This is a genomic window from Empedobacter sp. UBA7248 (assembly GCF_002472945.1).
Taxonomy (GTDB): domain Bacteria; phylum Bacteroidota; class Bacteroidia; order Flavobacteriales; family Weeksellaceae; genus Empedobacter; species Empedobacter falsenii_C.
Genome location: NZ_DKSU01000011.1, coordinates 1 through 115,343 on the forward strand (window position 1 = coordinate 1; position 115,343 = coordinate 115,343).

A 115,343-nucleotide genomic window follows, 5' to 3' on the forward strand; every position below is an offset into this window, starting at 1 on the left:
TCTTTAATGGATATAAAACAGAATTCACCTCTTGATAGAATTCAATTCCAATTGCTAAGGCGATTGTATGCTCTGAATTTGGAGAAAGATTGTTCAACAACTCTACATCATTCACTTCAACCTCATCATATGGATAATAATCTGTATACGATGTTTTGGTAATGTATTCGTTTTTCTCAAAATCTATCTCTGTAGAAGCTGCTACAAATCGGTAATTGGTAGCTCCTTGTGGTGCTATTATCACATCTAAGGGTTTGTATGCATCTAATGTAAACTTTGTTTCACCAGAGATACGATCTATTGTTACTTGTACAGGAATTAATACCGTTTTTAACCATGATGCACCTGCATTAAAATCAAACCCTTTCATCAGTTGTTGATTCCCTTTGTGAACATTTCTTTGACCACGAGCATTTATTGTATCTTCTTTTAGTATACCATGCATTACTTTTGTGAGACGGCTAGATAGCCTACTGTCTTTTGCATTTTTTATGATCGCATTGAATGCATTACGTAATGTTTTTCCAGCAGTACCTGCATTCTTAAATTCTTGCATATTTTCTCTGGTACGCTGAAATCGCGGATCACTCATTATGGTATTACGGTCTATAGAGCTTTTTTCTCTCACCATATAACCATCTTTTGATTTGTAGAAGTTTAAATCTCCGATTGAACCTCTAAGTTTTAAAAAGCCTTTTTGCTTTGCCATTTTTTTAAATTTTAAATTAAACATTGATCTCCATTGCGCAATGGTTTTGTAAAGTTGCAACAGCGATCTATGTAAAACAATAGCCAAGTCTTTTTGAATACCTGTAAGTCAATATATTACACTAATATACCATTATGTACTTTCTTTATTTTTTTGTTTTTGAATTTTAATAAAATCTAAGGGACGCAAGCCCGTTTCACTGTAAAAAACATTTGAAAATTGTCTTGGATTCATGTAACCTGCTATTTCTCCTAATGCCCCTACACTATAATTAAGGTATTGTGGTTGTTCTTGGAATAAATCAGTAATAAATTTTATTCTCAACCGATTGATGTACGATGAAAAATTAATTCCTTTGTACTGATTGACACATTTTGATAAATAAGTAGTATTCGTTGAAAATGATTTTGCCAAACTTACCACTGTTATATTAGGGTTTAAAAATTCTCTGTCCTGCTCAAATTCTTCAAATTTTAACAGTAAACTTTCAAGTGCTTCTTTGTTCAAATCCTCTTCATCTTTAATCGATAGTCTCCGTTCTGTGTAACTTGTATCAACTGATTCTTCAATAAACAGATTATACTTTTCGATTAAATATTTATTTTTATTTCTAGTTTTTACGATTCCTACTGTCAATACTATTATTCCAGTAAAACACGCAACTAATACAACATATAATTTTTGAGACTTATTTACTAACTTTTCCTTTAATTTGAGTAATTGAGCCGTCTCATATTCTTTGTATATAACTTGACTCATTTCTAAATCTAGCTTATAATTTAACTCATCCATTTTTAGTAATTGATTGATTATATATAATTGTCTGTTCGTATCAGAAGCAGCTAATGCATCATTTAATATGTTTTCATATATAGGTCTATACTTAGTTTCCAAAAAATTATATTCATTGAAAATACTATCTATTTTATTAAAATATATTATTTTATGTTGTTGATTATTCAATTTATCAAATGCCTTTGCTTTGTAGTAATAGATTTTGGTTAATGTATTAAAATCATTCGTTTTTATTAAAATATCTTCTTTAGTCGATAATAATTGAATAGCCGTCTCAAATTGATCATTTAAAAACTCATCAATTGCTTTATTTATCGTAAAATGTCTAAGGAAAAAATCGTTGTTGTATACCTTGCTTTTATTTAGTCCTAGTTGATTAAATTCTTTCGCTTTTGTTTTATTCTCAGTTTCTTGATGTAGACATGCTAATTGATAAATAGTATTTAATAAATAAGCTTGGTAGTCTTTGTTTTCTGGTTTTGTTTGGAAAAAGGCTTTACATTTAAGCAATAATTCTTCTGCTTGGTTGTAATGATGTAATTTTATTTTTATCATCGCCATATTAAACGTTACTTTATGTAATAAATACTGGTCTTTTGAATGGTTTAACTCATGATCTGCATTTAAGTAATTTTGTAATGCTTCTCTATAATCTTTAGCTTTGTAATACGCTAATCCTTTAGATAATAAAGCTGTTGCTGCTAATTCTTTATTTTTTAATTTTCGGGCAATAATTATTGCACTATCTGCATATTCTACTTGCGTGTTTAAATGACTCGAAAAAAAGATTCCTTCTTTATAAGCATAAAATAAATTTAGCTTATCTTTTTCTTTTTTAGCGTTTCTTATATACGCTTGCACATAGAGCATCGCATTTGGATGATGCTTTTCATCTATTAATGCATCCAATCTTTCGATTAAATAGGCATTATCTTTTGAAGTTAAAGAATCTATTTGATATGCTTTTATTATAAGAGGTAGTAGTAAGAGTATGTACACATAAGTCACAACTCTTTTCATAGTATAGATTTATTGATTAATACTAATGTACTATATTTTATATCGCAAATCGTTTATTAAGTACTTAATCGTTTAAAAGTGTATAATTTATAAATTATACATCCTTTTTATATAATATACTTGTTGTATTCTTTGTTGATCTATAAATTTCTCTAGTTTTGAATGTCTTTGAGCATATAAGTCTAATCGATTATTTCAAAGAAACTTAAATGATGGATAAAAAAGAGAGGTCATACTTCTCTTTTTTATTGCCTACACTTTACTGCCACTATGTTGCCTTCATCTTGCCTTCATCTTGCCTTGGTGTTGGGAGTAAGCGGTAAGCAAAATTTTGAAGTAAAGTTTGTTTGTTTTTTCTTACGGTTTACGGTCTATGCTTAACGTTTTACGTTTTTTTTATTAATAATCAAATCTGTTTGGACAACGGATTTTGTCATTCTGAGCTTGTCTCAGAATCCTTCTGTCACTTTGAGCCTGTATAGTTGTTAACTGAAACATAGTGATCTACTAACTCTGTTTAATAGGTTTATCTTCTCGATTGCTCTTTTATTTTCCACACCCAGTTCTATGTATCTATGTGGTGAATATTCTTTTCTGTCATTCTTGCTTGTCGAAGAATCGCATTCAATTTGCTGTTCTTAAGCTAGCAGACTCCTCATCAGTTCACACTACTTCGGAATGACAACTGGGTTTTGTCATTCGTTATTTATCGTCTAAGTCTTCAATACAACGTTTTGTAAACGCCACTCTGACTGACGATAATGAGAAGCTGAAATCAAATCAGCTTGATGATTTGGTTTTTTATTTAAAAACAATTTGATTGATGTCATTCTAAGCCTGCCAAAGAATCTCTTCTTTTCATTTTTTAAGCGCAAAAAACATTTTAAATTAAAAGGAGAAGCCATAGTATGGCTTAGGTATTCCTTTTCTTTAATGTCACTTTTTACTTGACTAAAAAGTAACCAAAAAGTCAAGGCTGTAAACCTCTCTACTAAAAATGGTATCATTTCACTAAAGATTTTAAAAACCCTACGGGCTAAAACCTTTTTAACGTTACATTCAACCATTTTTTTAACGTGAGAGTTTTAATGCCGGATTTATAATTCGTTGTCTAATTCAAATTCGTTGTCATTTCGATTCTAAATCGTCGGATTTTTAATTCATTTTTCAATATTCAAATTCATTTTTTAACCACAAATCATTTACCATTTGGAATGTATGAATTTATAAATTAGACAGGCATTTTATGTTTTTGACGCATTAACATACCTCCTATTTTTTGCGCTGAACCTAATTTCGGTACAAACTTTAAAAATGAGAAACTATGAAATCTTTTTATTTAATTGTACTTGGGTGTTTTGTATTCAATAGCTGTATAGAAGATGAAAATATTCTAATTGACACCCCGATTCATTCAGAACGTATTACCTCTTCTTTGAAAGATAATATTAAGGATAGTATATCTTCTAAAAACGATCCTCCTCGTGATAAAGATCCCTATATGAGAAATATTGATGAAGATGAAAACTGATGTTAGAAAGTTATTTTTTAAGAATTAAAACTACTAAAGATGAGAAAAATTGCACCGCTTATACCAACACTCGTCTGCTACCTATTTATTATTTTGTTTATTTATGCAACTGTGAGTAAACTAATAGATTTTGAGAATTTTCAAATTCAATTGGCACAATCACCTTTATTGAGTGCATACGCTGGATTTATTTCTTTCGCCGTAATCATTGTGGAAATTCTAATTGTATTAATGCTTTGTATCAAGCGAACACAACAAATTGGGTTCTATGCTTCTTATGGTTTGATGCTCGCGTTCACTGTTTATATCTACCTGATTATTAATTACAGTGATTTTGTTCCTTGTTCTTGTGGAGGAATTCTAGAGAAACTTGAATGGACAGAACATTTGATTTTCAATCTCGTATTTGTTGGATTAGCTGCAATTGCCATTTACTTAGGTGAATTATTGACGTTTCAAAAAGGCAAAAGGAAACTATTTGTTACCTTATTTGCTATTTCGATTGTTTCAATTGGAAGTGTCATTATTCTATTTCTTACATCTGAACACATCATCAAACAAGAAAATAATTTTACGAGAAGGTATTTACAACATCCAATTATCGAAGAAAAAGCGATTGATCTAGGCGCTAATTCCTATTATTTTGTAGGATATGAAAATAATACGCTGTATTTAGGAAATTATACTGCTCCACTTGTTTTAACGAGTGTTGATACCAATACAGATCAAATCATTTCCAAAAAGATTGATTTGGACTATAAAGATCATCCTTTTAAATCCATTATGATGCGTGTCAAAAATGGTAGCTTTTATTTGTACGACGGAACAGTTCCTGTTATTTACAAAGGAAAATTAACCAATTTACATGCAGAAACCATCAGTTTAAATGATGCTTTTTTCAATCAATTGGTTGTGATTGATTCTACCAAATTTGCTATTCGTACTCAAAGTAGCACAACGAATACGCAGACTTTAGGAAAGCTGAATTTAAACAAACAGCCAAAAATAGAATTGTTTTCAACTGTACTCGAAAAACAAATTGATGGTGTTTTTGATACAGATGGTTTATTAGTTTCTGATTCATATACAAATGATTTGGTTTATACTTATTACTACCGCAATCAATTTATTGTTATGGATCAAGCGTTACACATCAAACACAAATTAAATACGATTGATACTACTTATCAAGCAAAGATTGAAGTAAGCCATCTATCGGATGGAAAAAATAAAATGAGCGCTCCACCATTATTAGTGAATAAAAAAATGGTTGCACATCGACATCTCTTGTTTAATATCTCTAAACTTATGGGAAAATTTGAATCCCAAAAACAGTGGAAACAAGTGGATGTGATCGATGCGTACCGAACAGATCGCAAGCATTATATCGGAAGTTTTACTGTACAACATCGCGAAGAAAACAAGCTTTCAGATTTTTTAGTGACTGACACTCATTTTTATGCACTAATTGGAAATGAATTGATTGTTTATAAACTAAAGCTGGCAATAACCAATCAGTTTAAAGCAGGAAAAGCCGAAAACCTGTAAAAAAGTAGGCAAAACTAAAATTCACATAAAAATGAAAAATTTAAAGCAAATTATTTTACCAGCTGTCATTGTATTAATGGGGACTGGTGCAGCTTTCGCTACAAACCAAGCGAAGAAAGAGAATGCAGCCAATAAAATGGGATACTTCTTTGACGAAGAAACTGTTCAATGTATTCCCAAGGCTGAATGTAGTGATATTCTAGGTCAATTGTGTACGTGGACAGATGAAGATAATGTTTCTCATCAATTAAACCAATTATCAGAAACATCTTGTGAAATACCTTTGTATCGTAGTAATTAAATAAAAATGGGTATGCCTTTAGAGGCATACCTTTTTTATTTTTATTCTGTTTCTTTATTCTTCTTCAAATAAGTATCAAACCAATTCAATATTCTTCTTGTTAAATCTTCTTGATTATTCTGTTGAATGAAACTATGCCCTTCATTTGGATACAACAACAATTCATGTTCTTTTTTATATCTTCTAAGCGCATTTGCCATCTGAACTGATTGATGCCAAAAAACATTGTAATCCTCTTTACCAGTCCATAAAAGCAAAGGTGCATTCATTTGTTTAGCATGTAAAATAGGCGAATTCTTTTGGTATAATCTTGGAACATCAGCTTGCGGTTTACCTATATTAAATTGTGGTGATTCAAAACGCCAATAACCTGGTCGACTAAAATTGTAATTGTAGCTGTAGTACTCCATTATTAAATCATGGATTCCAGCTCCAGCGACTCCTGCTTTGAAAAACTTTGTTTGTGTAAGATAAAAACTTGTTTGATATCCACCGAATGAATGACCGATTAATCCACTATTTTGTAGATCTACTTGTGGAATTTCTTTCAGTTTTTTTACTGCTCGAATGAGGATTTTTAAACCGCTTTTTCCTGGGTTTCCTTTTTTGAAATCTAAATCAGCTAAAAAATAAAAGTATTCATTAAAATTAAATAAAAGTGGATTTACACCATTTGAATTTTCATAGGTTTCTTCATAAAAGACCGTAGCAACACTTGATTTTTTTTCATAAATATCAACAATTAATGGGTATTTCTTGGATGGGTTGTAATTAATCGGATATAACAAAACCCCTTTCAGATTTTCCCCATTATAGCCTTTATAGTAGATAACTTGTGAACGGTGATTTTTAAAATTCTCTTCATTCTTTTTATTTTGATCGATGATTTTTTCACTTTTACCATTGGAATAAACTAACTGATAAGGTAAATTAAAATTCTCTTTTCTATAATAAATAGAAGATGTTTGAGAATTAATCTTGTATTGACTCAACCTGTCAAGAGAATGAACTAATTTTTGAAAAACTAAAGTTATTGAGTTGTAAGAATAAATCGTTGTTGAATTATCTTCAGTATCTTTTACCTCTATATAAACTACATCATCAGGGACAAACATTCTGAGATTTACAAAATCACCATTGTGTTGTACTTGATCAGAATACGTTCTTTGGTTCAAGACTTGAAAACGAAGCGACATCTGACTTTTGAAGGATTGAATCAACGTAACCTCATTCGTTTTTAAATTATAACTATAAAAATGATTGGAATCAAAAAAGTAAAATCTATTCTTGTCTTTTGACCAAATCGGTGGTTGTGTTAATTGATAAGGAATGGTAAAATATTGTTGTTTCTCAACATCATAAATCTTCCAAAATTTTTGATTAAGCTCTTTAAATAAGATAAAATGACTGTCTTCACTATAACTCAAATTTTCATTAGGATACTCAATTCTATCGGTAATTTGTTTTCGAGTTTTTGTATGACGATCATATAAATAAAGTGTTAAATCCGTATTATTTTTAATATAATCTTTATAAGTAAATGGATTAAAATTCAAGAAATATTTTGAGTGATTAAAAAATAAAAGCGTTGGAAAATGATCATCATTCCATGATGTTAGTTCATTTTTCTCTAATTCCCAATAGACTTGAAATTTTTCTAATTGAGGTGCTTTTATGTTCTTCTCTTCCAAATGTAAATCATTGCTTTTCCAAATTTCAACTTCACCTTTCTTTTTTTGTTTTTTTTCATCGAATGTGTAATAGATAAAATAGACCAATTCATCATCGTGACTAATAAAAGTTTTGATTACTTTCAAAGTTTGACCAACTTGAAGTGGTAAAGTTGTGATAATTGGGATTGATGTTGGGCTTTTATACCAATACACCTTATTCTCTACACGAATTAGAAAACGATTGTTTTTATTTCCCCAATTCAACATCTGAGGTTGAGTAGTAAAAGAGCCAATTTTAATTGATTGTTTTGAAGATCCATCAACATAGAACAAGTTAAAAGTATTTACATCGTCATTCTTTTCACTGGTTATAACAAGTATTTTTTCTGAATGTCTATCTATTTCGTAGTTGACCACATTTGAAAATTGTTTCCATATTTTTTTATGCTTGTCAATAAAAAGGACTTCATTTTGCTTGGTTTGTGCAATGATTTCAGTTTTATTTAACCACAATTCATATTTAATGACATCAGAAATAGAGAAAAGGTTTTCTAAATTGATTGTTTTAATCGATAAGGTGTCTTTTTTGAATTGAACAATTTCATCTTGATTAAAGAAACGTGCATTTTGTGAAAGAGCTGAAATAATTTTATGTGATGGCTGATAGTATAAGACGGTTTGATTTGGATTGTTCCGATAAAATTTACTGTAAATCACCCAATTATTATCGTTTGTGAAATCTTGAACTAAAGGTGTAAAAATACCTTCATCAATTTTATTCTGCCCTTTTAAAGAAAAAGGGCAAAATAAAATGAGAGTTATAATGGATATGAAATTAATAGCCTTCATTTTGGGGATTAAGATTTGGATTAAGCAATAATTCTTTCTGAGGCAATGGCAAAACGTTATGAAACGATTTCCAATTTGGTTTAATTAGCTGCAATTGATTTAATCGATTATTTCGTTTTAAATCAATAAATCGATGACCAAATTCTGAGAAAAACTCTTTTTCTTTTTCTTCCAATAACCAGTCAATTGCTTCTTCTTTGCTTCGGATTTTATTGATTTTACTTAAACCTGAACGTTCACGTATTTGATTGATTAATTCAATTCCTGCATTTATATTTCCTTTATTTATCTGAGCTTCTGCCATAAGAAAATAAGCTTCTTCTATGCGCATAACACTACTGTATTCTGTACTATTCTCACCATTTTTATTTTTGTATTTAGCAGGTAAAGAGTAAGTTGATATTGTATTGGAAATAATCTTAATCCATTGTGTTTTTCTTAGATCTGTCGTTTCAAATTTTTGAATGATTTGATTCGATATTGAAGCGGATGAAGGTGGAAAACTTGTCGAATTGTATAAATCAGCTTCAAAAGTTGATTTTAATGCAATATCAGGTTTTAATTGCCAGATGACACCTTTGTAACTTTTGTTAAAAACTTCTTTCGGTTCATTTCGTAATCCATAATTAGATGAATTCAGAACCAAATTCAACTCTTTTAGAACATGATCCCACTGTTCTAATTCAGCATATTGACGAGCCAATAAAAGTTTAACTGCGTATAGATTTGGGTAAACCCGTTCTTGATTACGATAGCTTTCTTTTAGTAAGGAAGAAGCTTCTACTAAATCTGTTTGATTAAGTATGAAAATTTGAGAAACTGGTGTTTTATTTAATGATTTATTGATAGTGTAATCTGTTGTCGTTGTGTACGGAATATCACCAAATACAACTGTCAAATAATAATAGTGTAACGCTCGAAGAAAAAGTGCTTCACCAATCATTGTATTTTTATCTTCTTCACTGATTGAAGTACTTTTACGCATATTCTCTATAAAAAGATTAATGGCATAAATTGTTTTATAAGAACTATCCCATAATTTTGAAACAGCTGAATTAGTGGAAAGAATTTGATTGTCATAAAAAGGGGTTAAATTGTGACTGTCACTCAAATAACTTGTAAGTTCATCTGTATAAACTCCTGTCATAAAACCAATTCCATACATTCCTCCATTTACAAAAGAATCATCACGTGTAGCACTATATAAACTTGCCAATGCTGCTTTTGCTGTTGCAGCATCTGTATAAACCATTGATGTATTGAGTTGTGTGGTAGGTAAATCAACATCTATCAACTCTTCGCAACTAAAACATAGCAATTGCAAACAGCCAGCGAATAATAAAATATATTTTTTCATGTGTTTAAAATTTAAGTTGTAATCCAAAAGAATAGGTTTTGAGTGGTGGTAGAAAACCTGTAAGCACAAATTCGGGGTCTAATCCGTAATAATTGGTGAAGGTCAAAAGATTTTGTCCTTGGAAATAAATCATCGCATTTTTCCAAAAAGTTTTGTCTGATGGAAGTTGATAACTGATGGTAATATTTTTCAATCGAATGTAGGATGCATCGGAAATGGATTTATCACTTTGACTAATCAACCCACTTAGTTTATTCCAATCCGCTTTTCCAGTAGTATAGTAAAACATATAATTAGCATTTGGATTAGATGATGACCAAGAATTCAACATTTCAATCGGTTGATTATTCAATGAACCTGGTGCTAAATAATTCGCATCGTAATTGAATTGGGTTTGTTTTACAAATTGAAATAAAAAGGAGAATTCAACATTTTTGTATCGAAAAGAATTGTTCCAACCACCGTAATACTTCATACCAACTTCTTTGATGCTTTGCTGGTCATCAATTGGAGAAATAATTCCATCTCCGTTATAATCTTTAAATTGATACAACCCTGTCGCAGGATCAATTCCTTCGTAATGATAAAATTTTTGAATGTTGGTTGATTTTCCAATCATATACGTATTGGCATAAGTAGAACCTTCAAGATTAGGAAAAGACACCAATTTATTTTTTGGAATACTTAAATTTAGGCTACTTGACCACTTAAAATCCTGCTTTTTGATGGGGTGAGTATCCAATTCAATTTCCCAACCTGTATTTTGAATGACGGCGTTTAAATTTGATTGAATGGATGAAAAACCTGTTGTTCCTGGCAATGGTATTCCAACCAATTGACTCCCTGATTTATTTTGATAATACGCCATCGAAAGATTCAAGCGATCTCGTAAAAAACCAAGCTCCAAAGCTGCTTCTATTTTTTGAGTTTTTTCCCAACTGAAATTTGGGTTATACAAACGAGACGGAGACATACCAACAATTTCATCGTATTTCGTACTACCAATCGTATAGGTGTCTAAATATTGATAATCGCCAATTTGATCGCTTCCTGTCATTCCAAAACTCCCTCTTAATTTCCCAAAGCTTAACCAAGATGAGTCGTTGAGAAAGTTTTCTTTCGAAAAAAGCCAAGCGGCTCCAATTGCTCCAAAATTTGCAAATCGATTATTGGTTCCAAAACGACTTGAACCATCACGACGAGCGGTTAAATTGAGGATATATTTATCTTCATATTTTATATTTAATCGAGTAAACATTGAAGCATATGCATATTCAACTTTCGAATTTTGATTGATGGTTTGTGTTTTAGCAGCACTTAAATTGTAAATCAATTCATCAGAAGAAAACCCCGTTCCTGTTACTCTAAATTGATCACTTATTGCTTTTTGGAAACTTGCCCCGATTAAAGCATCAACTGTAAATTTATTCAATTGCTTGTTCCAATTAATTTGAGGCTCTAGTAGATAAGAAAATGATTGATTCGTTCCTTTTGAAGAAGTAGAATTAGCACTTGTTATACCATTGGCTGGATTATAAAGTGTATGAGGACGAATAGAAGTTTCTATAAAACTTATATCATTTAAACCAGCATTTAATTTGATGGAGAAATCATTAAAAATTTGATAACTCAAATTGGTATTCAGTAATAAATTCTTCGTGTCGTTTCTGTATATTGAGTTTAACGCTGCTACAGGGTTTGACCAAGAACCTCCTTCCCAATTTAAACTTCCATCTTCATTATATAGTTTTGGTGCATTTGGTGCTAAACGCAATGCTTTAGTGGTTAAATCTGTTGTAGGTAATGTATTCGATTGGAGATTATAGGATGTATTGACAAGAAAAGTTAATTTTTGGTCTTTACTTTTGTGGTTGATATTTGCGCTAAAGTAATTGGATTTAATTCCATTATCAGTCGGAAAAACAGTCGTTTGTTCTTGATGTTTTGAACTCAAAACATAAGCAGTTTGCTCATTTCCTCCACTTAATCCGATTTCATGATTTGATCCAATTGCTAATCCTCCAATCAATTCTTTTTGCCAATCTGTTTCACGAGTTTGATCCCATCTTCCATTTACATCATACGCATTAGCAGGATAAGTTGTAATTCCACTATTTTCAAAACCCGTCCTTCGCATGTTTAAGTATTGAGCTGTATTCATTAGTTTCATTTTGCTTGCAACTTTACTCATGCTATAACTCGAAGTAAAAGAAAATTCAGTTTTTCTATTTTTACCTGTTTTTGTGGTAATTAAAATCACTCCATTTGCTCCACGAGAACCATAAATAGCAGTTGCATCAGCATCTTTTAAAACTTCTATACTTTCAATAGTATTAGGATTGATTGTATTGAGTGGATTTATAGAAGCAAAAGGTAAAATTGTTCCTGAAAGATTAGAGGAATTAGAAGTCACAAGGGCAATACCATCTACAATGTAAAGTGGTTCGTTCCCTTCTCTTCGTAAACTGTTTTTACCCCGAATCTGAATATCATAACCTCCTCCTGCAACACCAGTATTTTGGATGATACTTACTCCAGAAATGCGTCCTTGTACAGCAGAAAGTACATTATTCACAGGCTGATTCTCTATTTCCTTAGCTGTTACACGTGCAATAGATCCTGTTCGTTCTTTGTCTTTTACAGCATAGTAACCCGCATTCACCACCACATCTTTGAGTTGAATCCCCTCCTCCTCTTCTTTTGTGAAACGAACATTGATCACGCTTCTATTCAATACCTCTTCTTCTCGAATAGGGAAGTCCAATTGCTCGAAAATTAGTTTAGCATCATCATGCTCTAAGATTAGCGAATACTGTCCATTTGCATCAGTTTGCACACTATTCTGTGTACCTTCTTCTGTTACGACCACGCCAGAGAGCAAATGGTTATGATCTTTCACCGTTCCAGTCACGGTTTTTCCTGTTTGTGCAAATAGGGGTGTAGCACAAACCAATCCCAATAGCACACTTATTATATGCCTATTGAGTTTAAAGTAAAATATTTTCATAATTTTACATAAGTTTTTTAAAATTCAACATTAGTTTTAAAAGCCACTCCTTTTCCTGTACATCGCGCCAACTTTGTTTTTGGGAAAGGGGTTTTTGTTTTTACGTTGTACGGTCTACGCTTAACGTTTTACGTATTTATTCTTATTACAATCTAATTCAATTACATACAATCACTGATATACTCGAAGTGCAGAATCTTTCTATCACTTTTTTGAGAGCAAAAAAGTAATCAAAAAACTCTTGTCTTTGATTTTCGACGGTCAAAATAAGTTTCAGCCATTCAATATTTTAAATCATTTGCTACGCAAACAGTAAAATATTTTAACCATTCTCTTCAACTTTTTGACACTCGTCTCCAAATCATATGACATTTTCTTCATCCTTTTTTCTAATTCAAATTCGTTGTCATTTTAAAAAACGGATTTTGTCATTCTGAGCTTGTCTCAGAATCGCATCCTTTATAAATCCCCCTCCGACAAGTTTTAAAAATTACATTAATAAATGAAAAAAATTAACACTAATCATTTTATGAAGATCATTTATACTCTTTGTGTTGTCTTCGGGGGATAGAGTGTGAATCTGTTTACTCTTTCATAATTTTACATAAGTTTTTAATTCAACATTAGTTTTAAAATTCACTCCTTTTCCTGTACATCGCGCCAACTTTGTTTTTACGGTCTACGTTTAACCTTCTACGTCTTTTGTCATTCTGAACTCGTTTCAGAATCGCATCCTATATATTTGATTTCGAATCCGCTCAATCAACTAATCTTAACCTCTGTCTCAACCTTAATCTTAACCTCATTTCCACACTCCCCAACCCCTCTCAAGAGGGGAATTCTATCAATCATTATCCCATTGAGGGGATTACAGGGGTGTTTTCTATTACGTTCTACATTATTTTCTAACCACAATAGAAACATAGGTGTTCTCTCTCTTTTTTTATTTTAGAGATTGTATAGTTCAGTAAACAGAAACATAGCGATCTTCTTACTCTGTTTAATAGATTTACCTTCTCTATTACTCTTTATTTTTCTCCACCCAGTTCTATGCATCTATGTGGTGAATATTCTTTTCTGTCATTCTTAATACGATCACTGAGGCTTCTGAAGTGTACATTGTACATACTACTTTTTACATACTGCAATTCTCACATCTAATCTGTACATTTTACAACTCAACACCGATACACAAACCACGAACAAACCATACGGAACGCATATACAATGGATACAGAATGGATACAGCGCCGATACACAACCGATACAGAAAAGTATCATTTTGGATATACACCGATACAGGATTTTAACACTTTTTAACACATTATTTCTCTAATATTCTGTCATTTCGAGAAATCGAATCTGTACATAGTTGAATCCTCTCAATACTAAAATCTGACGTCTCACATCTAAATAATAGGTAGCAGAGCCCAATAAATTTGGAAAATGGCAATAAAGGGTTTACTTTTAATGTGCGAAAAATAAAAGTATAACCATGCTGTCAAAGTCTCATTACCGAGGCTCTGATAGAGAGCGTGTAAAGAAAGGACACCCCTTTTCTTTACGTTCCGTCAAATGTTATAAAAACGGAAGATTGTTGTTCAAAAAGAATGGTTAAACCAACAGACTTTGTCTGGCGGTTTTTTACGGATGAATGGAAATTGTTTCGTTCTCATTTTGTGTTGGGTTTTATGGAACGATGTACTTACAAAGTGGAGGAATTATATGGTAAAATACCAGATAGAGCACCCTCAACTTTTACTCGTGGTTCCGCCAGAAACCGTCTCTGAACAAGTCAGAGTTGCCTAAAAGTTAACGAGGAGTGCCCTACTGGAATATTTAGCAAAGTTACAAAATTCCAGCAATAGGCAAACTCTCGGTCAACTCGTGGCAATCTGGCGGATTTCGAACGAGTGACATCGTCTAAAGTAATTTATAATTTACTTTTTCCTGTCGCTATTGTTTTCATAAACAAATATATAAATAAAAATAGATAAAACAAAATAAATTAATCTATTTTAATATGAATAAAGAATATTATCAAAAAGAATATGGAAAAAGAGTTTCTAAATTCTTAATCTATTATAATCTTACAGAAGGAGATTTAGCTAAATTAATTGATTCAAACTCTACCAATATTAGAAGTATCATTAATGGTGAAGTTGGCTTAAACATGAACAAGATGATTAATATAGCATCTGTATTCGGTCTTACATATTACGATTTTGCAAATCCAAATTTTAAATTACCTTCAAAAAGTAGTCTTCCTGAATTAACTATTAAAATAATTAAAGAAAGACAGAAAAAAGGTTCTATTATCCGTGATAAATCTAATATTCTTGCTATAGAACTTGATCGTTTAATAAATGAAGGTATTTTAAATAAACCTATTACTTCAAAAATTCTACTATCCTTAATGAATTCTAATGCTCAGAAAAAAGGCTCAACTAGTATTACAAATCTTTTAAGAAAAGAACCTAGAAATGCAATAATAATACAGCTTAAACAAAAATATGGGAATGAAAGTATTTTTATTGAAAAAAAATATGCTAAAAAATATAAAAATATGAGCACCGAAAAACTAAAACTATTATTGGACTCTAAATAAAATTACCCATAGCTTTAAATTTTCATGCTAATTTTTTTAGATTTTGATTTTATTAAATATAACAATGAATAAAGGCTCTTTTATGAAAGCCTTTATTCACTCAACCTCTGTCAATTTCCTTGCGATTTCTAATTTTTCTTGAAGCAAGTTAATCTCTTCTTGCATTTTCAACAATTCTTGTTGCAAAGAATCATTTGTCAGCATTGTGCTTTCCAGTTTATAAAGACACAATTCATTAATTTATTCTTCTTCTTTCTTACATCCCACCAATATGGTAGTAAATAACACAACGGTAAAATAGAAATAATCCATATTATTTTTTTTTGTAAAACACTAATTTACATTATTATATGATATAAATAATATTTTACACAATAAGGTGTACAATGTAGTTTTGTTTGTATATTTGAGGTTAATTTTACGAAATGTCGATATAGGGAATATTTAACGAAACTTGACTATATTTTACTTCGTAAAATAATATGTTAGGCAACATTATAAATAACAAAGTCTATATGAAACACGAATACAATATTATTTACAACCAATTATTTGACTTTTATGAAGAAGGTGATTTATTTTACAAAATAAACCCTGATTACAGTAGACTTTTACAAAATGTATATTACGAATTCAAAGATTTTAATTTAAGAAAACAAATTTTTTCTGAAAGAATAAAGAAAATCATTATAGATTTTGAATATGAAAATCATTTTCCATTAAGAGCAGATGCTAAATTTTTCCTTGTATCTACTTTTGATAATATGATTATTAAACCAATTCTTATAAATTACTTAGAAAATAACAAATCTAACTTTAGTGATTTTGAGAATTATGTACTTGAAATAGTTGATTATGACATTAAATTAATTTTAAAAAATAGTTTAAACTATAAAAAAGAAGGAGAAAAAATAAGTGGCCATCAGATTATGAAATCTGTTGATAATCTTTGGAGTGAAATGAGATCTTCAAAAGTTGATATTTGGGGATAATAAATATGGAAAACAAAAAAGCATCAGTCGAAATTGGAGTTAATTTAAGCAGTAGCTTGATGAACGCAAGTCTTACTATGCTTACAATTATAATGGCATTGTATGTCTTTATAATTGAAAAAAGAGAAGTTAACACATTTTTTTACATCTTTTTTTTCTTAGGTTTTTTAAGTTTTATAATTAGTATTTTTCAAAGTGGTAAAGGAATTGATAAAGCAAGAAAAGCACTTTTTTCTAATAATTTTAGTAGACATAAGACTCGAAAACATTACAATTATCAAGCAATATCTTGTTTTTTAGGCATATTATTTTCCTTAGTTAGCATATTCTGCACAAGTGAAGATAATAGTGAAAAAAAAGGGTTAGAGAAACTAAATAAAAATTTTGAAACTTATATTAAATTAAATAATAGTTATCTTCAAAATTTAGAAAAAAATAAAAACTCAAACGAAAAAATAGAATCAAAACTACTAGAATTAGAAAATAAAATAGAGGAATTATCAAAAACTAAGCAAAATATTCCAAAATAACGTCGCCTAATAAGGGTAACTGTAGCACAATTCTAATTTTAGGTATAAAAACACAAAATAGTTTAATAATAACCTCTTTAAAATCGATTTTAGGGAGGTTTTTTTGTTTTTACGTAAAATCGTAATTTATTGTTAAATGGTTGTTGTATGTTTGGAAATTACACACTTAATATTGATTTACAGATTATTAAATTATAAATAATATTATAAAATGAGATTTATAACGACAAATGATATAACAGTATGGGCAAATACAGTGGATTGTAAATACCACTTACCTCATCTTATTAGAAAGCTAATTTTAGCAACGGTTGATAACAATTCTATTAAAAGCATTCAATTTCCTTATGGAGAAGATGTGCAAACTGGAGGTTTTGATGGAGAACTCTTTACAGAATCAGAAAATATGTTTGTTCCATTGGGAGAGAGTGTATGGGAGTTTGGAACAACAGTGGTCAAAGGTAAAAAAGCAAATGACGACTACGAAAAACGAAAACAAGATACTTTAGGAAAAATCCCTGCCGATACCACCTACATAAATATTAATGCTAAAAAGTATCGGGATAAAAATAAATGGATAGAAGAAAAGAAAAATGAAGGGTTTTGGAAAGATGTGAAGTATATAGACGGAATAGATATTGAACAATGGTTAGAATTGGCACCAACAGTAGAATTGTGGCTTGCAGAAAAGTTAAGAAAACCTACTTTAGGAATATATACAGTTGAAGAATATTGGAAACGTTGGAGCGAAAATGAATTCATAAAAATTGTTCCTGAAATAATATTAGGCGATAGTAGATTAAAAGAGATCGAAACGGTTAGATCATTTTTAGAAAATAATGAAAAAGTATTATATATTAAATCAATAACGACTGATGAGGCTGTAGCATTTCCTTTAGCCATTCTCAAACAATCTGATAATATATCCTATGAGAATATTATAGTTATAGATAATAGAGAATCCTTTAATCAATTTACACAAACAAATAAACCATTAATCATAGTTACTAAATTCAAAGTCGATAGTATAGATTTAAGAGGAGCTGTACAGAATGGACATAAAATAATAATTCCAATAAGTCTTGCAGACGAAACAACATCCTCTGAAAAAATTCAGTTACCAATAGTTTCAAGAGAAACCTTTGAAGCAGGATTAAAAAATATGAGTGTAGACCCTGAACAAGTAAGGATTCTAACTAAAAATTCAGGTAGAAATATATCTGTACTGAAACGATTATTGAAGTTTGATGATACCACAAAACCTAAGTATTTAGATAGTGTAGAAATTAGAGATATTATTCCTATGGTTTTGATAAATCGTTTTTCAGAAGACCTTGATGGAGATAAAGAAATAATTGAAAAACTAGGTGGTAAAACTTCTGATGAGTATATTCAGTTTTTGAGAATTTTAGCAACGTTGGAAGATTCTCCAGTTTACTATATAAATGGCGTATGGAGGTTGGTTTCCCCTACTGATACTTGGTTGTATTTTGCTAAATATATAACCCAACAAGACCTTACAAATTTTCAGAGTATCTGCTTAGAAGTATTAAGTGAAGTTTTACATAAATATACGCTACCATTGGAAAGTAGAGGGAATTTATATTACACACCAGAAAATAGAACGAAATACTCGTCAAAATTGAGAGATGGTATTTGTGAAACACTGGTTGTTATATCTGTCTTCGGGGAAGATTATGGTATAAATTCTATTTCTAATGTGTCTTCACATATAGATAGCATTGTTCAGAAAATCCTTGAAATGGATGTTATTGTTTGGCGTTCGTTATCACGTAATTTGATACTATTAGCAGAGGCATCTCCTAATGTGTTTTTAAGTAATCTGGAAAGAATAATAAAAGATAAATCCGTTACTGCATTTTTTGAACTAGAGCAAGGGTTTTTAGACAGTTCCAACGACTTAGCTCCTTTATTATGGTGTCTTGATATTGTTGCGTGGTTTCCAGAGCACCTTATGAGAGTTTCGACAGCTTTATGTGAAATAATACTAATTTCTCCAGAAAGTTTCCCAACAACAAATACACCATTAAGTAATCTGAAAAATATATACAGAGCTTGGTATCCACAAACGAATACAAGTGCAGAAGACAGAAAAAAGATACTTGAAATCCTTGTAAAGAAATATCCAGATACATTGTATGGGCTTTTACATAGTTTAGTAGGAAGTAAACACGATACTGCCTTTCATATTCCAAGACCAAAATGGAGATTATTTTCTGAACTCAGAGAAATACGAGTGACTCAACGTGAAGTTTACTATATGCGAGGATTCTGCATAGACCACATTATAGAAATGTCAAAAGATAATGTCAAAAGAATTTTGGCTCTCATAGATTTATTAGATGATATAGAATGGGATAGAATTGATAAAGCATTGAATACAATAGAAACAAGTTCTAATTTTGAAGAAGAAGACAAGAAACAGATATATCATAAATTCCGAAAATTCATAGGAAATCATAGAAGTTATCCAACAGCACATTGGGCTTTGCCAACAGATATTCTTGATAAAATAGAGCAAATAGCATTCAAATTTAAACCAAAGAATGATATTTTAAACGAATCATACCTTTTTGAAGAGCATCATCCTGAATTTATAGAAGGAAGGCAAGGAAATGATTTTGATAAGCAAAATGAGGATATTTTGTCAAGAAGACTTGAATTTATTGAAGCCGTTCTTGATAAGTACGGAATAGATAAAGTTTTTGAGTTAGCGTCTAAAATAGAACACTCATATCTTTATGGGAATGTACTTGCTTCATCTGATAAAATTAATCAAGTAGATACGCTGACTATTTACAAACTTATTGAATCAGAAGATAAGGGTTTATTGAGTTTATCAAGAGAATTTATTCGTATTTCCGAAAACAGAACTGATTTGCAGACACAAACAGATATATTAACTGGTTTGATACAATCTGGGCTTTCTACACAAGGAATTGTGATTTTTCTTGATTCTTTGCAAGATAGGATAGATTTGTGGAAGTTTATTTCAGACTTAAAACACGAAGAGGTTGAAAAGTTGTATTGGAAAGCACAATCAGGCTTTATATATACAGAAAATAAGGACGAGCTTTTTTACGTATTAGATAAATTACATCAATATAATAAACCTTTTACCTTTTTGAATACTTTAGGTTGGGGGGCTTATGTACATAAAAATACTTTGACTTCGGATGAGGTTTTAACAGCACTCGAAAAAGTATTTCTTACAGATTTCGATGATTCGTCTCATTTAGACCATCATAATTTTAGAAACTTATTAGATTTCTTATACTCAAAGAATGATTATGCCGTAGAGAGAGGTGCAAAAATTGAAATAAAATTCATCTATGTTTTTACGGGAGGTTCATATAGTCCAAAAAACTTATTTAAATTGATGTCTCTAAAACCTGACGAGTATTTCGGGATATTGAGTCAGGTGTATTTACCTGATGAAGGTGAGCTTAAGGAAGAGGAAATACAAAAGGTAAAAGACACCCCAGCCTATCAAGAAATTCTTAAAGCAGGCTGGGGTATTCTTGATTCTTTTAATCTGATACCATCACAAAAAGAAGATGGTTCTTTGGATTCAGAAATTTTAAAAGAATGGGTAAATGGAGTAAGAGAACTTGCTAAAGAAAATCATAGAATCAAAATTACAGACGATTGTATTGGTAAGTTGCTCGCAAAGTACCCTATTAATATGAAAGAAAATAAGGGCTTTCCCATTGAGATTTATGATATAATAGAAGAAATAGGGACAGATGAAATTACGACTGCTTTCCAAATACAAATTTCAAACAATTTAGGGTTTACAAGTAGAGGAGCATTTGAGGGTGGGAATATTGAAAGATTTAGGGCTAATTATTTTGAGTCTCTCTTCGAAGATACAAAAATTACCCATCCAAATGTCTCTCTCATTTTTAAATATCTCAGAGATGGATATTCATCTCAGGCAAAGTGGGAAGATGAAAACGCTTTATTAAGAAGTTTAGAATAAGATAAACTACAATATTATTTTTTACATTTTAATATAAATGTATTAATGACATATACAAGCTTCCACTTCTCAAATTCAAAAAATTAAAATATAAAACCTCTTTAAAAGCAATTTTAGGGAGGTTTATTGTTTTTACACGATAATGTATAAATTAGTTTTGTTTGTATATTTGAGTTTAATTTTACGAAATAAAGATATAGGTGTGTTTTTTACTAAACTTGACTATATTTTACTTCGTAAAATAATATGATGTGACGCAATTCTCCGCTATGATACGAATTACGTCACATCGGTTGCCGGATTACATCCGATAATGTACACATTTCATCGCAATCGCTCTGAACTGCGTACATCATCAGATTTGCTAAATAAAAAATACACGCAACTTCGTTGCTATATTTTTCACTGGCGCAAATCCGTCAACCGTTAGCAGTCATTCTAAAACGAGACACAAAAAAAATATGGGAATATTTGACAAGTTGTTTAAGACAAAAAAAATGCAATACGAAATAGTTAGAGACAAAAATGGTAAACATCAAATTGGAGGAGAAATTCCTCAAGATTTTAATATTCCGAAAAACGAATTTTTAGGGGGATTTCAATACTTAGGTTACATTGATAATTCTGACCCACTATTTTCTTGGTTACCTTTTAAAGTAAACTTAATACATCCAATTTACACGGACGAATATTTTGTCTACCTTGATTATTCAAATCCAAATAGACCGACTATTATTGAACCGACAGACACAGCTTCGTCAACAAGTGCATTTGACGAAATTAACAAAGACTCAAAAGTTATTTGGGAAGGAGTTAAAGTAGGCTTGGAGGCTAAAGAAGAAATTGACGAATTTGAAAGTATTGGCATTTGTGGACAACCAGAATGGTTACAAGATGCTGAAATTCCAAAATGTCCGAAAAGTGGAAAGTCTATGAAATTCTTATGTCAATTAGGAAGTTTTAGTGATATTAATTCTACATTCAGCAACGTTGAACCGACTTATGGAATGGCAGAATACTTTGAGAAATTAAACTTTTGGTGTGATGGAAATTTATACGTTTTCATTGAACCAAAAACAAAAACTATATGCTGCACGATGCAAAACACATAAGTTCTAACTAATGATGACAAATAAAGAACGAACTGCTAACATCAGCTTGCCAAAATGCGTTTTTTTTTGGGGTTAGATTGAACGCTATTGTTTTCTAATACGCCAAAAGCTGCCCATATTCGTATTTTTTGTAAGTTTACAAATAGTGGAACAGCTTTGGCTTCGTTTGGGTCTGAATTGAACATTCGCTCAATTCATACCCGCACTTCGCTAATGCGTTTCTCGTTAGCTGATATACTATAAAAAGTAATCTTCAAATAAATCAAAATTAAAAATGAATTTAAAACTTAAACTGGAGAAATTTTCTGAAAACGATTTCCAAAACTACTTCGAACTTGTAAATGATGAAAAAGTTATGGAAATGATAACTGAAAGATCTTTGGAATTAGAAGAGGCTAAAAAAGATTTTGAAAAAATAATTGCAAATAATAAACTTGACGAAAACTTTGGAAGCTATAAAATTTTAAATATTGAAACACGTGAATTTTTAGGATTTGCAAAACTTGAAATCAAAAGCAAAGAAAGTAATGAAGCTGAAATTGGATATATGATTTTGCCAAAATATTGGGGAAAAGGAATTGCAGGTAAAATTGGAAAACAGTTAATTGAAACCGCAAAAACACAAAAATCAATTGAAAGTTTGTTCGCAATAATTGACCCTAAAAATTTAGCTTCAAGGAAAATATTGACAAACAATGGATTTACATCAAAAGAGTTTAAAGATTTTGATGGGCTTCCTGGCGAAATTTTAGAACTAAAAATACTTGATAAATAAGAAGCAAAAAGTACGTCCAGTTATCTGCAATCTTGTCAAAACTATGTACCAAATGATAATAAAGTTATTCCAGTTTATAAATAAAAAAAAACGAAGATAAATTTAAGTGTCTTTGTTGAGGATAAATTTATGACGAAATTCCTTTAACTTTTGGAAGTGATTTTCCAAATTATTATTTTTCAATTCCTGAAAATGAACTTAAACAACGCGTTGATTATCAAAAGAGTTTATGCGTAATTGATAAACATTTTTTTCATAGAGTTAGAATTGAAATTCCAATTATTGATTACAAAGAAAATCTAAAATTTGACATTTGGACAACAATTAGCGAAGAAAATTTTATTAAACGAAATGAAGATTGGAATAATGAAAATCGAATACATAATGAACCATATTTTGGTTGGCTACAAAATGAAATTCCAACATATGAAAATACATTAAATCTTAAAATTATTGCTAAAGAAAATGGATTGGATTTAATTCCAAATGCTGAAATAATTGAAGAAAATCATTCTCTTCAAATTGATCAACAAAATGGAATATCATTTGAAGAAGCAATTAATATTGCACAAAAAATATTAAAAATACAACATAATTAAACAAAAGATAAAGACTAGAGCTAACATCGGTAACTGTTGTACAATTCAAATTTTAGGTACAAAAACACAAAATAGTATAAATAATAACCTCTTTAGAAGTGATTTTATGGAGTTTTTTGTTTAAAATACTATTGAACTGTTTCGAGAGTTTCGCTAACGATAAATTATATTTTATCAAAGTATTAATTCACATATAAATAATTATATTAGCGAGTAATTTAACGAAATGTAGATATAGGGAATATTTAAGGAAACTTTTCTATTATTTAGTTCGTAAATTACGATGTTAACTGTAACACAACAAAAACAGACCAATAAAAATGAGAATTGAAATAGATACAGACTTAGAACTAAAACAATTAAATTTAGCTGATTCAATTGAAATTTTTAATACAATTGATAGTCAACGAGATTATTTAGGAAAATGGTTACCTTTTGTTGCTTTTACAAAAGAAGTTAAAGACACTGAAAACTTTGTAAAATCCATTGTTAATGCTACTGAAGATAAATTTGAATTTGTATTTACTATTAGAAAATCTGATAAATTTATAGGGTTAATTGGTTTTAAAGATACCGATAAACAAAATAATAAAACAGAAATTGGATATTGGCTTTCTGAAAACTATCAAAAACAAGGAATTGTAACAAAATCTGTTAGAAAAATTTGCGATTTTGCTTTTGATGAACTTGGATTAAATAAAATTCAGATAAAATGTGCTGTAAATAATGTACCAAGTAAAAATATTCCTAAAAGATTAGATTTTGTATTCGAAGGAATTGAAAGACAAGGTGAATTATTAACTTCTAATTTTTATACTGATTTAGAAATATACAGTAAATTGAAATCAGAAAGATAAACTAATCGAATAAGAAATCAATAAAATGTGCTACAGCTAACATGTGTAACTGTTGCGCAACTCCAATTTTAGGTATAAAAACACAAAATAGTATAAAAACGGCCTCTTTAAAAGCGATTTTAGGAGGTTTTTGTATTTATGTAAAACTATATTTCATTGTGAGATGGATATTGTATATTTGGAATAATTTGACGAAAAATAGATGTAGATGTTTCGTAAAAAAACAATGATGTGACGCAATATTTCCCGTACTTTTCACCTTAAATTCGTATTAAAAATCTATTTTTGTGATAGTATCAAATGATAGTATCATAAAATGAAACCACCTTACGAAATAACGACAGAAATTTTAAAATTTATCTCATCAATTTCAGAAAAAATTGGAGAAGTAAATGCTAAATTTTTAATTAAAACGAATCCAACTTTAAGAAAACAAAATAAAATAAAAACAATACATTCTTCATTAAGCATTGAAGGAAATACTTTGACGGAAGAACAAATCACGGCGATTTTGGAAAATAAGAGAGTTGTTGGGCCTGAAAAAGATATTCTTGAAGTTTTAAATGCTTTGGAAGTTTATAAAAATATCAACAAACTAAAACCTTACGATGAAAAAGATTTTCTAAACGCTCACAAACTATTGCTTCAAAAATTAATTCAAAACCCTGGAAAATATCGAAATCAAGGGGTTGGAATTGTAAAGGGTTCGAAAGTAGAACATATTGCGCCACCTTTCGAAAATGTTCCGTATTTAATGAAAGATTTGTTCGAATATTTAAAAGACAAATCAGAATTGAGTTTAATCAAAAGTTGTGTTTTTCATTACGAAATGGAATTTATTCACCCTTTTTTAGATGGAAACGGAAGAATGGGAAGGTTGTGGCAAATGTTGATCTTAATGCAAGACTATCCTATCTTTGAGTTTCTTCCTTTTGAAACTTTAATTTCTAAAAATCAAGAAGAATATTATAAAGCATTATCTCAAGCAGACAAAGAAGGAAAATCAACAAAATTTATTGAATATATGCTTAGAATAATTGACAATTCTCTCGCTGAATTACTCGAAAATTCAAGCAAAAAACTTTCTAATGAAGATAGAATACAAATCTTCCTTGAGCAAAATAATAATGAATTTACAAGAAAAGATTATCTGATTTATTTCAAAGGAATATCTTCAGCAACTGCAAGTCGAGATTTAAAAAATGCAGTTGAAAATAATCTAATAGTAAAAAATGGAGATAAGAAAACGACAACATACAGAAAACAATAATACAGCGTACAAAATTGGTAACTGCTGCGCAATTCTAATTTTAGTTTCAAAAACACAAAATAGTATAAATAATAACCTCTTTTAAATTGATTTTAGAGAGTTTTTTTGTTTTACGTGAAACCTTAAATATGAAATAGTTGATATGTATTTAATGTATAAAAAATAATATAAGTTATCACGACCCAATACGTCAATCTAAATGTTTATCCACTTCATTAAAATCAAAAGGCTTTACCAATTTTAATCATTATTTAAATTCTTATCGTATTCAATACGCAAAAGATTTAATCATAAATAGTGATTTGAATAAAGTGACATTACTTTATATATACTCAGAAGCAGGTTTTGCGAATCAATCAACTTTCAACCGAGTATTCAAAAATTTAGAAGGAATTACACCTTCCGAGTTTATCAAAAACTATATTTAAATAATTTTTCAAGTCTTCAAGATATATAAAAAGAATTAAAACGAATCTAAATATCAACATTTTAGAAAGTATTAACATTCAAAAAACGGGTTTGGTGCGAAAATTCCATTCAATATTTTCAACTTAAATAACCCTTAAAAATGAATACAACAAGAATTTCTAAAACATTACAAAAAGCACTAAATGATCAAATTACATTAGAAGCTTTTTCGGCACAAATTTATCTAATGCTTGCATGTTGGGCAGATGAAAATCAATTGGACGGAGTTAAAAATTTTATGATGAAACACTCTCAGGAAGAGCGCGTACATATGGCTAAAATTATAGAATATGTGCAAGAACGTGGTGGAACTGTAAGAATTGAAGCCATTAAAAAACCTGGTCCTGAACCTAAAAATGTATTAGAGTGTTTTCAAGCTGTTTTAAAACAGGAAATCGAAAATACCGAATCCATTTACAAAATTGTAAAAATGAGTATGGAGGAAGAAGATTGGGCAACATGGAATTTCTTACAATGGTTGGTTGCTGAACAACGTGAAGAAGAAAAATTAGCACTCGATTTATTAGACAAAGCAAAATTAGCGGGTGGTGCTAATATGTCTGATGCTGCAAAATTTGACTTAAACAAAACGATTGGTAATACGGGACAAGATTTTCCGACAGCAGATCAAATTAATCCATTAGCAGAATAATATATTCATCATTCATCTCAAAGGGCTAATTTNNAAATTAGCCCTTTGAGATGAAACTATATTTATCAACTTAATCTTGTACAGTCCAAGTAAGTTCCTCTACCGCATATCCTTTTTCTTCTGCATACAAAAGAAACTTTTGTTTTGTTGCTTCCGAAATTGTTTTTTGTCGTGATAAAATCCACATATAATCATGACTTTCACCAAAAACCAAAGCCGTTTCATAATCGGGATCCATCAACACAACATTATATCCTGAATAAAATGGACCAAAGAAACTAACTTTTAAAGCTCCTTTCCCCTCTTCTCCATTCAACTGAGCTTTTCCATGAGCTTCTGTCCATTCGTTTTCTTTATAATCAAAACCTCTGTTATGAACTTCTATTACACCTTTCTTATTCAAAAAATAAGTCGCAGTTACATGACTCATATTTTTTTCGTATTTGAAATCTAAACGTGCAATTTCATACCACTTTCCCATGTATTGTTGCGGATCAAAATTTTCGACCACTGTAACATAATCCGGGATTTTAACTTTTCGACAATTCAACCAAGCGTATGTCAACCCTCCTAACCCTGCTAACGCTAAACCTGAGATCATCTTTTTATTTAATTGCTTCATAATTTATTCTTTTTCGTGTTCTATATTTAACAAAAACTCGACTAAATCCATATTCAATTGTTCTCTATGAGTAATATTTAAACCATGAGGAGCATCTTCGTAAACAATATAAGTGGCATGCGGGATTAATTTAGAAGCTTGATCGCCAGCAGTTTTTATAGGAACAGTTTGATCTTCTTTTCCATGTATAATTAAAGTCGGAACATCAATCATTTGGCATTCTTTTCTAAAATCAGTATCCATCCAAGACAAAGCGGCTTTCAAAGTTGCAACAGGTGAAGCATGAGACGAAACAGAAAAATCAAAATCTAATTGTTCTTTACTCACTGATTTTTTTAATAATCCGTAATTATAAAAACCTTTATGAAAACCATCTAAAAACTCCAATCGATTAGTTTGAAGTTGATGTACAATTTCATCTAAATTTTTCTGCGGAACACCATTTTCATTATCAGCTGTTTGTTTTACCAAAGGAATAATCGAACTAATTAAAGCTACTTTCGAAATATTTTTGTTTCCATAATTCGCAATATAACGCACTACTTCTCCTCCTCCCATAGAAAAACCAACTAACACAACATTTTTCAATTGCAATTCATCAATCAAAGCATGTAAATCTTCTGCTAAAGCATCATAATCATAACCGTCCCAAGTTGCGCAAGACTTTCCAAAACCTTTACGATCATATGCTATACAACGAAAGCCCGCATCTACAATTTTTGGAATTTGATATTCCCAAGATTGCAAACTAAGTGGCCAACCATGTATCAAAACAATAGGTTGCGCCATTTTATTACCATAATCTACATAATGTATGTTATAGTCCTTTCTTTTTAATTTCGCCATAGTAATTATTTTTTGTGATTTATTTTTAATGGTAGTCTTCTATATTTCACTACAAGCATTAAGCCAATAATCACATTTCAAAAGGTTTAACATTTGTAACTGTTGCAAAAAAATAATAATTTTCTAATCAACAATATCCAAAGAAGAGTCAATAATTAAAACAAAAAAGTCTGAGAAAAACTCAGACTTTTAATAATTAAAACACAAAAATTTTAATGATTTCTTATTAATTTATTTCTTCCATAATAACCTATAACAACAGCTGTAAATAACAAAACTATTGTATATGAATTTATAGGTGTTCCATCTACAGGATCATCTCCAGGATCGTGTCCTCCAGGATTTGTATTCGCAGTGTCTTCACTAAAAAAACTAATACTAGAATTTCCATCTTCTGCATGTAGATTTGTAAAGGGAAGCAATAAAAATAAACTTCCACATAAAATGTTTTTTAATTGTTTTTTCATCTCACATTATTTTACAATTATTTTTTTAGAAATTTTAGTTCCATCATAAGATTCAACCCAAATAACATAAATTTTAGTCGACGTTGATAAATCAAAATGCGTCTCAAATGTATTTAAAGAAGATATACTTTTTACTAAGCTACCTTCTAGATTATAAACTTTTACAGTTTTTAATTTTTCAGTTGATTGGATATGAACTATATGATTTTCAGTATAAACATTTAGTTTATTTTTTTCATTCAAATCAGTTGTATGCAATAAACTGTTTGTATAAACTATTTCGAAACGATTCGCAAAATAACCTTTATCACTGATGAAATTATAATCCCCTTTTGATAAATCAGTGACTTTATTTAATTCTTTATCAACTAAATAAATAGATTGCCCTTGCGCAAAAATTCCATTTGTTTTCGCCAACGAAATCGTGTAATTTCCAGCAGTTAAGATGTTAACAACTAAATCAAATTGGTCTTTTTCATCAAACTCAGCTCCTCTACCTTGAATAGACATTTCTTTCTGATCGATCAGCGAATAAATACCAGGATAGACTCGCATGGGTTCTGCATCAAAAACCTTTTCATATTGTTTCGTAGAACCTTCTTTATACCCAATAAGAGTCGAATTTAACGTTTCATTATTTTGTTTTAAACTCAACCAAAATTTATCATCTTCTTTCGTTTTATATGAAATCACTTCGTTCCCCGTAACACGCATACCATTATTAAAAATAAATGGTATTGATGTTGGTGTTGGTGAGACTACTTTACTTTCTGCTTGTACAATAAAACCTTGTCCAACACCTATTGTCGTTGAGGTTACTGTAGGGTCACTCCATCCCATTTGGTCATTGTAAATCATCCAATTATCTCCAGAAAATTCTCCATTAACGATTGGTTTTTTATGTGTCCAAACAAAGACATTCGAAATAGTTGACATTCCTGAATTGAATGATATAACTTTCTTCAAGTCAACTGGAGATGGATAAGGATTACCAACTGCATTATTACCAAATTTATTTTTAGTTAACATCATTAAAACAGAACCGTTATTCGGAACTCCATTAAAAGTACCTTCAAATACTTTTGCTACACCTTCTCCATAATTATTAAAATTATTTGGTGCTCTAAACGCAATATATTCTCCTTTTTGAAAAATATCAGCTGCATTAATATTTGCGATCCAATTATTTGTAGACTCATCATAGCGATAAAAGCGATTTTGTAATGTTTTAGGGGATAAAGCCAAAATATTTTGTCCAAAAACAGGCGAAGACCAATCCAACGTTTCTAAGCGATAAATTAGCTCTGATTGACGTTTGAAACTAATATTTCCTATGTTTACAGCATTGTCATTTTGTTGCATTAAATAAGCGCCATGTTCAAAAACAACCTGATGAGAAGTATTGGTAACGTTTCGATCAACTGTATATGTAACGCCTGAAGGAACAGTTACATCTGCCTCAAATGTGAGTGTTTTAGCAGCCAAATCATAAGGATATGATGCTCTAAGAATGGCATCTTTGGTAAGTGTTGGTACACCATCACTCCAAACGCCATTTTCCCAAATCGTTGGCAAAGAAGGAGTAACTTCTGTCCATGTAAATGCATCTAACCCAACATAATTGGTTGGAGTATTTGTAGAAATTTCAAGTTCATTGATTGCATAATTTGAATAATCTATTCCATTTATATTTTTCAAATTAACTTGAATATATCCATTCGTCATAAGAACATTTAAAGGAATATAAAGTGCTGTAAAAATAATTGTCCCATTCTCTTTTCCATTTATCATAATTGGTGCAGGCATAATAAGAGGAAATTGCTGTAAATTATAATCAGATAAAAAAAGATAAAAATTTTTCGAGGTAAAATTAAACCCTTCACTTTTTATCTTAAAACTTGGATTAACACCAAATCCTGCTGCACCGTCATTATCAATGTATTTATGATCTATAGCCGTACCATTCCATCCTGTGCCAGGATAATTTCCCTGAATTCTAAAAGAACCTAAAGGATAATCAACCGTAGGAGCACTTTCTATTTTAAATAGTTTTCCGTTGCTTGTAAAAGTGTAACTATCATTTATTGCACTTTCAAAATCTTCTGTATAAGGTAAATTTTGAGCAAACGAAAAAATAAAGCCAAAAAGTAGTAATAAGGTAAGTTTATATCGTTGTAAAGTTTTTTTCATAAAATTAGAGATTATACATTTTGAAGATTTTTTACAGTTTTATGAATATCAGTTTTACTGGCAAAACTTTTTGTAGGCATAATAAATTCTTGATGAAACAGATTACGGTATTTATCATTATCATAACCTATTACACTTTTACAAATTAATTCACCTCCAGATCCACCTTGCATCAGAATAACTTCTTGATCATTTTTATTTCTCAAAATCAAAGGATAATTTAATTTTTGACCTTCAGTAGTACTCAAAACAAAATCAATATTTTTACTCGCTATAGCCAAATCTCTACTATTCGTTTTTGTTTTATCCATTCCTAATTGAGATAAACAGATCACGAGATCGCATTTATTTTCAGATTTTAATTTTTTTGCAATTCTATTCGCAGCTTTGTAAGGGTTTTCTACGATTATTTTAGAATTCATACTATTTTGTGCAACACTTGTAATACCAATTTTTAAATTCTTTGTATTAAATATCACATATTGTTTGATAGATTCTGACCAACCAGTCTCATTTGATGAATAATTGCAATTAATCAAAGGAAAATTAAATGATTTAGCTAATTTTAAAAAAGATTGAATATCTGTTTTTAGATAATTTGAACTTAATGCTACAGCATGATAACCAATAGAATTGATTGATTGAAGCATTTCTAAATTTATCTTATCTAAATCAAATAAATTACCTGCATCAACTGTCAATCCTTTAGATATTTGTTGATTCAATTCACTTCTTATCTTGTTGTAAATTGATGGATGAAATGATAAATTCAAATCATTACTTTGATAAATTGTTAGATGTGATGTATCAATTAAATCATGTATATTTCGAGAAACATTTGCTAGACCATTTAATGAAGGACTTAGAATTGTCATCCCCATTAAAGATGCGGTATGTTTCAGAAAAGAACGTCTATTACTTTCCATATTTTTCTTATTTAATTACCCTCTTGGAGGAAAAACTCCATATAAACAAATCACATAATTCATCCCAATATAAGGTTGCATATTGTTATGAGGAATTGATCCTCCTGAAGCCTGTGTTCTCAATTTCATGTCTATATTAGCATTTATTTCTACTGCAGGTTCTTCTAAATTCACTCCCATTGTTGGAGCAAAATAACCGTTTACCAAAAACCCAGGCTGAGCAATTGATGAACCTGTAATAGGGGTCGATTGTGTAGCCGGAGACGAACTAACTTTTAACTTTGGTTGATCCGTCATCACAACTCCGTGTGTATGAGATGGCATTTCATGTGTCAATAATGGTACATTTTTTTCTCCCCCTGTTTCACCCAATACTCTTGCAGATAGTCCAGGTCCTTGTCCTACACCTATTCCTACATGATCTCTGAAATCAGGCAGACCAAAAGTTGTTCGTCCATCTCCTCCGTATGTTGTCCCTAATATTGAAAACAAGGCCGTATTTTGTTTAATAGCGATTAATTGACCTTGACAAAATGCCCAATTCATTGGGGCAAAATTGCCAGCAAATAATCTCACTTCTCCTATATAAGCTTCTCCCATAAATTCTAATTTCGCGAAGGAAAATTTCCTTCTATTGCTATAATAAAATTAATCCCCAAATAAGGTTGCATATTGTTATGAGGCTGATTTCCTCCAACTGGTAAAGTTGTTTTCGTTAAATCTTCATTTTTCAAGGAAGTTTCATGTAACGTCATGTTAGGTACTTCTTGATTATACCCTAAAGTTGAAATTCCATTATTTGTTGCAACACCCAAACTTTTTCCTTTTGTTGGTTCGTGTGCAGTAGATGACATATTACTTGCAATTCCATTTGTTACTTGTAACGAATTCTTATCTACGACATGAGTATGAGCAGGTAATTGAGTAGTCATAAGTTTTACACTTTCTGCTCCTACTTGTTCACCCAAAATAATATTACTTAATCCCAGTCCTTGTCCCATTCCAACTGGTACACGGCTAGCAAGATTTGGTAAAGCAAAAGTAGAACTACCATCTCCTCCATAAGTAGTTCCTATAATAGCGAATAACGCATCATTTTCACTTATAGACAATAATTGTCCCTGACAAAGCATCCACCCTAAAGGAGCAAAATTCCCCGCAAACATTCTAATTTCTCCTATTGTTTGTTCCATAAATTAATTTCTTGATGGATAGATTCCAAATAAACAAATCACATAATTCATCCCTAAAGAAGGCATACGGTTTTCATGTCGTTGGTTTCCTCCTTGCGGTTGCAGTGTAACATCTCCTAAATCAACGGAGTTATTATTCAACCCAACATTTGGTTCTGCCTGTACAAAACCTTGTGTAGGAACTTTCATACGACCTCTTGATTCAACAGGTGCAGCCAAACTAGAACCTGATGTAATCCTTGCTTGAGTAGCATCCTTCGCACTTACCTTAAAATGATTCCCTTTTATTTCTACAAGATGTATATGCGCAGGTATTTCTGTAGAAGTTAAGGCATGTGCTTCTTCTCCTGCCATTTCCCCTAAAGGAATTTCATTTGAAAAACCTACAGGAATTCGACCTCTAAAATCCGGTAAAGCAAAAGTCGTTACGCCATTTCCTCCATACATTGCTCCCAGTACACTAAATAAAGCCTGATTCTGATTAATAGGCAACATTTGTCCATGGCAGAAAGCCCAATTCTTAGGGGCAAACTGACCTGCAAACATCCGAATTTCACCAATTGTTCCTTCGTTCATATAAATTAAATTTTTTGAATTATCATACTAATGGGAAGAGGAGAGTAAAATGACAATTTATATAAATTGCATTTAAATTTACTTAATTATAGAATGAGTTTAACTTTTATAGGGGGGACAAATAAGGGGACAAATTCATAAAATAATATTTTTACCGAAATAATAAAGAATAAACTACTGTAAATAAAATAATTACACTTTTAAAACTCTACAATAGATAAAAAACACAATCCAACTAAAAACAATAAAGTAGCTATGTCGTATGCCTTAAAGTAGTTTTGTCGTAGTCAATCTCTTTCCTCAAAAAATAAAAGCCAATAGGTTTGCACATTATTTTAAAACTAAACAAAAAGTATGAAAAAAAGTGTTTTCCTTTTTACAACTTTATTCTCTGTCCTCTCTTTCGGGCAAGTAGGGATTAATACAGAAAATCCTCAAGGAATTTTTAATGTAGATGGTAAATCTTCTCCCGAAACAACAAATCCAAAAACAGGAATTCCAGATCCTTTACAAGCTTCAGATGACTATGTAATTACGTCTTCTGGTAGTGTTGGAATTGGAACAATATCTCCAGATCCATCAGCTATTTTGGATGTAAATACAGATGGTGCCTCTAATGGCAACAAAAGAGGTTTTTTAGGTCCTAAAGTTTCGTTAGAAAGCAACACAGACCAAACCACAATAGCCAATCCTGCTATAGGATTGCTAATTTACAACTTAGGAAAAAGAGGATTAACAACAGAAGGTTATCTCTATTGGAACGGAACCGAATGGGTTAAATTTTCTACAAGAAGTAGTATTTCTCCTTCTATTAACAAATTAGATTGTAATTTAGCTTATATCACACCAAAAAAATTCGAACAAGGAGTTCCTTATATTGGAACTTTAGTAATTCCTTATTCAGGAGGAAATGGAGGATCTTATCCTGCTGGTTCGCCAATACTTTCGACAGGAATAACTGGTCTTACAGCTACATTACAATATGGTGATTTAGAATATGGCGTTGGTCAACTAATATACTCAATAACTGGAACTCCTTCTGGTTCATCACCAAATACCGCAGAATTTGCAATAGATTTTTTTGGACAATCTTGTTCTGCTACTGTAGGAAAAAATGAACTTTCTCGAGGCGAATCAGAATATTTTAGTGGCACGGGTATTTTAGCAAGTCTTTCCAATGTTTTATTAAGCAGCAATGGAGATAAAATGCCAACGATTGAAGACACTTTTCAGTTTGATGCTTTCGCAACCTCAAGTTCTAATTCCGCAGGTCCTGTATCCATTGTGCCTAGAGTATACAATATAAGTAATGAAGCTCAAAAATTTTGGTGGATGGGAATGACTTCCCAAGAAGGACGTGGTGATGCGAATGTCATCCTAGCTCCTAATGGTTATCAGAATCTTGATAACGGAATGTATTTAGGATATGGTGTAAATATGGTAAAAGGTGTTTCGACACCAGGTACTGCGGTTACATACTCAAATAATACCGAAGGATATAATTTTGATTTTATCCTCGAAGGAAATAAATGGTACAAAGTAGAAATGTCTTTTACCATCGATAATATGGACACGACAAATAATGCCGATAATGTTCGAAAATGGTACTGCCGAATTACCAGAATGTTTTAACCAAACAAACCTATTCAAGTTACAAAAGCGGGATAGCAATATCCCGTGCTTGTAACAAATAAAAATTAAACATTCTAAACAATGAATTTCAAAAACATCCATATCGTATCTATTATTCTTCAACGAGTAAATGAATGCAACATTGAAAATACACGTATTTGTAATTTTTTAAAATGCAATGAAATAGATCTTCAAAAAATGTATTCTTCTGAAAGTTTAGACTCAAAAATTTTATTGAGATGGAGCAAATTATTAGAATATGATTTTTTTAGAATTTACTCCAACATCTTATTTTATTCTCTCCTCCAAATCCGCCAAATCAAACAGATAAAAGAAACTCTTTACCTCAATTCATAAAAAACCTTTATACAAAAGAGCTAATTGATTTTATAGTAGATAAAATTAAAACGGATAAAATGACGACAAAACAAGTCATTGAGAACTATAGAATACCTAAAACAACTCTACACAAATGGCTAGAAAAGAACAAATAATAAAACCAAATTATAAAAAAATTTACAATGATATTCTAGATGAAATGTTTCCTGAAAAGAAACAGGAGTTCTCCTATTTTTTTAATAAAAAGCAGGTATCATCTTTAGATATTATTGATATAAATAATAAAATATTTGGCTACAAATCTGAAATTGACCGAAAACATTATGCTTACTTGAAATCAGATATCATTGAGATTCTAAATTATCAGAAAAAACATTGTTTAAATGATGTTCAATTAGCTAAGCATTTTAACATCAGTAGAAACTCTATAGCAAAGTGGAAAAAAATATTTTTATAACCATAGTATATCAAAAACAATATTTACATATACACAATATTGATTTAAAACACTTTATCTATTTTATTTATAATGAGACTTAATTAGAAATTACGTTTATTTTAAAGCTTTTCTAACATGTTTCTTAAAATTTTAAAAATAAGAGTGTAGAAGTTACTTCTTCATTGAAAAAGTTTACTTATCTCGTATTTTTATAACTATATCGTTAATTTACAATACTTTGCTAAACTTCTCGAATAATTATATTTGCGGAATGATGATAAAGAAAAGTTGGAATTTTATTTTAAATCGACATATCCCCTCCCAAATAGACGAACTAGAACTTATATACGCGCAAAGAATGAATTTTTTTTCTTTTGCTTTAGGTATCGTGTTTTATGTAAATGGAATTCGCGATTTATTTTTTGGTCATACCATTTATTTTAGTGCCTTAATAGGTATTGGAACAATTTATATGATTGTGTTTTTCTTCACTAAAATTTGGTTTAAACCTATAGCTTGGCTATTTAACCTCATCTTCTTACTTTTTGTTATTTTCTTTTTCTCCACCACAAAGGGATTTGGAAACGGCTTGTCAATGTATTATTTTGTAATTCTGATTGCTTCATTATTTATATTCAATGAAAAAGATACGGTTAAATTAAACATCATCATTTATACTATTGCGTTGATATTATTTATAATAAGTCATTATTATGATTTTAGGATTTTTACAATCGAAGATTCCGAACACAAAACATATACACGAAATCAAAGAATTTTTACATTTATTGAAACGTTCATAGGAATTATTTGTTTCGGATATTTTATTCTATCAAAACATTTTAGAGTAGCCCGTTTATACAAACAAACCATGCGAAGCGAAAAAATGATTATCGAACTAAGGCGAAAACTTAGAACTGATACTCAAATTTATGCGATAGAAGAAGTCGTAAAACTCGCTGTAAAAGACGATATAGCTTATATTCCTAAATTTAAGTTAGTTTTTCCGAATTTCTATGCAAATCTTTTATCCATTAATCCTGAAATGACGCCAGACGAATTCAAATTTTGTTCTTTACTCAAATTAGGTTTTACAACCAAAGATATTGCAGAATACAATAACCTTGCAATAAGAACTGTGCAAACAAGAAAAAGTAGATTAAGAAAAACCTTTGACATCTCTTCCGAAGTCGATTTATACAAATGGATTGACGAAGTGTGAAGGATGAATAACATAGCTCAATCAACCTTATTTACAAGAAGTAAAATATTTTATATAAACAATATTCATAAACTTTAACACATTGATTTTTAAATATTCATTCTCAAAATGAGACATTTTTCTTAAATTAGTATTTAAACGAATGAAATATGAAAGCCTTATATACTTTATTTACAATTATTTGCTTATCGCAATTTAGCTATGCACAATATTTTACTTTAACATCAAATGGATTTGTTTCATCTAAAGATAAAACTGATTATATCGTAATTGATAAACCAAATACCAAAAAAAATGAGTTATACAGAAATGTGTTGTCAGCCTTATCGAGTATGTACAAAGATCCAAAGGAAGTATTGAGTTTAGCCGAAAATGAAAGCATAACAATTAACGGATATGAACAGGAAGCGTTAGCGGTAAAACAGAAAATGAGTTATATGCAAATAGGAAAGTCAAAGATGGAATATGACTTATCTTATTCGATTACAGTTCTCTTTAAAGATGATAAAATTCGAATTAATCGACCTTCTTTTGAAGCAAGAAAGTGGAATTCGAGCATAGGAGATTATTATTATCTTGTATTGAATCCAACAAACAAAAATAAAAATTCTATCTATAATAAAAAGAATGAGGTCGATTATCCTGATGCAGTAACTGGTTTGGAGAATCATTTTAATAAATTAATTCAAGAGATTTTAGATAAATCGAATAAAATTAATAATTGGTAGAAATTATAGAACTTCTATATAAAATGAATTGAAAAAGCTATTCTTTAAAAATTAAGAAACAGCCCATATATTTGTTCTCTCTTACCTATCCTACTCTACGATTTTTTTTACTTTATTGGCTTCAGAATTATTCCTACAATTATTAATCTTATTTTTTAATTTGATGTTTAATTCCCTTAAAATAAAAAAGCGAATCAAAAGATTCGCTTGTCATAAATTAAAAATTGTATGTAAAACTTAGATTAAAAGTTCTTCCTCGTCCAGCGTAATAGAACAATTCTGGAACTTTATATGCACTATACAAAACTTGTGATTTTGCGCTCCAAATTGTTTGATAATCGGTATTAAAAATATTCTGAACACCTAAATTAATTTTACCGAAAGGTAATTTGTAAGCAATCATTAAATCTGATGTATTGTAAGAATCAATCACATTTTCCAAACCATCTGTGTATTTGAAGCTTTGCAAAGTTTGAAATCTAAAATTCAAATTATCAAATCCATAACCTGCGTAAGCTGTAAATTTAGAAGGTCCAGAAGTTGAAACATCTTGTTTTTGCCAATCACCATTTTTCTCCACTTCAGATTTGATTAACAATGTATTTGCTCCAACATAAAATCCTCCGTTCGTGTAAGAAACCTCTGCTTCTACGCCCATATTTCTTAATTTCTGATCGACTACTTCTACCCAAAGATTTAATCCATCACGTTTTAAAGCAATATTTTTATCGGAATTACTGATAAATCCAGAGATTTGTCCTTTAAATCCATTATTTGTTCTGAAACGATAACCAAGTTCAAATTGTCCTGTTTTCACACCAGAAAGAGGAGAATCTTTTACATTCACACTCGAACTTAAATCCCAATTATTGGTCGCCGAATTAAATTTATAATTTCCATATCCATAAAATTTTGATGGATCAGCCAACGAAACTCCTTGTGAATAAGTTGTCCAAACTTGGTTCAATTCATTAATTTTATACAACAAACCAGCATTTAACATCGTCATATTATAGCTACTTTTTCCGCCTGGAATATAATCGGCACTGTTTCCATAACCATTAGCAATTTGCAATTGTTGAGTAGAACCGATAAAATCATCCAATTTAATTGAAATATCTTGGTAACGAATTCCTCCCGAAACTTTCAATTGAGGTAAAATATCATATTCAGCTTGCGCATATCCTGCAAAACTTGTAGAATGATTGGTCGGATAACGATCAATCGTTAAAACAGTGTGATTAATCATTCCTCCACTTGATAACGATTTTTGAGAATCAAATACATTTTGTTGACCTTCAAACTTTTCAAAGTCAATATCCGCTCCGTATGTTAATTTCAATTTTCCCCAATCTTTTACCAAAACAGCCTTTAGACCCGAATAATACGTATCTTGTTGAGAAGCCGACATATAAGGGCTTGTCCCAGAAGGCAACGTTAAATTACCTGGAAATGGGTAAAATCCTAATTTCTCAACACGAGAAGCAAATTGAACATACACGTCTTGCCCTCCTAAAATATTCGTTCCATTATAACTCAATGTTCCCATTACACGCTCTGTTCCTGGATTTTTATCCGTATCAAAACCATCATGCATTTCCAAAACAGAAGCATCTCCTTTGGTTAAAACACTAATGTTTTCACCTAAATATAAACTACGATCCCCACTATATTTTGAACGATAATATTGCACAGATCCATTGATTTGATGTTTCGGATTGAATTTGTAACCTGCTGTTGCCAACACATCTATCGATTGATTATATTGTAAATCTAATTGCGAAATATCTGCAAATATTTGATCTCCATCTGCATCATAAGCTCCGCCATTTTGTTGAAATGCAACAGCCAAACGTCCAGTAAATTTATCATTTTTGTAACCAATAGATTGAGCAGCACGCCAATCATGATCATCACTTCCTGAAAAACCTGTACGTGAACCAAGTTCTGTTTCGCCACTAATTCCATTTTTTAGCGCTTTTTTCGTTACAATATTAACAATACCACCTGTCGCATTTCCGCCATAAATCGCACTTGCACCAGATAAAACCTCAACTCTTTCGATATTAAATGGATCTATTGCATCCAATTGACGACTTATGTTACGGATACTGTTTAAGGAAACACCGTCTATCATCACTAACATCGAACGTCCACGCATATTTTGTCCATAATTTGATCTTCCTTGCGAGCCAACATCCATCCCTGGAATCATAATCGCTAAAGCTTCTTTTAATGGAACACCATTTTTAGCTTGTTGCGCAATTTGTTCTTGATTGATCACCCAAACAGTTCCTGCCAAATCAGATATTTTAGTAGGTTTTCTTGAAGCAACTACCACAACATCATTCAAATCTGTGGATATACTATCATTCGTTTGGGCATATGACAGCGAGGCACTCCCAAATAAAATTGTTAAACAGATGATATTTTTTTTCATAGTGTGTTTTTAAATAATTTATATTTGCTGCAAATATAATTTTTATTTATTCTAAATTAATTTTATTAATGAAAAAATATTTTCTTTTCCTTCACAAATGGCTTGGATTATTTACAGGTATTATTGTTTGTATTGTAGCAATAACAGGAGCTATCTTTTGTTTTCAAGATGAAATAAAAGATGCGCTGTTTGATTATAGAAAAGTTGAAATTGTTCATCAACCATTCATAAAACCAAGTGAAATTATTCATAAAGTACAAGACAAAAATCCTAAACATGTTGTACTTCGAGTGATGTATATGGATAAAGATCGATCAACGGTTGTGATGACGATGGATGATAAAAAAGAATCTTACTTTGTATATGTCAATCCATATTCAGGGAAAATCTTACATCAAGAAAATATGAAACAAGATTTTTTCTTGGTGATACAATACATTCATATGAATCTTTTATTGGGTGATATCGGAAAAAATATAATTGGTTTTTCGACTGTTATTTTTATCATGATTATGATAAGTGGATTAATACTTTGGTGGCCCAAAAAGAGAAAACAAGCTAAAAATGGATTAACGATAAAATACAAAGCAAAATGGAAACGCATCAATTATGATTTGCATAATGTATTGGGATTTTATGCTTTTAGTATTGCTTTTATTGTTGCTTTATCAGGTATTGCATTTAGTTTCAAACCTGTTCGCAATTCATATACGCAAATTGTTAATTTAGGAAAATCATTTCCTAATGAAGAAAAAGGATATGTCTATCAGCCTAAAAAAATGTTAGAAAACAATTACACTATTGTTGATTCGGCATATGCTTATAGTTTAAAAAATAGTCCAACAGCTTCTATGTATTGGATTTATTTACCTGTTCCTGATAAAAATCCTTTAGCCGTAAGAGCGTATCATAAAAGTTTGCGCTATTATGCGGTTGACGAATATCAATTTGATTCGGAACAATTTCAGGTTTCTCAATTAATGAATGAGAATTTATCAAATGGTAAAAAGTTTGCAAACTCAATGTATGACATTCATACAGGACAAATATTAGGTTTATTTGGTAAAATATTAGCCTTTACTTCTTCAATAATTGTGGCAAGTTTACCCATTACAGGTTTTATTATTTGGCGAAATAAAAAACGAAAACAGAAAAAAACTATTCGTTCATAAAGATTTTAAAATTCATTAATCATTTTCATCCGATGATTTTTACCCCAATCAACCAAAACATCTATGATTTCTTTAGTCGTTTTACCATAATCCGTAATTGAATACGCAACGGTTACAGGTTTGGTATTTTGAACTTCACGAAACACCATTTTATTGACTTCCAAATCTTTCAATTCTTTCGATAACATTTTCGCCGAAATTCCCTCAATATCACGTTCCATCTTCTTAAACGTATTCGTATCTCCTTCACGTATAATCAAATAATGTAAAACAAGAAGCTTCCATTTTCCACCTAAAATATCAAGTGTATCATTCATTGCAAGTAAATTTTCTGTACAAAGTGGCGGATCTGATAACGGTTTTTTCATAAATCACTTAATTTTAAGTTAGTAGTTACCTCAAGTAAACTGATAGTAAAGATAAGTTTATTCGGGTGTAAATTTGAATATAAATTAAAAATCTAATAACAAATGAAATACTACTCATGAGTATTCCATATAACTATTAAAAACAAAATAAATACATATGAAAGAAACAGTCTTAATCACTGGTGCCAATAGTTTTATCGCAAAACATTTAATTCCGATTCTTGAAAAAGATTATACGATTAAATTATTAACGCGATCGCCAAAAGCTGAAAACGAGTTTGCTTGGAATGTTCACGAAAAAACAATCGATCCAAAAGCCTTAGATGATGTCAATTATATTGTGCATTTAGCGGGTTCTAAATTGAATGATGGAACGCCTTTAACCAATGAACGTAAAGCATTGATTTACGAAAGTAGAATTGGCGCTTCGGATTTTTTGAGAGCTGAATTAAAAAAACGTCAACAAAAGTTAACGGCTTTCGTGTCGGCATCAGCAATTGGTTATTATGGTTACCAAGATAATACCTTGGAAATTGATGAAAATGGACAACGAGGTGTTGGTTTTTCTGCGGATTTAACCGAAGATTGGGAAAAAGCAGCAGATCGTTTCAAAGAAGATTCGGTTGCGAATCACGTTTCAAAAATACGAGTTTCCTTAGTTTTAGGGAAAGAAGCAGGGATTTTCCCGATGTACGAATCGTTGGTGAAAAATAATCCAAGTATCGTTTCTCAACAAAATAATGGTGCTGTTCCTTGGAATCATGTCGATGATATGGCGGGAATTTTTGCGTTTGCAGTTCAGAAAAAATTAGATGGTGTATACAATTCGGTGGCTCCCAATCCAGCTTCACAACAAGATATTTACAAAGAAATTTCAAACGAATTGCATTTGAATACTACTCAAGAAATTACACCTTTTCATGGACAACATTTGGTGGCACATAAAATTCAAAAAGAGGGTTATCAATTTAAATTTCCGACAATTCAAGAAGCGATTCACGCTATTTATCAAGAAAAATAATCAATTGAAATGGCAATAAGAAACATAGAAAAAATACTACATCCCGGCACGTTCAATTGGGTTGGCGATGCTTTTTATACGACTTCTTTTATTGGTAAAAGCATTTCGAGACGACGAATGGATCCGTTTTTTGCTTTGGGCTACAATGCGGATATTCATTTCGATGCAAAAGAATTTCCTCGTGGCGTTGGCGCACATCCGCACAAAGGTTTTGAAACCGTGACTTTGGCATACCAAGGAAAAATTGCGCACAAAGACAGTCGCGGAAATCACGGTGTGATTGGCGAAGGCGATGTACAATGGATGACGGCTGGTTCAGGAATTTTACATCAAGAATACCATGAAGAAGAGTGGGCAAAACAAGGCGGAACGTTTCAAATGGTGCAGATTTGGATGAATTTACCAGCGAAAGACCGCGAAACGGCTCCACATTATCAGGATTTGTTGTTTGATAAAATGACGCGAATTCCATTAGATGGTGAAACGAGTTTTGTTAACGTAATTGCAGGAGAATACAAAGGCGAAAAAGGAATTGCAACGACGTATTCGCCGATCAATATGTACAATGTGTATTTACAAAATGGTATAAAAGCGGATTTTAACTTTCCAAACAGCTACAACACAGCGATTTTGGTGATTGCAGGAAGTGTAAAAGTGAATAATACAGAAATTTTGGAAAAAGACACTTTTGCTATGTTTGAGAATAACAATGGCGAAGATTTCTCTATTACTTCAACAAGTGATAATACGATTGTTTTGGTCATGAGTGGCGAACCGCTTAACGAACCAATTGCGCATTATGGACCGTTTGTCATGAATACACACGAGCAATTACAGCAAGCTTTTGAAGATTTTAAAGCAGGAAAATTTGGGACGTTGTAAGAAATGTTTTGAATAGAAATATAGAAAAGCTAATCGCGAAGATTAGCTTTTTTTTGTGCCAATAATTTCTATTTGATGTCAATTCATTTTGTAATTTTGTTCATTAAATAAGAAGGTAAAATGCAAGGACCAATTGGTGTTTTTGACTCTGGTTATGGTGGATTAACCGTTTTCAAAGAAATACAGAAAAAACTTCCGCAATACGATTATATCTATTTAGGTGATAATGCTCGTTGCCCTTATGGAATTCGTTCGTTTAAGACGGTTTATGAATACACCAAAGAATGCGTTTTTAAATTGTTTGATTTGGGATGTAACTTGGTTATACTTGCTTGCAACACAGCCTCTGCAAAGGCTTTACGAACAATTCAGCAAAACGATTTACCCGAAGGCAAAAGAGTTTTGGGTGTTATTCGCCCAACAACAGAATCGATAAATGAATACACAAAGAATAACAAAGTCGGAATTTTAGCTACGCAAGGAACTGTTTTGTCCGAATCGTATAAAATTGAGATGAACAAATTTCATCCAACAATTGATGTTTTTCAATTGGCTTGTCCACTTTGGGTTCCTTTGGTTGAGAATAATGAAATTGATAGCAAAGCTGCACACGATATTGTAGAAAAAGATATTCAACGCTTATTTGATCAATCATCCGAAATCGATACAATTGTATTGGCTTGTACACATTATCCGCTTCTTCTTCCTGTGATTTCGCAATATGTACCAGAAAATGTAACAATTCTTTCGCAAGGAGAATTGGTAGCGAATAAATTAACTGACTATTTACATCGCCATCCCGAAGTAGAAACACAATGTTCAAAAAAAGGACAACTTACATTTTATACGACAGATGATGCGAAAAGTTTTGAAGCTAATACGACAATTTTTTATGGTCAGAAAATTACTGCTTCACATTTAGATGTTTAAAATATTTTTTCAGAAAAATACAAATAAAAAAACCGAGCAAATGCTCGGTTTTATCAATTAACAATATTCTTAACAACAAGAAACTCATTCCTATTTTTTTTTATAAGCTTTTTCGTTTCAATTTTACCTTCAATTTTTAAAATTTGAGACAATAGAAATAATTGATGTTTACAAGTTGATATTTAGAGATTTTAATTCATATATTTAAAGTTCGAAAAAAAATTTACACATGAAATTAATTAAATTATTACTTCTAACCACTACCCTTACTTCAACCACCTCTTTAATTGCTCAATATAAACTTGAGAATAATAAAAAAACCATTGAAACCATTATCGAAAAAGATGGATCAATTTCTGGATTAACTTTCAAAAATAATTTTATCAATAATGTTCCAATTCAATTTAGAAATGATTCGCTAAAAGGTCCCGCTTTAATTTTTAACAATAAAACATTAACTCTAAAACAAATTGACCAAACAACATATCAAGGCTCTACAGATCAATTAAATTATCAGATTAAATATGTTGTAGAAAATGATCGATTAGGAATTAATATTAAAGTAAAAAATACAAGTAAACAAGCTATTTCGCCTGAGAATCTATCATTAAGATTAGGAATGAGTACCGAAATGCTGAAATATCCAAATTGGCGCGACGAATATTTTCCTACTTTAATGAGAAGTGAAAAAACACATTTTTGGGGTTATTTTATGAGTCCAAATGGTCGAATTATCACGCTGAGTTCTCCAAATCCAATTGCTTCTTACAAATTACATTACAACAATAGTAAATTGTTTGGTCACGGACACTTAATCAGAACTGTGTCATTGGATTTATTACACAAAGGTCCTTTGCCGGAAAGACATCCGAAAAATTTAAACTCTATTGCTTCGAACAAAGAAATGAGTTGGACAATTTATTTAGAAGAAGCAAAAAATTTGACAGATGTAAAAACTATTGTTACTAGGAATACTTCTGCGCCAACTATTGATGCAAGTTTATATTCTATTCGTCCAAACGAAGTCACTAAATTAACTATTAATTCAGTTTCAAAACCTAAAATAGTTATTGTTGAGCCAGATGGAAAAAAAGTTTCAATTTCTAAATTGCATAAAAACTCTAACGATTACAACTACGATTTAACAAGTACAAAACCAGGAGTTCATACAATATTAGTAGAAGATTCTACAACAAAAAAAGTTAGCGAAGCAAAAATTACAGTACTTAATAATGATTACGCCGATTATATAAAATCTGCTCGTAGAGCTGCAATCATCTATCCTCAACAAGCTTCTTCGCACACAGAAAGTTGGTATGGTTTCTTCTCTGCGTATATCGCTAGAGAAAAATTTCCAGATGCAGAATGGGACAAAAAAGTAGATGCTAAATTCGACGAAATTTATCCATTAATTTATGATCCTATAACCAATTTACCAACATATTTTGGGAGTAGAATACAAAATCATGCATTGATGGCTGCTTTATTTGCACAACGTTATAAAGCAACAAAAGACATCGAAGAACTAAATAAAGCTGCTGATTTGGCAGATTATATCATGGCTATGCAATCGCCAGATGGTGCTTATAGAAATGGAAAAACACACTACACTTCTGTGATTTATATTGCAAAAGCATTGATGGAAGTAATGGAACAAGAAAAGATTTTAGCAGAAAATAATGATTATTGGAAAATGAAATACAAAAAACATTATCATTCTGTAAAAAAAGCAATCGATGAATTGACAAAAAATCTTGATAACATTCAGACAGAAGGAGAAATGACTTTTGAAGACGGAATGATTTCTTGTTCATATACCCAAATTTCTCAATTTGCACTTTTACAACCAGAAAATTCTCCTGAAAGAAAAAAATATACAGAAGCTGCCGAAAAATTAGTTGAAATGCATCGTTGTTTATCACAATTATTAATTCCAGATTCTCGTATGAATGGTGGTTCTATGCGTTATTGGGAAGCTCAATATGATATTTTATCAGGACCAAATATGATGAATTCTCCACATGGATGGTCAGCTTGGCGAATTTATGGTTTGAAAAATTTATACGAATTAACAGGGAAACCTGAGTACTTGAATCAAATGATTAATGCAATCAATACATGTATACAGTTACTAAATCCAGAAACAGATAAACTAAATTGGGCATTTATTGTTGATCCATATATCGAAGCTAATATTTTTACAGAAGACAAACAAAACAAAGGAAAAGGAATTTACCAAAAAGAGATTATTGGTGAACAATATATGCCTATGATTAGCGATTGGAACAAACCTGCTCCTAATACGCGAGTAACTGGATATTGGGGTTACGATGGAGGAAAATGTGACAATGATGTACACGAAATCTTCAAATGTTTGAATGAGGTTTTGCTAAGTTATGCATATGTTATCGAACAAAATGGTGAATACATAGGATACAATTGTAAAGTAGAAAAAACGAAAAATGGAATTACAATAATTCCTAACGAGAATGTCATTGACAAATTACATTTTAATCTTAAAAATCCAATTCAGATAACTTTCAAAAACAAAACTAATCAAGTAAACTCTAAATTAGGATGGTTTTAATAACCTTCAAAAATATAATCAAGCTCAACTTCAGTTGGTTTTTTTTTATTTAATTCATTTCTGATTTAAATAAAAACATAAATTATTTTTCATCATTATAACTACTAATAAACTATTAATTAAATAATTAACCTTTAAAAAACTGTTATAGGTAAATTGTTTATTAGGATATTTTTCTAAAATTCAATTAAAAAAAACTATTTTTTCTAATTATTAAAATTTAATATGTTAATTAATGATTAAATAATGAAAATGTTTTAACATTGTAATAACAACTCTTTTACTAAACTAGATTAACAATTAACATATAAACACATGAGAAAATCTAAAATTTTCTTGGGGTGTTTGAAGCTATCTACTACCATTATACTTCTATTAGGAGGGCAAGCTGTATTAGCTCAAAACACTACTGAAGAGAAAAAAGATTCAATTACAAACGAAGTCAATCAAATTGATGAAGTTGTGGTAATTGGATATGGAACAACGAAAAAGAAAAGTGTGACAGGGGCTGTTACCTCTGTAAAAATGAAAGATCTTCCAGCGGCGGCTAATAGTAATTTTGCACAAGCCTTAGCAGGACAAGCAGCTGGAGTAACAGTAATGCAGTCCTCTGGACAACCAGGTGCAGGTATAAATTTGAGAATTAGAACAAATGCTTCGAATGCATCTAGTGGAGTTTTATACATTGTTGACGGTGTTGTTATAAATGACACTGCATATGATCCAAGTGGAAATGGAAACTCTAGATCTGGATTAAACTTCATCAATCCAAATGACATTGAAACAATTGACATTTTAAAAGATGCTTCTGCTACAGCCATTTATGGAGCTAGAGCAGCTGGCGGAGTTGTTTTGATTACGACTAAAAGAGGTAAATCTGGAAAACCTACTATTCAATATGATATGAGTAATGCTTTTCAAGAATCTATCGATTGGTATGATATTTTAAATACAAAAGATTACATGCTTCAAAGGAATAAAATTCTTTATGAAAAATGGATGTATGATAACAGACAAGGTATTTACTCTACTGTCCCTGGAAAGCTAACAAACACAACATATGTTCCTAAATATACTGATGACCAAATTAATCAGCAAGCAATGATGCCAAATGCATTAGATGCTATTATGAGAAAAGGTTTTACTGAACAACATAATATCTCTGTTGCAGGAGCTGCTGAAAAAACAAAATATTTAGTTTCAGGAAATTATTTCAATCAAAAAGGTGTTTTAAAAGGTACTGATTATAGACGATATTCTGTTAGAATGAGTATCGATCAAGACATTTCTAGTAGAATAAAAGTAGGCGCTAACATTGTATTAACAAACGAATTAGCTAAAAACGGTAGTATTGGGACAGGTGTTTTTGAAAATTCTGGTATAATTGGAGCAGCTTTCTATCACCCTCCAACTTTACCATTTAAAGATGAAAAAGGAAACTGGATTATCAATCCTGATTACCAAAATACTCCAAATCCATTATCATTTTTAGATATAAAAGATGAAACTAAAAGCTCCCGTATATTAACTTCTGGTTATGCAGAATGGAAAATTGTAAGTGGATTAACTGCTAAAGCTTTATTTTCATATACTCAAGATACCCGAAAAAGAAGCTATTATCAACCAAAATCATTTTTATTTGGAGCTCGATCAGAAGGTTCTGCTGGAATATCTCAAGACTCTAACGAAACTATTCAGTACGATTATACATTAAATTATACTAAAACTTTTGGAGAAAAACATAATATTAATTTACTTGTAGGTCATACATATCAATTAATTGACAGAGATGGATTTAGTGCCTATAATTCTAAATTCCCCGTTGAAGATTTTGGTTACAATGACTTAGATCTTGGGAATACTGAAAGACCTACAGCTAGTTCTTATGCAGATCCTTATAGAATTTGGAAATCATACTTTGCACGTGCAACATATGAATTTGATAGAAAATATGTATTATCAGGAACTTATCGTAGAGATGGAGCTTCTCACTTTGCTCCAAACAAAAAATGGGGTGACTTTATAGGGATTTCAGGAGCTTGGATTATTTCTGAAGAAAGTTTCTTGAAAGACTCAAATCTTGTTAATCTATTAAAGCTTCGAGTTGGATATGGGGAAGTAGGAAATGCTAACTTTGCAGGAGCATATACTTATTTTGGAAGTGGTTATAACTTCAATTTCGGAGGAATCAATAATTCAGGAGTTAGGATGACTTCTATTGGAAATCCTTTTTTAACATGGGAGACACAAGGTGAAGTAAATGCTGGAATTGATTTTGCTATAGCTCGTAATAGAATATCAGGTTCTTTTGACTATTACATTAGAAACTTCACTAACCTACTGTCATCTACTCCATTAGCACCAGACCAACCAGTAGGTTCAATAGCTGATAACGCAGGAAAAACAAGAAGTAAAGGTTTTGAGTTTAATATCAAGACCATAAATATTGACACAGAACAGTTCACGTGGTCTACAAATATTAACTTTACACACTTCAACAGCAAGTGGATAGAAAGATCTGAAGCTGCATTAAAAACATTAGCTAGGTATATAGGAGTACAAGATCCATTTACTGCAAGATATGGTTATTTATCTGATGGGATCTATAATCCAGATAAAATGGATGCTCCATCATGGATGCCAGGTATTTTACCAGGAGAAATTATCATAAAAGATATTGATGGTTATGATGCCAATGGAAATTTAACAGGAACACCAGATGGAAAAATAACAAGTGCCGATATGCGAATCATTATGAAAAATAGTGAAACAGCACCTAATACAACATTTGGTATAGGTAACGAATTTAGATATAAAAACTTCGATTTATCAATTTTTGCCTACGGAGCTTTCATGAAAAAATTTAACCAAGATTATGCAAATAATGTAAATGGACATGCAAAAATTGGATTATACGGTTGGAATTTATTAGATGTATCTAAAGATAGATGGTCTTATGATAATAAAGAAGGTAAATACCCACAAGCTTTATCAGGTCCATATCAGTCGCAAGGTGGAAATTCAGATTTTTGGGTAGAAAATGCTAATTATTTACGAATCAGAGATATCACAATTGGGTATACTTTAACGAGTGATATGTTAGGAAATCAAAATGTTTTCAATAAAATCAGAATTTATGCGAGTGCTCAAAATCCTTTCATTATAACAAAATACAAAGGAGTTGATCCAGAATTGCAAAATTTCTATTCATACCCTATTGTTAAATCATTCATATTAGGAGCAAATATTACGTTCTAAAAATTGATAAATTATGAAAACAACTATTATAAATAATCAAATAACTAAAAATACAAAGAGCACTTCGTTACTTTATTTAAAAGTATTGGCTCTAGCGACAGCTACTACGTTTTTTTCTTGTGAAGAAAATTTAGATGAATTACCAAGAGATAAATTTGCAGAAACAAACTTTTTTACAAAACCAGAGCATGCATTACTAGCTGTAAATGCAACATACAGATATTTAAGTCCAGATGGTAGTACAATATGGGGTGCAGCATATACTGGTATTGTAGCCCAGTCAAGTGCTTCTACTGATGAAATGGTAGTTTCATGGGGAGATGCTGTTTGGATACCTTTTAATCAAGTAAATTACAGTGAAGCATTTCCTTCAGGTGCATTATATGTATTTTACAATACTTTAATGCCAGCAATTACTACTTGTACTATAAACATTGGTAAAATCGAAGAAATGACAACAATTGATGAAGCTCAAAAGAAAAGTTATATTGCTCAATTAAAAGCTTTACGTGCTCATTACACATGGATTTTATACAACCATTACGGCGGTGTCCCTATCCGTGTAGACTACAAAGAAGCAACTAATATTAATGCAGTTCCAATTCCAAGACTTACAAATGAGCAGACAGCTGTACAAATAGAAAAAGATTACAAAGATGCAATTGTTGATTTACCAACATTAGCCGCTCAACCAGGAGCTGATTATGGTCGCTTCACAAAAGATGCAGCTCAGATGGGCTTAATGAAATTGTATTTACATGACAAAAAATGGAATGATGTGATTGCAACAGCTCGTACGATTATGGGCATGGGACATAATTTACAGACAAATTATTCTGATTTATTTGCTTATACAAATAAGGGGAATAAACAAGAAATTTTGTTTGCATTATCAGCGAAGTTTAATTCTACTCCAACTAATATTTGGTTAGCTCATGTTTTACCTGGAAATTATTATGATGTAAAAACTGGTTTAGGTTTAACTCAATGGGGTGGCTACAAAATGCCGTGGACTACATATGATAAGTTTGACAAAAATGATAAAAGAAGTGAACGACTTTTAACTAAATGGAGAACATCAGCTACTAATACTACTTTATTTGATGCTCGCGCAAATAATTATATTGGAGCAATTCCTATGAAGTATGATGTAGATCCTACTTCAACAGGATATGGACAAGGTAATGATATTGTTATATGGCGTTATGCTGATGTATTATTAAGTTTAGCTGAAGCAATTAATGAAACTTCAGGTCCAACTACAGAAGCTTATGATTTAGTAGGACAAGTAAGAAAAAGAGCTGGTTTAGATAATATTCCTACCGGATTATCAAAAGATGAATTCAGAAATAAATTAATGGACGAACGTCTTTTCGAATTTTGGTGCGAAGGAGGAATCCGTCGTGAGGATTTAATTCGTTGGGGTAAATACATTCAATTCGCAAAAGATAGAGGTTCTGCCTTTGCAAAAGATGAATTTGTTCTTTACCCAATTCCAAGAACTGCAATTAACGCATCTGGTGGAGTTATTAAACAAAACCCAGGTTACTAATCTCTCTATAAATTGTTAATAAAACCTCATAGATATTTTTCTATGAGGTTTTTATTTAACAGTTGTTAAACTCTAATTTTATCTGTTATTATCTTTTTTACTTGCAGATACATATTATCCCTAAATTATTAGAACCCCACTCCTAATCTCCCCCTCTACTTTCTAGATACTACATAATACATCATTCTAACTACTTTCAGATATTAGATTCTTCATTCGTTTACACTTCGGAAAATCATTGTTATCCTATCTTGGTAAAAAGCTTGTATTCGCTCGAAATGATGTTGGTGCAAGATTCTTATAATATATACAAGGAATCCGTCATCTGAAATCTTATGGATTAACTGGAGATCGTCACAAAGGATTAGAGAAATCTTTTGAAGAACTTCGTAAAGCGAGCATAAAAATGGAGTCTTTATCAATCCTCAATTTCATAAAATCATTTTTGAAGAAAGTCTTTCTAAAATGAAATTTCAACATGGTTTTGTGGTAATGATTCGTGTCAATGATACCAAAATGCTAAATTACACGGTTTGTTCAAGCGATGTAGGAAACTAATTTGTTTGAAACTATTATTCCATATTCATGATGATGCGCCAATAAGTAATTTAATGAAAACCCTAAAACCAGTGAAAGAACTAAGAATAAGTTATCCTTGAGAACATAAATACAATGATTCATCTGTTAAAAAACAATTGATTTTAAGAGATGAAAAGTCTTTAAATCTTATGCTGATCTATTAAAAAGGACGGATACGATTATCAGTTTTTAATATTGAATTTGATGAAGAAAATTGGAATATTCCTGCAAGTTTAGGTTTTGATCATGTAAGTATTTTCCCAAAAATGATCTCTTTCGAAATAAAGAAAAAAATGCGAATCTTCCTCTATTTAAAAATGATTCTTAGAAGGATGTAAATCATATTTTGATAGGAAATATAAAGGTTATACAAAACTAAAAAAAATATTAAAATCTAACGAAATAATTGGTCGAATTTTTATAAAAGGACATTAGTTAGAAGATATTTTCCTAATTCAACATTACTTTACTAGATAATTTATAATGAACAATATTACGAAGCTTTATTAAATAGGAAAACAAAATTTATAAAAGGTGATGATTCGACATCTGATACGATTACTTTAAAAAGCGAAGGTGCTCCAAATTTATTACAAGTATATAAAAGAGTGGGTTTATTTTACTATATTTCTAATTTTGATCAAAGTAATTTAAAAAAAATTAACACAAATTTATATCAATAAAAAAGGAGCGATTACTCGCTCCTCTAAAAAATTAACAACAAGAAACTTATTTCTATTTTTTGATAAGTTTTTGAGTTTCTACATTACCTTTTTCGTCTAAAATTCTAATTAAATAAACGCCGGTATTCAAGTGTCCTAAATTTAAATTTGTCTTTTTCAAATTAATATCTTGAGAATTCACTTTTAATCCTGCCATGTTAAATACCTCTACAGATTTTATCAGATTAACTGATTCTATCGTTACTTGGTTTGTAAACGGATTTGGAGATATTCTTGTTTTTGTTAACTTTTCCTGATCATTTGTATCTAAACTACTACATGTAGAAATTAACTTATAAACTATCTCAGAATTATACGAATTCCACATATCATTTGGTACAACAGGTGGTATTGCCTTCATTACAAAAACTTTAGGAAAACTCCCTATCGTCACATCTACATTCGGATTTACATCCCACAAACTTATATTCTGTACTTCATTAAATGATAACCAATACTTACTCGCTACATCCCCATCTATTGTTACAGGTTTATCAAATGTGATAGATATTCTTTTCTTTATCAACAATATCGAAAATTGATCCGAAGGAATATAGACTGTTTGAAGATTTACAGTATCTAATTTTTCAATTCCTATTGGCAACACATTTTTATCTTCGTCTTTGTTCATTGGTTGATCTGCATCTAAATTGGCTGATAACAAATTCAACTTCATTGTTGGTAATTCATCTTTAGGAATTGTTCCATCCATTGACAATCCCATAAACCAACCATCTATTTCAATTCCAGAAACAGTTAGTTTTTTTCCTTTTTCAGCAACAATATCTATTGCTGTTTCTGATGTTGCCATACCTTCAATAGTAGGCAATGACATATCAGCTATTTTTGGTGTTTCTGGAATGACTTGATTACATGCATTGTTAAGACATTCAGCTTTTAACTGGTATACTGCTTCTAAATTAGAAGAAATCGTCCATTTTCCTTGATTATCTGTTGAGTTTTTACTGGCTAATTTCGTTGCTACAGCAAAATTTGAATTCACTTCTAGTGTTTGAGCATCAGTTACTAATTTCAACCATTTCTTAATTGAAGTTGTAGTTTCTAGTGCATTTAAATCAATCGGTTTATCAAAATCAATATCATATTGGTAACTTGATTTACCATTTATTGTTCCAAGAGATGTTTTGGAAATAATTTTTCCAACAATTTTTGAAACTAATGTAGAAGGCAAACCGTTCGTATCTTCTAACAATTCGAAATCAACCTTACTTGCATCTCCTTGTAAATTAATTTTCAATCCAGTAATTTTAGAAGATCTTCCTCCGTAAGCATTAATATCAAATGCTATTTCTTGATTTTTCGTTCCGTTTAATTCTTTCGTCAAATTAAAGTCTACCGAAGGTATGCCCAAATTACAAGGTTCGTTAATTGGATTCTTGTTCATATTCATTACAAAAATTGTGACATCTGTTTTATCAGTTGATGCATCGCAATTTTCATTTCCATGCAAGTATAATCTAACAGTACCAGTTAACGTACTTTTCCAATTAAATGCCCCTTCTATAGATGTAAGATTTGTGTTCGTTTTTAAATCTTTCAAAGAAAGATAAGCATTCTTAACAGATGGTTCAAAAGTATAATCGTTTCCTTCGTAAACAAAAATATCAACATAACTTCCTAAGCTAACATTTTTCAGAAAAGTATCTTGAACATTATTAGTAGGAATAAATGTACCTTGATATGTAGCCCCATTTGGAGTATTTGTACAAACTTTAGGCGGAACTAAACTAATCGTATAATCTTCTACTTGACCGTATACAGATCCTAAATCACATGCTGTTTTAGGATGAAGCGCCGACTTATAATCAGTTTGTCTTTTCAAAATACGCATTCTTGTTTCTCCTAAAGTAGCATCTTGAGGAATAGTTATCGTTTGCGAAACAGATTTACCATCTACACCATTTGAATTAAATAATAACTCATCCACATTAATAATTTCTCTACTATTAATTTGATCATCACTTGAAGTACTTCCAAAAATTCCATCGTTATTATAATCAATCATGATAGTAAAAGAACTGTAGTAAGCTCCTTTTGTATCACCTTGAAAACTTAATGTATATTTTGATGTTAGTCCCAGCTCAGCTGGTTTAACAGTTGTAAAATCTTCATAACCAATCGCTGTATTGTTTGCACTTACATGATCTAATAATGTATTGATTGAAGTCTTAATACTAACCCTTGTAATCTCTTCTGGAGATGAAATCTCAGCTGGTGTACAATATGTTAAGTTTAATTTATTTTGAAAGGATTGAGCTAATGCTTTTTGAACAATTAGACTCTCTATCTTGATAGGTTTAGTTGCTTGATCTAACCAACTTTCTAATGCTTTAGACGATAATTGTTGACCAAACATACTTCCTCCTAAAAGAGATAAAAAAAGAATATTTAGATGTTTTTTCATATTATTAGATTTAGTCATTATTTCTTGACGATTTTTTTCGTTACGACTTCTTTATCAGTATATAATTTTAAGATATATAAACCAGCAGATAAACGATCAGTAGATACACTACTTACTTGACCATCTTTTTTTACAGATCCAAAATTTATTACACGTCCAGTAACATCTATAATTTCATATTTCTCTACATTATCTTTCGAATTGATATATACTAAATCTTTTACGGGATTAGGATATATACTCACCGTATTCGCTTCTAAATCATCCGTTCCTAATCTTGCACAGGTTGGTGGTAAATCAAAAGCTTCTTTCCCATCAGCTCTTAATAATGGATCTCCTTGATCTGCACTATATCCCAATCCTCTTTTAGCAAAAGCTTCCCATATTAAACATTGATTTTCTCCTTTATTCAATACAACATCCGCCATTAAAATACCATCACGTCCATCTACAAAACCTGGATTTGCTTTTTGCATTTTTATTCCTTCCAATACTAAATCAAGAGCCATATTATTACCACCTGTATTTGATTTGAAATCTGGATTAAACCCATATTTATCAATTAATTTCCAATGCATTTCCCAAAGCATTAATGCCCAAACATATCCTGTTGGATGCATTTTTCCATCTCCAGGTCCTATCTCTTTTAATTTATCGTAAGTATGTGGATTTGCTTTCATGTCTGTTGTATAAGGCAATTCTCGAAGTCCTGCTCCATCAAAGGCATATTCGCCCATATTGATTAAATCTTTAGCTGTATGATAGGCTTGTTGCGTTAAATTTAAAGCGACATAATCACTCCATCCTTCACCCATACCTTCTTCACCACTAATCAATCCAGCACTTAAACGATTACTAACAGCATGTGTATACTCATGTAACAAAACTTGACTATCAAAATCACTATCTCGTACTCGGTATTTAAAATTTGATGAAGGCATAGTACCTACAATTTTTTCATTTTTAGAGATTGCAGTTTTTATCTTATCTCCCAAATCTTTTGAAATTCCGCCTACTGGAATTGTCAAATCAGGATTTGTTATATCCATAGATCCTGCAAAATCTCCTACGGTATTATTAATCACTATTATTCCTGCAGGATTGTATGCTTTAATATTGTCTACCTTTACACCAAAAGAACATGAACCTCTATTTACTAAAGCAAATTTTCCGTTCAGTTGATCTCCATTAACAATAGCTTCACAGCCGTCTTGAGAATCAGTACCTGTATTATCATTAATTAAAACCATCTCAGCACTAACAGGAGTAGATTTTCCAAAAACAAAACCTGCGTTATTACCAGTAGCACCTTTATAAATACCTTTCAAATCACCATCTTTTATTTCTAAAATACCTGCACCTTCAGCCAATGTATCAAATGTAAAAAACATGGTAACAGGATTTTTTCCTAAAATTGGAGCATAAGCCATTACAGCATTATTTGTTACAGTATTTGTTTTTCCTAATCCAGAAGTAGAAAAACCGATAACTCTACTCTTGTCACCATCATTCATTTGAAAACTTCCTGCTTTCGGATTAAACCCGTGATAATGTAAAATATCGTGAATAGAATTCATTGAATAAAACATTTGTGTTGAAGCAGCTTCTGTATAACTTAACGGATCATAACTCATTGAATTACCAGGTGTAGGAAAATCAAACAAAAGTTTTTCCCCTCCATATGCTTCATTTTTCACAAATTGATCTCCTGCTGCTATTAAAAGTTGAAAAATTCCAAAAACAATATCACTGAATTCTCCATCTTTATCATAGCCAACCTGCATATTATTTCCTACAGTATGATATTTTGTTAGGTTTGAATTTCTTGCTGCTGCCTCTGGAATTAATTTGTGCCAACCTTCTTTAGAAGCTACTACATCGTAAGTGTTTGTTAGTAACTTAAAATCTGATTTCAAAGGACTTTGCTGTGTAGCAGGGATTACGCGGTAAGTAGCATTTAAGGGTGCGTCTGACAATAAACTAGACTCTTCTGATGGTGAATAAGTTGCATATGCGTTTTCTATCCATTTGAAATCCTCTGGATTGTTGTGATAAACATTTTGTTTTGATGCGGTAGCGTCAAAATTACAACTATTAATAATAGATTTTTTAGCTAAAAGTTGACCATTGTTTGCATCAATAATGGTTTCATAAACACGTTCAAGTTTATCTATATGATCATTATTTTTGATTTCAGTTAATGTAACCCAAGCTAATTTTATTGTTCCATTATCATTGTAATAATTTAAAAAACTTGGAGAATCTTTAAGAAAAGCTACATATTCTTTATCTTCAAAACTTTTAGCTGATTTTTTAAATTCGGCAGTTATATTTTTAGGATCAATTTCAATGTACTGCTTCCCTAAAGATTTTGCTAAACCTAATACTGCTTGATCAATTGTTAATTTTGGAGTTACAGTTAAAGTATTATCAACTATAGCATTAACAAAATTTTCATTATGATTAACAACCTTTCCTTGTTGAACGTGAAAAGTACCGCTAGTCCCATAAACGGGAATTCCATTAATTGTTTGTTGAATCTTCACATAGTCTCCTACATTATTTCCAACAACATTTTCAGTAACTACAGTATAATCAAACTGTGAGTTAATTGCACCTTTTCTTTGTGTTTGATTCAAAAAATCATCAACAACTTGCACCGGCGATTGAGCAAAAACGGAAGCTGATGATAAACTAAGAAGAAGGAGTAAAAAGTAATTTTTTCTCATGTTTATAATATTTTTAGACTTCATCAAATTGATAACATTTGATTTATCTAAAATTAACATTATACTTACATCAATTTAACTCCTTTTAATTCTTGTCTACAAAAAGTGACAAATTGTAGACAAGAATTAAATGATTAAAAACCTAAATAACAATCAGTTGCGTAAACATATTAAAATACTCATCAATAATTACATAGACTTATTGTAGACATTCAATCAGTTGTATTTTCGGAAAAAATGAAACAATTATGATAGTAATAAATCAATAATTCTTAATGTTTCTTTAAAAAACATAATAAATATCATAGAAAATAAAATTGTATCGATTGTCTACACAATGCAAAATCTATTTATAAACTATTTAAAATAAAAAAACCGAGCTAATGCTCGGTTTTTTTATTATGCTTTTGGACAAATTATGAAACTGCTTCTACATTCAGAATTTCATATTTTTTTGTACCATCATTTGCTGGCCATTCAATTACATCACCAATTTTATAACCAATTGTTGCTAAACCTTCGTCCATTAAAATAGAATGACGATTCTTTTTCGGTTTTGCCTTTTCTGGGCTAACAAAATTTAATTGATATTCTTGATTAGAATTTAATTCTTTTATTGTTACTTTTTTCCCTACAGTCACAATATTATCCGCCAAATCTCTTCTCAAAATTTGTTCTGCATGACGCAATTCTTTTGTCAAGATATTTTCTTGTTCTGCTGTTACTTTTTTTCTTCTTAAATGGTCTTTAATTAAATCGTATAATCCTGTTGTTAAAATAATATTTGTTGTCATTTTGATAAATTCTTAGTTAAACTTTCAATCATTCTAAGAAGATTTCCTAAGACTCAAATATCAAATGACCGAAAATAAAATTCGCTAAAATTTGATACAAATCTCCTTACAGAAAATTGAAAATAATTGATAATTGAAAAAAAATAGAAGGTTCCCTGTCTCGAGTCGTAACAGGGATTAGTTGATAAACTCTTTCGAGCTTCTTAAGAAAGTATCATCATGCAAATATGCCAACGACAAAAACAACCACGATTGGTTGTTTCTTCTATAGATGTCGATAAAATTTGCCATAAATTGATCCTAAAATGATTAATTCAAAGTTACGATATCTTTCTCAATCTAAAAAATATAAACCTTTTAAGATTATTTCATTAATGTCATTTCAATAAAAAGGAACTTGAATTTAATTTCAGAAAAAACTGATAATCTTCATTTTCAAAATAAATAAAAACTGTCTAATTTTATAAAAATTTTAAGGAATTGAAATCTTACCTTTTCATACTAACTGTTGTTCTAATAACTTGTAGACCATTGCTACCAGTTATTGACTATTTAGTGAATTATGATAAGATTTCTAAAGAATATTGTGTTAATATAGAACGTCCAGAATTATTGTGTAATGGCGTTTGTTATCTGAAAGAACAGATTTCCAAGACTGTTACTGATGAACAAAATGATGATAATAAAATTCAAGTTTCTTTACGCACAATTGATTATTTTATCTATCAACCTACCTTCGAAATTAATACATCTAACTTTACAAAATCTATTGAAAAAATATCGACTTTCGAATTAGCTTTCGAGACTCAATATCAATTAGATCAACAACTTCAGCCTCCTATTTGATAAATAATTCTTGTTTATCAAATTATTATCTCATTAACATTTAATCAAGTTGACATTTCATATAAGATTTGTCAAAAGTTTCAATTGTTTATTGATTGCATTGTTCGTGCTTTTAATTGGTTTTCGATCATTAATTCCTTTTACTGTATTCATTAGTACTCAGGAGAAGATTATTGATGAATATTGTATCAATAAAGAGCGACCAGAAATGCAATGTAATGGAAAATGTTATTTATCGAAGCAACTAAAAGAAACGGAACAAGAATCTGATTCGGTTTTAGTAAAGAATATTCGATTTGCAGAAATTTATATACATTTCGAATGCTTAGATATTCCATTTATTCAAGATTTTATTGTAAAAATAAAACATCGATTCTTTTGGCAATCATCCTATTCTATCGATTGGGTTTTTAAATATCTAAAACCTCCAATTGTTTAATTAATAGAACAAATATCCAGTATTGGAGAACAATAATTGTTTTCCAACAGCATTTTTATTCAAAAAAATTAAACAATTATTACAATGAAAACAATCAAATATTTTTTAAACTTATCATTTATCGCATTACTTACTTTATTTACTTCCTGCAACAACGATGATGATTTCTCTGAAATTAAATCAACTGAAACAGGTAAAATTCAATTAAAGTTTGAAAATGGATTTGATAATTTGGGAGGAATTGTTCTAGATCAAACAACTCAAACCTCATCAAACGGACAAAAACATAAATTAACAACATTAAAATATATCATTTCTAACATCTCATTAATTGATGAAAAAGGGAATGAATTTGATTATCATAAAAACGATCCAGACAAAGGCGCTTTTGTTATTAATCAAGATTCTGCAATTGCTAATGTCGTTTATTTAAATTTGGATAATATTCCTCAAAATAAATATATAAAAGTACGTTTCGGACTTGGTGTATCTCAAAAAGCTTATTTATTAGGCCAGACTGGACAAGCTACTTTTTGGGAAAAAGCAAAGAAAAATGGAATGACTTGGTCTTGGGCTGCTGGTTATGTTTTCTTTAAAATAGAAGGTTTTTATGGGAAAACTACTACTGACACCTTCTTCTTAACTCATACTGGAAATATGGGAGATATTAACAAAAATAATGTTCAAGATTTATATAGAGAAGTAACATTAGATTTACCTACATCTGCACGAGTAACTTCTAGGATTAAGCCTTCTATTCATATTATGGCAAATTTGAATACCTATTTAAGTGGTGATCATAAATTGATATTAGATGAGTCGAACAATAATATTATGGGATCTTCCAACTTTGCACAATTGGTAACAGAAAACATACAAAATATGTTTCGAGTTGATCATGTACATAACGACGAAAAAATCAATAAAGTTTATAGCGGTGTTTTATAAACACCGCATAATTCTACAAACAATGAATAAAATAATAACAATTATTTTCAGTTTATTCATCTTGTTAAGTTGTAACGATGATGATATTGATTATGGACAGATCGTTGATGAACCTTATCAATTAGAAATTCCTTCTTATTTTCCTAGAATAACATTTGATACAGATAAATATCCGTTAACTAAAAATGGTGTTGAGTTAGGTAAAAAACTATTTTATGAAGGTCGACTATCTAGAAATAATACTATTTCATGTGCTTTTTGCCATATTCAAGAAAATGCCTTTACTCACCACGGACATCCTGTTAGTCATGGAATTGATGATCGATTAGGAATTCGAAATGCCCCTGCTATTCAAAATTTGGCTTTTCTAAATCGATTTATGTGGGATGGCGTTATTCATGATTTAGCTCAACAACCAATTTCTCCAATTACAGCTGAAGAAGAAATGGATACAACTTTTCCCGAAATCATTAAGAAATTATCATCAGATTCTTCTTATCCAAAAATGTTTAAAAATGCTTTCGGAGATGATAAAATCGATGCAAATCGTATTCTCAGCGCATTAGGACAGTTTATGGCTTCAGTTGTATCAAAAGATTCTAAATATGATCAATTTTTAAGGAAAGAGGCAAATTTAAATGAAACCGAAAAAAAAGGTTTACAACTTTTTCAACAGAAATGTTCAAGCTGTCATAAAGGAACACTTTTTACAGATGAGTCTTTTCGAAATACAGGAATGTATTATAATAAACAATACAAAGATGGAGGTTTATATCGTGTCACATTAGATTCGACTGATTTTATGAAGTTTAGAGTTCCAAGTTTAAGAAATATTGAAATGACCAAACCTTATATGCACGATGGTCGATTCTATAGTTTAGAAGCTGTTTTGAATTTTTACTCAGAAGGTGTACAAAATGATAAATATTTGGATTCTCAACTCAAACAAAATAATCGAATTGGAATTCCTATGACAGAAGAAGAAAAAAAAGCAATTATCTCTTTTCTAAAAACATTAACTGATTACTCATTTATTAATAACCCTGCTTATGCAGAATTTTAAATCTATTCAAATGAAATTATATATCAATTTATTTTTCGTTATATTATTTACACCCATTTCATTATTTGCATATACAGATAATGATTCTATTGTAGTCTCTCATTTATATGATTTAGAATTAGATTGTGATGCTTGTGGTTGTTCAGCAACTTCAACCTCAAATGGAATTGAAAATCTTATAAATTCAAATTTCATTGGTATTCGTTACCTTCATCAATCTTATAAAGCTAAAGAAGATGCTTTTTCTAATAAAAGAACACAAAAGCAACAATTCAATACCATTCAATTATGGGCAAGAATTCCAATAAATAATAGAATTGACATCAATGCTAGCATTCCTTACCATTTTCATAATAAAAAAGGTAAAAACTCTTCTTCTATTTCTGGTATTGGAGATTTAAATATGATGGGAATAGTTAAAGTCATTAAATCAAATACAAGTTCTAATGAGCTAAAACATGGATTAAGTGCTGCAATAGGTTTAAAAATTCCAATCGCAAAATTTAATCAAGCAAATGCTGAAACAACCAATCCTAGTTTTCAATTGGGTACAGGAAGTTGGGATACTCAGTTTGCAATAAATTACCAATTAGCTTATAAGAATTCGACTTTACAATTAGTAACAGACTACAACTTGAAAGGAGAGAATAAAAAGAAATACAAATTTGGAGATCAATGGAATCAATTAATTCAATTACAACATCTTTTCATTAACAATGAATTAAAATTACTTGGAAAAGTCGGTTTTCAAAACGAACTTTATTATAAAAATGAACAATTTGGGGAGACGATTCCAAAATCTAAGGGAAAAGCTCAATTTGCGAAATTAGGATTAGAAGCAGCTGCTCGAAAGTTTAATTTTGGTATAGAATATTTTCAACCTATACTTTCTGATTTAAATTCGGGAGAAATCGAAGTAAAAAACAGAATAGGTTTCTTTTTTAATTACAATTTATTTCAATCTAAAAACAAATAACAATGAAAAAAATATTAACATTAACATTCTTCATCATCTCTTTTTCAATTTTTGCTCAACAAAAAGTAAAAGTAAAAGTTGTAAACGAGAAAGATCCTATTTGTGGAATGAATACCGCACAATTCTTAACAGATACTGCAATTTATCAAAAGAAAATTTATGGCTTTTGTAGTAAAAGCTGTAAAGTTGAATTCAAAAAAAATCCAAAAAAATACGTGAAGAAAAAGTAAGAATAAGAAAATAATTTGACAGTAGTTACAGTTGATTCTAAGAAGAATTATTAAGCAACTACTGTCATTTTTTATATCAAAAATTGTTTTACAATTTCCTGTAAATCATCTTCAAACTTTACTCCATAATGTTTCCAAAGTAGCTTTCCTTGATGAAAAAGCATCAAAGTTGGTACACCATTTACTTGATACATTGCATCAAATTGAATAGTACTTACTTTGTCTTTATCTACATCTATTTTTATAATTTCTACATTATCAGGAAATTTTTCTTTCAAATTTTCTAAAAACTGAAGTTGTAATTGACATGGAGCACACCAATTTGCATAAAAATCAATCAAATAAAAATTATTTCCTTGTATTTTATCCAATAAATCCATTTTTAAAATTTAGATATTATTACACTTATTTTATTGTTTGCCAAGGACCGCCGTTTATTGCATCAAATCCATTTTTATTTAAAATTGTTGCTGCTTGCGCACTACGAGCTCCACTTCTACAAACTGTTACAATTTTTTTGCTTGGTAATTCCTTTAATCTTACTTCTAATTCTTGCAACGGAATATTCACCGCATCTGCATGATGTCCTGCCAAAAACTCTGCTTTTGTACGAACATCTAACAATAAAGCACCTTCTTGTAGATAATTTTCTACATTCGAATTTGATGTCAACATTTTTAAAATCTTTTTGAAAAACATATTATTTAACTAATGGTTTTTGATTCAATTTCCAATCAGCAATTCCTCCACTATAATTTTCAACTTCAAAACCTTTCGATTCCAAAAAACTCTGTGCAATCGTTGCTCGATCTCCAGCTTGACAATGCAAAGCAATTTTTTTAGTTTGATCTAATTCATTGTATCTTTTTGGTAAATAACCAACAAAAATATGCTTCGCTCCTTCGATATGACCTTCTTTAAATTCTGCTTCTCCTCTAACATCTAAAATCTGAACCTCATCATTTCCAATGTAATTTTCCATTGTATCTGCATCGATCAAAATAGAAGATTGTAAAGAACTAAAATTACTCAACATATCTGTTGGAGTAATATAACCATAGACATTATCCAAACCAATTCGCATCAATTTTCGCGTCATTTCTTCTACTTCATCCTCTTCTACAATCAACACAATTGGTTCTTGATAATTTACCATCCACCCCATCCAAGTATTGAATATTTTATTGTTTTGAATATTTAATGTTCCTGGTAAATGGAATTGAGAAAAATCTGTTTTGATACGCGCATCAATCACTTTCATTCCAAAATCTTTCGCTTTTTCAAATTCGATGTATGTTAATTTAGCCCATTTCGGAACTTCGATCAACAAAGGACGTTTTGTTTTATTCAGCTTTTTCATCATTGCAAAGTAAGCTGGCGCTTCGGGTTGATCTGCCAACAAATAATCAACAAATCCTTTTTCATTCGAATCAAATTGCAACGCCCAATTTCTGATTTTCTCATAACCAACCGTCGTACTTGCTACAGCACCCAAAGCTTTTCCACAAGCAGAACCTGCTCCATGTGCTGGCCAAACTTGTAGATAATCTGGTAATGCTTGAAATTTTTTCAACGATTCAAACATCTGTTTCGCTCCTACTTCTTTAGTACCAATTAATCCAGCTGCTTCTTCTAATAAATCTGGACGACCAATATCTCCTACAAAAACAAAATCTCCATTAAAAATCATAACTGGTTCTTTCGTCGCAGGCGTATCTGTCAACAAAAAACTAATACTTTCTGGCGTATGACCTGGTGTATGCATCACCTCAAAAATTAGATTGCCTACTTCTATTTTATCGCCATTTTTTAATCCGATATGTTCAAAATCGTATTGCCAATCTTCTCCGCCTTCATCAGACAAATACATCTTCGCACCTGTTACATAAGCCAACTCTTGGCTACCAGAAAGATAATCAGCATGAATATGTGTTTCGGCAATATGCGTAATTTTCAGCTTATTTTCTTCTGCTATTTTTAAGTATGTATCAATATCTCTTTTTGGATCGATTACAATTGCTTCTCCTTTTGCTTGACAACCTACAAGGTAACTTGAATGTGCCAATGACTTTTCAAAAATGTGTTGAAAAAACATATGATAATATTTTTATGGTTTAACCTTTTCTAATTTGTTGAAGCAAAGTTAAGTTGCTAAAAAACAATCGACAGTAACCAATGTTACAGACTTAAAATAGAGAGAATAAAGATTTTAAAAATAATTTAAAACCAAAACCAAAGATAAAATGGAGATAAAAATCCAAAGTAAAATTCCGTATGATAAGGTTTTAAAACCTGCTTGTTTGATGGATTTTAAGTTAATCAACGAGCCAATCATAAATAAAGCAACAACCATTAATTGTTTCGAAATTCCTTGTAAAATATGATAGACTTTTTCGCCTTGAGGAAAATAAGTAGCGATAAGCATTGTTGCTATAAAACCAATAATAAAATAAGGAAATTTGTAAGAAGAGTTCTCTTTTTTGTTGAAATAACCAATTAATAAAGCCAATGGAAAAATCCATAATGTTCGGCTCAATTTTACAGTTGTTGCAACTTCCAAAGCTTGTTCACCGTATTGTTTAGCAGCACCGACAACAGAACTTGTATCGTGAATTGCAATTGCCGACCACAAACCAAATTGATATTGCGATAACTGAAAATAATGTCCGATAAATGGAAGAACCATTAACGCAATCGCATTCAACACAAACACAACCGCCATGGCAATGGTAATTTGATTGGCTTTTGGTTGTAAAACCGAAGAAATTGTAGCAATAGCACTTCCTCCACAAATAGCAGTTCCTGAAGTAATCAGCAGCGATGTATTCTTGTTGATTTTTAATAATCGGTAGAATACAAATCCTAATGTAAAAACACTTAACACAGAAATAAAAGTGAGAAAAAATCCATCTTTACTTACCGAAACTGCCTCGTGAAGATTCAAACCTAACCCTAAACCAATGATTGCAATATTTAATAATTTCTTTGAATATCGTTTTGAGATTTCTCCAAATTCATTCTGAAAAATTAAACCATAACCAATCCCTAAAAGTAACGCCACAGACGACTCTACAAAAGGAAAAAAAGTAAATAGCAACAATCCAAAATAAATTATACGGGCAATCATTTGTTTTATGAAATACAAAAACAAAAGTAATTGACCGTATCAAAATAGATTGTAACATTTGTTACAAATGATATTATTTTTAGAAAATTTTTCTAAATACAAAAGATATGTATTTAAAATTATCTATTCAATTTATTTAAAAAACGGGATTCTTAGTAGATTGAGAATTCCAGATTTGTTCTCGGTACTCTTTTGGTGTGATACCTGCAACTTTTTTGAACAGTTGCGTGAAATGTGAAGCGGTCTGAAAATTAAGCTCAAATGCAATTTCAGAAATTCTTTTACTTGAATGCAATAATGCTTTACTGTAATTAATATCCGTTTCGTTAATCCATTGTTTTGGCTTTTTTTGCGTAATATCTTTCACGCATTTGTTGAGATAATTTTCTGTTACAAATAATTTATCTGCATAAAAAGTTACTTTCTTTTCTTCGATATGATGTTTAAAAAGCAAATCTTTAAACTGCAGCGAAAGTTCCATTGGACGCGTAGTTGTACTTGGAATCTTTTTATAATCGATATTAAGTAACTTTAATAAAACAACATGTAACATCGCGATAATAATCTCGTTAATTTCAAGGCTATTCAAGAAAATTTCTTGTTCCATTAAAACCAATAATTGATGAATGGTTTGAAAAGTAACCGCATCAAGTGATAAATAAGGCGACATCAAGAAAATACTCGATTTATATTTTGGCAATTCTAATTCAGATAAAATATGATTTTCGTACGCCAAAAAGAAACCTTCTATATCATCAGACATTTCTACTGTTGCAGTAATTGTTCCTTGTTTTATAAAAATTATTTCATTTTCGTTTACTTCATATTCTTTGTTCTCTAAATATTGTTTCATGCTTCCTTTGGTCACAAACAAGATAAAATTGAATGTTGTTCTATATGGAATTACGGGCATTAAAATATCTTTTAGATAATACTCTAATCGATATAATTGTATATCCTCATTATTTCCTAAAACTTGGTTACTTAGATGAGCTAGAAATAGTTCTTTGTATTGTGAGTTTGATATCATTTCCATGGCAATGCTTTTTAAAATGAAACTGTTTTTATTGTTCGAATTTTATGCCAAATTACATTATATTCCAAAAAATCGATCGGTATATTTTTTTATAAATAATGTGCACCAGGTTCCTACAACAAAAGGAAATGTAAGAACTCCTCCAAATGATGCAAAAATATTGGTTTTAACAAATAGTACATCAATCAAAACGGTGATAAAAACACCTAATAAAACCCAAAAACCATCTATTCGTTTGGTTCCAGCAAATACAATTGCCGTTAAAACAGCATTAAACCCAAATAATCCCATGTGAATTTGTTCTACTGGTTCTCCAAATAAATTTGAAATTTCTGCACTAAAAATTGAAGCTGCTAAACCGTACAAAGCCGCAGCGGGTGAACCAATAAAAACGGCAATAAAAAAGATGATACCAGACATTGGACCACCTTGAAAGATTACTTCTCCGAAACCATTTGTTGATGTAAACAAATCATTTGTTTCTAATAAAGTTTGAGTATTTCCTGCAGTTGCAGGTCCTATTGTTGTAAAATGATGAATTCCGAAGATTAAACACCATGTTAATAGAATAAATGGTAAAGTAAAAACGGGAATATTTCTTTTGATAAAAAAATGTTGAATAATCGCTGCTAATGCGGAAGCAACCACCAACAAAATCCAGATAAGAAAAGTAGAGTCGAACATAATTGTTAATGCAACACCCACTAAAGCTGCACTAAATCCATATAAACCTGCGTTGATTTCTTCTTTGTCGTATTTCAATAAGATTGCTGTAATTGTCCCAACTGCTGTCGAAACAACTGCGCCAATTCCTCCTTCTATACTTCCTAAGAAAATACCAATCAAAAACAATAAACCTGTACTACTGTTTTCTTGCAACATGATTTGTCCTAAACCTTTTAGAACTTGATCTATAAATGGAACTTTCGTTAAAATTTTGTCCATGATTTTTTATTTGTTTCTATAATTCCCAAAGTAAATCTTGGGCAGCCAAGAAATAATTATACATTGCTTCTCCTCCTTGACTTAAAGCTCTTATGACGAAACGATTTCCATCCAAAACAGAAATCCCAATTTCTACATTTGTATGTTTTTTTGCAGTTTCTAATAATGTTTCTACCAACGCAACTTTATCCGTTTCTGGTTTTGTACTAAAGAAAATAAAACTTCCTTGATGCGTATAATTTTCTAAAATACCAATACTACTAATCGGAATTAAATCAGGCTGAATTAAGACATTATCTTTGACTACTAATTTGTTTTGATGATAGATTTCAGTCAAATTCTGAAAACGTTTTAACTTGAAAACTTCTCCCGAATGTTTGCGTCCACAAGTAATGATTTCACTAATAATAATTTGACTATTCTCTCCAATTGTAATAGCAGCGCTACTTTTGAAATTAGAGTTTTCATGCGGAACAACTGGATGCGGCACATAGGCAAACGACGCATTGTTGTGTATATTAATCGTCAACTTTTGTGTTGCTTCATCATCCATATTAAACAATCGTTGGTACGATTGTGATTGCAACTGAAGTGCTGCATTGTCTTCTACATCAATATTCAGAATATATTCGTCACCATTCAAAATTCCTGGTGAAGAAGTCATCGTCATTTGATATAATTTATTATCTAATTTTCGTTGCCCAACGGATACAACACGGAAGGGTTTACCGACGTACAAATTTTTGACGAACGATTTACCTTCCTTGTATCCTGCAACAATATCTAATCTACATTCCATCTTATCTCAAAAGATTTGGTTCTTCGATTTCTTCTAAAAGTGCATATTTTTTAATCCAACCAATAACACCATCCAAACCTTCTTCTGTTTTTAGGTTTGTGAAAACAAAAGGTGCTCCATTTCTCATTCGTTTTGTATCGCTTTCCATCACTTCTAAACTTGCTCCTACGTGTGGCGCTAAATCTATTTTGTTGATGATTAATAAGTCTGAACGTTGGATACCAGGTCCACCTTTTCTTGGAATTTTTTCACCTTCTGCCACATCAATAATAAAAATCGTCACATCAGCTAAATCTGGGCTATAAGTTGCTGCTAAATTATCTCCTCCACTTTCGATTAAAATCAATTCGATATCAGGAAAACGATCTGCTAATTCATCAACTGCTTCCAAATTCATACTTGCATCTTCACGAATCGCTGTATGAGGGCAACCTCCAGTCTCTACACCAATAATTCTATCTTCTGGTAAAAGACTATTTTTCGCCATAAATTTGGCATCTTCTGAACAAAAAATATCGTTTGTGATTACTCCTAAATTATAATCACTAAACATTTTTCGACTTAATTTTTCCAATAAAGCTGTTTTTCCAGAACCTACAGGTCCACAAACTCCAACTTTGATATATTTTCTATTTTCCATTTTGAATATTGTTTATAAAATTTATGACATGTATAAGCGAGAATATAAGCGTTCGTGTTGCATACATCTGATATCAAACGATGTGTTGCATAAGCCTACATATTCTCTATCTAATTCTATTGTTTCTTTGGCTGTTTGAGAAATTGTTTCGTACAAATCGAACATTAAATCTTGTCCATCCAATTGTCCCAAAGGCACTAATTTTACTGCGTTTGTTACAATTCCAGAAGCCGAAGTGTAGTAAAAAGCAAACAATGCTTCGTAAAGTGGAATTTGCAATAAACTGGTATAAATTCCGAAAACAATCGCGTAATTAGAATAAGCGATGTTTTGTTTGATGTTGCGTTCGTATTCCTCAACAAATTCTGATTCTACGCGACGCTTGAAAATTTTGATTAAACGCAAACCTAATTTCTGACTTGCTTGTCTGATTTCTTTTGGCGCTTTTAGAGCAGAACATTCTTCATCTAATTTCAAAATTTCTTTCAAATCTGAATGTTGAGTTGCTTCGTAAGCTAATTTCACAAAAGCACCATCATTATATTTCAGATTATATTTCATCATGTTTTCTACAAACTCTTGCGCCGTTTGTTTGTTATTGACGATTCCATTCTGAATATAAGTTTCTAATCCATTCGAATGTGTATAAGCACCAATCGGTAAAGTAGGATCAGAAATATGTAATAAACTTGCTAAAAATTCTTGTTTCATTCTTTATCTTTTTACGATAATTTTATTTTCAGATTTTTTGTAGACATTGAACCTCCTACTTTGGTCTCGCGATGATGATCTACATTGGCATTCAATAGATGTAGGAGTTTTAAATCTTGAACTTTTGGATTGTATCCAGATGATTCTAACCAGCGAAAAATGGTCAATTCGAAAGGCATAAGCAACAAATCATTTTCATTGTAAAGTGGTAAATGTTTGTTTCCAATTTCGTGGCAAAGTGCGCTCATTTCAAGAATAGATTGAGGAGAAAGTACAATCGTTTTGGTTTCTAAAACATTCACAACAATTGCCGTTTCGTCATCCATAAAAAGAATATCTCCATCGTGCAAACGTTGTTTATCTTTCAAAAATTTGATCGCGACATCTTTTCCACCTCTTGTTCTTTTGCGTTGAATTCTTTTGGTTGTTTCGTACCAATCCAAATCCAAATAATCAATTGACTGTGAAATTGATTGTTCTGCAACAGTTCCTATTCTCTCATTAATAATCATCTTGCTTAATTTTTTCTTCTAAAATCGATATTTTTAGATACGCCCATTCCAAATGCAGAGCCATTAACTCCAGCAACAGATGTTTTTGTCCAACCTTCTTTTGATTTTGTTTCTAACAGCGAAAAATCTGCAAATCTAAATTTCAATCCCCAGCCTCCGCCTAAAACAATTCCAATCATAGGATAACCTCTCAATCGAAAACCATTAAAATTTTCCATAGATGCTGTTGTTTCAGACAATTGTTGTCCCCAAACATAATGCACATCAAAATGCGCAATTAGCGTAAAATATTTACCAAGCGCCAAGGAAGGACTATACCAAATCCCTGTTTCATTTTGTTTACTTACAACTTGATGATTGACATTATCTTCTGTATATGCGTAGTTAACCCCAATCGCATCATTATTATTGAAGAAATACCCTATTCCAATCGGAGCACTTGAGACGTTGCTGCTACGACCAGATGGCGACGTAACTTTAGAATAATCTAATGAACCATATAGTGAAAATTGCCCTTTTGGACCTTCATCATTGTCTTTCAATCTCATTCCTCCTAAGATTTGCCCGTTCATTTTCCCTGAAATCAATGACATTCCAATTACTGCAATTGAAAAAACTATTTGATTAAAATTTATCATTTATACTTAAAAACCTGATTTTATTATTTCATTAAAAATATTTGAAAAGGCTCAGCACATTGTCTGAGCCTATTTTTAATGATTAGAATAAATAATACAATTGAGCTAAAGGAACTACTTCCGATGGTTCGCATGTAATATATTCTCCGTCAACATATACTTTATAATTTTCTGCATTCACTTCGATATTTGGTGTTTTATCGTTGTGAATCAAATCTTTTTTACCAATATTTCTACAGTTTTTAACAGGTAAGAAAACTCTGTTCAAATTATAGCTGTCAATTGTTCCATTATCGATAGAAGCCTGAGAAACAAATGTGATATTCGTTTTCTGAACTGCTTTACCAAAAGAACCGAACATATTTCTGTAAATAACTGGTTGTGGAGTTGGAATAGATCCGTTTGGATCTCCCATTTTACTACCTGCGATAAATCCTCCTTTCAAGATCATTTCTGGTTTTACACCAAACATAGCAGGTTTCCAGATAACTAAATCGGCAATTTTACCAACCTCAACAGAACCAATATAATCTGAGATTCCGTGTGCTATTGCAGGATTGATTGTATATTTTGCGATGTAACGTTTTGCACGGAAGTTATCATTGTCATGACCTTTATCTTCTGCAATTTCTCCACGTTGATCTTTCATTTTACTTGCCGTTTGCCAAGTTCTTGAAATTACCTCTCCTGGACGTCCCATTGCTTGAGAATCTGAACTCATGATACTGAAAACACCCATATCATGTAAAATATCTTCGGCAGCAATTGTTTCTGGACGAATACGAGAATCAGCGAATGCTACATCTTCAGGGATATTTTTACTCAAATGGTGACAAACCATTAACATATCCAAGTGCTCATCAATTGTGTTAACTGAATAAGGACGAGTTGGATTTGTAGATGCTGGTAATACATTTGGATACATCGCAGATTTGATAATATCTGGTGCGTGACCTCCTCCAGCTCCTTCTGTATGGAATGTATGAATAACACGACCATTGATCGCTTCCATTGTATCTTCTAAGAAACCACCTTCGTTTAATGTATCTGTGTGGATCGCAACTTGTACATCATATTTATCTGCAACTTTCAATGCTGCATCAATTGTAGATGGTGTTGCACCCCAGTCTTCGTGAATTTTTACTCCTAAAGCTCCAGCTTCTATTTGCTCTTCAATTGGCTCAACAGTAGCACAGTTTCCTTTTCCGAAGAATCCAAAGTTCATTGGGAAAGACTCAGTCGCTTCCATCATTTTTTGAATATTGAATTTCCCTGGCGTAACAGTTGTTGCATTAGAACCGTCATTAGGTCCTGTACCTCCACCAATCATTGTTGTAATACCACTGAATAAAGAAGTATTAATTTGTTGTGGAGAAATATAGTGAATGTGTGTATCGATACCACCAGCTGTCACAATCATTCCAGCTCCATTGTGTACTTCTGTCGAAGCTCCGATAATCATTCCTTCAGTAATTCCGTCCATTGTATCTGGGTTACCAGCTTTACCAATACCAACGATTTTACCATCTTTGATTCCGATATCTGCTTTTACAATTCCCCAGTGATCAATAATAATTGCACGTGTAATACAAAGGTCTAAAACACCTTCTGCACGCAATTTTGTAGAGTTTTGCCCCATACCATCACGTACAGTTTTTCCTCCTCCAAAAATTGATTCATCACCATAATGTCCAAAATCATCTTCAATTTCGATGATAAGATTTGTATCTCCTAAACGTACTTTATCTCCCGTTGTAGGGCCTAAAATATTGGCGTATTGTTTTCTGTCTACTTCTAAACTCATTTTAAAGACTTTTAAAATTGTGAGATTTCATATTCTCTAATGCTTGTTGTTTTTGCTCGTCTGATTCTATAGAACCTTGAACTAAATTGCTGAATCCGTACATTTTTTTGTCACCAGCGATTTCTACTAATTCAACCTCTTTTTCTTCTCCTGGCTCAAAACGAATAGCTGTACTTGAAATAATGTTTAATCGTTTTCCGAAAGCAGCTTCACGATCAAAAAGCATCGCTTTATTTACTTCGAAAAAGTGGAAATGAGAACCAACTTGTATTGGTCGATCTCCTGTATTAATCACATTAATTTTTACCGTATCTCTACCTTCGTTACAAACGATTGTTCCTTCTTTTACAAAAATTTCTCCTGGTATCATTTTCTTTTATTTTTAGAATTAACGAATAGGATTATGAACCGTTACCAACTTTGTTCCGTCAGGAAAAGTCGCCTCCACTTGTACATCGTGTATCATTTCTGCAACTCCTGGCATTACATCGTCAGTTGTTAAGATGTTTGCTCCTTCTTGCATCAATTCTGCAACTCGTTTCCCATCTCTTGCACCTTCCAAAATAAAGTGGCTGATAAGCGCAATAGATTCTGGATAATTTAATTTTACGCCTCTTGCTTTACGTTTCAACGCAAGCTCTCCAGCAGTATGTAACATTAGCTTTTCTAATTCGCGTGGTGTTAAATGCATTTTTTTATTTTTTAAAAAATTAGATATTTATCCTACACATTGATGTAAACAATTTGTGTATGAATATGTTGAATTTTGACAATAAGAATCCTTCATTGCTTAGTTAAAAACAACGAAATCTATTGTAGATTAATAAAAATTAATTATTTGTAATCAATTTGTAGCGAATGAAATAAGATGTATTTCGGTAAACTTTTTAAAGTCTTGACTTCAACTGTTTCCGATATTTTTTGATAAAAGGTTTGATGAAAATAAATATTCAAAAAACGAACAAACAAATCACAATCGAATGTAAAAATTTCTGATTCTGATTTATTTTCATCAACTGATAATAGATTGAAATTATCAAATTGAGTAGATAATTTTTTTCCACAATCTATTTGTTCTGTGTGTTCTCTATGCGCCTCGACAAGACTTCTCGTTTGAGAAAACTTCGAGATACTTATTACAATCGTAATAAATAACATTAAAAATACTATAGAGAAAACCTTTTTCATTACTGATGTAAAATTAGACGTTTTACTTTGTTTGTTTCTTACTTAAAAAATCAGATAAATATTCAAAAACGTGACAATTTAATTCTTTTTGACTATTCTAAAACCTTTGATGAATAATCCTTAATCTTACTTCAAAATGATTAATCCATTCATTTTAAATGATTTAATTATTTATTAAAATAAATCATTGTCATCCAAAATCACTTATTTAATTCCTACGGAAGCTTCCAAACCAAATCTACTGCAACATAATGCACACCCGATTTCGCTTCTGAATAATTCCTAATCAAGTTGTTAACATAACCAATATCCATCGTCAACGGAGAATTCGGAATTTGGAACATATAATAAAGTCCCAAACGCGTTTCTTTGTAGGCATATTTTGTCCAATGTTTTTCCACATCGTTCATATAACTCGTCGCAAATAAACCTTCAGCACTAAGCGCTAAAGATTGCTTATTCTTATCTGAAATCGGATATGTTAATTGCGTTTTTACACGCGTTCTTAACTGAAAGTTTTCGTCAACTTCATTAAAATCAGCATCAAAAAACTTTCTGAATTCTTGTCTAATTGTATTCTTCCATTTAAACTTTCCTAAATTCGCAGTATACGCATAACGCCCATAAACTCTAAACTCCTGCTCTATTCCTTCTTTGTGAAAAGGAGCTTCAGAATCAAATTCATTTTGACGACGATAACTTATCGCATAACTATATTGTTGATTTGGCTTGAATTTATTGTAAATCTCATAATTCAAGACTAAAATTGCAGGTTTATCAACTGGATTATAATTATCTGGTGAACTTTTTCGACCCATTCCAACATATGCAACTGCATATTTATTTCCAGTAGAATCTAACTTATGTTGCACGCCAAAAGCAGCCCAAGAAGCGGTTTTAGCTTTACCTAAACCTGGAGGACTTAATTGTCCAAAACTTGTTGTAATCGTAAATAAAAAGGCAGCAACAATGCTTATTTTGCGTGTAATTGAAATCATTTTTATGTTTTATTTGTTTATTTATTTTAGAATGAATAGCTTAACGTAGCCATCATATTACTTGGAGATCCAGGGAAAACTCGTGTGTAATCAATTCCTCCTTGGAAATAATATTTATCGAAAATATTATTGAATTGTACTGAAATTTTTAATGGGTTCAAATCATAATAAATTGCAGCATTTACCACTGTGTAATCTGGCAAAAACCCCCACTCAGCATTCCCTTGTACATCTTTTCCAACAGAATTTTCCATACGTCGATTGCTAACATAAGAAGCACCAAGACCAAATCCTAAACCTTTGAAAGTATCATGCAAAACCGAATATTTAAACCAGACATTCGCCATATTTTTTGGTGCATTTGGCAAAGGCATTCCAACTTCCGAAGCTACAGAAGAAGCTTTAACCTCTGTGTCTGTGTACGTATAATTGAAACTCATTTGTAAATTACGATGCAATTGTCCTCGTAAATCAAGCTCCAAACCTTTCGAAGAAACTTTACCCGATTGACGATAAACAGGAAAACCAGCATCGCTCAATTGTCCTGTTGGCATCATCATATCATTGCGTTGAATTTGATAAAGCGCTAAATCTATTTGCAATTTCTTCTTGAAAAATTCTGTTTTCAATCCTGTTTCTACTTGAAAACTTCTCTCTGATTTGAATGGTTTATCAGCACCATAATTTTTGTAATTCGCTACATAATCAGCCGCAATTGGCACATAACCTTGCGAATAATTAGCGAAATAATTTATTGTTGGCGTTACTTTATATGTCAATCCCACACGAGGTAGCCATGTATCTTGAGTTGCTGAATAAGGCGTTTTTGGATTTGCACTTTCTGATGTATAATGCTCGTAACGCAAACCAAATAACATTTCTAATCGATTAAATTTTACTTGATCTTGTACATAAACACCTGTTGTTTTATAAGAACTCAAAAATGGAAAAGATGCTTGTTTCAACCATTTGTAAGAAGATAAATCTTTCGATTCGTAAATTGGATGATTCAAATCAAATGTCAACGGAACAATTTCTCCATTCACCTCTTTGCTTCTCGCCTCTTTCTGCTGATTATCCGCATCTGGCTTATATTGTGCATAATCAACACCAAAAATTATATTTTGTTTTACTTGTCCTTTTTGCAATTTATAATTCAAAAAAGCAACGGCATTGTCTGTATAATCAGTTGCTTCACGAGACAAGAAACGCATATTTACAATTGTGTTATATGGCGCATCTGCAAAGCTATTCAACGTTCTGTGTTCGTTTAATTTTTCTTTATAAATTGATTTCGAATAATTAAGCGTTAATGATAAATTATCTAAAATCTTTTGAGTTAATTTTGTACGAAACGAAAATGTTTCTGTTTTGAAAAAATCCGATGGTTGAGACAATGTGAAAGAACGATTGATTGCATATAAATCTGTTTGTTTCACACCCATTCCACGATCCAAATAACCATCAAAATTATCGTACGTCAAATCCACATCGATTTGTGTTCCTTTTCTTGGTTTGAACGTAAAAGATGGCGCAACCGAAACTATTTTTTGATTGTTATTTTTTCTAAATGTTTTACTTGTTTGGTAACCTGCATTCAATCGATAAAATAAATTATTACTCAATGGTCCACCAATATCAAAGGTTGTACGTAAAGTTTCAAAACTTCCTGATGAAAAACTGACAGCTCCATTAAAATCTTCTAATGGTTTTTTAGTCACTAAATTAATCGTTCCACCTGGCGCAATATCACCAAATAACGTTCCTCCCGAACCTTTCAAAACCTCGATTCTTTCTAAATTAATCGTCAAAGGCGAATTGAAATAACTTGTTCCATAGCCAAAACCAGAACGCAAACCATTCACCAAACGCAAACTATTTCCGTATCCGCTGCTAAAACCTCTCAATGTATAATCGTCATAAGATGAAGCCTGATTAACACCCGATAAATCATGCACCATATCCGAAACTTTGAATGCTTGTTTATCATCCATCAATTGGCGATTCGCAATGCTAATTGTCTGTGGTAAATCTTTCAGATTTCCATTCAATTTTCCATCAAAAGTGATCGTATGTTGATAATATGAATTCTTTTTGTCCGAACTAATTAAAACTTCTCCTAATTGCGTTGATTCCTTTGATAAATAGATTTTAAGACCAGTTTGCTCGTTCCAATTTTGTTTTGTAATCACAAAATTTGTCGAATTCAAACCATCAGCCATAATCGAAATTGTTAACGGAAGTTGAACTTCTTTTTCGAATTTAAACTCTCCATTTTCAGCAGTTTCTACGTTGTATGTATCATTTTCAATCGAAATAATTGCATTCGATATTGGTTGATCTTCTTGATTCAGAACTTTACCAAAAATCATTTTTGCTTCTTGCGCAGTTGCTGTTATTCCAAGAAAAATGAAAAAACTAAACGTGATAATTTTATATATGAAAGATGTTTTCATTTTGAGAAATATTATTTTTTAATTCAATTGTACCAATCTCTTTTTGCAAGTGATAAGTCGGAAAATTTGATTCTTCGCAAAACATCATCAAATCAAAACCTTGTTTCAACCAAAATTCATATGCTCCTGGCAAACTTGGATGCGTGTGCAAATACAAACGATGAATATTTTTTTGATGCGCTTGTTTTTCCAATTCCTGAAACAATTGCGTTCCCAAACCAAATCGACGATAAGCTGGTTCGACAAACAAACGAGCAACCTCAACCGTTTTTTCTTTACCAACAGAAAGATGAGGAAAACGATAATCGAAAGGCATCATACCGATAACGCCAATAATTTTATTGTTTTCATCACGCGCCTGAAGAAAAATTCCAGTTTGGTTTTCGATGTAATTTGACATAAAGTTCAACAAGTCTTTTGGAACAATTGTCGGATCTAATGTTGGAAATAAATCGCGTCTAAACTCGATCACATAAGGCAATATTTCTTCAACCTGATGAGTTTCAACAGGTGTAATTTTTATATTTTTCATTCAATTTTTATTTTAATTGTGGCACAAACAATTGTTTTCCTTGATGAGTTAAATTCAACAAAGGCAATTGATACGTTTCTTGCAGAATATTTTTAATCTCTTCTTGATTATAATTTTCTAAATCAACCAATTGATGATTTTTCATCATATAAAATTGATCACCATACATAAATGCCAAATTAGGATCATGCATCACACAAAGCACTGTTTTTCCTTGTTTGACAAATTCTTGTAAAGTTTCTAAAACCAAAACTTGGTAATGCAAATCCAAGTGATTCGTTGGTTCGTCTAACATCAAAACATCTGGATTTTGAACCAAAACACGACACAACAATACCAATTGTCTTTCTCCACCAGAAAGCGAAGTATAAGCTTTGTCTTTTAAATGCCACAGATTAAACTTCGTCAACATTTCTTCGACAATTTGATAATCTTCATTCTTTGGAGAAAATCTCGAAAAAGAGGCGCGACCTGTCATCACCACATCAAAAACTTTGAAAGGAAAAGTCGTTTGATGAAACTGTGTCATAAAGCCTAAACGAAGCGACGATGATCCAACTTTTATCTTTTTGCGTTCTTCATTTCCAATGAAAACATTTCCGTCGTATTTCTTCTCCAAACCTGCAATGATATTAAACAAAGTCGATTTTCCACTTCCATTTTTTCCCATCACAACAGATAATTTTGCTTCAGAAAAATTGACATTTACATCATTCAGAATTTTATCTTTCCCGTAAGTAAACGATAAATTTTGTATGTTAACTATTGCTTTCATTAGTTCCAATTTGCTGCGTTTTTTCTCATCAGATAAATAAAAATTGGTGCACCAATCAACATTGTAAAAACACCAACCGGAATCTCAAAAGGCATTACAGTTCTCGAAAAATCATCAATAACCAAAAGAAGAGTTCCGCCAATACTAATATTTGCCCAAACCGTTTTTTCGTTATTTGGTCCAAAAAACATTCGACTAATATGTGGAACGATTAATCCAAATAAACTTATCACACCAACTGCGGCAACACAAGCGGCTGTAATTAAGGTTGCAACTCCTATCAAAATAACTTTCAAAAGTCCTGGTTTTACGCCAACTGCAAGCGCTTCTTCATCACCCAAAGACAATAAATTAAGTTTCCAACGGAATAAAATGATAATGGTTAAACCAATTAAAATCGGATAAAAAGCTATTTCTACTTTTTCCCAAGAAGCTGTATGTAAATTTCCCATCGTCCATTGCACAATCATTTGCAATTTATATGGATCGCTGATGTATTGTAAAAGCGTCAAAACGGCTGTAAAAACTCCAGAAATTATCATTCCTGATAAAACCATATTGATTAACGAACTTTTGACATTTGTCTTAGATATTAAATATGTTAATAATACAGCGCAAATTCCAAATACAAATGCTGAAATATTAATTGACAACACAGGAACAACCATCGCCAAAGCTGCACCAACAGCAGAACCAGATGATATACCTAATGTAAATGGATCAACAATTGGGTTTCTGAAAATTGCTTGTAAAACATTTCCAGAAGATGCCAAAGCTGCGCCAACAATAAACGTTAATACAATACGAGGTAAACGAACTTGCCACAAAATAGTTTCGATACTTGATTGAGGTAAATTAGTTGTTCCCGAAATTAACTTGCTGATTGCAGATGAACTGTAACGAATCAACTCCGAAATGCCTACAAAATTAGTTGCGCCCATTGTCATAGAAAGGATAACAACCGTTATTGGCAAAATCAAAAGTAGACCGTAAGATTTCAATTTAGATTGCATTTTTCTTGTATAAATCTGGTTTTTGGTACAATTGCATGATATCGTTTTGCACCTCTTTGTTTAATTGTTCAGTCGAATAAGCCGAAGGATAACACCAGTTACGAAGTTGTTTGGCAAATAATAAAAACTTAACCGTATGCGGATCGTAATAAAATGCAGGATTCATCTTGAAAACTTGTTTCGATTTTACCGCTGGTAAAGCATCCAATTCTTTTAATTGATACACCTCATCAAGGCTCGAATTCCAAAGTACAATCAAATCTGGATTCCATTTATAAATAGATTCTGCACCAACATTTGGCGATTCCATTTCCAACGGACAAGCATTTTCTGCACCCGATAATTTAATCGCTAAATCTAACAAAGTCCCTTTTCCTGATGTCGAAAAAATACGTCCTTTCGACCATGCGTAATACACTTTTTTAGGTTTTTCGTTTGCAGGAGTTTTCAACTTTTCAGCCTCTGCTTTTACATAAGAAACCACTTCTTCTGCACGCTGTTTTTTTCCTAATAAAGTTCCCATTCCAAGCAATTCTTTGTAAATCTTATCTTGACTTAAACTTGAAACGGTAAAAACTGGAATATTTAACTCTTCTAATTGCTGAATTGTTTCGATATTTTGTTCATAAACAATCGCTAAATCAGGCTGTAAACCAACAATTGTTTCAATATTACTTGACCCACCCCCAAAAGTTGGCGTCGCAATTGTTTTATTTTTGATTCGCTCATCTAGTTTTGCATAGAACTCAAATTTATCTTCATTCTGAAAAACTTGTTGCGGAATTCCAACCACTTTATCTTCGGCGTGTAACATATAAATTTCGTCCAAAGAAGGTTCAAAAAGTACAATCACTCGTTTTGCTTCTTCTGGTAACGAAATTATTTTTCCACGACTATCTTCCGCTTTTATTTCGCCTTGTTGTTCGCTCTTTTTTGAAGAAGAATGACAACTTTGAAAAAAAATAAAGAATGATAAAACAAGGGTTATGCGATGAAATATTTTACAATTCATGGTTTAATTTTTTACCAAATTTTTTAATAAAAATTCACTGATTAATTGTGCTTCGACAAGTTGTATTTTATCTTGATAACGAGTCAAAAGTTGCTCGTACATACGACCATCATAAGGAAGCAAAAGTTGATTATCGTCGTTTTTCCAGTAAATAGGAAGGTGACGATTGCCAACGAAGTAACAAAAATCAGCGGCATCGGACTTCGACTTTGCAGAAAACTGAATACACAAACAAGGTTTTATGTAAACTGAAGCTATTAAATTGTTTTCATGAAATAATCGATCGCCGTTCTGCCACTCATTTTTAGTTTGTAATCGAAGTTCTAATGTTAAACCAGTAGTTGTTTTTCGTGTAATTTTTTGTTTTCGAATCTCAAACCATTCAATCGTTAATTGATCCAAAACATTTTCTACTTCTTCAGTTTTTGACTGAATTTTATCTATAATTACCAACTGATTTTCCATTGTTTCGATCTATTATTTTTGTTGAGCAGCTTCTTTTTTCAACTGAACTTTCTCTTTCAACCATTGACACCATTCGTCAATTCCTTCTCCATTCAACGTACTGATTGTTTGCACTTCTAAGTTTGGATTAACCTCTCTTGCATCTTTAGTAACCGCCTCGATAGAAAAAGGTACATATGGTAATAAATCTGATTTAGAAACCAACATCAACTCACTTGTTAAGAACATACGTGGATATTTTTTTGGTTTATCATCACCTTCTGTTGTAGCAATAAGTGTTACACGATAATCTTCACCTAAATCAAAAGCAGATGGACAAAGAAGATTTCCTACATTTTCGATAAATAATAAATCTGTTCCATCCAAATTAATGTGATCCAAAGCTTGTAAAATCATTTGCGCTTCGATATGACACATTCCACCTGTTACAATTTGTAACGCATTAATTCCTACTTCGCGCATACGAACTGCATCACGCTCCGTTTCTGGATCACCAACTAAAACAGAAATATTCAATTCTTTTCCCAAACGTTTTCCAATTTCTTGTAACAACGTTGTTTTTCCTGATCCTGGAGACGAACAAACATTGATGATACAAACATCTTTCAGACGTTCGCGAATCGCATTTGCAACATAATCGTTGGCTTTTAATAAATGTAAAGTTGTGTTGTCGCATTGAACAGATCCTACTCTATTCCCAAGACTTTTTGGATTTTGTGTATTTGTTGACATAATTGAAATATGTTTAATTAATGATTATTTATTTTTAAAGATGACTTGCGAGATAAAAAGCTCATTTCCTTTGACAATTGTGCTGGACGGTGTTGAGCAATCTTCGCAAACAAATTTGTGATATTTGACTTCGAAATTCTTGTGACAATGTTCGCAATACGCCACAATTTCATTGACTAAAACCTCTAACTCGATTTCATTATAATTTTGGTTATCAGCTATAAATGCATCAAATGCATTTTGGATTAAAACAGGTTGAACATTTGATAAAAGGCCAGCTGTAATTTGAACTTTTTCTATGTCTTCTATTTTCGAATCATAGTGCTCGTTCAACGTATCAAATATGTCTTTGACAATACTTAATTCGTGCATAATTTTTAATTTTTGTGAATAGATTCCCTCCTTCTAAACAAAATAAATGCTTAGAAAATAGCTATGTATAAGAAAATTTTATGTTTATCAGATAAATGGTAAACCGTAGATATAATGCCTCAACAGGCAAATTGTGTTGGTTGAAGTAGAAAATAAATCAGAAAATACACGAACACAAATCTGTTGATTAAAATTAAACTTAACATCCGTGTTGATAAATTCGTCAAAAGAAAAATCATTGATTTTTAAATCTTCTACAGTAAATGTAAATCCTTCAATAGTGCTATTTGTATTATCACATTTTATTGTCTCTTTTTCTACTTTTTGATGCGCAGAAGATTGATTTGTTTTGTTAGAAAAACTAAACAGAACAATCAAAAAAAGGATAGAAAATATGTGAAAAATTGTTTTCATTTACGATTGTAAAGGTACTACAACATTCTACCTAAAGGATTATTCAAAATAGAGGATAAATGTTCAAAAACGTTACAAATCAATAAAAATTATTTCACCTAGAAAAACAACAATTAAATCGTTTATTAATATATTTTTATTGTTTTACAATAAATTTATTTTGTAATTCAAAATATTTCTATTTAATTTGAAAAATAAATTATTACTAAATATGGAAACTAAATCTAAATTTTATTTAAAATTAATTGGAGTATTACTAATCACTCTACCTTTTATTGATTTCTTTTTTAATAATGGATTAAATGATTTCAAAAGAGGTTTGAATGATGGAAATTCAAAAGGAAATTATGAATATTTTAATGTCATTCCAAAAAATAGTGTCAATAATACTATTTCTATTCCAAGAATAGATGGAGACATTTTAACAAACGAAATTAGTTTAGAAGTATATACTGATAGAAGTTTAGATATTTACCCATTTTATATTTGGGTTTTATATTTACTTTTAGGCGTTGTAATAGTTTTTTATTTATTTTCTACAATTCGATTAATTAAAAGATTTATTAACGGTGAATTATTTGAAAAAAGCACATACAATACTTTATTGTATAATGGTTTTGCTGTTATTGGTTTTTCTTTGATTGACTCTTTATTAACTATCATAAAAAATAATCAACTAGAAAAATATCTTGTGAATAGTAATTTTATTATTTCTAAAAGTAATATGATTAATGCTTCTGATATGTATACAGGATTATTTATTATTGCTTTTGCAATTGCCTTAAAACAAAGTATTCAAATGAAACAAGAAAACGATTTAACGATATAAATATGGCAATTATTATCAATTTAGATGTCATGATGGCAAAACGTAAAATGTCTTTAAATGATTTGAGCGATAAAGTTGGTATTACATTATCTAACTTATCTATCTTAAAAAATGGAAAAGCAAAGGCTATTCGTTTTGAAACTTTGAATGCAATTTGTAAAGCTTTAGATTGTAAACCTGGTGATATTATTGACTATACGGAAGATTAAAACAAAAAAAGGAAGCTCAAAAATTAAGCTTCCTTTGTATATATTTTTTAAATAATTTCTTACTTAATCGTGATTTCGTTTCGGTTTAATTGAAGGAAACCTTCTTTTTCTAACGCTTTCAACAAACGAGAAATAACAACACGAGAAGTATTCAGTTCATAAGCAATTTCTTGGTGTGTTTTTACCACAACTTTACCTTTGTTGATACTTGCAACATCCAACAGATATTTTTTCAAACGTTCGTTCATATCGTTGAAAGCTAAATTGTCAATCGCTACCAACATTTCCTCCATTCTATTATTATAACTATCAAAAATGAAACGTCTCCACGATGGATATTTTGCCAACCATTCGTCCATTTTTACAATCGGAATCATTACCAATTCTCCATCAGTTTCAGCTACAGCACGTATTTTACTTTGTTTATCACCCAAACAACAAGCCATCGTCATGGCACATGTATCACCTTTTTCGAGAAAATACAACAACAATTCTCCTTCATCAAAATCTTCGCGCATAATCTTGATTGCACCACTCAAAAGAATTGGCATTCCCTTGATAAATTGGTTCAAATCAATCATCACATCATTCGCTTTAAAATCTATCAAAGATCCTAATTCATCAATTTCATTCAATAATTCATCTTCAAATTGATACGGATAAGTTGCTTCTATTTTCTCTTTTATCATGTTTAATGTGGGATTTTGTTTCTAATTTTTCCGTAAAGAAAAGTACCGATTAATGCACCTACAATTGTAATTAAAATTGGATAAACTCCTGCGCCTAATAACACAAATATTGGTCCAGGACAAGCGCCAACCAACGCCCAACCTAATCCGAAGAAAATTCCTCCGATCAAATAACGAGCTATTGATTTTGTTTTGGGTTGAATCACAATTTTTTCACCATCGATATCTTTTGCTTCTTTCTTTTTCATCCATTGTATTCCAATCAAACCAACAACCAAAGCCGAACCGATAAATCCGTACATGTGGAAAGATTGAAAATTGAACATTTCGAAAATACGAAACCAAGAGGCTGTTTCTGCCTTGTACATGGTTACACCAAAGATAACGCCTAATATGATATAAACTAAACTTCTCATGAGATTAAAAAATTAAAGGAAACAAAACGTGAACCATCAAAAGTCCACCGATAAAAAAGCCGATAACAGCGATTAATGAAGGTAACTGCAAATCACTTAAACCCGAAATCGCATGCCCAGATGTACAACCTCCTGCGTAGCGCGTTCCAAAACCAATTAACAATCCACCAACAAATAATAACGCAATATTTTTAATGGACATCGTTTCGAAAATTTCGGTTGGAGAATAGGCTTTTCCTGCACTTTCAAATCCCATTGCATTCAATTTTGTAATTGTAGCATCTGAAATTGCTGGAATTTGATTATCTGATAAAAAATGTACCGAAACAAAACCTCCTATTACTGCACCAACTAAAAATAATAAATTCCATTTTTGAGCTTTCCAATCAAACGAGAAAAAATCACATGATTTTCCTCCTCCCAAAGCAGAACAAATCGTTCTGAAATTTGATGAAAATCCAAAACTTTTTCCGAAATAAATCAATAAAAGCATTACAATCGCAATTATTGGTCCGCCAATATACCATGGCCAAGGTTGTAAGATAAATTCCATTTTGTATTTTTTCTAAAACGTGTACAAAGTTGATAAATCTAAATTAAAATGAAAGTTACAAATGTTACAGTTTACTTAAGATATATTATTTCAAAATCAATCCAAGAATTTTATAAATTTGATCATTAATGAAAAAAATCAATAAACGAAAAGTTTTAAAACGAATGCTTTACTTCCTATTAAGTTTGATTGTAATTCTTGTAATTGCAACTTTCGCGGTTCTACAAATGAATACTTTTGGTGCTGATGCAACTGGAAAACGATTGGAACGAATAAAACAATCGAAGTTGTATAAAAATGGACAATTTCAAAATATTCATCACACGCCTGCATTTGCAGAAGGTTTTGATACCAAAAAAGTGATGTGGGACTTTTTCTTTGGTGCGAAAAATCCAAAACTCAATCCAAAAGATTCTATTCCGCATATTCAGACAGATATCAAATCAATCGACAAAACCGAAAATGTGTTTATTTGGTTGGGACATTCGTCTTATTATATTCAATTGGATGGTGTAAATTTCCTTATCGATCCTGTTTTTAGTGATTACGGTTCGCCTTTACCAATTTTCAATAAAGCGTTTAAAGGAGCAAATACGTATCATGCAAAAGATTTTCCAAAGATTGATTATTTGGTTATTTCACACGATCATTATGATCATTTGGATTATGAAACGGTGAAAGAATTACGTTCAAAAGTGGATAAAGTTATTCTTCCGCTTGGCGTTGGTGCGCATTTTGAGAAGTGGAATTATTCGCCCGAACAATTAATCGAAGAAGAATGGAATACAAGCGTTACATTAAAAAATAACTTAAAAATAACTTTTACACCAGCTCGTCATTTTTCTGGTCGAAAATTTAAACGAAACACAACACTTTGGACTTCCTATGTGTTGGAAACGCCTAAGCAAAAAATATTTTTAGGTGGTGATAGTGGTTATGATATGCATTTCAAAGAAATTGGAGAAAAATATGGTCCGTTTGATTTTGCGATTCTCGAAAATGGACAATACAACGATGCGTGGAAATACATTCATGCTTTACCAACAGATTTACCTGCAATTATCAACGATTTGAAAGCAAAACATATTATTCCTGTTCATGCTGCAAAATTTGCTTTGGCAAAACATGCTTGGGACGAACCTCTGGAAAAAATTATAGCGAATGGTAAGCAAAATAAGCTCGATATTTTAACTCCAATGATCGGTGAACCACTAAATTTGAACGATTCTGTCTTTCAATTCAAAGAATGGTGGAGGGATTAAAACATTTATTCCCGAATAATATTCGAAATATTTTTCAAACTTTTAAATAATATTCGAAATTACTGATTTATAATAAGTTTATTCTGAATTTTCTTCAGAAAACCATTTGTATTCCGTAATTTTGGCAACTGAAATTTAACTTTAAACAAAAAAATAAACAAAATGGAACTGAATAGAGAACGTCTATTGGAATTGGTGCAAAAATATGGTGCACCGTTGTATGTGTATGATGCGAACAAAATTAGATCGCAATATGAAAAGATGACAAATGCATTTTCTACAGTCAAACGTTTAAAGTTAAATTATGCATGTAAGGCGAACACAAATCTTAATCTTTTAAAGTATTTCAAATCACTTGGTTCAGGATTGGATACAGTTTCTATTCAAGAAGTAGAATTGGGATTAATGGCGGGTTTCAAGCCAAAAGAAATCATTTATACGCCAAATGGTGTTTCGTATGCAGAGATTAAAAAAGCAATTGATTTAGGTGTTCGTATCAACATCGATAACCTTTCGGTTTTAGAAACATTTGGTCAAGATTTCCCTAAATATCCAGTTTGTGTGCGTATTAATCCACATATTATGGCTGGTGGAAATGCAAATATTTCGGTTGGACATATTGATTCAAAATTCGGAATTTCTATTCACCAATTACCGCATATCAAACGTGTTGTAGAAAATACTGGTTTACATTTGGATGGTGTTCACATGCATACAGGTTCTGATATTTTAGATATTGATGTTTTCTTGCAAGGAGCTGAAATTTTATTTGAAGTTGCAGCAGAATTCAAGAATTTATCTTACATCGATTTTGGATCAGGATTTAAAGTTCCTTATTATCCAGGAGCAGACGAAACGGATATTGAATATTTAGGAGAGCGTTTATCAGCTCGTTTCAATGAGTTTGAAAAAACGTACGGAAAGCCTTTGACATTAATGTTCGAGCCAGGAAAATATATGGTTTCGGAAGCAGGATCTTTCTTAGCGACTGTAAATGTTGTGAAACAAACAACTTCTACTGTTTTTGCTGGAATTGATACAGGTTTCAACCACTTGATTCGTCCAATGTTTTATAGTGCTCATCACGAAATTGAAAATATTTCGAATCCAGAAGGTCGTAGTCGTTATTACACAGTTGTGGGATATATTTGTGAAACAGATACATTTGGATCGAATCGTAAAATAAATGAAATTAGCGAAGGAGACGTATTGTGTTTCCACAATGCAGGAGCATATTGTTTCTCGATGGCTTCGAACTACAATTCGCGTTTCAAACCTGCGGAAGTCTTGTTAATTGACGATAAGGATTATTTAATTCGTCGTCGCGAAACAATTCAAGATTTAATCGCAACAACAGAGAATATAAAATTCTAAGCTCAGAATTTTTATATATTTTTATAGTATTTTAAAGCTCAATCTAAGGATTGGGCTTTTTTTATTTACCTAATTTCAGCGGTTTGCTAAAAAAAATATCATGTATAACACTTCTTACTAAATTTTGTCCATATGTTTTTGAATCATCATATTCGTAAGGAATTCTTTTCTCTACAGGCTCTAAAGGAGAAACATCGTGTTGTTGATTTGTATAATTTTTGATATAATCTTGCATCAATTCATTATTCTTTTCAAGCGATAAATCTTGCGAATATTTAAAATCAAAATAACCAGATTGTTGAGCAAAATTCATCAACAATTTATTTTTTGACTGATCATTCTGAGCAACTTCTTGTGCAAAAAGAGCAATTGGAAAAAGAAAAAATAAAAGTGTTTTCATTATCAATCATTTACTTTTTTAAAGTTATGAAAATATTTTCAAGATTTAATCTATCCAATTTTAAAAACTTTATAATGACATTCGTCTTATGCAATTCGAAATGAATTAAATACTTTTGCCTCAAAGTTATAAAATGGAAGAAAAAAAAGACAAACGAAGTACCTCTCAAAAATTAATAGACGATGCTTTCTTCCTATTTTTGATGATTCTTGGAGCTTTTTGTGTGTTAATAATTCTTGTTGTGGTCTAAAAAATGAAACTATTTGATACTTATTTTAGTTTCTATATTCTGAGTTGGATTTTTATCAAACTTACACGAATTTATTCCATAGAAATTGAGTATCTCAACCATTATTTAACTGATATTTTTGCCGTTCCTGCGATGACACATTTGGGAAGTTATATCATTTCGAAGATAAAATACAACAATCAATTGTACACATATCCAACAAGTTATTTGGTCATTACAGCGTTTGTTTTGAGTTTTTTGTTAGAATATCTTATGCCAAAATTTTCTTCAAATTACACAGCAGATTTTCTGGATGTTGTCTGCTATTTTATCGGAATTATTTTTTATTTAAAAATTCATAAACAATATTTAATTCAAAAATATTCTACTTCTGAATTTACTCTGTCTTGAAAATTTTCATTCTGCCAACCATAAAAACCATAATCAATCCAAAGCAAGCAAATAACGCATAAGAGTATCTCAAATCAAAAGCTTCTGCAATATATCCAATCAATGGAGGTCCCATCAAAAATCCTAAAAAAGATATACTCGAAACCATTGCCAATGCAACTCCTGGATTTACATTTTTGTTTTTTCCTGCTACACTATAAACCGTTGGCACATTACACGCAACGCCCAATCCAACCATCATAAATGCTATTGTACACACGATAAATTGAGGAAAAAACACCGAAAGCATCAAGCCAGAAAACATCAAAATTCCACTAATTTGCATCACGCGTTGTTTTCCGTATTTGCTGATAAAATAATCTCCAACAAAACGTCCTGTCGCCATCATCACCATAAACGAAGCATAACCAACGACAACCAAATTTTGTGGCGCTTTTACAATATCTTGAAAATAAACACCACTCCAATCGAACATTGCACCTTCTGTTGCCATACTCAAAAAACCAATAATTCCCAATTGAACCAAAACTGTATCTGGTTTAGAAAAAATAGATTTCTTTTCCTTTGCTGGAGCTGGCGTAGAATCGACTAAATATTTCTTATTAATGAACCAACTCAAAATAATTAAGCCATAAATAATCACAAAATGATAAAATGTATTCACATGCAAATTCATCATCAATAATCCAATCAAAGCACCTGTAAAACCGGCTATACTCCACGCACCATGAAAAGATGACATAATCGATTTTCCATATATTTTCTCTACCTCAACTCCTTGCGTATTCACCGAAATATTGCACATGTTTCCTATTACTCCAAAGAAAAACAATACAGCCCCTAATTGATAAAAATTTTGAGCCAAACCGATACAACAAAGTATCAAAGGATAAATTAAAACGACAATTCGTAAGACATTTTTACTTCCAAATTTTGCTACTAATTTTCCTGAAAGTGCCATTGTACATAATTGACCTATCGGCATTAATAGCAACAAAGTTCCCAATTGTCCTTCTGAAATTCCTAAATCTGATTTGATTGTTGGAATACGACTTGCCCATGAAGAAAAGGCTAAACCTTGCGAAAAAAAGAAAAGCGAAACAGCTAAACGAATGCGATTTTTTTGAGTTGATGATAATTCTGTTGATGAATACATGGCTAAAAAATGATTTGCAAAGTTAAGCTACTCTCCTGAAATTATAAACTCAAATGCAAAATAGGATAAGCTTTTCCTTCGCTATCTTTTTCAGAACGAGAAATAACCTTAAAACCTTGATTCAAATAAAAATCAATCGCTTGCTGATTTTGTTCATTCACATCGACAGATTTTACATTCAATTCTTGAATAGAAAAAACCAACAAAGCCTTCCCTACTCCTTTTTGTCGAAAATCATTGTGAATACATAACATTTCAAGATTTTGTTCTGCGACACCAACAAATCCTACCAATTGATTTTCTATTTCAAAACCAAATAAAGTTACATACGGAAAATAATTAGGTAAATTTTCTTTATAATATTCGAAATCTTCTTTTGCTAAAAAATCGTGTGTATTACTAACTGAACTTTCCCAAATCTCACTCAATATCGGAAAATCTACTTCTTCAATTCTTCTAATCATGACTAAAATTAATTACAACAAAGATATAAATGACTCTTTTCAAAAAAAAGAATAAAAAATATTCTATTGAGAATCATTTTGTTAAAAAATATTTTAAAAATATTTGTTTTCAGAGTTTGGAAAAACGAAAAAGCGTTCTATATTTGCACTCGCAATACCGCAATAAACTGCGTTATTGGAGAGTTGGCAGAGTGGTCGAATGCGGCAGTCTTGAAAACTGTTGAGGATCACACCTCCGGGGGTTCGAATCCCTCACTCTCCGCAAAGACAAATGGTACCTTTGGAAGACAAAGAGTACCATTTTTTATTACTTATTATTTGCTTTTCTTCATTTTATTATATTTTTTCTTTATTTTAAATATTTTTAATTTCTTTTATTGTTTCTTATTTTAGCGGTTACTTTTTGAGACTATAAATCCTCAATCATAAATTTCATTTAAAATGTCAGAAGAACAAAAGAAAATATTAGAGCAACAGCTTTGGAATATTGCGAATACGCTACGTGGTAAAATGAATGCTGATGAATTCCGAGATTATATTTTGGGATTTATTTTTTACAAATATTTGGCAGAAAAAATGGAGATTTATGCCAATTCTATTTTAGAAGAAGACAAAATTAAGTTCATAGATATTAATGAAAATACATCTGAAGGTAAAGCATACATCGATGCAGTAAGAGAAGAAGCTTTAGAAACTTTAGGTTATTTTCTAAAACCTTCTGAACTTTTTAGTGAAATTGCGCGACGAGGAAATAGTGATACAGATACATTTATTCTTGAAGATTTACAAAAAATCTTGACAAATATCCAATTAAGTACTATGGGTACTCAAAGTGAAGAAGACTTTGATAACTTGTTTGAAGATATGGATCTCAACAGTACCAAATTGGGTAAAACTGCCGAGGCAAGAAATGAAATCATCGTAAAAGTTTTGGTTCATTTAGATGAAATTGATTTTAAACTAAATGATACAGAATTAGATGTCTTAGGTGATGCGTACGAATATTTGATTGGTCAGTTTGCGAGTGGTGCAGGAAAAAAAGCAGGTGAATTTTATACACCACAAGAGGTTTCCAAGATACTTGCAAAAATTGTGACTACAGGTAAAAATCGTCTAAAATCGGTTTATGATCCTACTTGTGGTTCAGGGTCGTTGTTGTTGCGTGTAGCCAAAGAAGTGAAAGATGTCAATAATTTCTTCGGACAAGAAATGAATCGCACAACTTACAATCTTGCTCGAATGAATATGATTTTGCACGGAGTTCATTATCTTAAATTTGATATTAAACAGGAAGACACTCTTGAAAATCCTCAACATTTAAACGATATGCCTTTTGAGGCTATTGTAGCAAATCCTCCATTTTCGGCAAATTGGAGTGCAAATCCTTTATTTTTAAATGATGATCGTTTTAGCCAATATGGAAAATTAGCTCCTGCAAGTAAAGCTGATTTTGCATTTGTACAACACATGATTTATCATTTGGCAGAAAATGGAACGATGGCGATTGTATTGCCACATGGCGTTTTGTTTCGTGGTGCGGCTGAATTGCATATTAGAAAATATCTGATCGAACAGAAAAATTATTTGGATGCCGTTATTGGTTTGCCTGCCAATATTTTTTACGGAACGAGTATTCCGACTTGTATTCTGGTTTTTAAAAAGTGTAAGGAAGATCCAGATCATATTTTGTTTATCGATGCGAGCAAAGATTTTGAAAAAGTGAAAAACCAAAATATGCTTCGTGATGAGCATATTGATAAAATTGTAGAAACCTATCGCAACAGAACTTCTATCGAAAAATACAGTCATTTAGCTACTTTACAAGAAGTTACCGAGAATGACTACAATCTCAATATTCCTCGTTATGTGGATACTTTTGAAGAGGAAGAGGAAATTGATATTCACGCAGTAATGCAAGAAATCAAATCTTTGGAAGCTAAACGAGCGGAGTTGGATCAAGAAATTGATGTGTATTTCAAAGAATTAGGACTTGTTTTTTAATTTTTTATATCCTTAATGTTTTTACTAACGAAAATTGAATCATCGAGATGACAAATAAAAAATTAAAAGTAGATAATGTTCCAAATTTGAGATTTCCAGAGTTTGAAGGAGAGTGGGAAAGTAAGAAACTGGGGGAAATCGGAGAAATTGTTAATGGATTAACATATAGTCCAAATGACATCGCTGAAAATGGTGTGTTAGTTCTTAGATCATCTAATGTTCAGAATAGAAGTTTAGCTTTTGAAGATAATGTTTATGTAAGAACAGATATTTATAATCCTGTTCAAGAAAGTGACATTTTAATTTGTGTTAGAAACGGTAGTAAAAATTTAATTGGTAAAAATGCGTTAATCAATAAAGAAAACGAAGGTATTGCTTTTGGAGCTTTTATGTCCATTTACAGGAGTGTCTTTAATAAATTCTTATTTCACTGGTTTGATACTAGAGAATACAAAGAAGTTGTTCACAAAAATTTAGGAGCAACGATTAATTCAATTAATGGAAGTGATTTGAAGCTATTTAAAGTTCCCTTTCCTTCTGTAGAAGAACAACAAAAAATAGCATCTTTTCTATCTCTAATCGATGAAAGAATCCAAACCCAAAGCAAAATAATTAAGGAGCTTAACGTATTAAAATCTGCAATTACTAAAAAAATATTTTTGCAAGAGTTCAGATTTAAAGATGGTAATGGAAATGAATTTCCAGAGTGGCTAATTAAAAAAATTGGAAATGTCTGTAGTATAATAGGTGGAGGAACACCAGAAACTGGTAAGCCAGAATATTGGAATGGGAATATACAATGGTTTACTCCAACAGAAATAAAATCGAAATTTGTCTCTAAAAGTGAGAGAAAAATTTCAGAATCAGGATTGAAAAATTCTTCAGCGAAAATTTTACCAAAAGGATCATTATTATTAACAACGAGAGCTACGATTGGGGAAGTTGCCATTGCTCTTAGTGAATGTACTACAAATCAAGGTTTTCAATCATTAGTAGTAAACAAAAATTGTAACAATATTTTCCTTTACAACTGGCTACAACTAAATAAATTTGAATTAGAAAAACGAGCAAACGGTTCTACTTTTCCAGAGATAAGTAAATCAGAAATTGAAAAAATAGAAATTTCACTTCCTAATATGGATGAACAAACCAAAATCGCAAATTTCTTATCGTCAATTGATTCAAAAATTGAAATTGAAACCCAACTATTACAAAAATTAGAAGAACAGAAAAAGTTTTTGTTACAACAAATGTTTGTGTAGAATTTATACAAACATTTGTTGCAAAAGATATTTCTTTTGTATTTCAAGTTGCTTTAAAATTTCTTTTTCTGTTCCTATCTTTTGGTCAATTTTTGATAAAAAAGAAGCTATTCGATTTTGTTCTTCAATAGTTGGAAAACTTAATTTTAGTTTAGTTAACTTATTAAAGTACATATATGTTCTTGACCCTCCCTGTTTTTGTAATAATGCAAAATTTTTAAAAGCTTGTCCATCATTCAAATAACTCTTTAAAAAGTAATCATTTACACCATTAGTTGTAAAAACAGGATATAAGGTGCTTACAATTCCATTATCGCAAATAGTGTTTATGTTAAACTTAAAAGTCGTATCATCGCTCATATGTCTATAAGTAAAATAGCCGCGAGGAACGATGTTATAGCCTCTGTTGTCTTTACTCGCTACTTCATTTCCATCAAAGTATTCTTTCTGGAAAAAGATACCAGTTCTAGCTGATGTTAGGATAGGATATTGGTTATTAATAGTTGTAGTTTCATCAAATTTAATTAAAATATCTGACAAAGTTTTTTCTTCCCACTTCTCAGTGAATTCTTTAAACCTTAAATTCTGTTTAAAAAAATTATTTCGAACTTCTCGGATTAAGGTTTTTAATTGTTCTATTATTTTGCTTTGGGTTTGAATTCTTTGGTCTAACAAAGACAAAAATGATGAAATTTTGTTTTGTTCATTAATTTTAGGTAAACCAATAGAAAGAGAAGCTAATTGACTTGAATATAAATGTACAACTGAAATACCTTGTGCTAGATTAGCTATTTCTTTTTTCTTTTTACTATTTAAATAATATGATAAAAAGATTCCATTGTTTTTTGTTTTTATGATATTCAAATCACCTCCTAATACAATACCAGACTTCAAAACACAAGAAGCTGTTGCAATATCTATTGTTGTTTCGCCAGAAGCAGGAATTATAACATCATTCTTTTCACTTAAAACTAAAGCTGATGTATTTACATTAGTCTTAGACTTTATTTTATTAATAACTTCACTGTAATGGGTATAAAGTTCACCATATCTTATGCATTCAGTAATTCCATTTTCTTCAATATCACTTTTAGAAATTCCTTTTCCTTTTGAGAACTTAGCTATTTCTCCCAACTTCTTAGCTTCCCATTCACTTTCAAACCCCGGAAATCTCAAATTTGGAACATTAAGATTAAAGAGTTTAAAACCTCAGTGCAGAAGATTAGTAATCCTCAATCTCTAAATGTTTTCCTTTGTTAATTAAATCATAAAAAATGGATAAAAAAAACCTTAAGGAAATTGTGCTTCTTTGGAAAGCAGACAAAAAGAACTATGTAAAGAAATCAACCTATTCGGCGTATGTATTGTTATTAGAAAATCATTTGTTGCCTAGTTTTGGTGAAAACTATGAAGTACACGAAGCGGATGTACAAAAATTTGTACTACAGAAATTGGAAGCTGGACTTAGTCAAAAAACCATTAAAGATATTCTGATTGTTTTAAAAATGGTACTGAAATTTGGTGCAAAAAACAAATGGATTGCTTACGATGCTTTTGAAATTCAATATCCGACAGTGCGTGAAAACCAACAAGTGGAAGTGCTTTCGAGAACACATCAGAAAAAAATTATGAACCACATTCAAGAGCATTTTACTTTTCGAAATTTAGGTGTTTTGATGTGTTTATGCTCAGGAATGCGAATTGGGGAAGTTTGTGCCCTTACTTGGGACGATATTGATACAGACAATGGGATTATAAATGTAAATAAAACTATACAACGAATTTATGTGATTGAAGATGGAGTACGCAAAACTGAATTGCTTTTGGATACACCTAAAACAAAAAATTCCATCCGTGAAATTCCTATGAACAAAGATTTAATTAGGCTAATCAAACCTATTAAAAAGATAGTCAATCCTTCTTTTTTCGTTCTAACAAACGATGCTAAACCTACAGAGCCTAGAACTTACCGAAGTTTTTATAAAAACCTGATGAGTTATTTAGAGATTCCCGAAATGAAATTTCACGGATTGCGACATAGTTTTGCTACACGTTGCATTGAAAGTAATTGCGATTATAAAACAGTAAGTGTGCTGCTTGGACACTCCAACATCAGTACGACTTTGAATCTTTATGTTCACCCTAATTTAGAGCAAAAGAAAAAAGCAATTGAGCAAATGTCCAAAGCACTTAAATAAATTTTAGATTATGAATTAGGAGATTATTTATTAGATTTGTCTATATACTAAAAGAACCAAATAAACTCTTAATTCATAATTATTTTGAGCAAACAATCCGAGCAAATATTAGAAGAACAATTTGTCTCACAATTACAAAAATTGGGATATAAATATGTGAGCATTAAAGATGAAAAAGCTTTAGAGTCAAATTTGAAATCACAGTTAGAGAAACATAATCATATCCAATTTTCGGGCAGTGAATTTGAAAAGGTTTTGAATATCCTTACCAAAGATTCTGTTTTTGAAAAAGCAAAAACATTACGAGAAAAGAAACACCATATTATCCGTGATAATGGCGATAACTTGTATTTTGAATTTCTAAATGTTGAGCATTGGTGCCAAAATGAATATCAAGTTACCAATCAAATTACACAAGAGGGAAAATATGAAAATAGATACGATGTTACTTTATTAATTAACGGTTTGCCTTTGGTACAAATTGAATTGAAACGACGTGGTTTGGAAATGAAAGAAGCGTTCAACCAAATTAACCGTTATCAGAAACATAGTTTTGGTGCGGGGAAAGGCTTGTTTCATTTTGTACAATTGTTCATCATAAGCAATGGCGTGAACACCAAATATTTTAGCAACTTTGGTTCTAACCCGCAAGAATTTTTGCAGACTTTTCATTGGACAGATGAGCAGAATAATCAATTAAATAACCTTACTACAGAATTTACCGATACGTTTTTAGAGCCTTGCCATGTCAGCAAAATGATTTGCAAGTATATTGTTCTTAATGAAACTGCGAAAGCCTTAATGGTGCTTCGTCCGTACCAATATTATGCGGTTGAAAGTATCATTAAAAAGGTAAAAGAAAACGAAATTCTGAACGGTTACAATATCGAAAAAAACGGTTACATCTGGCATACGACAGGAAGTGGAAAGACGCTGACAAGTTTTAAGGCTAGTCAGATTTTATCTAACATTCCAGCCATCAAAAAAGTGGTTTTTGTGGTAGATAGAAAAGATTTGGATTATCAAACCAATCGAGAATATGATACATTTAGCAAAGGTTCGGTAAGTTCTGCGACGAATACGGATGACCTTATTCAGAAATTCAAAGACCCCAATGTTCGCATTATTGTTACGACGATTCAGAAATTAAATAATGCAATTTCGGGTAGAAATATTTCGAAAATGAAGCCGATTCAGGATGAAAGAATGGTTTTTATTTTTGATGAATGTCATCGTTCGCAATTTGGTGATACCCACAAAAATATCGTCGGTTATTTTAGCAACATTCAGTTGTTTGGATTTACGGGAACGCCTATTCTAGAAAAGAATTCCGATGGAATGAAAACCACAGCAAGTTTGTTTGGAAAATGCTTGCACAAATATGTAATTACAGATGCCATTCGCGATGAAAATGTCTTAAAATTTTCTGTAGAATATGTTCAAACTTTTAAACAAAAGGAAAATATTGTCGATTTGAAAGTAGAGCAAATCAACGAAACCGAAGTTTACGAAGCTCCCGAACGCAAAGAAGCGATTGTTGATTACATTATTCAGTATCATGATCAGAAAACGCAAAATAGAAATTTTTGTGCTATGATGTGTGTGCAAGATATTGATTCGGTTATTCAATACTATGAAATTTTCAAGCGTAAAAAGCTAAATGGCGAACATGATTTGAAAGTGACTACCATTTTCAGTTACGCTCAGAACGAGGACGAAATGGAAGAGCGAATTGCCGCACAGCTCAATGTTGCTGCTGAACCACAAGCAGAATATGGAACACGTGTTATTCCGCATCGTAGGGAATTGTTGGAAAAATATGTGGAAGATTTCAATGAATTATTTGGAGAGAAACAGAGCATAAAAGACACCGAAGGTTTTTATAATTATTACAATGCTGTTGCAAAAAAGTCAAAACATCCCAAACCAGAAGCCGATATTTTATTGGTTGCCAATATGTTTTTGACGGGTTATGATAGTAAAAATTTGAACACGTTGTATGTTGATAAAAATTTGCAATTTCATGGTTTGATTCAAGCTTTTAGCCGTACCAATCGTATTTTGGATAAAAATAAAACGCAAGGAAATATTGTTTGTTTCCGAAACTTGAAAGATAAGACGGACGAAGCCATTGCATTATTCAGTAATAAAGAAGCCGTTGCCGAAATTATTGTGGAACCATATGAGAAGTATGTCGAACAATTTAACATGGCTGTTGGCAAGCTTATGAGCATTGCACCAAAAGTGAATTCCGTAGATAAATTGTACAGCGAAGAAGAACAATTAGAGTTTATTAAGTCATTTAGAGATTTAATGCGCTTATTGAAAAAGATGGGGCATTATTCCGAATTTACTTGGGATGATTTAGCTTTAAATCAAGACCTTTTCAACGGATATAGCAGCAAATATCAAGATTTAAAAGATTCAATCAACCTAAAAACGGACGTTCAAAAAACTTCGATTCTTAATGATATCGATTTCGAATTGGAATTGATACGTCGTGATACGATTAATGTTACCTATATCTTGCAATTGCTTATAAAATTTAGTTCGAAACACGGTGCAAAAGACAAGGAAAGTATCGAAAAAGATATTTTTAATTTGTTGAATACTGAAGTTTCTTTGAGGAGTAAAAGAGAATTGATTGAAAAGTTTATTCAGGAAAGTTTACCTCACATTGAAGATTCAGATAGTATTCCAGAAGAGTTTGAAAAATTCTGGAATATCGAACAAGAAATGGCTATGCAAGAATTGGTGAATGATGAAAATTTATATTTCGAAAAAACTGAAAAACTAATCGAAAACTATCTCTTTACTGAACGAGAGCCATTACGTGATGAGCTTTTAAGTCTTCGAAAAGATGGTAAGCCAAGTGTTTTGAAATTTAAAGAAACGGGTGATCGTATTTTAAATAAAATAAAAGACTTTATCGATACTTTTGTGAGTGGCATTGCGGGGGATTGATCTTTTTACAATTACCCAATAACAAAATTAAGAATCAGACGGAGGTATCTTTATAGCTCACAATGACAAATGGTACCTTTGGAAGACAAAGAGTACCATTTTTTATTTATGATTACTCAAATTTCGAATAAAGGTATCTAAATCAATCTCTTTTGATAAATTTAGTTTTTGTTTTAAGCGGTATTTAGTTACACTCACTGTTTTTGGGTCTACACTGAGAATAGATGCGATCTGAGAATTATCCATATTCATGTAGATATATGCTGCGTATTTGATATCGAGATTGGTTAATTTAGTTGTCGTCATCTCATTTAATTTCTTGAAAAAATTTGGATGCACTTCTTTTACAATATCATGAATATTGGTTAAATCTTTATCGATAATTTGTTCGTTTTTTAAGTAATTGTTCAAATTAAATTCTTGATTTTTTTTGAAATTTTCTTTTAATTCTTCTAAAAATTTATTCTTTTGTTCTAATTGAATGGTTGTTGCCAAAACTTGTTTTTGATAATATTCTTGTTTTAAATCAGAAATTTCCTTCTCCATTTTTAGTTTTTGCTTTTCTGATTCAAGTAAATTAGATCGTTGGTTTAGCATTTTTCGTTTGTAATATAACATAAAGCCAAGTGCTATAATACTTGATATAGATAAGGCAATTATTCCAATAAGATATTTTCTTTGTTTTTCAAAAGCTAAATTTTTCTCTTCTAATGAATAATTTTTTTCTTCTGTATTATAGAAGGATTCAAGCGATTGTGCATTATAATCATATCTTCGTTGATCTTCTGCAACTATGGCATCTTTTGTTTTCTTTAGGTATTGAATGGTATTTTCATATTGTTTCAACTTTTCATATGCTTCATAAATATTTGTGTAAATTGTAATTCTTTGGTATTCAGAAATATCATTGTTCTTACTATATTTTTCAGAAATTTTGTAATAATCTAAAGCTTCTTTGTTTTTATCCATCAAAGCATAAGTGTAACCAATACTATTATTTAGAGCACATAGAGCTAATGAATCTTTAGGTGTTGCTGTTTTTAATCCTTTATTGTAAAAATCTAAAGCTTTATCGAATTTATTTTGATCTAAATATATATTTCCAGAATTTGAATAGAAGTAAAATTCTAAAGTTCTTTTAGCAACTTTATCTTTTACTTGTTTAGAAAGTTGCAAACTTTTATTATAATATTGAACAGCAGTCTTAATACTATTTTTCTTAGTATTATAAAAATTTCCAATATCATTGTAAATAGAACTAATAGATATTATATCCTTTGATTTTTCTGCATAATTGAGTGCAATTGTATAATCTTCAATTTTTGCTTTTTCTAAAGGGTTTTGTTCTAATGATCTATATTTTGAAACATATAGTTTTGAAAGTATAAAATTTTCATCTGGATATTTTTTAAAAGTATTAATACTCTTCCATAAATACTTTACATAATAATTCCATCTGTTCATCGATTTGTAATACATCGTGTATCCAAAATCAACATAGGCTTTATCTAATTCATTATTTGTTTGTTCAGCAATTTTTTTTGCTTTTTCTAATGTTTCTAAATGCTTTTTGTTGCTGTTGGTTTCTGTATACTCGTAATATTGGGCTAAGTAAATATAACCTATAACTTGTCTAGACTTATCATCAGACTTTAAAAAATTATTTTCAATATAATTCTTCGCTTCTTTTAATTGATTTCCATAAAAAAGAGTACATACTTCATGTAATTGTTTGTCTCGATCACTCTGACCAAATAAGAATATGGATTGCATAAATACAATCACAAACAAAAGAGATTTAGGCATAATAATTATTTTTTGTATGTAGGTATGGTGAGAGGGGTTGACAAATATAATAATAAGTAAAAACTTTATTCATTTTATTTCTATTTAAAGTAATTATTTAAGTAGCTGATATATAGTTAAATAGTGTTTTTTTTGTATAGATAATGTATAGATAATTTTTTGCTTTGTATAGATTTTATAGTTGTAAAAATGCAGTGCGAAATTTTTTGAAAATTGAATTTTGTCAAAAGAAATGATCATCCAAAAATTTATCTATTCTACTTCTTTAGAAATTTCAAAACAATCAAAATTAAAACCTATGATTAAAAAATTATTTACAATTTCATTCGTACTTATTTCTATTTCTTCTTATTCACAAGTAGGAATAAATACATCAAATCCACAAGGATTATTGAATGTTGATGGTAAATCATCAACCGCAACTACAAACCCTTTAACAGGAACTCCAACTCCTAAACAAATGGAAGATGATTTTATTGTGACACAATCAGGCGCAACAGGCATAGGAACTTCACCTAATCCGTATGCGATGCTTGATATATTATCTTCAAACAAAGGAATCTTAGTGCCAAGAGTAAATCTAACATCTAGTACACTGGACTTAAATTCTGATGGTGATAATGATATATCTAATCAACCTACTGGATTAATGATTTATAATAGTGGTACAACATTATTGCAAGGATATTATTTTTGGAATGGTGCAAACTGGATGTCAATCGATAGTACAAACTCTATTGCTCCTTCTGTTTCAACAATTTCTTGTAGTTCTGCAGTTTTATCCCCTTCTTCTTGGAAAGCAGGTATTGCTTATGAAGGTAACTTAAAAATTAGTTATACAGGTGGTAATGGTGGGGCTTATTCGGCAGGTACTCCTGTTACAGTAAATGGACTAACTTTAACACTTAGACCAGGTAAATTAGAATATGGTGCAGGTGAATTAGTATTCTCAGTTATTGGTACTCCAGTTACAGCATCAGATATGATATTACCTGTTAACGCTACATTAATACCTTTTATTACAACTGCACAGTCATGTAGTGCAAATATTTTAAATCAAACAACTGCAGATATAAAACAAGTTGCGGCAATGGGAAATGCTATTTATGATGCTACATCTAATAGTTATGTTTTCCCACTTGCAACACCAGATGGAAGATATCGAGTTAGAGTACGTATAGCAACACCTTCTCTTACTACAAAAGGAAGATCTGATGTACAACTTTATAATAATACAGGTTCAGCCCAAACATTAATATGGAATTACTCTACTGATTATGGAGGACTTATTGTACTTACTTCAAGTGACCTTGCTGTACCGACTGGAGTTTGGGGAGGAACAAATTCATCAGGTGCAACTAGTTGGGAGAATTCAGGAACTGGTTTAAGTACAAATGGAAATTGGGGAGATCCAGATATTAACAATGCATCAGGTGGAGGTCCAGAATATAGAAGATATACTTGGACAGATAATAGTACAGGATCAAAAGTCATGTACACGGCTTATGTTATGTTAGCATCAAACGAAGGAGGTACTGTACTTCCAGGTACTAATACCAAAATATACATTAAAATAGAACAGGTAACTGCACAATAATAATGAATTACAAAGACTTTCATATAGGAAATCTAATTGAACTTTTGGTTGCAGAACGAGGTATTGAGCTACCTCGTATCTGTAACTTTCTTAAATGTGATGAATCTGAGGTTTTGGAAATGTATCAATCAAAAAGTATCAACACAGATAATTTATTAAGATGTAGTAAACTCTTACAATATGATTTTTTTAGGCTTTATACCCAACATCTTATTTTATTTTCTCCGAAAAACTATGATTCAACAAAATCTGATGAATTATCAACAGTACCTCAATTCCGAAAAAATATTTATACAAAAGAAATCATAAATTTTATTTTAGAACGAATAGAAAATGGTAAAATGACAAAAACTCAAGTTATTGAAGAATATAAAATACCCAAAACTACTCTATATAAATGGATCAACAAATACCAAAAATAGCACCTAACTACAAACAAATATACTTTGATTTAGTGGTGGAGAAGTTTCAAACTAAATTAAAATTTGTGAAAAAATTTTTAGAAAAAGAAAGTTTTTCATCACTAGATATTATACGTGTAAACAAGATTATTTTCGATACTTCATACAATCTTGATCATGAAAATCAAAAACATAGAGCTTATGAAAAATCAGATATTATTTATATATTGAATTATCAAAAAAAACATAGGTTAACAAATTCAACTGTTGCCAAATATTTTAATGTAAGCAGAAATTCAATTAGTAAATGGAGGAGTATCTTTAGTAATTTAAGGTAATATTTTTTAGCATATTGATTTAAAGCACTTTTTAGTTTAATATTTATAACCTTAAAATGTTGAATTGTGTTAGAAGTAAAGCGTTTGCTGGTCAACAAAGAGATTTCGGTAGTGTTTCAGATGTGTTTTTATTTCATAATACATATATTACAAGTTATTTAACAAAAATAAATAATCAAACCCGATAATAGATAGCATTCTATTGTCGGGTATTTTTATATCCTTAAAATACCTAAAATCAATTCATCTGATAACCTTGTGTATCAAATGTGTTGGTAGCAACTTTTTTTGCATAAATTACATCTTACAATATATGACAAAACCAACCTTTACTATTGAAAATCAAACAAAAATATTTATACAACTTTATGAAGCCAGAAAGTATCATTTTCTAAATTTTAGTTTAAAAAAGTGTAAATTATTTTAAAAAAAACTAAAAAGTTATAGTTTATCCAAAAACGTCAAAAAAGATACCAAGTGTTCAACTGGACTCCCTTTCAGCCCGCTTAAGACAAATGGTACCTTTGGAAGACAAAGAGTACCATTTTTTATTTATTCTTGAATCATATCATTTATCTTCTCTATATTTTATAGATTAAAAATCTGAAAATCAAATTTTATTTAAAAACGTCAAAAATAACATTAAAGGTTCGACTGAAGTACCTGTCAGCCCGCTGAAAGCTTGAACATTTGTTCAAGCTTTTTTTGTTTTACATCAACACAAAAAATCCTTCATCTAAAAAGACAAAGGATTTCTAAAAAACTCAAAATGATGATTTCCTAATCATCAACCTTACTATGTTGTTTTCCGTAGAAAAAGTAAATACAAATTCCGATTACTAACCAAATCAAAAGTCGCCACCAGCTTTCCATTGTCAAAGATGTCATTAAATAAACACAAACAATAATTCCTAAAATTGGAACTAGAGGAACCAAAGGAACTTTAAACTTACGCTCAGCATTTGGCATTTTTTTACGCATCACAATAATTCCAATACAAACTAAAGTAAAAGCAAACAAAGTTCCGATACTTACCATATGACCTAAATCTTTGATTGGTACAAAACCTGCAAAAATGCTTACAAAAACCAAAAAGAATAAATTGGTTTTCCAAGGTGTATGAAATTTTTTGTGAACATCTGAAAAGAAAGAAGGTAACAATCCGTCATTACTCATGCTATAAAATACGCGACTTTGTCCTAATAACATCACTAATATAACCGATGTATATCCTGCAATAATTGCTAAAATCAATACACTTTGTAAAAATGTATAACCTGTTACTGCAAATGCTGTCGCTGCTGGTGACGCATCCCCCTTAAAGGTTTCGTATGGTACCAAACCTGTCATTACCCATGAAAATAATACATACAAAATGGTACAAATAACTAATGATCCTAAGATTCCAATCGGCATTCCTTTTTGCGGATTCTTAGCTTCTTGTGCTGCAGTAGAAACTGCATCAAAACCAACAAAAGCAAAGAAAACGACTGCTGCTCCCGCTGCAATCCCTGGCATTCCTCCAAATTGAGTTCCTGGAATATTTTTAGGAATAAATGGAATATGATTTTCTGGATTTATATGACTCCAACCTAAAACAATAAAAACAATTACAACTGTAACTTTTAAAATAACAAGAATATTATTAATAATAGCAGATTCTTTTGTCCCTCTGATTAATACTAATGATAATAAACACACAATAAAGATTGCAGGTAAATTTATTATTCCGCCATCAGCTGGGGCATGCAATAATTCTTGAGGTAAATGAATATTAATTCCTTGCAAAAATTTATCAACATATGCCGACCAACTCACACTTACTGTTGCCGCTGCTAAAGCATATTCTAACACCAAATCCCAACCAATAATCCAAGCTATAAATTCGCCCATTGTTGCATAAGAATACGTATAAGCACTTCCAGCAACTGGAATCATTGAAGCAAATTCGGCATAACAAAGTCCTGCAAAAGCACAACCAACTGCTGCTAAAACAAACGATAAAGTAACTGCCGGCCCAGCATGATCTGCCGCTGCAATTCCTGTTAAACTAAATAATCCGGCACCGATGATAGCGCCAATACCCAAAGCAACTAAGGCTCCAGAAGATAGAGATCTTTTTAAACCACCTTCCGTTTCTTGCTAATCTTCTATTAGCTTCGCTAATGGTTTAATTTTCCAAATTGACATAAAAATACATGTGTTAAAACTTGATGAAATGTAAAGTGTTTCGGATATATTTTTCAGATTTGAAAAATAAATTTCATATTTTTTGGATATATTTCTAAAAGAAAACTTAAAATTTAATAATAATACAATTTAAAACTATTATTAAACCATATTTTTAAATTATTCTTAAAAATTGATTCATATTTTTAATAAAACAAAATTCAATAAATCGAATAAATACGAATAAAATTATTTTTTACTTATTTTATTGAGACAAAAAAAACCTCGAAAATTATTTTCGAGGTTTTGTATTATTTTATTGAAATGATCTTCTTATTCTGCAATACTTGGAACTGAAACCAATTCGTTTGTATCAGCATCATAATCGATTTCATCAAAACTAAATCCAAACAACTGTAAGAATTCATCATGGTAACCTTTGATATCAGAAATTTCTTTGATGTTCTCAGAAGTTACAATTTTCCACAAATCATCTACTTCTTTTTGTACATCTTCGCGCATTTCCAAATCATCGATACGAATACGTCCATTTTCGTCCAAAGGAACTTCTCCGTTTGCAGTATACAAACGCTCTGCAAACAAACGTTGCATTTGCTCGATTGTTCCTTCGTGAATTCCTTTTGCTTTCATTACTTTATACAATAACGAAATATATAATGGCACAACTGGAATCGCAGAACTCGATTGTGTTACCAAAGCTTTGTTTACAGAAACGTAAGAAACACCATTCAAATCTGACAATAGTTCGTTGATAACTGGAACCGTTTTTTCTAAATCATTTTTAGCCATACCAATCGATCCATCTTTGTAGATTCTATGAGTCAATTCTGGCCCGATGTAAGAATAAGCAACAGTTTTTACACCTTCAGCTAAAACACCAGCAGCTTTCAAATCTTCCATCCAAAATTTCCAATCTTCACCTCCCATTACAGCAATTGTATTATCAATTTCTTCTTGAGATTCAATCGGATCAATTGTAATATCTGTAACTTCTGCTGTATGAAAATCTACTGTTTTATTTGTAAATGGTTCACCAATTGGTTTAAGAACTGACGAATACGCAACACCTGTTTTTGGGTGTGTACGACGTGGCGAAGCTAAACTGTAAACCACTAAATCTACTTGACCTAAATCTTGTTTGATTAAATCAATCGTTTGTTGTTTAATCTCATCAGAAAAAGCATCTCCATTAATACTTTTTGCATACAAACCAGCTTCTTGCGCTTCTTTTTCAAAAGCAGCTGTGTTGTACCAACCTGCAGTCCCCGGTTTTCTTGGCGCAGCAGGTTTTTCGAAGAAAACACCTATTGTTGCAGCATTATATCCGAAAGCAGCTGTAATACGAGATGACAGACCAAAACCTGTCGAAGCTCCAATTACCAATACTTTTTTTGGTCCTTCGGCTGAAATATTTTTTGATTTTACGTACTCAATTTGATTGTGAACATTTTTTGCAGTTCCCTCAGGATGAGTCGTAATGCAAATAAAACCTCTTGTTCTTGGTTGAATAATCATTATACTTAATTTAGTCGCATAAATTTATAAAATAAATTCTATATAACGAAACGATCTTTTTGTACATAAAATCATTCTATTTTTGATAAAATTAATAGGAATACTGATTTCGTTTTACTATATTTACAATTACTCAAAACCTACTTACCTATGAAAGATATTCACATAGGCTCTTTAATCAAAAAAAGAGTCGACGAACTTGGAATTGATATATCCCGTATCAAAAGTTTCTTCAAAACTTATTCTGAAAAAGAAATTAATGCTCAATATTTAAGTAAAAGTATACAAACAGACGATTTATTAAAATGGTCGAAGTTGTTGGAATATGATTTTTTTAGAATTTATACGCAACACATTATTTTATTTGCTCCTGTTGGAAAAAACGCCTCAAATTCAACATCCCCTAAAAGCTCTGTTTTACCAAATTATCGCAAAAGTGTGTATACAAAAGAGATTATAGATTTTGTATTGAATTTATACACTGAAGAAAAAAAGAAAATTCAAGAAATTTCGAATGAATACAATATCCCTAAAAATACCATTCATAATTGGATAAAAAAATACCTACCACAAAATTAAATCTTACTCATTATGGAAAAACCAAACTACCAAAAAATCTATCAAGACATTATCAAACGTAATTTTCCTGAAAAAACTGAACAGACAAAAAAATTGTTAAAAAAGAATATGAATGTCTTGGATGTTATAAAAGTTTCAGAAATCTTAAATGCTAACAAAACAGCCGAAAATCAAAAGCATAAATCTTATGATTTGAATTCTGTTTTAGAAATTTTAAAATTTCAGCAAAAAAATAATTATACCAATACGTATACTGCTGATAAATTTAAAATCAGTCGAAACACTGTAGCTAAATGGCGCAAAATATATGGGTATTAAAAAACGGTTTCAAAAAGAAACCGTTTTTTTATTTATCTATTATTTTTATCCTCTTTTATTACTTTATGTACCGCTAAAGTTGCAAACGGAATAAATGCGTACATCACATAAATGATAAAGTCTTCGTCGTCCCATTTATATATTCTTCTGACTCTAAAAAGTAAAATCAAGTAAGCTGTAAACCAAAAACCGTGAAAACAACCAGCAAATGGCATTGGCAACACATAACCGAATTGATATTTTATTGGCATTGCGACCAAAAATAAGAGCGTACAACTTATCGTTTCCCACACACATGATGTGCTAAACCATTTTTTTAACTTTTCGTCAGATACGTTTAACATTTTGCAAATTTAATCGTTTATTGATAGTAGAGGTATGATAATCATTAGTTAAAAAGTTTATTTTTACTCAATTATTGAAATAACTATTAATATTTATGATAATTAAACGTTATAACTATTAATATTTATGATAATTAAACGTTATAATTATTATTATTTATGATAATTACACATAACAATTATCAATATTATTTATTAAATTTGTGAAAATCCAAAACCTCATAATTAATGCATGTAGATAATTTTCTTTCAAAAAAATTCAATTTAGCTTTACCATATTGGACAATCATCTGTCCCATTCTTGCCATATTTTCACTAACTATAGCCGAAGGATTTAAAGGTCAGATGTGGTTTTCTGGAGTCTTAGGAATCATTTTAATTTCAGCCGTTTTATCAGCTGTACATCACGCAGAAGTTGTAGCGCATAAAGTTGGAGAACCTTTCGGAACCATTATATTGGCTTTAGCTATTACAGTTATAGAAGTTTCGCTAATTGTTTCATTAATGATGTCAGAACCTACCGGCTTCCCTTCTGTTTTGGCAAGAGATACCGTTTTTGCTGCTGTAATGATTATTCTTACCGGAATTATCGGAATCTGTTTATTGGCTGGAGGAGTTCGTTATAGAGAACAAAATTTCATCAAACAAGGTGTTTCAACTGCTTTAATTACTTTAGTTGCAATATCTATATTAACCTTAGTTTTACCTAATTTTTTAACTTCAGAAAAAGGAGGAGAATTTTCGACAAGTCAATTAATTTTTGTCGCAATTATTTCGTTGATTTTATATGGCGGATTTATTTCTGTTCAAACCATTCGTCACCGCGATTATTTCTTACCACAAAGTAGCAAAGATAATGTGACATCAGAATTGCATGTAGAAAAACCAAATTTACTTACAACAATTTCTAGTTTGGTTTTATTATTAGTTGCTTTGTGTGCAGTTGTTTTGTTATCAAAAAAATTATCGCCAACCATCGAAACAATTGTGATGGATTTAGGCGCTCCAAAATCATTAGTGGGAATTATAATTGCCGGAGTTATCTTATTACCAGAAGGTTTAGCCGCATATAAAGCAGCAAAACAAGACCGTTTACAAACAAGTCTTAACTTGGCTTTAGGTTCGGCCTTAGCATCAATTGGTTTAACAATTCCTGCCGTAGCAATTGTTTGTTATTTCACAGGATTAGAAGTCACATTAGGAATAGATGCAAAGTCATCTATCTTATTAGTGTTATCCTTGTTCACCGTTTATTTATCATTAAATTCTGGTCGAACAAATATTCAGCAAGGAATTGTTTTATTAACACTTTTTGCCACATATTTATTTACAACAATAGTTCCTTAAAGGAAATTTGAAGACATAAAAAAAAACGACTCAAAANNTTTTGAGTCGTTTTTTTTTATTATTTTGGTAAAGAAACCATATTCGAATCTAATTTTTGATCTTTTTCTAAGAATATTTTTCCTCTCAAAATACTTTGAATTGTATTGATTAATTCTTTCTCGAAAGAATCTCTTAATTGAGATTGATGAAAAATCAACGAAACTTCGCGCGTTGGAACTGGCGACTCAAAGTTTTTGACAAATTTCTTATATTCTTGAGGTAAATCATCTGCAACCAAAGCAGGCAACAAAGTCATTCCGTATCCATCGTTTGCTAATTTAACTAAAGCTTCAAAACTTCCTGAATCTAACTTAATCGGACGATTTTTCAGATTAGAAGTATCACATAAAGCCAACACATTATTTCTGAAACAATGTCCTTCTTGCAAGATTAATAAATCAGAAGTGTTTAAATCATCTTCATTAATTTTATCTTTGTCAGATAATCGATGTCCGTTTGGCACATAAGCCACCAATGGCTCATAATAAAGCGGTTTTTCGATAATTTGATCCTCGAAAAGTGGCGAAACCACAATTCCAAAATCCAACGAACCATCTTTTATTCCTTTTATAATTTTATCCGTTTGCAATTCTTTGATAATAAGATTTGATTTCGGATTATTTTTCTGAAATGTTTTATAAAATAATGGTACCAAAGAAGGTAAAACAGTAGGAATAACACCAATAATGAAATCACCTTCTAATAAACCTTTTTCTTCGTTTACCAAGTGTTTCATTCGGTTAGCTTCCATTAAAATTGTTTTTGCTTGCGCAACAATTTTCTCTCCAATTTGAGTGATTTTGATTGGATGCGATGTTCTATCGAAAATATCAATATTCAATTCTTTTTCCAATTTCTGAATCTGCATACTCAATGTTGGTTGAGTTACAAAGGATTTATCAGCAGCAATTGTAAAGTTCTTATGCTCAGCCACTGCCAGCACATATTGTAATTGTACTAATGTCATATATAAAAATTGATATCTATAAATTTTTGTGATAAAGATATACATTATTATATTATCAATCTATATCATAAATCATAATTTAATCCATAAAAAAAGCTCGAATAAATTCGAGCTTATCATTAAATATAAATTTAATTATTTGTTTAATTGTTTCTGAATTTCAGCTGTCCAATCTTGTAATTTTTTAGCATCTTCTGGTTTCAAAGTTTGAGTAAAACCTTGTAATTCTTTTTGAAAATCTACTGATTGTTTTGTCAATTCAGCTAATTTATTTGCATCACCAGCAGTTGCAGCTAATTTCATATCAGCAGCCCATTTGTTGTATTTCCCAACAAATTCAGTAATTTTTGGATCAGAGAAAGTTGGTAAATCTTTTGCTACATCAGCAACTTTATCCATTGTCTCTTTTCCAGCTTCTACTTGCTCTTCTACTGTATTTGCTACATTTTCTTGCGTACTTTCTACTTTTGCATCTACTTTTTCTTTTTCAGATTTACAAGAAGATAAAGAAACTACACCTAATACTGCAGCAGCTAAAAATAATTTTTTCATTTTTAATTAGAGTTTTAAAGTTAATATTATTGATTGTTCAAGTTAAACAAATCTAACGATTTATTTCTGTTAAATTTTTAATTTTCTTTCGAGAATTGGACTTCATATAAATTGGCATAATAACCTTTCTGACCCAACAATTCGCTGTGTGTACCTTGTTCAACAATCATTCCATTATCCATCACAATAATTTTATCTGCATTTTGAATCGTTGCCAAACGATGTGCAATAATGATAGAAGTTCTGCCTTGCGTTAGCTTATCCGTTGCTTTTTGTATCAATTCTTCCGACTCTGTATCAATAGAAGAAGTTGCCTCGTCCAACACCAAAATCTCTGGATTATAAATATATGCTCTCAAAAACGAAATCAATTGACGCTGACCTACAGAAAGTGTCGAACCACGCTCGCTTACCTCGCTGTAATAACCTTTTGGTAACGACATAATAAAATTATCAATTCCAATAATTTTCGCAGCATTTTGGACTTCTTCCAACGAAATATCTTTATTACCTAAAACAATATTGTCATAAATCGTTGTATTAAACAAGAAAACATCCTGCAAAACAACTGCAACGTGTTGACGTAAATTCTTCAATTCCATATCATGAATATTTACATCATCTATTTTAATTGTTCCAGAATCGATGTCATAAAAACGACTCAATAAATTAATAATTGTGGATTTTCCTGCTCCTGTCGCACCTACAATTGCAATTTTTTCACCTGGTTTAGTCGAAAAAGAAATTCCTTTCAATACTAAATTATTCGGAACATAAGAAAACTTCACATTTTCAAAATCGATTTTACCTTTCACATGATCCAATTTTATTGTTCCATTATCTGGCAACGTTTGATCATCATCAATAATTTTGAACACACGATCTGCTCCTACCAAACCACGCTGAATGGTATTGAAACGCTCTGCAATTGCACGCATAGGCGCAGTTAACAACGTAACATATTGCGTAAAAGCAATCAAATCTCCGACAGAAACATCTCCATAAACAGCAGTTCTAAGCCCTCCAAACCAGATCAAACTTCCCGTCGCTAAAGCCGAAATAATATCGACAACAGGAAACATTAAAGAAAAATAGAAAACTGTTTTTAGATAGTTTTTCTTTAAATCATTATTAATCGAAACGAATTTGTCATATTCTGCTTGCTGACGATTAAAAACCTGAATAATATTCATTCCAGTTAATCGTTCTTGCACAAACGTATTCAACTTCGCCACAATTGTACGTTCTTCTTGATAAACATTTTTCAATGCTTTTTGGAATAGTCGTGTAATAATCATCATCAACGGAAGAATCACAATCACAACTGTTGCCAAAACCCAGTTCATCCAATACATCACAAAAACGATGAAAACGATTTTCAATACATCGCCTAACATCACTAAAATTCCGTCGTTGAAAACCTCTGCAATCGTTTCAATATCAGAAACTGAACGCGTCACCAAAACGCCATTTGGCGTTTTATCGAAATAACCAAGCTTGAATTTGATCAAATGATTATACAAACGAACGCGCAACAAACGGATAACTCGCTGTGCAACAACATTCGCTAAATAAACCATAAAAAAAGACAAAATTCCTTCGAAAACTAATACCAAAGATAGTTTCACGATTTGCATTTGAAGCCCTGGTAAATCTTTTGTCTGAATATAATCATCGATGATATTCCCCGTTAAATACGGACGATAAACAGAAAAACACGCACTAAAAACCGCTACAAAAACCACCGACCAAAACATAACTTTGCTTTGCGCCCCGATTTGTAAAACACGTTTTAATCCATTAAAATCAAACGATGTATTTTCGTTATTTGAACTCATTTTTAAATAATTCTTTTGGATATTGAACATCTACCAAATACAATCCTTGCGCTGGCGCCGAAGCTCCTGCCGAAGAACGTTGTTTTTGTTCAATAATTTCTTCAAAATCATGGATAGAAATTCTTCCTAATCCAACCTCAACCAATGTTCCAACAATTGCGCGCACCATATTTCGCAAAAAACGATCGGCTGTGATTTGAAAAATCAATTGTCCGTTTTCATTTTTGCGCCAAAACGCCTCTCTTACATCGCAAATATTTGTTTTCACATCGGTATGTAATTTAGCAAAACTTCCGAAATCTCCTTGTTTAATTAACAATTTTGCTGCTTCATTCATTTTTTCAATATTCAATTCTCTGTTAAAAATCCAAGCGCTATCAAACGCAAAAGGATCTTTGAAAGGTGAAATAAAATAATTGTACGAACGCGAAGTCGCATCAAAACGCGCATGCGCTTCATCATCCATCAAAAATAAACGATAAGCAGCGATGTCTTTTGGTAAAAAAGAATTTAATTTTTTGATTAAATCAACCGATAATTCATCTTCATAATCAAAATGAATAAACATCTTTTTCGCATGAACACCAGAATCTGTGCGCCCTGCACCGACAATCGAAATTTCTTTTCTTAAGATTTTAGACAATCTATCTTCAATAACTTCTTGAACCGAAATTTGATTGGGTTGAATTTGATAACCAAAATAATTTTTTCCGTTGTATGCTAATTCTAAAAAATATCGCAATTGTTGTAAATTTGAGCAACAAAAATACAACCTTTTGAAGAAAATTCTTTTACTTTCGGACACGCATTCTTATATCGACGATAGAATTTTGGAATATGCGCAACAAGCAGACGAAATTTGGCATGCTGGCGATATTGGCGATATTTCTGTAACCGATAAATTAGCTGAAATAAAACCTTTGCGTGCTGTTTATGGAAATATTGATGATAATAAAGCGCGCGCTGAATTTCCGCTCAACAACAGATTTACGTTAGAAGGTGTTGACGTTTGGATTACGCATATTGGCGGTTATCCAGGAAAATATAATCCTGCAATTCGAAAAGAAATCACAGAAAATCCTCCGAAATTATTTATTTGTGGACATTCACACATTCTAAAAGTGATGCC

Annotated in this window: 104 protein-coding genes, 1 tRNA gene and 1 pseudogene (1 of these 106 running past the window's edge); 48 read left to right on the forward strand and 58 right to left on the reverse strand. The window is 31.0% G+C overall.

The genetic code is table 11. The annotated features are described in order from the left end of the window. The 3 genes from B4A23_RS11120 to B4A23_RS11130 all read right to left on the reverse strand — a co-directional run. The coding region (locus B4A23_RS11120; RefSeq protein WP_291119983.1) for a hypothetical protein at positions 1–709 on the reverse strand (709 nt) is incomplete at its 3' end. A 132-nt stretch (positions 710–841) separates the two neighbouring features. Beyond that, on the reverse strand, positions 842–2,524 hold the full coding sequence (locus B4A23_RS11125) for a hypothetical protein (protein WP_291119985.1): 1,683 nt from the start codon (positions 2,522–2,524) through the stop codon (positions 842–844). A gap of 713 nt (positions 2,525–3,237) precedes the next feature. Beyond that, the gene (locus B4A23_RS11130; RefSeq protein ID WP_291119987.1) at positions 3,238–3,531 is read right to left on the reverse strand and encodes a hypothetical protein; all 294 of its coding nucleotides are present in this window, start codon (positions 3,529–3,531) and stop codon (positions 3,238–3,240) included. A gap of 317 nt (positions 3,532–3,848) precedes the next feature. On the opposite strand from B4A23_RS11130, the gene B4A23_RS11135 reads away from it, so the two are divergent. The 3 genes from B4A23_RS11135 to B4A23_RS11145 are packed head-to-tail and all read left to right on the forward strand — an operon-like array spanning position 3,849 to position 5,904. After that, positions 3,849–4,055 carry a hypothetical protein gene (locus tag B4A23_RS11135; protein WP_291059611.1) on the forward strand — a complete coding sequence of 69 codons (207 nt, stop codon included), beginning with the start codon at positions 3,849–3,851 and terminating at the stop codon, positions 4,053–4,055. A gap of 39 nt (positions 4,056–4,094) precedes the next feature. After that, positions 4,095–5,603, forward strand: coding sequence for a MauE/DoxX family redox-associated membrane protein (locus tag B4A23_RS11140; protein WP_291119989.1), 1,509 nt, complete (start codon positions 4,095–4,097; stop codon positions 5,601–5,603). 31 nt (positions 5,604–5,634) lie between these two features. Continuing rightward, the gene (locus B4A23_RS11145; protein ID WP_291119991.1) at positions 5,635–5,904 is read left to right on the forward strand and encodes a DUF6520 family protein; all 270 of its coding nucleotides are present in this window, start codon (positions 5,635–5,637) and stop codon (positions 5,902–5,904) included. Positions 5,905–5,945: 41 nt separating this feature from the next. Here the strand turns inward: B4A23_RS11145 and B4A23_RS11150 are convergent, their stop codons facing one another. From B4A23_RS11150 to B4A23_RS11160, 3 genes are read right to left on the reverse strand one after another with little or no spacing between them, the layout of a single operon-like run. Beyond that, entirely contained in the window at positions 5,946–8,426 is a 2,481-nt protein-coding gene (locus tag B4A23_RS11150; RefSeq protein ID WP_291119995.1) for an alpha/beta hydrolase family protein, read from the reverse strand. After that, positions 8,413–9,783, reverse strand: coding sequence for a RagB/SusD family nutrient uptake outer membrane protein (locus B4A23_RS11155; RefSeq protein ID WP_291119998.1), 1,371 nt, complete (start codon positions 9,781–9,783; stop codon positions 8,413–8,415). Before B4A23_RS11155 ends, B4A23_RS11150 begins: the two co-directional genes overlap by 14 nt. 4 nt (positions 9,784–9,787) lie before the next feature. Next, entirely contained in the window at positions 9,788–12,790 is a 3,003-nt protein-coding gene (locus B4A23_RS11160; protein WP_291120001.1) for a SusC/RagA family TonB-linked outer membrane protein, read from the reverse strand. Between the two features lie 2,023 nt (positions 12,791–14,813). On the opposite strand from B4A23_RS11160, the gene B4A23_RS11165 reads away from it, so the two are divergent. The 11 genes from B4A23_RS11165 (at position 14,814) to B4A23_RS11210 (ending at position 26,656) form a co-directional block, all read left to right on the forward strand. Then, positions 14,814–15,398: a hypothetical protein gene (locus B4A23_RS11165; protein ID WP_291120004.1), complete on the forward strand. Its 585-nt coding sequence runs from the start codon at positions 14,814–14,816 to the stop codon at positions 15,396–15,398. 515 nt (positions 15,399–15,913) lie between these two features. Beyond that, on the forward strand, positions 15,914–16,390 hold the full coding sequence (locus B4A23_RS11170) for a hypothetical protein (RefSeq protein WP_291120007.1): 477 nt from the start codon (positions 15,914–15,916) through the stop codon (positions 16,388–16,390). Positions 16,391–16,395: 5 nt separating this feature from the next. After that, entirely contained in the window at positions 16,396–16,920 is a 525-nt protein-coding gene (locus B4A23_RS11175; protein WP_291120009.1) for a hypothetical protein, read from the forward strand. A gap of 211 nt (positions 16,921–17,131) precedes the next feature. Then, on the forward strand, positions 17,132–20,923 hold the full coding sequence (locus B4A23_RS11180) for a hypothetical protein (protein ID WP_291120012.1): 3,792 nt from the start codon (positions 17,132–17,134) through the stop codon (positions 20,921–20,923). Positions 20,924–21,420: 497 nt separating this feature from the next. Further along, positions 21,421–22,035, forward strand: a complete 615-nt coding sequence (locus B4A23_RS11185; RefSeq protein WP_291120015.1) for a hypothetical protein — start codon at positions 21,421–21,423, stop codon at positions 22,033–22,035. 274 nt (positions 22,036–22,309) lie between these two features. Continuing rightward, positions 22,310–22,810, forward strand: coding sequence for a GNAT family N-acetyltransferase (locus B4A23_RS11190; protein WP_291120018.1), 501 nt, complete (start codon positions 22,310–22,312; stop codon positions 22,808–22,810). 137 nt (positions 22,811–22,947) lie between these two features. After that, positions 22,948–23,409 carry a DUF2199 domain-containing protein gene (locus B4A23_RS11195; protein ID WP_291120273.1) on the forward strand — a complete coding sequence of 154 codons (462 nt, stop codon included), beginning with the start codon at positions 22,948–22,950 and terminating at the stop codon, positions 23,407–23,409. A gap of 320 nt (positions 23,410–23,729) precedes the next feature. Beyond that, positions 23,730–24,266 (forward strand): GNAT family N-acetyltransferase, encoded by a 537-nt coding sequence (locus B4A23_RS11200; protein WP_291120021.1) that lies wholly within the window; start codon positions 23,730–23,732, stop codon positions 24,264–24,266. 316 nt (positions 24,267–24,582) lie between these two features. Then, positions 24,583–25,536: a Fic family protein gene (locus B4A23_RS11205; protein WP_291120023.1), complete on the forward strand. Its 954-nt coding sequence runs from the start codon at positions 24,583–24,585 to the stop codon at positions 25,534–25,536. A gap of 185 nt (positions 25,537–25,721) precedes the next feature. Next, complete coding sequence (locus B4A23_RS16565; protein WP_414647085.1) at positions 25,722–25,964, forward strand: helix-turn-helix domain-containing protein; 243 nt, start codon at positions 25,722–25,724, stop codon at positions 25,962–25,964. Positions 25,965–26,104: 140 nt separating this feature from the next. Further along, positions 26,105–26,656: a ferritin gene (locus B4A23_RS11210; RefSeq protein ID WP_291120025.1), complete on the forward strand. Its 552-nt coding sequence runs from the start codon at positions 26,105–26,107 to the stop codon at positions 26,654–26,656. Positions 26,657–26,726: 70 nt separating this feature from the next. Here the strand turns inward: B4A23_RS11210 and B4A23_RS11215 are convergent, their stop codons facing one another. The 8 genes from B4A23_RS11215 to B4A23_RS11250 all read right to left on the reverse strand — a co-directional run bounded on the left by B4A23_RS11215 (position 26,727) and on the right by B4A23_RS11250 (position 33,476). Beyond that, the gene (locus B4A23_RS11215) at positions 26,727–27,278 is read right to left on the reverse strand and encodes a lipocalin family protein (RefSeq protein ID WP_291120028.1); all 552 of its coding nucleotides are present in this window, start codon (positions 27,276–27,278) and stop codon (positions 26,727–26,729) included. A 3-nt stretch (positions 27,279–27,281) separates the two neighbouring features. Beyond that, a complete protein-coding gene (locus B4A23_RS11220) occupies positions 27,282–28,124 on the reverse strand; it encodes an alpha/beta fold hydrolase (RefSeq protein ID WP_291120030.1) in 843 nt (280 codons plus the stop codon). A gap of 212 nt (positions 28,125–28,336) precedes the next feature. Continuing rightward, positions 28,337–28,591 (reverse strand): hypothetical protein, encoded by a 255-nt coding sequence (locus tag B4A23_RS11225; protein ID WP_291120032.1) that lies wholly within the window; start codon positions 28,589–28,591, stop codon positions 28,337–28,339. A 6-nt stretch (positions 28,592–28,597) separates the two neighbouring features. Next, the gene (locus B4A23_RS11230; RefSeq protein WP_291120035.1) at positions 28,598–30,781 is read right to left on the reverse strand and encodes a hypothetical protein; all 2,184 of its coding nucleotides are present in this window, start codon (positions 30,779–30,781) and stop codon (positions 28,598–28,600) included. 11 nt (positions 30,782–30,792) lie between these two features. After that, positions 30,793–31,707 (reverse strand): hypothetical protein, encoded by a 915-nt coding sequence (locus B4A23_RS11235; RefSeq protein WP_291120037.1) that lies wholly within the window; start codon positions 31,705–31,707, stop codon positions 30,793–30,795. 15 nt (positions 31,708–31,722) lie between these two features. Next, on the reverse strand, positions 31,723–32,307 hold the full coding sequence (locus B4A23_RS11240) for a phage tail protein (protein WP_291120040.1): 585 nt from the start codon (positions 32,305–32,307) through the stop codon (positions 31,723–31,725). Positions 32,308–32,312: 5 nt separating this feature from the next. Beyond that, positions 32,313–32,900: a phage tail protein gene (locus tag B4A23_RS11245; RefSeq protein ID WP_291120044.1), complete on the reverse strand. Its 588-nt coding sequence runs from the start codon at positions 32,898–32,900 to the stop codon at positions 32,313–32,315. Between the two features lie 3 nt (positions 32,901–32,903). Beyond that, complete coding sequence (locus B4A23_RS11250) at positions 32,904–33,476, reverse strand: phage tail protein (RefSeq protein WP_291120049.1); 573 nt, start codon at positions 33,474–33,476, stop codon at positions 32,904–32,906. Between the two features lie 354 nt (positions 33,477–33,830). Between B4A23_RS11250 and B4A23_RS11255 the strand changes: the two genes are divergently transcribed. From B4A23_RS11255 to B4A23_RS11275, 4 genes are all read left to right on the forward strand, one after another. Then, positions 33,831–35,108, forward strand: a complete 1,278-nt coding sequence (locus B4A23_RS11255) for a hypothetical protein (RefSeq protein WP_291120052.1) — start codon at positions 33,831–33,833, stop codon at positions 35,106–35,108. A 472-nt stretch (positions 35,109–35,580) separates the two neighbouring features. Then, a complete protein-coding gene (locus tag B4A23_RS11265; RefSeq protein ID WP_291120055.1) occupies positions 35,581–35,904 on the forward strand; it encodes a helix-turn-helix domain-containing protein in 324 nt (107 codons plus the stop codon). A gap of 340 nt (positions 35,905–36,244) precedes the next feature. Further along, positions 36,245–37,108, forward strand: coding sequence for a helix-turn-helix transcriptional regulator (locus B4A23_RS11270; protein WP_291120058.1), 864 nt, complete (start codon positions 36,245–36,247; stop codon positions 37,106–37,108). Between the two features lie 149 nt (positions 37,109–37,257). After that, positions 37,258–37,836, forward strand: a complete 579-nt coding sequence (locus tag B4A23_RS11275; RefSeq protein ID WP_291120060.1) for a hypothetical protein — start codon at positions 37,258–37,260, stop codon at positions 37,834–37,836. 217 nt (positions 37,837–38,053) lie between these two features. On the opposite strand, the gene B4A23_RS11280 is transcribed toward B4A23_RS11275, so the two are convergent. After that, on the reverse strand, positions 38,054–40,276 hold the full coding sequence (locus B4A23_RS11280) for a TonB-dependent receptor (RefSeq protein ID WP_291120062.1): 2,223 nt from the start codon (positions 40,274–40,276) through the stop codon (positions 38,054–38,056). A 68-nt stretch (positions 40,277–40,344) separates the two neighbouring features. On the opposite strand from B4A23_RS11280, the gene B4A23_RS11285 reads away from it, so the two are divergent. Then, complete coding sequence (locus B4A23_RS11285) at positions 40,345–41,448, forward strand: PepSY-associated TM helix domain-containing protein (protein WP_291120064.1); 1,104 nt, start codon at positions 40,345–40,347, stop codon at positions 41,446–41,448. Between the two features lie 5 nt (positions 41,449–41,453). Here B4A23_RS11285 and B4A23_RS11290 read toward each other — a convergent pair whose 3' ends face one another. Continuing rightward, positions 41,454–41,816, reverse strand: a complete 363-nt coding sequence (locus B4A23_RS11290) for a winged helix-turn-helix transcriptional regulator (RefSeq protein WP_291120067.1) — start codon at positions 41,814–41,816, stop codon at positions 41,454–41,456. A 157-nt stretch (positions 41,817–41,973) separates the two neighbouring features. Here B4A23_RS11290 and B4A23_RS11295 point away from each other — a divergent pair, with 157 nt between their 5' ends. The 6 genes from B4A23_RS11295 to B4A23_RS11320 all read left to right on the forward strand — a co-directional run bounded on the left by B4A23_RS11295 (position 41,974) and on the right by B4A23_RS11320 (position 52,046). After that, positions 41,974–42,837 (forward strand): NAD-dependent epimerase/dehydratase family protein, encoded by an 864-nt coding sequence (locus B4A23_RS11295; protein ID WP_291120070.1) that lies wholly within the window; start codon positions 41,974–41,976, stop codon positions 42,835–42,837. A gap of 9 nt (positions 42,838–42,846) precedes the next feature. Further along, positions 42,847–43,719 carry a pirin family protein gene (locus B4A23_RS11300; RefSeq protein ID WP_291120073.1) on the forward strand — a complete coding sequence of 291 codons (873 nt, stop codon included), beginning with the start codon at positions 42,847–42,849 and terminating at the stop codon, positions 43,717–43,719. A gap of 120 nt (positions 43,720–43,839) precedes the next feature. Then, positions 43,840–44,649, forward strand: coding sequence for a glutamate racemase (gene murI / locus B4A23_RS11305; protein WP_291120077.1), 810 nt, complete (start codon positions 43,840–43,842; stop codon positions 44,647–44,649). 229 nt (positions 44,650–44,878) lie between these two features. Further along, positions 44,879–47,236 (forward strand): hypothetical protein, encoded by a 2,358-nt coding sequence (locus B4A23_RS11310; protein WP_291120080.1) that lies wholly within the window; start codon positions 44,879–44,881, stop codon positions 47,234–47,236. Positions 47,237–47,551: 315 nt separating this feature from the next. Then, positions 47,552–50,494 (forward strand): SusC/RagA family TonB-linked outer membrane protein, encoded by a 2,943-nt coding sequence (locus tag B4A23_RS11315; protein ID WP_291120082.1) that lies wholly within the window; start codon positions 47,552–47,554, stop codon positions 50,492–50,494. Between the two features lie 13 nt (positions 50,495–50,507). Next, positions 50,508–52,046: a RagB/SusD family nutrient uptake outer membrane protein gene (locus tag B4A23_RS11320; RefSeq protein ID WP_291120085.1), complete on the forward strand. Its 1,539-nt coding sequence runs from the start codon at positions 50,508–50,510 to the stop codon at positions 52,044–52,046. Positions 52,047–53,360: 1,314 nt separating this feature from the next. Here B4A23_RS11320 and B4A23_RS11325 read toward each other — a convergent pair. The 3 genes from B4A23_RS11325 to B4A23_RS11335 form a co-directional block, all read right to left on the reverse strand. Continuing rightward, positions 53,361–55,772: a T9SS type A sorting domain-containing protein gene (locus B4A23_RS11325; RefSeq protein WP_291120088.1), complete on the reverse strand. Its 2,412-nt coding sequence runs from the start codon at positions 55,770–55,772 to the stop codon at positions 53,361–53,363. A 17-nt stretch (positions 55,773–55,789) separates the two neighbouring features. Beyond that, positions 55,790–58,501, reverse strand: coding sequence for a M36 family metallopeptidase (locus B4A23_RS11330; RefSeq protein ID WP_291120090.1), 2,712 nt, complete (start codon positions 58,499–58,501; stop codon positions 55,790–55,792). Positions 58,502–58,917: 416 nt separating this feature from the next. Then, a complete protein-coding gene (locus B4A23_RS11335) occupies positions 58,918–59,295 on the reverse strand; it encodes a GreA/GreB family elongation factor (RefSeq protein WP_038334079.1) in 378 nt (125 codons plus the stop codon). Between the two features lie 531 nt (positions 59,296–59,826). Here B4A23_RS11335 and B4A23_RS11340 point away from each other — a divergent pair. The 6 genes from B4A23_RS11340 to B4A23_RS11365 all read left to right on the forward strand — a co-directional run bounded on the left by B4A23_RS11340 (position 59,827) and on the right by B4A23_RS11365 (position 63,797). Further along, positions 59,827–60,141 (forward strand): hypothetical protein, encoded by a 315-nt coding sequence (locus B4A23_RS11340; RefSeq protein ID WP_286502309.1) that lies wholly within the window; start codon positions 59,827–59,829, stop codon positions 60,139–60,141. Positions 60,142–60,232: 91 nt separating this feature from the next. Next, positions 60,233–60,580: a hypothetical protein gene (locus B4A23_RS11345; RefSeq protein ID WP_038334068.1), complete on the forward strand. Its 348-nt coding sequence runs from the start codon at positions 60,233–60,235 to the stop codon at positions 60,578–60,580. A gap of 84 nt (positions 60,581–60,664) precedes the next feature. Further along, positions 60,665–61,528 (forward strand): MbnP family protein, encoded by an 864-nt coding sequence (locus tag B4A23_RS11350; protein WP_291120094.1) that lies wholly within the window; start codon positions 60,665–60,667, stop codon positions 61,526–61,528. A 22-nt stretch (positions 61,529–61,550) separates the two neighbouring features. After that, positions 61,551–62,591 carry a cytochrome-c peroxidase gene (locus B4A23_RS11355; RefSeq protein WP_291120096.1) on the forward strand — a complete coding sequence of 347 codons (1,041 nt, stop codon included), beginning with the start codon at positions 61,551–61,553 and terminating at the stop codon, positions 62,589–62,591. Between the two features lie 10 nt (positions 62,592–62,601). Then, complete coding sequence (locus tag B4A23_RS11360; RefSeq protein ID WP_291120099.1) at positions 62,602–63,567, forward strand: hypothetical protein; 966 nt, start codon at positions 62,602–62,604, stop codon at positions 63,565–63,567. A 2-nt stretch (positions 63,568–63,569) separates the two neighbouring features. Continuing rightward, complete coding sequence (locus tag B4A23_RS11365; protein ID WP_291120102.1) at positions 63,570–63,797, forward strand: YHS domain-containing protein; 228 nt, start codon at positions 63,570–63,572, stop codon at positions 63,795–63,797. 71 nt (positions 63,798–63,868) lie between these two features. Here the strand turns inward: B4A23_RS11365 and B4A23_RS11370 are convergent, their stop codons facing one another. From B4A23_RS11370 to B4A23_RS11485, 24 genes are all read right to left on the reverse strand, one after another. Then, a complete protein-coding gene (locus B4A23_RS11370) occupies positions 63,869–64,177 on the reverse strand; it encodes a thioredoxin family protein (RefSeq protein ID WP_291120105.1) in 309 nt (102 codons plus the stop codon). 25 nt (positions 64,178–64,202) lie between these two features. Then, positions 64,203–64,472 (reverse strand): rhodanese-like domain-containing protein, encoded by a 270-nt coding sequence (locus B4A23_RS11375; protein ID WP_286502302.1) that lies wholly within the window; start codon positions 64,470–64,472, stop codon positions 64,203–64,205. Positions 64,473–64,497: 25 nt separating this feature from the next. After that, complete coding sequence (locus tag B4A23_RS11380) at positions 64,498–65,892, reverse strand: MBL fold metallo-hydrolase (protein WP_291120108.1); 1,395 nt, start codon at positions 65,890–65,892, stop codon at positions 64,498–64,500. Between the two features lie 114 nt (positions 65,893–66,006). Continuing rightward, on the reverse strand, positions 66,007–66,924 hold the full coding sequence (locus tag B4A23_RS11385) for a YeiH family protein (protein ID WP_291120111.1): 918 nt from the start codon (positions 66,922–66,924) through the stop codon (positions 66,007–66,009). A gap of 136 nt (positions 66,925–67,060) precedes the next feature. Beyond that, the gene (locus B4A23_RS11390) at positions 67,061–67,960 is read right to left on the reverse strand and encodes a helix-turn-helix domain-containing protein (protein WP_291120114.1); all 900 of its coding nucleotides are present in this window, start codon (positions 67,958–67,960) and stop codon (positions 67,061–67,063) included. A 57-nt stretch (positions 67,961–68,017) separates the two neighbouring features. Then, the gene (locus tag B4A23_RS11395; RefSeq protein WP_291120117.1) at positions 68,018–68,905 is read right to left on the reverse strand and encodes an urea transporter; all 888 of its coding nucleotides are present in this window, start codon (positions 68,903–68,905) and stop codon (positions 68,018–68,020) included. A 16-nt stretch (positions 68,906–68,921) separates the two neighbouring features. Then, positions 68,922–69,704, reverse strand: coding sequence for an urease accessory protein UreD (locus B4A23_RS11400; RefSeq protein ID WP_291120120.1), 783 nt, complete (start codon positions 69,702–69,704; stop codon positions 68,922–68,924). 1 nt (position 69,705) lies between these two features. Next, positions 69,706–70,344 (reverse strand): urease accessory protein UreG, encoded by a 639-nt coding sequence (gene ureG / locus B4A23_RS11405; protein WP_115000045.1) that lies wholly within the window; start codon positions 70,342–70,344, stop codon positions 69,706–69,708. Between the two features lie 21 nt (positions 70,345–70,365). Next, on the reverse strand, positions 70,366–71,055 hold the full coding sequence (locus B4A23_RS11410; protein ID WP_115000043.1) for an urease accessory protein UreF: 690 nt from the start codon (positions 71,053–71,055) through the stop codon (positions 70,366–70,368). Positions 71,056–71,066: 11 nt separating this feature from the next. Then, positions 71,067–71,567, reverse strand: coding sequence for an urease accessory protein UreE (locus tag B4A23_RS11415; protein WP_280045780.1), 501 nt, complete (start codon positions 71,565–71,567; stop codon positions 71,067–71,069). Between the two features lie 5 nt (positions 71,568–71,572). Continuing rightward, complete coding sequence (locus tag B4A23_RS11420; protein ID WP_286479378.1) at positions 71,573–72,205, reverse strand: hypothetical protein; 633 nt, start codon at positions 72,203–72,205, stop codon at positions 71,573–71,575. Positions 72,206–72,287: 82 nt separating this feature from the next. Continuing rightward, a complete protein-coding gene (gene ureC / locus B4A23_RS11425; protein ID WP_115000038.1) occupies positions 72,288–74,009 on the reverse strand; it encodes an urease subunit alpha in 1,722 nt (573 codons plus the stop codon). A gap of 1 nt (position 74,010) precedes the next feature. Continuing rightward, positions 74,011–74,379, reverse strand: a complete 369-nt coding sequence (gene ureB, locus B4A23_RS11430) for an urease subunit beta (RefSeq protein ID WP_038336652.1) — start codon at positions 74,377–74,379, stop codon at positions 74,011–74,013. Positions 74,380–74,397: 18 nt separating this feature from the next. Further along, positions 74,398–74,700 carry an urease subunit gamma gene (gene ureA / locus B4A23_RS11435; RefSeq protein WP_038336653.1) on the reverse strand — a complete coding sequence of 101 codons (303 nt, stop codon included), beginning with the start codon at positions 74,698–74,700 and terminating at the stop codon, positions 74,398–74,400. A gap of 712 nt (positions 74,701–75,412) precedes the next feature. Then, the gene (locus tag B4A23_RS11440; RefSeq protein ID WP_291120125.1) at positions 75,413–76,195 is read right to left on the reverse strand and encodes a DUF2490 domain-containing protein; all 783 of its coding nucleotides are present in this window, start codon (positions 76,193–76,195) and stop codon (positions 75,413–75,415) included. Positions 76,196–76,221: 26 nt separating this feature from the next. Continuing rightward, complete coding sequence (locus tag B4A23_RS11445; protein ID WP_291120127.1) at positions 76,222–78,651, reverse strand: TonB-dependent receptor; 2,430 nt, start codon at positions 78,649–78,651, stop codon at positions 76,222–76,224. Then, positions 78,629–79,183, reverse strand: coding sequence for a GNAT family N-acetyltransferase (locus B4A23_RS11450; protein WP_291120130.1), 555 nt, complete (start codon positions 79,181–79,183; stop codon positions 78,629–78,631). Before B4A23_RS11450 ends, B4A23_RS11445 begins: the two co-directional genes overlap by 23 nt. Positions 79,184–79,190: 7 nt before the next feature. Next, positions 79,191–79,958 carry an ABC transporter ATP-binding protein gene (locus B4A23_RS11455; RefSeq protein ID WP_291120133.1) on the reverse strand — a complete coding sequence of 256 codons (768 nt, stop codon included), beginning with the start codon at positions 79,956–79,958 and terminating at the stop codon, positions 79,191–79,193. After that, positions 79,958–80,971 (reverse strand): FecCD family ABC transporter permease, encoded by a 1,014-nt coding sequence (locus tag B4A23_RS11460; protein ID WP_291120136.1) that lies wholly within the window; start codon positions 80,969–80,971, stop codon positions 79,958–79,960. The genes B4A23_RS11455 and B4A23_RS11460 overlap by 1 nt, the downstream gene beginning before the upstream one ends. After that, entirely contained in the window at positions 80,961–81,983 is a 1,023-nt protein-coding gene (locus B4A23_RS11465; RefSeq protein WP_291120139.1) for an ABC transporter substrate-binding protein, read from the reverse strand. The genes B4A23_RS11460 and B4A23_RS11465 overlap by 11 nt, the downstream gene beginning before the upstream one ends. Before the next feature lie 3 nt (positions 81,984–81,986). Further along, the gene (locus B4A23_RS11470; RefSeq protein ID WP_291120142.1) at positions 81,987–82,448 is read right to left on the reverse strand and encodes an urease accessory protein UreE; all 462 of its coding nucleotides are present in this window, start codon (positions 82,446–82,448) and stop codon (positions 81,987–81,989) included. A gap of 12 nt (positions 82,449–82,460) precedes the next feature. Continuing rightward, a complete protein-coding gene (gene hypB, locus B4A23_RS11475; RefSeq protein ID WP_052217937.1) occupies positions 82,461–83,180 on the reverse strand; it encodes a hydrogenase nickel incorporation protein HypB in 720 nt (239 codons plus the stop codon). Between the two features lie 24 nt (positions 83,181–83,204). Further along, complete coding sequence (locus B4A23_RS11480; RefSeq protein ID WP_038336663.1) at positions 83,205–83,552, reverse strand: hydrogenase maturation nickel metallochaperone HypA; 348 nt, start codon at positions 83,550–83,552, stop codon at positions 83,205–83,207. A gap of 87 nt (positions 83,553–83,639) precedes the next feature. Beyond that, complete coding sequence (locus tag B4A23_RS11485) at positions 83,640–83,966, reverse strand: hypothetical protein (protein ID WP_291120144.1); 327 nt, start codon at positions 83,964–83,966, stop codon at positions 83,640–83,642. A 211-nt stretch (positions 83,967–84,177) separates the two neighbouring features. Here B4A23_RS11485 and B4A23_RS11490 point away from each other — a divergent pair, with 211 nt between their 5' ends. Then, on the forward strand, positions 84,178–84,795 hold the full coding sequence (locus B4A23_RS11490) for a DUF2975 domain-containing protein (RefSeq protein WP_291120147.1): 618 nt from the start codon (positions 84,178–84,180) through the stop codon (positions 84,793–84,795). A 2-nt stretch (positions 84,796–84,797) separates the two neighbouring features. Then, on the forward strand, positions 84,798–85,004 hold the full coding sequence (locus B4A23_RS11495; protein ID WP_286486023.1) for a helix-turn-helix domain-containing protein: 207 nt from the start codon (positions 84,798–84,800) through the stop codon (positions 85,002–85,004). 59 nt (positions 85,005–85,063) lie between these two features. Here the strand turns inward: B4A23_RS11495 and B4A23_RS11500 are convergent, their stop codons facing one another. The 3 genes from B4A23_RS11500 to B4A23_RS11510 are packed head-to-tail and all read right to left on the reverse strand — an operon-like array spanning position 85,064 to position 86,662. Further along, complete coding sequence (locus B4A23_RS11500; protein WP_286495422.1) at positions 85,064–85,693, reverse strand: Crp/Fnr family transcriptional regulator; 630 nt, start codon at positions 85,691–85,693, stop codon at positions 85,064–85,066. Positions 85,694–85,695: 2 nt separating this feature from the next. Further along, positions 85,696–86,109, reverse strand: a complete 414-nt coding sequence (locus tag B4A23_RS11505; protein ID WP_135836085.1) for a YeeE/YedE family protein — start codon at positions 86,107–86,109, stop codon at positions 85,696–85,698. A gap of 4 nt (positions 86,110–86,113) precedes the next feature. After that, a complete protein-coding gene (locus tag B4A23_RS11510; protein ID WP_291120149.1) occupies positions 86,114–86,662 on the reverse strand; it encodes a YeeE/YedE family protein in 549 nt (182 codons plus the stop codon). 128 nt (positions 86,663–86,790) lie between these two features. On the opposite strand from B4A23_RS11510, the gene B4A23_RS11515 reads away from it, so the two are divergent. Both B4A23_RS11515 and lysA read left to right on the forward strand, forming a co-directional pair. Further along, complete coding sequence (locus B4A23_RS11515; protein WP_291120151.1) at positions 86,791–87,924, forward strand: MBL fold metallo-hydrolase; 1,134 nt, start codon at positions 86,791–86,793, stop codon at positions 87,922–87,924. A gap of 162 nt (positions 87,925–88,086) precedes the next feature. Beyond that, on the forward strand, positions 88,087–89,298 hold the full coding sequence (gene lysA, locus B4A23_RS11520) for a diaminopimelate decarboxylase (protein ID WP_291120153.1): 1,212 nt from the start codon (positions 88,087–88,089) through the stop codon (positions 89,296–89,298). Between the two features lie 61 nt (positions 89,299–89,359). Here the strand turns inward: lysA and B4A23_RS11525 are convergent, their stop codons facing one another. Next, positions 89,360–89,698 carry a hypothetical protein gene (locus B4A23_RS11525; protein ID WP_286502283.1) on the reverse strand — a complete coding sequence of 113 codons (339 nt, stop codon included), beginning with the start codon at positions 89,696–89,698 and terminating at the stop codon, positions 89,360–89,362. A gap of 253 nt (positions 89,699–89,951) precedes the next feature. Between B4A23_RS11525 and B4A23_RS11530 the strand changes: the two genes are divergently transcribed. Next, positions 89,952–90,338, forward strand: coding sequence for a hypothetical protein (locus B4A23_RS11530; RefSeq protein WP_291120157.1), 387 nt, complete (start codon positions 89,952–89,954; stop codon positions 90,336–90,338). Here B4A23_RS11530 and B4A23_RS11535 read toward each other — a convergent pair. Both B4A23_RS11535 and B4A23_RS11540 read right to left on the reverse strand, forming a co-directional pair. Then, complete coding sequence (locus B4A23_RS11535; protein WP_291120159.1) at positions 90,325–91,494, reverse strand: MFS transporter; 1,170 nt, start codon at positions 91,492–91,494, stop codon at positions 90,325–90,327. The two genes, B4A23_RS11530 and B4A23_RS11535, sit on opposite strands and share 14 nt — an antisense overlap. A gap of 41 nt (positions 91,495–91,535) precedes the next feature. Continuing rightward, positions 91,536–91,958, reverse strand: coding sequence for a GNAT family N-acetyltransferase (locus B4A23_RS11540; protein ID WP_291120161.1), 423 nt, complete (start codon positions 91,956–91,958; stop codon positions 91,536–91,538). A 177-nt stretch (positions 91,959–92,135) separates the two neighbouring features. Here B4A23_RS11540 and B4A23_RS11545 point away from each other — a divergent pair. From B4A23_RS11545 to B4A23_RS11555, 3 genes are all read left to right on the forward strand, one after another. Then, a tRNA-Ser gene (locus tag B4A23_RS11545) sits at positions 92,136–92,220 on the forward strand. A gap of 179 nt (positions 92,221–92,399) precedes the next feature. Continuing rightward, positions 92,400–93,959, forward strand: a complete 1,560-nt coding sequence (locus tag B4A23_RS11550; protein ID WP_291120164.1) for a type I restriction-modification system subunit M — start codon at positions 92,400–92,402, stop codon at positions 93,957–93,959. Positions 93,960–94,006: 47 nt separating this feature from the next. Further along, complete coding sequence (locus B4A23_RS11555; RefSeq protein WP_291120167.1) at positions 94,007–95,221, forward strand: restriction endonuclease subunit S; 1,215 nt, start codon at positions 94,007–94,009, stop codon at positions 95,219–95,221. A 3-nt stretch (positions 95,222–95,224) separates the two neighbouring features. Here the strand turns inward: B4A23_RS11555 and B4A23_RS11560 are convergent, their stop codons facing one another. Further along, complete coding sequence (locus B4A23_RS11560) at positions 95,225–96,397, reverse strand: restriction endonuclease subunit S (protein WP_291120169.1); 1,173 nt, start codon at positions 96,395–96,397, stop codon at positions 95,225–95,227. 98 nt (positions 96,398–96,495) lie between these two features. Here B4A23_RS11560 and B4A23_RS11565 point away from each other — a divergent pair, with 98 nt between their 5' ends. Beyond that, positions 96,496–97,419: a tyrosine-type recombinase/integrase gene (locus B4A23_RS11565; protein ID WP_291120172.1), complete on the forward strand. Its 924-nt coding sequence runs from the start codon at positions 96,496–96,498 to the stop codon at positions 97,417–97,419. A gap of 84 nt (positions 97,420–97,503) precedes the next feature. Further along, positions 97,504–100,383 (forward strand): type I restriction endonuclease subunit R, encoded by a 2,880-nt coding sequence (locus B4A23_RS11570; RefSeq protein WP_291120175.1) that lies wholly within the window; start codon positions 97,504–97,506, stop codon positions 100,381–100,383. A gap of 102 nt (positions 100,384–100,485) precedes the next feature. Here B4A23_RS11570 and B4A23_RS11575 read toward each other — a convergent pair whose 3' ends face one another. Beyond that, positions 100,486–102,189, reverse strand: a complete 1,704-nt coding sequence (locus B4A23_RS11575) for a tetratricopeptide repeat protein (protein ID WP_291120178.1) — start codon at positions 102,187–102,189, stop codon at positions 100,486–100,488. 298 nt (positions 102,190–102,487) lie between these two features. Here B4A23_RS11575 and B4A23_RS11580 point away from each other — a divergent pair, with 298 nt between their 5' ends. From B4A23_RS11580 to B4A23_RS11590, 3 genes are read left to right on the forward strand one after another with little or no spacing between them, the layout of a single operon-like run. Next, the gene (locus B4A23_RS11580; RefSeq protein WP_291120181.1) at positions 102,488–103,786 is read left to right on the forward strand and encodes a hypothetical protein; all 1,299 of its coding nucleotides are present in this window, start codon (positions 102,488–102,490) and stop codon (positions 103,784–103,786) included. Between the two features lie 2 nt (positions 103,787–103,788). After that, the gene (locus B4A23_RS11585) at positions 103,789–104,208 is read left to right on the forward strand and encodes a helix-turn-helix domain-containing protein (protein WP_291120184.1); all 420 of its coding nucleotides are present in this window, start codon (positions 103,789–103,791) and stop codon (positions 104,206–104,208) included. Then, positions 104,184–104,525 (forward strand): helix-turn-helix domain-containing protein, encoded by a 342-nt coding sequence (locus tag B4A23_RS11590; RefSeq protein ID WP_291120187.1) that lies wholly within the window; start codon positions 104,184–104,186, stop codon positions 104,523–104,525. Before B4A23_RS11585 ends, B4A23_RS11590 begins: the two co-directional genes overlap by 25 nt. 780 nt (positions 104,526–105,305) lie before the next feature. Here B4A23_RS11590 and B4A23_RS11595 read toward each other — a convergent pair. Then, positions 105,306–106,715: pseudogene (locus B4A23_RS11595) on the reverse strand (amino acid permease). 312 nt (positions 106,716–107,027) lie between these two features. Beyond that, entirely contained in the window at positions 107,028–108,230 is a 1,203-nt protein-coding gene (gene fabV / locus B4A23_RS11600; RefSeq protein WP_180906024.1) for an enoyl-ACP reductase FabV, read from the reverse strand. Between the two features lie 150 nt (positions 108,231–108,380). On the opposite strand from fabV, the gene B4A23_RS11605 reads away from it, so the two are divergent. Together B4A23_RS11605 and B4A23_RS11610 are read left to right on the forward strand one after the other, a co-directional pair. Then, positions 108,381–108,809, forward strand: a complete 429-nt coding sequence (locus tag B4A23_RS11605) for a transposase (protein WP_291120190.1) — start codon at positions 108,381–108,383, stop codon at positions 108,807–108,809. A 12-nt stretch (positions 108,810–108,821) separates the two neighbouring features. Continuing rightward, a complete protein-coding gene (locus tag B4A23_RS11610; protein WP_219034548.1) occupies positions 108,822–109,127 on the forward strand; it encodes a helix-turn-helix domain-containing protein in 306 nt (101 codons plus the stop codon). 32 nt (positions 109,128–109,159) lie between these two features. Here B4A23_RS11610 and B4A23_RS11615 read toward each other — a convergent pair whose 3' ends face one another. Further along, positions 109,160–109,471, reverse strand: a complete 312-nt coding sequence (locus B4A23_RS11615) for a DUF3817 domain-containing protein (RefSeq protein ID WP_286479686.1) — start codon at positions 109,469–109,471, stop codon at positions 109,160–109,162. Positions 109,472–109,699: 228 nt separating this feature from the next. Between B4A23_RS11615 and B4A23_RS11620 the strand changes: the two genes are divergently transcribed. Next, a complete protein-coding gene (locus B4A23_RS11620) occupies positions 109,700–110,818 on the forward strand; it encodes a calcium:proton antiporter (protein WP_180906021.1) in 1,119 nt (372 codons plus the stop codon). A 58-nt stretch (positions 110,819–110,876) separates the two neighbouring features. Here B4A23_RS11620 and B4A23_RS11625 read toward each other — a convergent pair whose 3' ends face one another. From B4A23_RS11625 to truA, 4 genes are all read right to left on the reverse strand, one after another. Further along, positions 110,877–111,824, reverse strand: a complete 948-nt coding sequence (locus B4A23_RS11625; RefSeq protein ID WP_291120193.1) for a LysR substrate-binding domain-containing protein — start codon at positions 111,822–111,824, stop codon at positions 110,877–110,879. Between the two features lie 135 nt (positions 111,825–111,959). After that, positions 111,960–112,376 carry a hypothetical protein gene (locus B4A23_RS11630; RefSeq protein WP_291120196.1) on the reverse strand — a complete coding sequence of 139 codons (417 nt, stop codon included), beginning with the start codon at positions 112,374–112,376 and terminating at the stop codon, positions 111,960–111,962. 77 nt (positions 112,377–112,453) lie between these two features. Next, entirely contained in the window at positions 112,454–114,214 is a 1,761-nt protein-coding gene (locus tag B4A23_RS11635; RefSeq protein WP_291120199.1) for an ABC transporter ATP-binding protein, read from the reverse strand. After that, entirely contained in the window at positions 114,201–114,956 is a 756-nt protein-coding gene (gene truA / locus B4A23_RS11640; RefSeq protein WP_282630558.1) for a tRNA pseudouridine(38-40) synthase TruA, read from the reverse strand. Before truA ends, B4A23_RS11635 begins: the two co-directional genes overlap by 14 nt. Before the next feature lie 34 nt (positions 114,957–114,990). On the opposite strand from truA, the gene B4A23_RS11645 reads away from it, so the two are divergent. Further along, positions 114,991–115,343, forward strand: the 5' portion of a protein-coding gene (locus B4A23_RS11645; protein ID WP_291120205.1) for a metallophosphoesterase family protein. 139 nt of this gene lie beyond the right edge of the window; only the first 353 of its 492 coding nucleotides appear in the window; the start codon lies at positions 114,991–114,993; the stop codon falls past the right edge of the window.

Excerpts from the sequence above, each read along its gene's own strand:
- B4A23_RS11380 (WP_291120108.1), bottom strand. The coding sequence starts at position 65,892 with ATGTTTTTTCAACACATTTTTGAAAAGTCATTGGCACATTCAAGTTAC.
- B4A23_RS11130 (WP_291119987.1), bottom strand. The coding sequence starts at position 3,531 with ATGATACCATTTTTAGTAGAGAGGTTTACAGCCTTGACTTTTTGGTTA.
- B4A23_RS11275 (WP_291120060.1), top strand. The coding sequence starts at position 37,258 with ATGAAAGCCTTATATACTTTATTTACAATTATTTGCTTATCGCAATTT.
- B4A23_RS11445 (WP_291120127.1), bottom strand. The coding sequence starts at position 78,651 with ATGAAAACATCTTTCATATATAAAATTATCACGTTTAGTTTTTTCATT.
- B4A23_RS11540 (WP_291120161.1), bottom strand. The coding sequence starts at position 91,958 with ATGATTAGAAGAATTGAAGAAGTAGATTTTCCGATATTGAGTGAGATT.
- B4A23_RS11145 (WP_291119991.1), top strand. The coding sequence starts at position 5,635 with ATGAAAAATTTAAAGCAAATTATTTTACCAGCTGTCATTGTATTAATG.
- B4A23_RS11385 (WP_291120111.1), bottom strand. The coding sequence starts at position 66,924 with ATGATTGCCCGTATAATTTATTTTGGATTGTTGCTATTTACTTTTTTT.
- B4A23_RS11235 (WP_291120037.1), bottom strand. The coding sequence starts at position 31,707 with ATGGAAAGTAATAGACGTTCTTTTCTGAAACATACCGCATCTTTAATG.
- B4A23_RS11175 (WP_291120009.1), top strand. The coding sequence starts at position 16,396 with ATGGAAAACAAAAAAGCATCAGTCGAAATTGGAGTTAATTTAAGCAGT.
- B4A23_RS11390 (WP_291120114.1), bottom strand. The coding sequence starts at position 67,960 with ATGGAAATGATATCAAACTCACAATACAAAGAACTATTTCTAGCTCAT.
- B4A23_RS11500 (WP_286495422.1), bottom strand. The coding sequence starts at position 85,693 with ATGATAAAAGAGAAAATAGAAGCAACTTATCCGTATCAATTTGAAGAT.
- B4A23_RS11185 (WP_291120015.1), top strand. The coding sequence starts at position 21,421 with ATGCAATACGAAATAGTTAGAGACAAAAATGGTAAACATCAAATTGGA.
- B4A23_RS11370 (WP_291120105.1), bottom strand. The coding sequence starts at position 64,177 with ATGGATTTATTGGATAAAATACAAGGAAATAATTTTTATTTGATTGAT.
- B4A23_RS11490 (WP_291120147.1), top strand. The coding sequence starts at position 84,178 with ATGGAAACTAAATCTAAATTTTATTTAAAATTAATTGGAGTATTACTA.
- B4A23_RS11335 (WP_038334079.1), bottom strand. The coding sequence starts at position 59,295 with ATGACAACAAATATTATTTTAACAACAGGATTATACGATTTAATTAAA.
- B4A23_RS11605 (WP_291120190.1), top strand. The coding sequence starts at position 108,381 with ATGAAAGATATTCACATAGGCTCTTTAATCAAAAAAAGAGTCGACGAA.
- B4A23_RS11510 (WP_291120149.1), bottom strand. The coding sequence starts at position 86,662 with ATGGAATTTATCTTACAACCTTGGCCATGGTATATTGGCGGACCAATA.
- B4A23_RS11625 (WP_291120193.1), bottom strand. The coding sequence starts at position 111,824 with ATGACATTAGTACAATTACAATATGTGCTGGCAGTGGCTGAGCATAAG.
- ureB (WP_038336652.1), bottom strand. The coding sequence starts at position 74,379 with ATGATACCAGGAGAAATTTTTGTAAAAGAAGGAACAATCGTTTGTAAC.
- B4A23_RS11420 (WP_286479378.1), bottom strand. The coding sequence starts at position 72,205 with ATGATAAATTTTAATCAAATAGTTTTTTCAATTGCAGTAATTGGAATG.
- B4A23_RS11160 (WP_291120001.1), bottom strand. The coding sequence starts at position 12,790 with ATGAAAATATTTTACTTTAAACTCAATAGGCATATAATAAGTGTGCTA.
- B4A23_RS11460 (WP_291120136.1), bottom strand. The coding sequence starts at position 80,971 with ATGCAATCTAAATTGAAATCTTACGGTCTACTTTTGATTTTGCCAATA.
- B4A23_RS11470 (WP_291120142.1), bottom strand. The coding sequence starts at position 82,448 with ATGGAAAATCAGTTGGTAATTATAGATAAAATTCAGTCAAAAACTGAA.
- B4A23_RS11150 (WP_291119995.1), bottom strand. The coding sequence starts at position 8,426 with ATGAAGGCTATTAATTTCATATCCATTATAACTCTCATTTTATTTTGC.
- B4A23_RS11355 (WP_291120096.1), top strand. The coding sequence starts at position 61,551 with ATGAATAAAATAATAACAATTATTTTCAGTTTATTCATCTTGTTAAGT.
- B4A23_RS11320 (WP_291120085.1), top strand. The coding sequence starts at position 50,508 with ATGAAAACAACTATTATAAATAATCAAATAACTAAAAATACAAAGAGC.
- B4A23_RS11250 (WP_291120049.1), bottom strand. The coding sequence starts at position 33,476 with ATGAACGAAGGAACAATTGGTGAAATTCGGATGTTTGCAGGTCAGTTT.
- B4A23_RS11330 (WP_291120090.1), bottom strand. The coding sequence starts at position 58,501 with ATGAGAAAAAATTACTTTTTACTCCTTCTTCTTAGTTTATCATCAGCT.
- B4A23_RS11565 (WP_291120172.1), top strand. The coding sequence starts at position 96,496 with ATGGATAAAAAAAACCTTAAGGAAATTGTGCTTCTTTGGAAAGCAGAC.
- ureC (WP_115000038.1), bottom strand. The coding sequence starts at position 74,009 with ATGAGTTTAGAAGTAGACAGAAAACAATACGCCAATATTTTAGGCCCT.
- B4A23_RS11550 (WP_291120164.1), top strand. The coding sequence starts at position 92,400 with ATGTCAGAAGAACAAAAGAAAATATTAGAGCAACAGCTTTGGAATATT.
- B4A23_RS11400 (WP_291120120.1), bottom strand. The coding sequence starts at position 69,704 with ATGGAATGTAGATTAGATATTGTTGCAGGATACAAGGAAGGTAAATCG.
- B4A23_RS11525 (WP_286502283.1), bottom strand. The coding sequence starts at position 89,698 with ATGAAAACACTTTTATTTTTTCTTTTTCCAATTGCTCTTTTTGCACAA.
- B4A23_RS11375 (WP_286502302.1), bottom strand. The coding sequence starts at position 64,472 with ATGTTGACATCAAATTCGAATGTAGAAAATTATCTACAAGAAGGTGCT.
- B4A23_RS11440 (WP_291120125.1), bottom strand. The coding sequence starts at position 76,195 with ATGATTTCAATTACACGCAAAATAAGCATTGTTGCTGCCTTTTTATTT.
- B4A23_RS11230 (WP_291120035.1), bottom strand. The coding sequence starts at position 30,781 with ATGAAAAAAACTTTACAACGATATAAACTTACCTTATTACTACTTTTT.
- B4A23_RS11395 (WP_291120117.1), bottom strand. The coding sequence starts at position 68,905 with ATGGACAAAATTTTAACGAAAGTTCCATTTATAGATCAAGTTCTAAAA.
- B4A23_RS11285 (WP_291120064.1), top strand. The coding sequence starts at position 40,345 with ATGAAAAAATATTTTCTTTTCCTTCACAAATGGCTTGGATTATTTACA.
- B4A23_RS11200 (WP_291120021.1), top strand. The coding sequence starts at position 23,730 with ATGAGAATTGAAATAGATACAGACTTAGAACTAAAACAATTAAATTTA.
- B4A23_RS11245 (WP_291120044.1), bottom strand. The coding sequence starts at position 32,900 with ATGGAACAAACAATAGGAGAAATTAGAATGTTTGCGGGGAATTTTGCT.
- B4A23_RS11190 (WP_291120018.1), top strand. The coding sequence starts at position 22,310 with ATGAATTTAAAACTTAAACTGGAGAAATTTTCTGAAAACGATTTCCAA.
- B4A23_RS11480 (WP_038336663.1), bottom strand. The coding sequence starts at position 83,552 with ATGCACGAATTAAGTATTGTCAAAGACATATTTGATACGTTGAACGAG.
- B4A23_RS11165 (WP_291120004.1), top strand. The coding sequence starts at position 14,814 with ATGAATAAAGAATATTATCAAAAAGAATATGGAAAAAGAGTTTCTAAA.
- ureG (WP_115000045.1), bottom strand. The coding sequence starts at position 70,344 with ATGGAAAATAGAAAATATATCAAAGTTGGAGTTTGTGGACCTGTAGGT.
- B4A23_RS11295 (WP_291120070.1), top strand. The coding sequence starts at position 41,974 with ATGAAAGAAACAGTCTTAATCACTGGTGCCAATAGTTTTATCGCAAAA.
- B4A23_RS11615 (WP_286479686.1), bottom strand. The coding sequence starts at position 109,471 with ATGTTAAACGTATCTGACGAAAAGTTAAAAAAATGGTTTAGCACATCA.
- B4A23_RS11350 (WP_291120094.1), top strand. The coding sequence starts at position 60,665 with ATGAAAACAATCAAATATTTTTTAAACTTATCATTTATCGCATTACTT.
- B4A23_RS11575 (WP_291120178.1), bottom strand. The coding sequence starts at position 102,189 with ATGCCTAAATCTCTTTTGTTTGTGATTGTATTTATGCAATCCATATTC.
- B4A23_RS11620 (WP_180906021.1), top strand. The coding sequence starts at position 109,700 with ATGCATGTAGATAATTTTCTTTCAAAAAAATTCAATTTAGCTTTACCA.
- murI (WP_291120077.1), top strand. The coding sequence starts at position 43,840 with ATGCAAGGACCAATTGGTGTTTTTGACTCTGGTTATGGTGGATTAACC.
- B4A23_RS11450 (WP_291120130.1), bottom strand. The coding sequence starts at position 79,183 with ATGAAAAATATAAAAATTACACCTGTTGAAACTCATCAGGTTGAAGAA.
- B4A23_RS11280 (WP_291120062.1), bottom strand. The coding sequence starts at position 40,276 with ATGAAAAAAAATATCATCTGTTTAACAATTTTATTTGGGAGTGCCTCG.
- B4A23_RS11495 (WP_286486023.1), top strand. The coding sequence starts at position 84,798 with ATGGCAATTATTATCAATTTAGATGTCATGATGGCAAAACGTAAAATG.
- B4A23_RS11170 (WP_291120007.1), top strand. The coding sequence starts at position 15,914 with ATGAAACACGAATACAATATTATTTACAACCAATTATTTGACTTTTAT.
- B4A23_RS11225 (WP_291120032.1), bottom strand. The coding sequence starts at position 28,591 with ATGAAAAAACAATTAAAAAACATTTTATGTGGAAGTTTATTTTTATTG.
- ureA (WP_038336653.1), bottom strand. The coding sequence starts at position 74,700 with ATGCATTTAACACCACGCGAATTAGAAAAGCTAATGTTACATACTGCT.
- B4A23_RS11300 (WP_291120073.1), top strand. The coding sequence starts at position 42,847 with ATGGCAATAAGAAACATAGAAAAAATACTACATCCCGGCACGTTCAAT.
- B4A23_RS11515 (WP_291120151.1), top strand. The coding sequence starts at position 86,791 with ATGAAAAAAATCAATAAACGAAAAGTTTTAAAACGAATGCTTTACTTC.
- B4A23_RS11535 (WP_291120159.1), bottom strand. The coding sequence starts at position 91,494 with ATGTATTCATCAACAGAATTATCATCAACTCAAAAAAATCGCATTCGT.
- B4A23_RS11155 (WP_291119998.1), bottom strand. The coding sequence starts at position 9,783 with ATGAAAAAATATATTTTATTATTCGCTGGCTGTTTGCAATTGCTATGT.
- B4A23_RS11360 (WP_291120099.1), top strand. The coding sequence starts at position 62,602 with ATGAAATTATATATCAATTTATTTTTCGTTATATTATTTACACCCATT.
- B4A23_RS11630 (WP_291120196.1), bottom strand. The coding sequence starts at position 112,376 with ATGAAAAAATTATTTTTAGCTGCTGCAGTATTAGGTGTAGTTTCTTTA.
- B4A23_RS11590 (WP_291120187.1), top strand. The coding sequence starts at position 104,184 with ATGGATCAACAAATACCAAAAATAGCACCTAACTACAAACAAATATAC.
- B4A23_RS11455 (WP_291120133.1), bottom strand. The coding sequence starts at position 79,958 with ATGAAAGCAATAGTTAACATACAAAATTTATCGTTTACTTACGGGAAA.
- B4A23_RS11240 (WP_291120040.1), bottom strand. The coding sequence starts at position 32,307 with ATGGGAGAAGCTTATATAGGAGAAGTGAGATTATTTGCTGGCAATTTT.
- hypB (WP_052217937.1), bottom strand. The coding sequence starts at position 83,180 with ATGTCAACAAATACACAAAATCCAAAAAGTCTTGGGAATAGAGTAGGA.
- B4A23_RS11610 (WP_219034548.1), top strand. The coding sequence starts at position 108,822 with ATGGAAAAACCAAACTACCAAAAAATCTATCAAGACATTATCAAACGT.
- B4A23_RS11365 (WP_291120102.1), top strand. The coding sequence starts at position 63,570 with ATGAAAAAAATATTAACATTAACATTCTTCATCATCTCTTTTTCAATT.
- B4A23_RS11220 (WP_291120030.1), bottom strand. The coding sequence starts at position 28,124 with ATGGCGAAATTAAAAAGAAAGGACTATAACATACATTATGTAGATTAT.
- B4A23_RS11485 (WP_291120144.1), bottom strand. The coding sequence starts at position 83,966 with ATGAAAACAATTTTTCACATATTTTCTATCCTTTTTTTGATTGTTCTG.
- B4A23_RS11270 (WP_291120058.1), top strand. The coding sequence starts at position 36,245 with ATGAATTTTTTTTCTTTTGCTTTAGGTATCGTGTTTTATGTAAATGGA.
- B4A23_RS11410 (WP_115000043.1), bottom strand. The coding sequence starts at position 71,055 with ATGAAACAAGAATTTTTAGCAAGTTTATTACATATTTCTGATCCTACT.
- B4A23_RS11255 (WP_291120052.1), top strand. The coding sequence starts at position 33,831 with ATGAAAAAAAGTGTTTTCCTTTTTACAACTTTATTCTCTGTCCTCTCT.
- B4A23_RS11310 (WP_291120080.1), top strand. The coding sequence starts at position 44,879 with ATGAAATTAATTAAATTATTACTTCTAACCACTACCCTTACTTCAACC.
- B4A23_RS11215 (WP_291120028.1), bottom strand. The coding sequence starts at position 27,278 with ATGAAGCAATTAAATAAAAAGATGATCTCAGGTTTAGCGTTAGCAGGG.
- B4A23_RS11580 (WP_291120181.1), top strand. The coding sequence starts at position 102,488 with ATGATTAAAAAATTATTTACAATTTCATTCGTACTTATTTCTATTTCT.
- B4A23_RS11265 (WP_291120055.1), top strand. The coding sequence starts at position 35,581 with ATGGCTAGAAAAGAACAAATAATAAAACCAAATTATAAAAAAATTTAC.
- B4A23_RS11635 (WP_291120199.1), bottom strand. The coding sequence starts at position 114,214 with ATGAGTTCAAATAACGAAAATACATCGTTTGATTTTAATGGATTAAAA.
- B4A23_RS11325 (WP_291120088.1), bottom strand. The coding sequence starts at position 55,772 with ATGAAAAAACATCTAAATATTCTTTTTTTATCTCTTTTAGGAGGAAGT.
- fabV (WP_180906024.1), bottom strand. The coding sequence starts at position 108,230 with ATGATTATTCAACCAAGAACAAGAGGTTTTATTTGCATTACGACTCAT.
- B4A23_RS11465 (WP_291120139.1), bottom strand. The coding sequence starts at position 81,983 with ATGAATTGTAAAATATTTCATCGCATAACCCTTGTTTTATCATTCTTT.
- B4A23_RS11210 (WP_291120025.1), top strand. The coding sequence starts at position 26,105 with ATGAATACAACAAGAATTTCTAAAACATTACAAAAAGCACTAAATGAT.
- B4A23_RS11315 (WP_291120082.1), top strand. The coding sequence starts at position 47,552 with ATGAGAAAATCTAAAATTTTCTTGGGGTGTTTGAAGCTATCTACTACC.
- B4A23_RS11140 (WP_291119989.1), top strand. The coding sequence starts at position 4,095 with ATGAGAAAAATTGCACCGCTTATACCAACACTCGTCTGCTACCTATTT.
- B4A23_RS11555 (WP_291120167.1), top strand. The coding sequence starts at position 94,007 with ATGACAAATAAAAAATTAAAAGTAGATAATGTTCCAAATTTGAGATTT.
- B4A23_RS11180 (WP_291120012.1), top strand. The coding sequence starts at position 17,132 with ATGAGATTTATAACGACAAATGATATAACAGTATGGGCAAATACAGTG.
- B4A23_RS11135 (WP_291059611.1), top strand. The coding sequence starts at position 3,849 with ATGAAATCTTTTTATTTAATTGTACTTGGGTGTTTTGTATTCAATAGC.
- B4A23_RS11290 (WP_291120067.1), bottom strand. The coding sequence starts at position 41,816 with ATGAAAAAACCGTTATCAGATCCGCCACTTTGTACAGAAAATTTACTT.
- B4A23_RS11585 (WP_291120184.1), top strand. The coding sequence starts at position 103,789 with ATGAATTACAAAGACTTTCATATAGGAAATCTAATTGAACTTTTGGTT.
- lysA (WP_291120153.1), top strand. The coding sequence starts at position 88,087 with ATGGAACTGAATAGAGAACGTCTATTGGAATTGGTGCAAAAATATGGT.
- B4A23_RS11530 (WP_291120157.1), top strand. The coding sequence starts at position 89,952 with ATGAAACTATTTGATACTTATTTTAGTTTCTATATTCTGAGTTGGATT.
- B4A23_RS11505 (WP_135836085.1), bottom strand. The coding sequence starts at position 86,109 with ATGAGAAGTTTAGTTTATATCATATTAGGCGTTATCTTTGGTGTAACC.
- B4A23_RS11125 (WP_291119985.1), bottom strand. The coding sequence starts at position 2,524 with ATGAAAAGAGTTGTGACTTATGTGTACATACTCTTACTACTACCTCTT.
- B4A23_RS11415 (WP_280045780.1), bottom strand. The coding sequence starts at position 71,567 with ATGATTATTAATGAGAGAATAGGAACTGTTGCAGAACAATCAATTTCA.
- B4A23_RS11205 (WP_291120023.1), top strand. The coding sequence starts at position 24,583 with ATGAAACCACCTTACGAAATAACGACAGAAATTTTAAAATTTATCTCA.